The following is an 85,062-nucleotide window of genomic DNA, read 5'->3' as shown; positions in this document are numbered from 1 at the left end:
CACACTGCACACCATCCGTCAGTGGTATGCAATTTTTCTTTACCCACACGGCATGCCCTATCTGAACGGATGATTTATCAGCTTTGGTTATCGGACGGATAGCCCCTGCAGGACATACCTCCGAACATTTTGTACATTCCGGTCTGCAATAGCCGCGTTCGTATGACATTTCCGGTTGCATCAATTTCCTTAAGTCTGCAGAAGGACGAAGAACCTGATTGGGACATGCCGACACACAGAGCTGGCAGGCCGTGCAGTGTTGCGCCATATTGCGGGCACTCAATGAGCCGGGAGGAGTGAGGGGAGTGCTTCGCTCAGGAATCTTCTTATCTTCAATGGCTGCCAGTCCTCCGTCTACTTTCTTTTCCTGCGCTTTTAAAACAGAAGTGGCTGCAACCAGAGCCGTTGCTGTGAAAAAACTGCGGCGGGTTTCGTTTATCTGTTCCGAATCTGCCTTGCCCGCAGCAGGTTTACCGAAAGGATGATACTTGTAGGAAATGGCTCCATGCTTGCACTTCTCAATGCAGTTCATGCAAACCACACACCGGCTTGCATCAATCTGATGCTCCTTAAAGTTGATGCAGGCTGCCTTGCAGTTGCGTGAACAAAGACTGCATTGGTTGCACTTTTCCGAATCTATTGTGATGCGGAAAAGCGAATAACGTGAAAGGAAGCCCAAGACCGTTCCTACCGGGCAAATCGTATTACAATAGGTTCGTCCGTTGCGTCCGGCCAGAACAACAAGCACAGCCAAAGTAGCGGCAGCAATAATAAAAGTCGGCAGGCTCTTCAACCATACATCCGTTTCATAAAAGGCATAACTGTCTGCCCGTTCAGCCAGATAAGCAAGCAGATTGTTGCCCCATTGCCATATAGGTTGAAAAAGATTATTGGCAATACGTCCGTATGCACTATAGGGTGCAAGTAGAGCAGCCAATGAACCAATTCCGGCAATCAAAGCAATGATAAACACACCCAATACGCCATAGCGTAGCCAAGATAAGGCCGGAGAATAAGAGTAAGGAAGCTTCCTGCGTTTTTTAGGTTGCCGGCCCAGCCATGCCAGTATATCCTGAAATACCCCTAAGGGGCAAATCACAGAACAATAGATACGCCCGCATACCAAAGTGAGAATTACAAGAAACAATATCACTCCCACATTTAGCGCCAATACAGCCGGCAAAAACTGGATTTTGGCCAACCAGCCGAACCACCCATGCAACGTTCCCGTAAAATCAAGGAACAACAAGGTGATGAGTACAAAGCAAATCATTGCAAAAGTCAGTCTAATCTTCCGTAACATGATAATCCTTTATTTTGAGTTCCTAAACTATATCAGCGATATGAGTACAAAACAACTGCCGAAATAGTGAAATTTTATTTATGCAAAAATACATAAAAAAAGAAAGGTATCATCATTCAATGGAATTAAAAACGAAAGAAAGAAGGACAAATACAAAATGCTCCCATTTGCAGTATTAATTAAGTTCCCCTCCTCGTTACGGCCGGATAAAAGCCAATCTCTTATTTTCTTCTGCAAACAGAATAGCCGTATTGACTAATGCCAAATGCGAATAAGCTTGTGGAAAATTCCCCAGTTGTTCCTTCGTATTAAAATCAATATCCTCACTGAATAACCCCAAATGATTGGAATATGTCAGAACATCATCAAACAAACAACGGGCTTCTTCCTTTTCTCCGATAACAAAAAGCGCACGTATCAGCCAAAAAGTGCAAATGGTAAAAGCCGAAGAAGGAAGCCCGAAATCATCTTCGCTGTTATACCGGTACATCAATCCCTTATGCAAAAGAGCTTTTTTCACAGCCTTCACTGTCTTATGGTATCGGATATCGTCTGCTGCAATAAAACCGTAAGGTTCCATCAACAGCAAAGAGGAATCCATTGCCATATTATCATAAGTCTGCGAGAAACTTTGAAGTTCTTCCTTCCATCCATATGTCATTACATCCTGCCATACCTTGTCAGCTTCCTTTTGCCAACGTTCACTATAACCGTATTTATTGAGCATGGAAGCTATCTTTGCACCACGGTCCAAAGCCACCCAACACATCACTTTGGATGAAACAAAATGGCGGCTTTCTCCTCTGATTTCCCATATCCCCTTATCTGGTTTCTTCCAATCTTCCATTACCGTGGAAAGAATGCTCTTTACCATTTCCCACATATCCTCTATTTCGTCTAATGTACCGGGCATCAGCCGATAGTACTGGTAAATCAAATCCATCAGATAACCGAACGAGTCATTCTGCTTTTGATGGTAAGCATCATTACCTATCCGTACTGGTTTGGAATTCTTATATCCGGACAAATGCTCCAGAATAATCTCGGTCAGCTGCCTTTCTCCCCGAATGCCGTACATTATCTGATAGGATTCGTGCTTGGATACGAAAGTGGACTGTATGAACTTCATAAAACGTCTTGCTGCTCCTATATGGCCTATCTGGAACAAAGTTTCGATAGACATGGAGGCATCCCTCAACCAACAGAACCGATAATCCCAATTACGTACTTCGCCGACGGATTCGGGCAAACTGGTAGTAAGGGCGGCCAGTACGGCTCCGTTATAGTAAGACATCAGTTTCAAAACCAGCATGCTTCTTTCTATCACATCATTATAGAGAGAATATTTCTTAGTACGGTTGGTCCAATTAAGCCAATAAACCAAAGTACGGCAATATTCAATTTTTTCCCGTTCAATGTCCACCGGAATGACCTTTTCATTGTATGACAAAAGAAAGAACTCATCTTTTTCCAATATAATTTCTTTTTTCTGTTCGATGTTCTGCAAAGGAAGGGAAGAATACAAATATTGTCTATCTTTATTATCAGAAGAACAATAGCTTTCTATAAATTCAGAAGTGACATTATGAATCACTTTACCTTGCGCATAATTGGGAGCAGGGACATAGTTTACTTTGAAACGGGGCTTACCTTTTATCCACCTCACATATCGATACAATTCTGCCGGAAGATAATGGGCATTTTCGTAGGAACGGTAATAAGGCATGTAATCAAGTACGACAAATTCTCCCTCTTTCGAAGAAAAAGAAGTAGACAATATGTTAGTGTGAGGAACGTAAGATTGTGAGATATGATAGTCTTCTGTAACGTCAAATCCAAAACTTCCTCCTCTTTCCCGATCAAGTAGTGATGCAAAGATAGACGGAGAATCAAAATCGGGAAAACACAACCAGTCTATGCTGCCTTTTTCGGATATAAGTGCGGCAGTCCGACAATTGCCTACTACCCCATAATTTAAATTACTCATTTTTACTATTTTGTTTTTAACAAGTCTCTGAAAAAATCGAATATCCCTTTCAAGCTCGTTTTGACATTCTCGCCAATGGGTTGTTTCATGTCTTTCTTGTTCGCCAGAATTTGAAGAAAAGGCAGGACTTCCGTTTGTGATGGCATATTATAGCTTGCTGCCTCCGACACATATCCCACCTTGATTGTCACTGCATTCACCGGCAAAGCTTTGAACATATCTTCATCCGTAGTATCATCTCCCATAGCTATGATAAAGTCATAATGTTTCTTTTCCAACTGGCGTCTCACTTCGGAACCTTTATTATAATCGGGAGACTTAATCTCCACTACTTTATCTCCTTGTATGATTTGCAGCTTTTGCTGTATACAGATGTTAACCAGCACATTGATAAGTTGCTGTGCCCGCAAAGCTCCTAACCATGCATCACTTTCCCGGTAATGCCATGCCAAAGCCGTTTCCTTGACTTCAAGGTGGGAACGAGGCGTCTTTTCGACAAAAAGCTTCAAGATGGACACCAATCCGGAACTCCATTCCGCTTTGTTTATGTTTTTGTGCCAGATGCCATTTTCCTTATAGAAAGCGCCATGTTCCGCAGCCATTGCAATAGGTAAATTTCCCAACCATTTTTCTAAAGTAAAATGGTCGCGACCACTATTCACAACAACATGGTTGGCCGGGTCGGAAACCAGCTTCTGCAATGTGGCAATGAGTTCAGGGGTGGGTTTAGCATTTTCCGGTCGTGTCTTGAGCGACGCCAACGTTCCGTCATAATCCAGCAAGATAAGCCGTTGCTTAGCCTGGTTATATTTCATTTTGATGGCACCAATAATACCGGCGGATATCCTTTTCTTACGAAGCTGTTCATTCTTACGGCACGTATCGCTCCATTCACTTACAAAATCTGCCGCCCACTTATTAACCGTTTGTACGGAAATAATTTTCTGCATGTGTTGCAAGCGTTTCAGTTGTTCCTGTTCGGGCATCTCCAAAGCCCGACAAATGGCCTGCTTTATCTCCTCAGTGTCATTGGGGTTAATCAACAATGCATCCGTCATCTCAATAGCTGCACCTGCCATTTCACTCAAAATCAAAACACCCGGATTATTATTTTTCGAGGCTACATATTCCTTGGCAACCAAATTCATGCCATCACGAAGTGGAGTTACCAAAGCTACATCAGCTATATAGTACATTGCCACCAGTTCTTCAAATGAAAAACCGTGATAGAAATAGCAAACCGGAGTCCAGTCCATCGTAGAATACTGTCCGTTTATAGAACCTATTTCTTCGTCAATCTTGGTTTTTAGCTCAGCATAACTATCTACATGGTCACGTGATGGAACAATGACCATTGCCAATGTAACTTTTCCACAATATTCAGGATGACATTCTAAAAAGGCAGCAAATCCCCATAAACGGTGCAGAATGCCTTTGCTATAATCCAAGCGGTCTACAGAAAGAATCAACTTATGATTCCCGAAAAATTTCCGTGTACGGTCTATCGCCCGCCGTACTTCCGGTCTGGAAGAAGCATTGTGATACAGTCCGTAGTTGATTCCCATAGGAAGAGCATCGATCCTAACTACTCTATTCCCGAGTTGTGCTTCGTCCAGTTTAAAGTCAATACGCAATACCCGTTCGACAGCACTGATAAAATGCCGCATATAGTCATGAGTATGGAAAGCTATAAAGTCAGCACCCAATAATCCTTTCAGGATTTCTGCACGCTCCGGTAATATCCGGAAAAGTTCATAGGAAGGGAAAGGGATATGATGGAAATATCCGATATTCAAATCCGGGTAAACCTTCCGAAGCATTCCGGGAAGCAGCATTAGCTGATAGTCTTGAATCCACACCTTGTCACCTGGACGTATCACGCGGCAAATGGCATCGCAGAACAACTGGTTCACTTCCTGATACGATTGCCAGAAAGAGTTCCGATACAGCGTATAAACAAAAAAGTAGTGACATAATGGCCAAATAGTACTATTACTATAGCCTTCATAATAATTCTTTATCTGTATTTCGGACAAGAATACTGGGTGGAAATTTATTCCTTCCAATCTAGAAGTGATTTCCTCTTTACTTTCTTCGTTGTCAACGCATATTCCAGGCCATCCAATCCAATGTTTTTCGTAGGAAATCTGAAGTGAGTCCAAACCGGTAGCCAGTCCGCCTTCACTTCGTGAAAATACGAACGTTTCATCCTCTTTGGTAACCTTAACGGGTAATCTGTTTGATATAATATAAAGTTTCATGTATGAGTTAACACAAGAAATATGCCAATTCATACAATATTTTATTTATTGCTTAAAATCAGTATTTTAGAAAAAGATAAAGAGAAAAACAAACATTCAAAAATGAAAAAGAATGTTCCATTTCGATATGGTCCTACTATTACCAATTATCACTGAAAATGTCTTTCTTCACCAATGCTTCAATTCTTTGCTTATAGCAATTTATCCCTTCTGCTATATTTTTACTAGCTTCCGAGGTCCCCATTCCATAGACTACAAGAGGAGTTTGCCATATCATTCCAGCATGTACAGCACTTGCTTGATAAGGTCTTAACAACTCATCCACCGTAAAACGATTTCTTCCTCCGCTTCTATAAGCATCATGTTCAGAGCCGGCAGTAGTGACCACCATCAATGTCTTACCAGCCACAGCAGGAGTTTTTGCCAGATAAGTAAATACTTCATCCAACCATCTCTTCAATAAAGAAGGAGCCGACATCCAATAGAACGGAAACTGAAATACAAGCGCAGATGCATGCGATATGATAGTGCTCCATATCTCTGCATTAAAAGCATCTTCCATACGCATCTCATATAAATTGTATATGGCTACCTCTCCCATGTCACTAATAGCATCCATCAATGCCTTGTTAGCTCGCGACTCTTTTATATTGGGATGTGTCAGAAGAACTACTACTTGCTTTGAATCTTTATCCATATTGTTTTTCTTTTAGTTTAAAATCATTGATGTGTGTACAAATATACAAAATATAGATATACGAGTAGGAGGAAATAAAAGTTTTCTTCCTACTTTCATTTTCTGACATATATTTTCGAATGTGACGGAAGAGGCAGAAAGCGGGTGAGGGCAAAGGTATAAAAACAAACTTCTGAAGAATTTATTATGCGGACTAACGAAAAATAATGTATCATCCCCATATAGATTTACTAGTGATTCCGTATGAGGAGCTTATACCCATCAAAGCATGTTCTTGTTAAGACAAATTAAAAAAGGAACAACAGTAGTTGTTCCTTTTTTAAGTACACCCTCAGGGATTCGAACCCTGGACCCACTGATTAAGAGTCAGTTGCTCTACCAACTGAGCTAAGAGTGCATTCCTTATTTCTTGTTTGCGGGTGCAAAAGTAGTCCTTTTATTTTATTCGTGCAAACAAAACGGTGTATTTTTTGCGATGAAATGGGATTTTTTATTCAAACTCGTATAAATCAGAAGGAGTAGTACGCTTCAAAGCACACAACTGTACATCCTTTCCTACGATAATTCCTTTTTCCCTTAATTTCCATTCCACTGTTTTATATGCCAATTCAGGATGATTGTTGTCCTTGCTCAAATGACAAAGCCAAATATACTGTAAATGTTCCGTCATATTTTCCGAAAGAAATTCAGCAGTAGCAATATTACTCATGTGTCCGGTGCGGCTGGTAATCCGTTCTTTCAGGTATTGGGGGTAGGTACCCATGCGTAACATTTCCTCATCGTAGTTGGCTTCCAATATCAGATAATTGGCCTTTCTGATATATTCTGCGGCCGTAGGAGTAATTTCACCAAGGTCTGTAAGAAAGGCAAACACTTTTCCGTCTATCTCAATGCAATAGCCCACATTGTCCGTGCCATCATGAGGTACCTCGAAAGATTCGATATGAAAATCTTCCAACTGCATGGGTTGCTGCTTTTCCAGGTAACGGACAGACGAATATAACTTTTCTGTCATGCAATAGCTCCGGTTGATGCCCTCATGAATCCGGGCGGTTGTATAAATAGGAATATTCAGTTTTTCACCCAATCCGCCTACTGCTTTGATATGGTCCGCATGGTCGTGCGTAACAAATACCGCACGTATCATTTCCATGCTGATACCTGCTTCTTTCAGTCCTTTTTTTATCGTCCGTACTGCAATGCCGGCGTCGATGAGTATTCCATATTTTTCTGTGCCTATATAATAACAGTTGCCGCTGCTTCCACTGGCAAGGCTTATAAATTTTACTTTCATCCTAATCTCCTTAATTACAAAAAAGCCGTCGCTTTTAAAAAAAGTGACGGCAAATATACAAAAAGTATGCAATATATAAACCTTATGCCTTCTTCTTTTTGTCGATGAATTCGGTAGTTTTGGCAAAAACGAATAACGCTATCGCTGCAACCAATCCTATAGCAGCGAAATAATACCAGATATAATGTGCATTGACACTGGCTGCTTCCCACGCTTCGCGGGTTTCAAACAAGACTGGATCAGGACAATATTTTGTCAGAAGTACCCCCGCAATACCGAACCCGAAAATAGAAGAGAGGAATGAATGAAGATGACTGAAACCGAGGTACATACCTTCTTCGCCCTTGGGGGCCTGCAAAGAGAAGTACTCCAGATAACGCGGTGAGATAAAACATTCTGCCAAAGCTTGCACAACAATGCCAAGCACCATCATCAAAGTAATATTGCTCATGCCGGAAATAATATCGTTGCCCAGCAAATTACCGCATGCCATCAGCAATGCCGATACCGGAATAAGAAACATGCCTATATTCATAGAAGTAATAGCTGTGCGCTTTGCCATCCACCGGGTGATAAAACTTACACAGCAAACCACTACAAACGGGTTTACATTGGCTATCCACCCCGGTTTGGCTGTTTCACCCGCCATACGGATGACATATTTGGGCATAGTTGCATAGAGCTGTTGCTGCACCATCCAAAAGCCGGTTACGATGAGGATAAGAATCAACAAACGCCAATTAGTGATAATACGCAGAAAACCTTGTCCAATTTCACGCATGCTTTTCCCTTCACCTGCTGTATGTGCCGATTTATACAATAAGATGACAGCCAATAATGCCAGCACCGTCATGGCAGCCGAGAAGTAATTGATATAAATATAAGCTTGCTCACCGATAACATTCCGTAGAGGGTCGACCACCGTTTTTCCGGTAAAAGCTCCTATATTCACCATCATATAGAAGATGGAATAGCCGCGAGCACGGGTAGCCTCTGTTGTTTCCTTAGCCACCGATCCCGATATGATAGACTTGATGAACGAACCTCCTACCATGATAACAAACAATACGGGGACAATCATCCAGCGGTCATTACTATCCGGCAATCCTGAAAAACGGGTTGTCTCGCCATACTCCACCAGACCGGCTGCTTCCAGTAGGGTGGGAAGCAATCCCAAGCCCAAATACCCGATGGAAAGCAGTGAGAAAGCAATAATCATCGACTTTCGGAAACCTATCTTATCGGCATATGCGCCCGTAAAGATAGGCAACAAATAGAGCCCTCCCGAAAACAGACCGGAAATCATGCTTGACTCAAAATCATTGAAACCTAAAATATTGGAAAGATAAATGGTAAGAACAATAAATACAGCATAATATGCCATGCGTTCGAACAGTTCTACTGTACTGCTTACCCAAAAAGCTCTGCTGAAGCCTTTGGAAGCGGGTTGGGGTGATGTCATCATCCTTTTGTACGATTAAAATTTATGTATTAAATGAAAAAATAAGTGCAAAAATAGGAAATTAATATCGTGTTTGCAAGATATTAATTTTCTGCAAACACAATATTAATAAGTTGCAGACAAGATATTAACTTCCCATTTATCACTATTTATCTTTTCATTTATATAGAATACTCCGTATCTTTGGACGCTTTTATAAAACGACCATTCATGAAAGATAAAATCGAATTTATAGCTTTTGACGCTGATGACACACTGTGGGAAAGCGAACTTTATATTCAGGAGTTCGAGCACAAATTCTGTAACCTTTTAAGGCAATATCTGCCTGCTTCATCCATATCACAAAGGTTTTTTGAAACAGAAATGAAGAATCTGCATATGTATGGCTATGGGCTGAAGAGCATAATGCTCAGTATGACTGAAACCATCTGCAAAGTGACAGACGGAAACGGGAATATGCATCTTATAGAAGAAGTAATAGGATGGGGACAAGAGCTTCTGCAGAAACCGGTTACACTACTGGAAGGCGTGAAGGAGACCATATCGTCACTTCATGGGAAATATAAATTGGTGTTGGCCACTAAGGGGGACTTGTTCGACCAGAAAAGAAAAATAGAGGCTTCCGGACTGCGAGAATATTTCCATCATATCGAAATTATGAGTGACAAGAAAATCGATGATTACCAGAGGCTGATTGATACATTGGGCTGTCCGCCTGAAAAACTCCTGATGATAGGTAATTCTGTAAAATCAGACATACTTCCGGTATTGGAACTTGGGGGATACGCTGCCCATGTACCATACCACGTGACTTGGGCATACGAGCAACATGAAGGGGAAATACGACATCCCAATTTTATACGATTGGATAGTATCAAAGAAATATTAGATAAGCTATAAGTTATGGGTGAAACTGCATAACTTATAGCTTACTATTGCTTTTTAGAATTGGAAGAAATTCTTAGCGTTATAATAGCTGATATCTTCAATCATCTGGTTTACGCGTTCCATCTCGGAAATAGGAATTTCACCATTTTCTACATCACGGCCTACAAGATTACACAATGTACGGCGGAAATATTCATGGCGCGGATAGGAGAGGAAGGAACGGGAATCGGTCAGCATACCAACAAATCGGCTCAATAAGCTCAGTACAGAAAGGGCATTCATCTGCTTTTCCATACCATCCTTCTGGTCAAGGAACCACCAACCGGAACCGAATTGAATCTTACCGGCAACCGTACCATCCTGGAAGTTACCCAGCATAGTAGCAATGACTTCGTTGGCGCATGGATTCAAATTATAAAGAATAGTCTTGGTCAGCTTACCATTGGAGTTTAAGCGGTCGAGAAATTTAGCCATAGCTTTTGCTGTAGTAAATTCGCCAATGGAATCAAAACCGGTATCAGGACCTAACAGTTTGAACATCTTACTATTGTTGTTGCGAATAGCACCATAATGGAACTGTTGTGTCCAACCTTTCTCCCAATCCATTTCGCCGAACACAACCAGCATGGCCGACTTGAATTTCAGAATTTCCTCCTTCGTCAATCCAGTACCGCCATATACCTTGTTAAAGATAGCCTTAACTTCCGCTCCTGTATAATCCTCGGCATAGAATTCTTCAATTCCGTGGTCAGACAGTTTACATCCTTGTTCCGCGAAAAAATCGTGACGCTTACGCAAGGCAGCAACCATATCGTCAAAGCTGGAAATAGCCACATCGCTCACTTCGGCCAACTTTTCTACATATGCGCGAAAATCGGCAGGAATTTCCACCGCCATTGCTTTATCCGGACGCCAAGTAGGCAACATCTTGATTTCAAAGCCGCTCTCACGTGTCTTGATATGATATTCCAAGGAATCAATAGGATCATCTGTAGTACAAACCACTTCCACGTGATAACGGCGCATCATGCCACGGGCGGAATATTCAGGCTGTTTCAGCTTCTCATTACATTCATCATAAATTTCACGGGCCGTATGAGGATTGAGAATTTTATCGATTCCAAAAGCGGTCTTCAATTCAAGGTGGGTCCAGTGGTACAACGGATTACGGAAAGTATAAGGTACCGTTTCGGCCCACTTTTCAAACTTTTCCCAATCTGTAGTATCCTTACCGGTACAGAAACGTTCGTCCACACCATTGGTACGCATGGCACGCCACTTGTAGTGGTCACCTCCCAACCAAATCTCAGTCAGTGACTTAAACTGATAGTCTTCCGCCACCATTTGAGGAATCAAGTGACAATGATAGTCGATAATCGGCATTTTAGCCGCATGCTCGTGGTACAACTTCTGTGATGTTTCCGTTTGCAACAGAAAGTTTCCGTCCATAAAGTTTTTCATCTTCTTGTGTTTTAAGTATCTAAAAATATTACTTTCTATTTATTACACCTATATAGTATTGATTGTAAAGCTAATAGATCGTATAATTGTTTTTAGTTTTATTAACCGTTATCGAACACAAAAGTAGAAATTTTACTTGGAGAAACAAAATAATTCGTATCTTTGCGGCGAATATTTATAATATTTAAGCTTCAGACGTCTCACCTTTACCGCCTTAGGCAGCATACCTCAAGATGGAAAACAAGAACTATACCATTAAAGACATAGCACGCATGGCCGGCGTCTCTGCCGGCACTGTAGACCGCGTACTGCACAACCGCGGAGACGTATCCGTTTCCAGTAGGGAAAAAGTCCAGAAAGTACTCGACGAGATAGATTATCATCCCAATATGTTTGCCATCGGGCTGGCGGCTAAAAAGCGCTATCATATTGTCTGCATTATACCTTATTATATAGAACATGATTATTGGCATGCTGTAGCAGCGGGAATTGACCGTGCCGCACAAGAATTACGGCCGTTCAATGTTGGGGTTAGCTATCTGTACTATCGGCATGCGGACAAATCCTCCTATAAAGAAGCATGTGCTGTGCTCCGGGAGGAAAGTGCCGACGCCGTACTTGTTGCCCCGAATTTCCGAGAGGAGACCATAAAACTCACTACTTATTTGGAGGAAGCGGATATTCCCTATGCATTCATAGACTTCAATATTGAACAGACGCATGCCTTGTGTTATATCGGACAAGATTCCAAAACCAGCGGATACATTGCTGCCAAGATTCTGATGCGTAGCTATGAAAAAGGGCAGGAGCTTGTGTTATTCCTGAGCAATCAGAAAAACAATCCGGCAGAAATCCAGATGCAACGCCGCCTCGAGGGGTTCATGCAATACCTTTCCGAGGAACATAAGGATTTGACTATCCATGACATTGTGTTGCACAAGGAAGATACTGACGGCAACAGACGGATGTTGGATGCTTTTTTTAAAGAACATCCCCAAGCCGTACTGGGAGCTGTTTTTAATTCCCGTGTTTATCAGGTGGCAAATTATCTGCACGAAAAGGGGCAGAAGCTGGCAGGACTTGTGGGATATGACCTTTTACACAAAAATACAGAGTTCCTGAAAACCGGTGAAGTAACCTTTCTCATCGGTCAACGCCCAGGCCTGCAAGGCTATTGTGGCGTGAAGACTTTATGCAACCACGTGGTATTTAAAAGACCGGTCACTGCAGTGAAATACATGCCCATCGACATATTGATGAAGGAAAACATAGACTTTTACTTTGAGTTTGAATAATCAAAAAATTACATATCAACCATTTAAATCATTTTTTAAATGAAAGCATTAAACAAAGAAACTGCTCCCAAAGCACAACGCCCGGAACGCATTATCCAGTTTGGCGAAGGTAATTTCCTTCGCGCATTTGTGGATTGGATTATTTATAACATGAATCAAAAGACCGATTTTAACAGCAATGTGGTAGTAGTCCAACCCATCGATAAAGGTATGGTTGACATGCTGAATGCCCAGGATGACCTTTATCATGTAAATCTGCAAGGTCTGGATAAAGGAGAAACCATCAACAGTCTGACTATGATAGATGTAATCAGCCGTGCCTTAAACCCCTATACTCAAAACGATGAGTTCATGAAATTGGCCGAACAACCGGAAATGCGTTTTGTCATTTCCAACACGACGGAAGCAGGTATAGCCTTTGACCCTGCTTGTAAGCTGACAGATACACCGGCGTCTTCTTATCCGGGCAAACTGACACAGCTGTTGTATCACCGCTTCAAGACATTCAACGGCGACAAGAGCAAAGGACTGATTATCTTCCCTTGCGAACTCATCTTCCTGAATGGCCACAAGTTGAAGGAGACAATCTATCAATACATTGAATTATGGCAATTGGGTGATGAGTTCAGAGCTTGGTTTGAGGAAGCCTGCGGTGTGTATGCAACACTGGTGGACCGTATCGTTCCAGGATTCCCCCACAAAGACATTGCCGCTATAAAAGAAAAGATACAGTACGATGACAATCTGGTAGTGCAGGCTGAAATTTTCCATTTATGGGTCATCGAGGCTCCGCAAGAAGTCGCCGAAGAATTCCCTGCCGACAAAGCCGGACTGAATGTATTGTTTGTTCCTTCCGAAAAACCTTACCACGAAAGAAAAGTAACCTTGCTGAATGGACCTCATACCGTATTGTCTCCAGTAGCCTATCTGTCGGAGGTAAATATTGTACGCGATGCCTGCCAGCATCCTATAATCGGACAATACATCCATAAAGTGATGTTTGACGAGCTGATGGAAACGTTGAACCTGCCGAAAAACGAATTGAAAAAGTTTGCAGAAGATGTATTGGAGCGCTTCAACAATCCGTTTGTTGACCATGCCGTAACCAGTATTATGCTGAACTCTTTCCCTAAATACCAAACCCGTGACCTTCCTGGCCTGAAAACCTACTTGAAACGTAAAGGAGAACTGCCGAAAGGTCTGGTATTGGGACTGGCTGCCATCATCACGTACTACAAAGGAGGTACCCGCGCAGACGGCACAGAAATCATCCCGAATGATGCTCCCGAAATCATGCAGTTATTGAAAGACCTTTGGGCAACGGGGGACACCCGCAAAGTGGCAGAAGGCGTATTGGCAGCCAAAGACCTTATCTGGGGGGAACACGGAGACTTGAATACCGTTCCAGGATTGACAGACATGATTACCTGCTTCTTAAAATCCATCCAAGAAAAAGGCATGCAGGAAACAGTAAAAGGTATTCTTTAATTCCTATGATTTTAAACAAGCAGACCGTACAAAAGGAGTTTTTATACGGTCTGCTTTATTTATACCACATTTGATGGGAAATAATTAAGCCACAGTTTTCTTTTTTGTCTAAAGGCTTTCCTGCTCTGCTGCCCGCAATATAAAAGTAGTGGCACCAATAGTTACAATGGCTCCATCCTCAATGCGAATACGGTCTTTGTCACCCAAAATTTCATTATTAAGGAAAGTTCCCGTCAGGCTGGGAGCATCGCGTAAGGTATAAATCAACACTCCCTGCTTATTACGCTTTACATTAATGATACAGTGACGCCGGTCCATACTCATATCCGAAGTCTCAATCGGCACATCGATAACATTCCCCACGCAACGCCGGCCTATGATATTGTCACCTTCTTGCAATGGAAGTACCTGCTTAAAACCAAACACGTTCTCAATGACCGTGATGCTGCCAAAAGCCTCTTTAAACTCCGCTTCATCCGGACGTTCTTCCTTTTGAGGGGCTTTCATCTTTGATTTACCTAAACGGATACTGAACTGCTTCTTACACTGGTCACATACAAAGACCAGTGATTGGCCTTCGGTATACTTGGTTTCATCGAATGTTAAGTAATTCTCACATTTGGGACAACGGATACGCTTCATGATAGTTAAAAATTAAAGAATTAAAAAATAAAGCAAGGGTAGATTACTTTCTACTTCTTTAATACCCAAGCGTTCTTATACGTTTCATTCTGGCGAACTCTGTTCAATGCCTGATATGCTTCTGTTTCTGTGCCACAAGACTCAATGCTGACACGCATTTTACCATCTCCAACAATTGCTTTTGCATGAGGGTAACCTTTTTCAATCAGTTGCTTTGCCATTGCTTCGGCATCCTTCTCAGTACCTACACTGGCAATGATGACGTGGTATTTCTGTGCAGAGACAAGTGACGGGGTGACAGTCCCTGCTGTGGTCTTTTGAATTTCACTCTTTGTTGTTACAGATGTTGAAGAGGACACTTCTGCCGCCTGCTGCTTAGGCTGAGAAACAACCGGAGCATTCTGCGCGTTAGCTTGGCCCACCTTAACCTCTCTTACGGCAACCGGAACCACCTTTTTCTTTGCCTTCTGCCCCGTGTTTTTTTGAGCCGACGCTTTCGGAGTGTCGGCCTTCCGGCTAACAACAATCGGATTAATGGCAAGGGATTCCTTTTCTATCATCTCAAAAAGTTCATTCGGAAGTAATTGCGCATAATTTCCTTCAACCACTTCCGTATTCTCTATCGGTGTAGACAAAAAGAAAAACAAGGCAACCACTGCAATCATGGCAACCGCATTCGACAAATAGGAACGGTTGAATTTAATCTCAAACCTTCGCTTTTTGTCTTCCGGCACAACTGGAACAGAATAACGGATGGTCTTTTCCATGTACGGTTTCTTCAGTTCCGCCAGTTCCTGCATTTCAAAACTATCCAACCCATATAAGTAAGGAGTGGTTATCTTGTGGTCATAGGGAACAAAGTCATAAATACCATGAATGGAGTAACGCAATTCGCCAATGTTGGGCAAATCCACCTTACCTTCTTCATGGAGAGCAGTGAATATATGCGCCACTTCTTTTTCTACAATCCGCGTAGCATCAGAAAAATCAGTATCATAGACAGCCATATAGGATTGTACAAGTAAGCCGTCATTCATCTTCAGTTGAGGATTGAAACCGATAATACGGGTAGGGGGCAGAAAAACATTCTCTTCCGCTACTCTCATTGCCGGAGTATAATGAGCTACAAATCCTCCCAAACCGGGAACAATGACACAATCGTTCTCCAATAACAATACTTCTATGTGCTGTGCTAATTCAATCATGCTACAAAAGTAGCGGAAATATCGGATATACGCTAGTTTCAGAGCTTTTTTCTTATCAACAAATTATGAACATTGCACATTAAAAATGTATTTGAAAAAGGTTTTTTGGCAAGAGAAGGAATTTTTACCGGAAAAATTTCTACTTTTGTACCGTTTAACTATACTCGTCAAGAATAGAAAGACAATTGCCCTCGCAAGAGTATACAAACCTAAACACTTAACAAAAGACTATTATGCGTATTATTTTCTGTCTGATGGTTTTCTTGTTCATAGGAAAGAACACGATGCTGGCACAGCAGCTGTCCTCATTCGTAGAATATGGAGCAGCCCTGCATACCGGTGACAATACTCCTCTTTGGCAGGTCAGCAACCAGCAAGGACTCACTTCGCTCGACAACAATACTTACATACGTGGAGGAATATCCTACAAACACCAACTTGGAAAATGGAAGTTTGAAGAAGCACTGGATTTGGTTGCAGCAGCCGGATTCAGCACGACCTCCTTCATTGTACAGCAGGCTTACGTAGACATCCGTTACAAGTGGTTTGGATTCTTTGCCGGAAGCCGGGAACAGAATTCTCCATTGCTGAATCAAGAGCTGAGCAGTGGCGGCATGACCTGGTCGGGTAATGCGCGTCCCATCCCACAAGTACAGATAGGCATACCCGAGTATGTACAGTTGCTACCCCGTTTAGGCCTGAAAGGAGAAATCTCGTACGGATGGTTTACAGATAACAAATACCAGCGGGAGCAAGTCGGAGAAAAATACTGGTACACCAAGAGTATCAAATACCATCATAAAGAAGGGTTCCTGCGTATCGGTATACCCAAAGGAAAATGGCAACTGGAACTCGGAATGACCCTCGACACCCAATTCGGAGGATACAAGATTGGAGGTTCCGAATTGGGAGACTTGGGCAACGGATGGAAGGATTACGTACGCGTATTCTTCCCCGGCCACGGGCGTGAGGACGGACCGGTAGGTGAACATCTGGCTTTCCAAGGCAATTTTCTGGGTAGCGAATATATCAAAATGACTTATCGTCCTAAGGAAGATTTCTCCATCAGCGCCTATCTGGACAATCATTTCGATGACTTCTCCGCCATGGCCAAACTCAACGGTTGGGATGGCTTATGGGGTGTGGAATATAAATCCAACCATAGACAAGCCATCAACGGAATCGTTATCGAATATCTCCAGACTACCAATATGAGCGGTCCACTGCACGGTTTGCAAAATTCTGTAGTAGGTAAGACCGGAGGAGCCGACAACTACTACAACAACGGTTACTACCCAGGATGGGCACATTGGGGTATGGCGATAGCCAATCCGTTGATAGCATCGCCTATCTATAATAAGGATGGCGATATGAGTTTCAAGTACAATCGCGTTAAGGCCCTGCATCTGGGATGGAGCGGCAACATCAGCAGTGAGTGGAGATATGTGGCAAAATTGTCCCACAACAGAACTTGGGGAACTCCTCATCGTCCAATACCCGATATATTAGAAAATTTTTCTACTTTTGCATCGTTTTACTATATTCCCCGTAAATGGAAGGGCTGGTGCTTCAACGCGTCCCTTGCATTGGATATGGGAAAGATATATGGAGACAATTTTGGATTCCAACTGAAAGTACATAAAACATTTTAAGAAAATGAACTACATACAAACAGAGATTGACGGCGTATGGCTGATTGAGCCGAAAGTATTCCATGATGCCCGCGGATACTTTATGGAAGCATTTAAGGAAGAAGAGTTCCGTGCACATGTCGGAAACGTTCACTTCATCCAGGACAATGAGTCCAAATCCTCTTTCGGTGTATTACGTGGTCTTCATTACCAGAAGGGTGATTGCAGCCAGGCCAAACTGGTACGTGTCATTAAGGGAAAAGTGCTGGACGTGGCTGTCGACTTAAGAAAATCTTCTCCCACTTTCGGAAAGTATGTCAGTGTGGAGCTAAGTGAGGAGAACAAAAGACAATTCTTCATTCCGCGTGGTTTTGCCCACGGTTTTCTGGTGCTGAGCGATGAAGCTGTCTTTACATACAAGGTAGACAACGTATACGCACCACAATCCGAGGCATCCATCCGTTTTGACGACGAAGCCATCGGTATTGAATGGCCCGTTGCTACGGAACAGCTTCTATTATCAGATAAAGACGGACATGCCGTATCGTTCAAGGATGCGGTCTATTATGAATAAAATATGAAAATAGCCATTGTCGGTACAGGATACGTCGGTTTGGTAACCGGAACCTGCTTTGCGGAAATCGGTGTCAACGTTATTTGCGTAGACACGAACAGTGAAAAGATAGAGTCACTGAAAAAGGGTGTTATTCCTATCTATGAAAATGGACTGGAAGAAATGGTTAGCCGGAATGTGAAAGCAGGACGCCTGCAATTCACCACGTCTCTGGAGAGTTGTCTGAATGAGGTGGAAGTGGTATTCAGTGCCGTAGGTACACCACCCGATGAGGATGGAAGTGCCGACTTGAGCTATGTGCTGGAAGTTGCCCGCACCATTGGACGCAATATGCAGAAATATGTGTTGGTGGTAACCAAAAGTACCGTTCCCGTAGGTACTGCCAGAAAAGTGCGGGCTACCATTCAAGAAGAACTTGATAAGAGAGGGATGAACATTGACTTCGATGTCGCTTCGAATCCCGAGTTTCTGAAAGAAGGTAATGCTATCAACGATTTTATGAGTCCCGACCGTGTAGTGGTGGGAGTAGAGTCCGAACGAGCCAAGAAGATAATGAGCAAGCTCTACAAACCATTCCTGCTGAACAACTTCCGTGTCATCTTTATGGACATCCCTTCTGCAGAAATGACAAAGTATGCAGCTAACTCCATGCTTGCCACCCGCATCAGCTTCATGAACGACATTGCCAATTTGTGCGAATTAGTGGGAGCGGATGTAAACATGGTGCGCAGTGGTATCGGTTCGGATACCCGTATCGGACGCAAGTTCCTCTATCCGGGGATAGGTTACGGCGGTTCATGCTTCCCTAAGGATGTAAAGGCACTGATTAAAACGGCTGAACTGAGCGGCTACAAGATGCGTGTACTCCATGCAGTAGAGGAGGTGAACGAGAAACAGAAGAGTATCTTATTCGAAAAGTTGCAGAAGCATTTCAATAATGATTTGGAGGGAAAGACCATTGCCATTTGGGGGCTGGCCTTTAAACCCGAAACAGATGACATGCGTGAAGCCCCGGCTCTGGTATTGATTGACGAGTTGCTGAAGGCCGGTTGTAAAGTACGTGCCTACGACCCGGCTGCCATGAACGAATGCCGACGCCGCATAGGAGAAAGTATTTATTATGCGACAGATATGTATGATGCCGCACTGGACGCAGATGCACTGATGCTGGTGACCGAATGGAAAGAATTCCGCCTGCCTTCATGGGCAGTCATCAAGAAAACTATGGAACAGCCGTTGGTATTGGACGGACGTAACATTTACGACAAGAAAGATATGGAAGAACAAGGTTTCACATATCATTGCATCGGAAAATAAAGTTGCAGAAAAAAGAAAAGAAATAAATAGGGACGTTATGACAATAAAAAGAAGTGCGATTCTCATTGTACTTGTTGTCTCATTGGCATCATGCAGCAACAGACAAAACGGGGAGGTTTCCGTCAAGGAAGACCTTACTGCAAAACAACTGTTGCAAGGCATCTGGGTGAACGATGAAACAGAAATGCCGTTGATGCGCATCGAAGGGGATACGGTATATTATGCCAACCCGCAAAGCGCTCCCGTACCTTTCAAGGTTGTTCACGATACAATCTACATATACAGCAATGAACCGGTGGCCTATAAGATAGACCGTCAAACGGAATACAGCTTCTGGTTCCACTCGCTGGCCGACGAAGTAATCAAACTGCATAAATCAGAGAATGCAGAAGATTCTTTGGTTTTCACCAGTCGAGAAGTGGAGGTCATTTCTACTACTCCGGAAGTAATAAAGAAAGACAGTATCGTAACATACAAGAATACAAGATATAGGGGATATGTATATATCAACCCCTCAAAGATGAAGGTTTTCAAGACTTCCTATTCTGAAAATGGAATCAGTGTGGACAATGTGTATTATGATAATGTAATCCACATCTGTGTATACGAAGGGAAGAAGATGCTTTATGGCCAGGACATCACTAAAAAGATGTTTGCGGATATATTCCCTACCGAAATGCTGGACCAGGCCATTCTTGCCGATATGAATTTCATGGGTGTGGATAGTAAGGGGTACCATTATCAGGCAACCCTCGGCATACCCGAAAGTTCCGTATACAATTTGGTAAATATGATTATTGGTTTTGACAATACAATGAACATAGAAAAAGCGGAATAAATCCGCTTTTTCTATTTCTTTTCTTCACCACAATGTTTATTTCTTCTCGCTGCCATTCTGTGGACGTTTGGCTCTGGGCTTTCCACCTTTACTGTTGTTACGGCCGTTCTTGTTTCCTCCTGGCTTACGTCCGTTTCCATGGCCGCCCCGTCTTCCTCCTCCGTCAAATGCTCTCGGCTTGTATTCGGGTGCTTCACCCAGCTCTTCGGGAACCGGTATTTTATAGATGTCCCTATCCAGGAATTTTTCGATATTCTTAAAGCTACCTTGCTCCTTTTCGGAAACGAAGGTGATGGCTACGCCGTCATTATTGGCACGCGCCGTACGTCCGATACGGTGCACATAATCTTCACTGTCGTGGGGAACGTCATAGTTTATCACCAGACGGATGTCATCGATATCAATACCTCTCGCAACGATATCTGTAGCTACCAGGATATTGATACGTCCTGCCTTGAATTCGTACATCACTTCTTCGCGCTGTGCCTGCTCTAAATCGGAGTGCATTTCACCAACGTTCAGTTTCATCTGCTTCAAGGCTTTGGTCACTTCCTTCACTTTCAGTTTGGAAGAAGCAAAGATGATGACGCGTTCCGGCGTCTCCTCTGCAAAGAGGCTACGGATGATGCCCAGCTTCTGATTCTCGTAGCAGACATAGGCTGCCTGCACAATCTTTTCCGCTGGTTTGGAAACCGCCAACTTCACTTCGGCGGGATTGTTCAGAATGTTGCCAGCCAACTGTTGTATCTTGGCAGGCATGGTAGCAGAGAACATAATGGTCTGCCGCTCTTTAGGGAGAAACTTGACAATCTGCATAATATCATCATAGAATCCCATATCCAGCATCCGGTCTGCTTCATCCAAAATAAAATAAGAGACACGGGAAAGATCTACATAACCAAGGCTAAGATGGGCTATCAAACGCCCCGGGGTAGCAATAACGACATCAGCACCCAGTGTCAACCCTCTTTTCTGCTGCTCGAATAGTATTCCGTCATTACCGCCATACACGGCCACGCTGGAAACCGGCATGAAATAAGAGAAACCTTCCATCTGTTGGTCTATCTGTTGCGCCAACTCGCGGGTAGGAGCCATGACAATGCAATTGATGGCATCGGCAGGGTGTCCGCCCTCTGAAAGCTTGTTCAATATAGGCAACAAATATGCGGCTGTTTTTCCCGTTCCGGTTTGTGCCACTGCTATTAAATCTCGACCTTCGAGTATGACGGGAATTGATTTTTCTTGTATGGGGGTGCACTCTTCAAAGCGCATGGCATCCAGTGCCTCCAGTACATTGCCATTTAAATGTAGTTCTGAAAACTTCATGTATCTCTTTTAAATTTGCGTACAAAGATAGGAAAAAGACTTATAAAATAGACTCTTACAGTAAAAAAATAAGCCCTTGGGACAATAATTATCTCAAGGGCTTGCAAATTTGTTTCAAGCATCTGCCTTCAACGGGGAATATCAATGTATGAATCCTTAAATCCCAGAAAGTAAAGTACGCCATCTAAGCCGATGGTATTGATGGATTGCTTGGCATTGGCAACTACTTTGGGCTTTGCATGGAAAGCGATTCCAAGGCCGGCAATTCCCAGCATGGGCAGGTCGTTGGCACCGTCGCCCACAGCAATAGTCTGCGCAATATCCACTTTCTCCACCTGAGCTATCAAACGCAGCAACTCCGCCTTACGCTTACCGTCGACTACATCACCGAGATAGCGGCCGGTCAGTTTGCCATCCTCTATTTCCAGCTCGTTGGCATACACATAGTCTATACCGTACTTCTTCTGGAGGTACTGCCCGAAGTAGGTAAACCCTCCCGAAAGAATAGCTATCTTGTAACCGTATTTCTTCAAAACATACATCAGGCGATCCACACCTTCCGTAATGGGAAGATTCTCTGCAATCTCCTGCATCACGGACTCATCCAATCCTTTCAACAAAGCCACTCGTTCGCGAAAGCTCTCGATGAAATCTATCTCACCACGCATGGCACGTTCGGTAATGGCCTTCACCTGGTCGCCCACACCTGCACGTATGGCCAATTCATCAATCACTTCCGTTTCAATCAGCGTAGAGTCCATATCGAAGCAAATGAGGCGGCGCATCCGGCGGTACATATTGTCCAACTGGAAAGAGAAATCCATTTCCAGTTCGGTTGCCAGTTTCATTAACTGTTCTTGCATGGCAATACGGTCTTTCGGAGTGCCACGAACGGAAAATTCGATGCAGGCGCGTGTACGCGATTCGCATTCGTCCAGCGGGATACGTCCTGTAAGGCGCTTGATGGCATCGATATTCATGCCTTGCTCTGCAAGAATACGGGTAACGGCAGATATTTGACGGGCAGACAACTTACGCCCCAATAAAGTAAGAATATAGCGGTTCTTTCCCTGCATATTCACCCAATCCTCGTACTCTTTGGTAGTAATGGGGTAGAAACGGACAGTCACGCCCAGGGAGGAAGCCTTGAAAAGCAGTTCCTTCATAATGAACCCCGAGTGTTGTTCTTCCGTCTTGCACAAAATGCCCAACGAAAGAGTATTGTGAATATCTGCCTGGCCAATATCCAGAATGGTAGCATCATATTTCGCCAGAATTTCCGTCACGGAAGCTGTCAGTCCCGGACGGTCTTCACCCGTAATACGTATCAGGATGAGTTCAGTGTTCAATGGTTGCATAAGTCATCTTTTTGATAGAATAATAGGCTACAAAAGTAAGGAAAATTCCCGCTATTTATGCTAAATAACATAAAAATATGCCCCTAAAAAGTGAGAAAAATGCTTGTTTATTTGGAAGTTTGTTTAGGAATTACTTACCTTTGCACCCGATTTCAGAATTAAAAGCTTTGATTATCAGCATCTTTATCACTATTCAAGGCTTTGACAAGACGATGTTCCGGGAAGAAATCACTGTTGAAGGACAGTCCCGGATAGTATTAACCAAAACCGTGCCGCATGAAATATGCAAAATGGATTTTTGTTGTATTACTAATAAGTTCCTTGACTTCTTTTGTAGAAAAAGACAAACCTACCGGAGGTTTGAATGTGGGTGACATGGCCCCGGATTTCAAAATCCAAACCATGTCGGCAGAGCAATCCCAAACCGAACTTTCAGACTTGAAAGGAAAGTATGTGTTGCTCAGTTTTTGGGCAAGTTACGACGCGCAGTCCCGGATGCAGAACGCAAGTTTGAGCAATGCGCTTCGCTCTACTGCCCGCAACAATGTGAAGATGGTTTCAGTTTCATTCGATGAGTATCAGTCAATCTTTGAAGAAACCATCCGTAAGGACCAAATAGTTACGCCCACTTGTTTCGTGGAAACTAAAGGCGAATATTCCGGCCTCTTTAAGAAGTATCGCTTGGGCCGCGGATTCACTAACTATTTACTGGATGATAATGGTGTAATTATTGCCAAAAACATCTCTGCTGCAGAACTTTCCGCTTACTTGAATTAAGCTTGCTGATGCCCGGTGCATACAACAGCAACTTAAAGAACCTGTAAGACGAAAGTGAGGGTGTTCCCTAGAAACCGACATCTCTTTCCGGCAAAAAAGGGAACAGAACAAAAGAGGAAAATGAATACAACAAAAAGCCCCTCCCGCACTTGTACAACGCAAGAGTGGGAGGGGCTTCTTATTTTAATGGGCTTCCAGAGACAAACATCCTAAACCTCTGCTTTAGTACGCCAAACCTCAACTTGAGCAAGCTGAAGTAGAGGTTTAGAATGCTTATTTCGGCGCTTTCCTATATAGATAGAATGCGATGAAGGCATACATTATATTCGGTATCCATACAGCGATGACCGGAGGCATGTTGCCGTTCACCGCAAATGTGGAAGCAATGGTCTGAAATAGAATATAAGAGAAACTCAATGCCAAGCCGATACCCAAATGCAATCCCATTCCGCCTTTCGTTTTCTTGGAAGACAAAGACACTCCAATCAGTGTCAGGATAAAGGAGGCAAACGACATGGCAATGCGTTTGTGGTACTCAATCTCAAATTCCTTAATGTTGGCAAAGCCGCGTTGCCGCTGCCTGCTGATGTACTCGCTCAGTTGAGGGCTGGTCAACATCTCCTGCTGGTTCTTCATAATCAGGAAGTCGGCAGGCTCCATAAAAAGGGTAGTGTCTATGCGGTCACCCTTCGTGATACTCTCCTTCATGCCATCCATCTGGCGAATCATATAATCCTTGATTTTCCACTTATGCACGGCCGTCGTGTCGTAGGTAATGGAACGGGCCGTAAGGTGGGAGACCAGTTGCTTGTCATTGAACTTGTCCAAAGAAAAGCGATAACCGGTCTTGCTGTAGTCTTCAAAACGTTCGATATAGGCAATTACCCCCGAATCCACTTCCAGCTGGATGTTCCGTGCCGTATTCGCCTTACGGGGTTTGTAGTACTTGTCCTCAAAATTGATACGTGTCACACTGCCTTTGGGAATGACATAGGACCCGAGGCAGAATGTTACTACCGCAATGATTGCTGCAGACACCATGTAAGGACGCAACATACGCTTGAAGCTCATTCCCGTAGAGAACATGGCAATAATTTCCGAGTTCTCCGCCAGTTTGGAAGTAAAGAAGATTACGGCGATAAACACGAACAGCGGACTGAACAGATTGGCAAAGTAGGGGATGAAGTTCAGATAATAATCAAAGACAATAGCATTCCACGGCGCTTCATGAGACATGAAGCGGTCCATCTTCTCGTTGAAGTCGAACACCACCGCAATGGAGATAATCAATGCAATGGCAAAGACATATGTACCCAGGAACTTCTTAATAATGTACCAGTCCAGCCGCTTCAGGAATTTACCTCTCGGCAGCTTTATATTCTTCCATATCCTCCAGTTCATTTTTCTCATAATCTTGTCGATACGCGTTTCACCATCATCGGTTTCCAGGTAGCAAAGTCGCCTGCAATGATATGCTTACGTGCCTCGCCTGCCAGCCACAGATAGAAAGCCAAGTTGTGGATAGATGCTATCTGCATGGCAAGCAGCTCTTGTGCATGGAACAGATGGCGCAAGTATGCCTTGCTGTACATGGTATCTACGTAGGAGGCACCGTCTGCTTCAATGGGAGAGAAATCCATTTCCCATTTTTTGTTGCGCATGTTCATGATGCCGTCCTTGGTAAACAACATGCCGTTGCGTCCGTTGCGGGTAGGCATCACACAGTCGAACATATCGACACCGCGTTCAATGCCTTCCAGGATGTTTACCGGGGTCCCGACTCCCATCAGATAGCGAGGCTTGTCTTTGGGAAGAATACCGTTCACCAGCTCAATCATCTCGTACATCTTGTCTACAGGCTCGCCCACAGCCAGACCGCCAATGGCATTACCGTCAGCACCTTTAGAGGCGACAAACTCTGCCGACTGCTCGCGGAGGTCGCGATAGACGCAACCCTGCACAATGGGGAATAAGGATTGCTGATAACCGTACTTAGGTTCCGTTTCATTGAAACGCTTGATACAGCGGTCCAGCCAGCGATGTGTCAATCCCAGTGATTTTTTGGCATATTCGTAGTCCGAATCCCCCGGAGGACATTCATCAAAGGCCATCATGATGTCTGCACCGATAGTCCGTTCTATATCCATCACCTTCTCCGGCGTAAAGATATGCTTGCTACCATCGATGTGCGAACGGAATTCCGCACCTTCTTCGCGCAACTTGCGGATACCGGACAACGAAAATACCTGGAAGCCGCCACTATCTGTCAGCATAGGACGGTCAAAGCCGTTGAACTTATGCAGTCCACCGGCTTTTTCTATCACTTCCAGTCCCGGACGCAGATAAAGATGATAGGTATTACCCAATATAATCTGCGCCTTTATATCCTCTCTCAGCTCAGGCAGATGCACGCCTTTCACTGTTCCCACTGTACCTACCGGCATAAAGATAGGTGTCTCAATCTGCCCGTGGTCAGTAGTAATCAGTCCGGCACGTGCATTGGTCTTGCTGTCTGTATATTGTAACTCGAATGTCATTCCTCTTTCTTTTCGGTCTTTTCTTTCTTTACGGACAAGTCGATGGCATCGGCTACTTTTTCATCAGTCAGCGCAATGGCAAACACTTCCTTAATATCTTTCACATAGTGGAAAGTCAGTCCTTTCAGATATATATCCTGTATCTCTTCTATATTCTTGCGGTTCTCGTCGCTCAAGATAATCTCCTTGATACCGGCACGCTTGGCAGCCAGTATCTTCTCCTTGATGCCTCCTACCGGAAGTACCTTACCGCGAAGTGTTATCTCTCCCGTCATGGCAAGATTGGCCTTCACCTTTTTCTGGGTGAGGGCAGAAGCGAGGGAGGTAGCCATCGTGATACCGGCAGACGGACCGTCTTTCGGAATGGCGCCTTCGGGCACATGGACATGGATGTTCCAGTTATCAAAAATCTCTTCGTCAAGATTCAGCAGGGAGGCATGCGCCTTGATGTATTCCAATGCCAGCATGGCCGACTCTTTCATTACATCACCCAAATTGCCGGTTAATGTCAAACGTCCACCCTTGCCACGGCTCAAGCTGGTTTCCACGAAAAGTATTTCACCACCTACGGCAGTCCACGCCAGACCGGTCACCACCCCTGCATACTCATTACCCTGATACTTGTCCCGGGTATATTCGGGTGCACCCAGGAATTCATACAAGTCTCCCGGTTTTATTTCGGTCTTCGCAAAATAACCGTCCGTAGCATATTGGCGTGCAGATTTACGGAGTATCTTTCCGATTTTCTTTTCCAGTTCGCGCACGCCGCTCTCACGGGTATAATTCTCTATAATGGCTTCCAGTGTGTTCTTCGGAATCTTGATATCATTCTTTTTCATACCGTTTGCCTCCAATTCCTTCGGAACCAGATGGCGGCGGGCAATCTCAATCTTTTCTTCCGTGATATAGCCGCTTACCTCAATCAGCTCCATACGGTCCAGCAACGGTCCGGGGATGGTATTCAGATTATTGGCAGTAGCGATGAACATCACTTTGGACAAATCATAGTCCACATCCAGAAAGTTATCATGGAATGTAGTATTCTGTTCCGGGTCGAGCACTTCGAGGAGGGCAGAGGAGGGGTCCCCCTGGCGGTCGGCACTCACCTTGTCTATTTCATCCAGAATAAATACCGGATTGGAGGAGCCTGCCTTTATCAGATTCTTGATAATCCGTCCCGGCATGGCACCGATATAGGTTTTACGATGACCGCGAATCTCAGCTTCATCATGCACGCCTCCCAGCGACATACGGATATACTTACGCTTCAAGGCGGCAGCAATGGAACGCCCCAAAGAGGTTTTTCCCACACCCGGAGGGCCATACAGGCAGATGATGGGTGATTTCATATCGCCTTTCAGCTTTAATACAGCAAGATGTTCCAGAATGCGTTCCTTCACCTTCTCCAAACCATAATGGTCTTTGTTCAGTGTCTTTTCTGCATTGACAAGGCTCAGATTATCCGTCGTATAAATGCCCCACGGCAAACTAAGCATCGTCTGCAGATAGTTCAGCTGCACGCTATAGTCGGGAGACTGGGGATGGGTACGTTCCAACTTATCCACCTCTTTCAGGAACGTAGCCTTCACCTCATCATTCCATTTGATGGTCTCCGCCTTCTTACGCATCTCCTCTATTTCCTGCTCTTGACCGCCGCCACCCAGCTCATCCTGAATGGTTTTAATCTGCTGCTGCAGGAAATACTCACGCTGCTGCTGGTCTATATCCTCACGTGCACGCATCTGGATAGACTCTTTGATTTCGGCAAGCTGCACTTCACGATTCAGAATCTCAAGCAGGCGGTAGGTACGCGCCCGCAAAGAGTCGATACGGAGCAGTTCTATCTTTTCGTCTTTCTTGAGTGGCAGGTTCGTACAGATAAAGTCTACCAAAAACATTGGATTGGTAATGTTCTTGATGGCAAATGCCGAATCCTGCGGAAACATATCGGATGACTTGATGTAGCGTACTGTCAAGTCTTTACACGCCTCTACCAATGCATGGAATTCCTTGTCATTCTTCTCCGGAAGTTCTTCATTCAGCGTAGCTATCCGTCCCTTCAGATAAGGAGTCGTATCCGTAATCTCCTTCAGTTCCATACGTTTGGAGCCTTGCAGAATGACTGTAGTTGTCTGGTCTGGCATTTCAAGCACACGTACTATCTTGGCAACTGTACCGATGGTATGTAAATCCTCAAACAGAGGTGTCTCTGTTTCAGCCACCTTTTGGCATACAACAGCTATATAAGAATTTTTCTTTTCTGCTTCACGCACCAATTTGAGGGAAGATTTTCTTCCTACAGATACCGGCATAAACACCCCAGGGAACAATACCATATTTCGGAGAGGCAATATCGGTAAAACCTCTTCTACCTCAATGTCCATCAATTGTTCTTCATTCCCCTCAAAATCAGCAATTACAGAGAAAGCGTTTCCGCTTCTATCTTCGACATCACTCAGGTAATTTCTTTTCTTCATTTCTTTCTTTTTAGTTTATGTCATATTGGCAGGCCAATAAAGCGCCTGCAAAGTTAAGCTATTTCTTCATAAATAAACGTTCTTCACCCTTTAAAAAGACAAAAACAGTGCCAATTTTATGACAAATATGCAGGCTTTGATTATTTTTGAGCCCAATTAAAGAAGATAAACATGCCAAAATCATCTTTTAAGTTTAAACAATTTACCATATTTCATGATAAATGCGCCATGAAGGTCGGCACAGATGGTGTACTACTTGGGGCATGGGCCCCGGCAGACAAAGCAAAGCGTATACTGGACGTTGGAACCGGTACCGGATTAATAGCCTTACAGTTAGCGCAAAGGAATCCGCATGCCCGGATTACTGCAATCGAGATAGATGCGGCTGCAGCCGGACAAGCCACAGAAAATGTATCTCACTCTCCATGGGCCGATAGAGTAGAGATCATATGTCATGATTTCCGAGATTATCAGCCGGAAAACAGATTTGACCTCATCGTTTCCAATCCTCCCTATTTTATAGATGCGTTGAAATGTCCTGACGAACAAAGGTGCACAGCACGGCATGCGGGCAATTTGAATTACGATTTACTGTTTCGTCGTTCGGCATCTTTGCTTGAAGAGCAAGGAGTCGTAAGCATCATTATTCCAGCGGAAGCTGAAAAAACGGTTGTGGATACAGCTTGGAACCATAAGTTGTTTCCATTGCATCGTGTGCAAGTCTTCACCAAGCCCGGAAAACCGTGCAGACGGGTATTGCTGAACTTTGGTTTTGAAGCAAAAGAGTGTAGAGAAGAGAAACTCTGTATTGAGGTGAATCACAATGAGTTTACCCCTGAATATGTAGCTTTAACGAAAGATTTCTATCTGAAAATGTAATTTTAATTGCATAAAACTTGCCTAAATGTTTGGTTGGTATCAGAATTGTTTTTACCTTTGCACTCGCTTTTCAGAAGTAAAGTATTCGGGGTGTAGCGCAGTCCGGTTAGCGCACCTGCTTTGGGAGCAGGGGGTCGTGGGTTCGAATCCCGCTACCCCGACTGATAAGAATCAAGGAGTTACAGTAAAATGTAGCTCCTTTTTTTATTCTCCGAATGGGGCGGTTTACCTTTGGTTTAACCAAGTGAGTTAAACCGAGAGTTAAACCAAAAATGAACATGGATGCTACAATTTCAGTGGTTTGTTACAAATCCAAGACCCTATCTAATGGCGAACACCCTCTAATGCTTCGTATCAGTAAAGACGGAAAGAAGAAATACCAAAGTTTGGGAATATCTGTAAATCCCAAGTTTTGGGACTTTCAGAAAAATAAACCGAAACCTAAATGTCCTAATTTAGAGTATCTTCAAAAGATTATTCTTGATAAGAAACTGGAACTTCAAAAGAAAATGCTTGAAATAAAGTCTGACCAAAAAGAATACTCGGCTGCAACTCTGATTGAAGCAAATGAAAAGCTACTGGTTGCCAAAACCGTAGATTGCTTTTATAAAGAAATAATTGCTCAGTGTGAGATTAACAACAAATGTGGTAATAGACTGGTTTACCTTAATTCCTATAACTCTTTGAAAAGATTTACTAATGGAAAGTTGGAAATACCCTTTAATACCATAAATGTGGCATGGCTCGAAAAATATGAAAAGTGGCTCCGGAGTAATGGCAACAAAGAAACAACAATCAGTTTAATGTTCCGTACCTTACGAAGCACATATAATAAAGCAATAAAAGAAAGATGTGCCCATTTGTCTGATTATCCTTTTCAAGAATATAAAATCAGTAAATTCGACACTTCTACTCAAAAGAGAGCCATAGCTAAAACAGATATGTTGAAGTTTACAGAAACTTCCCAACCGATAGGACAAAAGAAATATGTGGAGTTAAGTAAAGACATTTTTATATTCAGCTATCTGTGTGGCGGTATAAACTTTACTGATATTGCCAATTTAACACAAGAGAATATCGTCAATGGTAGGTTACACTATATCCGTCAGAAAACTGGTAAGCTAATCAAGATTGGAATACCCCAAGAAGCTATGCAAATTATAAAAAAATACACCGATGAGAGTAATGGTTATCTATTCCCGATATTGAATGTAAAAGTCCATAAAACAGCTTTACAGAAGCAGAATAGGATTCATAAAATACGTGGCAAGGTGAATGACATTCTAAGGACACTCGGTAAGCGATTGGGAATTGAAGCTAATATAACGACCTATGTCGCTCGCCATTCATTCGCAAGTGTTCTTAAGAAATCGGGGGTAAACATTGCATTGATAAGTGAAGCATTGGGGCATTCAGACTTGGCGACTACTCAAATATATTTGGATAGCTTTGACAACAAGCAAGTAGATGAAGCGATGAAGCATTTGCTGTAACTAAAAAGAGTTCTGCCTTATATATAATAAGGTGGAACTCTTTGTTTCTGTTAAAAGGTTATCAATGAGTGTTATATGTGCATATGTGGAGCGAAAATGTTTTGAAATCCATTTGGTGAATTAAAAAATAGCTGTACCTTTGCATCGAACAACAAAGAGTTGTTGAAGCGAAAGGTACATTGATACCACTAATTGAAAGTGAGGTTGATTTGAAAGGTTTAAACTTGCGTACGGAGTTGTAAGGCTCTATTTCAACCACATCACCAAAGAAGATTTATCTTCATTACTATAAGCATCTTGTTCTTCATGATTCCCTCGTATGGTCTGCATGGACGAAAAGAACGCTGTTAATTTCATAAAGCAATCAAAAGGATTGCTCTGAGGTTAAAATTGTAAAGTACATAATTTATGTGTTCGGCTATTATCAGTCGAAGTAGGGTATGTTGCATTACAAATTCAGAAAATGAAATTAGTGGCTTTTTTTGTGTCCATACGCTTCATTGTTTAATTAAAAAAAATTGAAAAATGAAGAATTCTAAAAGAAACTATTATCCTTTTTGGAAAAACAATGGGGCAAAGAAAGGCATAATGCCCGAAGGAAAAATACAGCTTTCCATGCCCAAAAATCCCTTGGAAGATTTGAAGTGGCTTCCCGAACTTGTAAAAAGTGAAGACGAAAGGCTTGATATTATAGAGCGATTAGGCTTCCCCATAATAAAACAAGATGCGGAAGGTTTTGTACACGTGCCTTTATTCCCTTCACAACCCAAACGGGATGAAGACTTATTGCAAGAGTTCATAAACGGAAAATGGCGTTTCATGATAGCGGCATGTACCATGAGGAAAAGATTCCCGGATAAAAGGCATGAAACCACCACAAGAGGTTTTGATGTGGAACGTGTGGATGCTGCACTTCCCGAAATCAGAGAAAGACTTAAATGCAGGGTATGGAAATCTTGGGATTTGAATGAGAATCAATTTTTCTCATGTGAAGATGATGACTTTCCTGCTTGGCAATTCAAAAGAATTGGCTGGAGCATCTACCCCGATATTCCATATCCAGAGGAAGGAGGTGACAAATGATTACCTTCAACTTTGAAAGTGTCGTTTCAAGTAATCGCGAACCATATAACAATGTGGCTGCGCATGAAGAATTGAAGTCCATGATGTCACGTTTTGACAGATTGAACATCTTCTTCGACATTGACGAGGACGGCTACGAAGTGATAAAGGTCGAAAGCACATACGTGAAACGCTTCGCGTATCAGTTGAACGATGAATCTGCAAACTGGCTTATGACATACCTTTCTACTGGCAAGAGTGAGGACTTTGGCGTAGAACCGTCAGAAGTTCAGAAATCAGACCAAACTAACGGTAACGAGTATCGAAAGAATATGCTCAAACTGTTTGTGGAAAGTAAGGCTGTAAACATTCAGTTTACACCCGAGTTCAGAGACCGTAGAGGGCAGCTAACAGCAGTAGCCAACTTCAAATTCGGTAACATCTTCTTCTTTGTAAATCGAGACGAGGACATTGTTTCATACTTGCAAGAGAAAGGACTAATTCGTTAAATCTAAACGGAGCAGAGGAAGTGCAAATTTCCTCTCTCCTTTTTAAATCCACACAAATGAAAAAGAAATTTATAACTATAAACAAAATAGCTGGTAAAATCCAGTACTTGACAGAAGTCCTGCCACAGATAGAAACAAATACTATCCTTTGTAAGACATTAACCGGATTGGGTGCAACTTATTCTGAAATAAAGGCTAAGCGACATTCCATTATTTCTGTTCCCAATGTACCGCCTATCATTGGCAAATGCAGAGACCCAAAGCATAAGAATGATAATCTGTTCGGTGTCAAGCAAGGGGTGACAACAGAAGAAATCATTGATTATATTGAAAAGACATTAGCCGCAGGAAAGTTTATCAAGTTGATAAGCACTCCCGAAGGATTTGCTAAAATCAAACGTGCTTTCGAGGAACTGGAACTTGACATATATAATATATGCTTCTTCCTATCCGATGAATGCGACAAGCTGATAAAAGATGTTGATTACAGAGCTGATATAATTCTTCCTATGGATGATTTTTTCAAATTCAGAGAAAAGGCATTTGTTTCAGCCACTCCCATATTACCGAGTGACCCACGTTTTGAAAGTCAAGGTTTCAAAATAGTAGACATCCGACCCACTTTTAAATATAGACGCCCTATCAGCATTGTGCAGACCAACAATGTCTTGGAAGCATTGAAAGAAATTCTACCGCAGATAAAAGCACAACAAAAGCAACCACGCAGTATTTGTTTCTTTGCCAACAGCGTTGATATGATACACCAGTTGATGAGTAAATTGGGAGTTGAAAATGAGTCCGCAGTATTCTGTGCAGAGAAAAGTGTTGAGAAGTTGAAAAAGAAAGGATTTAAACGAGCTTATGAATACTGGAACATTAAGCATAAAATGCCTTATATGTGGTTTACCAGCAGAAACTATACTGCTGTAGATATTGAATTGGATGAACAACCCGATATAGTATTTGTCACTGAACCGTATTTTGCAGAATACACAATCATTGACCCATGTACTGATGCGGTACAAGCAATAGGACGATTCAGAAATGGTACTTCTTTGGCTATTCATGTTGTCAATACCAATGAGAACTATCCGATACGCACCCAAGCAGGTATCAAGGAATATCTTAAAGGTTGCAGGGATGCTTACAAGACGATTAAAAATCTCTATGAATGTGCAACATCTTCGGAAAGCCGAAATGCTTATAAGGCTGCATTGGATATACTGCCATATAACCGGATGCTAAAAGACGGTAAGACCAACTATTTCGCAATTGACAATTTTGTTGATGAAGCATTGGTTAAGTCTGCCTACAACAATATTGATTCAGTAGTGAACCGATACAAGAAAAGTAGCCTATTCTTACCGAAGCTGACCCAACCTCTGTTTTACAAATTGGGCGATAAGGAAAGGTTGAGCCTCATGGATAAGAGCAGTTCTATCAAAGAAAGCCGAAAGCGTATCGTTGAATTACTGGAATCGTTGAAGGATGACAGAGACTCTCCATTGGCACAATCGTTTATCAGTGACATCAGACAAGTTGATGCTTTTATTATCGATGCTTACGATACGGTAGGCAAAGAAGTTATTGAAGTAAACAATTATTCATTCAAAAAAATCAAAGAAGCCATGATTATGAAAAACTATAGAGAAAAAACAAGCGGAGTAGAGTTTGTTCAACTCCTTAAAAACTCCTTTAAGATTGGCGAGAAATATACTCGTGAATATATTAAAACAGAATTAAAGCGTTTATACGCATTGGTTAAGACTGCGCCTAAAAATGCGATTACAGCCATGACTATAAAAGATTTCTTCAAAATTCAAGAGTGTAAAATCGGAAATCAGAAAGCTATCAGAATATTAGAACCATTGATATAGGATAGTACTTTTTTTGATGAAAGTTAGTTTTATAGGGTCTGTTTTAAAAAGGTACTCTATCATTAATATTTAGCTTTATCAAATCATTCATAAACGAAGAGTCTTTGCTAATGAAAGTGAGGACTCTTTTTTTATTTGAACATATCTCCATGTCGCAATTCACTCCCCCATGCTGTGCCGGATGATAAAAACGGAGGTACACCGCCTTTTTATGCCCCCTCATGGCTATGGAAGAAAAAAGCATTCTTTACTTCACGATGATACTATTACCTCACATCATCCATGAAAAAGAATGTCTTTTGTCAGCAGCGTATATGTTCACAATTCTATTCCCGTAGCCGAGCTATAATTTACTAATGCTCCGAATTTCTTTTAAAAGAATATTTAGGGAAAGACATAGAACGAGCCTTAGATGCAAGCGAAGAAATTCACTTGTGTTTAGGGTTTGTTCTTGTTAAATACATTCAATCAATAATCATTTAATTCAAATTCATTATGGAAGCATTACAAATTATGCCTATCATGGCACAGAACCAATCGAAATTTAACTTAGGCGAGTATGCGGAAGAAGCTGCCATTATCCAAGACGAACCAACCGTACAGCCGAGCGTGAACTTTTTGGAAGCCAACACCGATGCAATCACTATGGACGAGCTTACAAACAAATGCGTTGTTCCAACTTGGGCTAACCAAGAATTGACTATCGCACACCAAGACTTTATTTCATGTGTGCACGATGCGGCTTGCTCATTCTATGCAGGTGAAAGGGTGAACGAGCCGGACATCAGAGTTTCACATATTGTACGTGGTAGAACTCCCCAAAGTTTGGGTAAGAAAGCATCGGAACTGTTGGAGTGTGAAAAGACACAATTCTACCAACGCCTTGCATTTGCCTTTACCATTCCAACCATTATCGAAACAATAAGAGGGCAAAGGCTTGAACTATGCATCGGTGGGGTAAGGAACTATTCAGACCTTAACCTTTATCGTGCATCCAAAGGCTTGGAGAAGTTTTCGGTTTTTGTTGGCTGGAGAGTGAGAATCTGTTCCAATCAAGTTTTAACGGGAGAAGGTGTCAAGTTCAATATGGAAGTGACCAATATCAGCGAACTTTACAGAAACGTGCTTGAATTGTTCCACAGCTTCAACCCTGCAAAAGAAATCCACTTGATGCAGTCACTTACCAACACTTCATTGTCCGAGACACAATTTGCGCAAATCGTAGGGCGGATGAGAATGTTTCAAGCATTGTCACCTGCAAGGCAGAAAGCTATTCCAAGACTTCTGATTACGGACAGTCAGATTAATTCTGTTTGTCGCGACTACTATCACAACGAAGTGTTCGGAGCAAAGGACAACGCCATATCAATGTTCGATTTCCACAATCTTTTGACGCAGGCTAACAAGGGAAGTTACATTGATACTTATCTGCAACGAGCCGTAAACGCTACGGAAGTCAGTGTAGGAATTAACAACGTCCTGCAAGGACTTGATAACAAATACGCTTGGTTCTTGGGCTGAGTGGATTGTTGATTGACAGAGGAAAGGACATCATTAAGTTGGTGTCCTTTCTTCATACTTAATAATTAACTAATTATATTTGTAAGTACGCAAATAAGTACATATATTTGCATTATAAAAAGGAGGATTTATGAGAACAGCCAATTACACAGATTTAAGAGCCAATCTAAAAGGTTATATTGACTCGGTTATTGACGATTGCGATACGGTACTTATCAATCGTGGTAATGGTACGGGAGTAGTAATGATTTCTTTGGAAGAATATAATTCTTTGAAAGAGACCGAATATATCATGTCTTCTGAACAGACCATGAATGATATTCGTAAAGGAGAAGAAGACTTAAAGGCAGGCAGGGGAATAGAAGTAAATTTAGATGAACTATGAAACTGATATTTACTCCTATTGCACAAGAACATTGGGAATATTGGAAAAAGAATGACCCCAACATAACCAAACGCATTAAGAAATTACTCGCCGATATATTGGAACATCCTTACACTGGTATAGGTAAACCTGAACCTCTCAAATATGAATTGGCAGGTAAATGGTCAAGACGAATTAATTCAGAGCATAGACTTATTTATTCTGTGCATAATGATATGATAGAGATTTACATATTCTCCATGAAATATCACTATTCCAAGAAGTAACTACATTATCACATCTTATTAATTAAAAGGACATCTATTAAGTTAGGTGTCCTTTTTCTGTTTTACACTTTACAAATTCTATGACATTATGGATAAATCTAAAATTGAAAATGCTATCAATCATATCACCTCTTTACAAGAGAAATTATGCTACTGTGAGAACAATCTGCAATATATCAAACGCTTGCAAGCACTTAAATATTGGTTGCACAAGTTTGATTCATTTTTGGATAGGAACAGTAGGCAGCATGGAGAGTATGCAGCAGTTTATGAGAGCTATTTTCATACTTGCTGTGGATTCTCATTCTACGATAGAGTATGCAATTCAATTCTTGTTTATGAATATGGCGATAAACCATTTTAATACTTGATATTATGGATATAGATTATACTGTTGGAGAAGTGGAACTGTCCTACAAACCAAAATTCAAGAATATATATAAGGTAGGCAGTTCTGAGGACGCATATAAATATTTACTTCCTACATATAAGGAAGGTACAATCTGTTACAAAGAATATTTTAAAGTCTTGTTTCTAAACCAATCCAGCCAAGTTTTAGGCTACACTCTCATATCAGAGGGTGGAATTACTGAAACTTGTGCTGATGTCAGAGTTATCCTACAAGCCGCATTGCTCACCAATTCAGTAGCTATCATTCTTGCTCATAACCACCCAAGCGGTAATCTGAAACCAAGCAGGCAGGATATGGAGATTACTAAGCAGGTCAAAGAAGCTGCAAGACTAATGAGAATTACAGTTTTAGACCACCTCATATTAACAGATACAGGATATTACAGTTTTGCTGACGAGGGAGAATTATAATAAGGTAGAAGGCACTCAATTTTTAAGTTGGGTGTCCTTATCATATTCACTTCTGCTATTAGTGAATGTTCCTTTAGTAATCAGTGAGTTAGTAAATCCAACTCAGAATTAATATTCACTTCTATTCGTTTTATTATAAAACAGAACATTATGTCACTTAAATATTCAAGCACAACGGCAGACTATCTTATATGGTCTGATGCTATGAACCTCATTAGAAAGTTAGCCAAAGACGAGAATTATAAAATCTCACTTCTTATAGCTTTGGGATGCTTCACAGGATTAAGAATATCTGATATTCTATCTCTAAGGTGGAAGCAGATATTAGGTACTGACGAGTTTACAGTAATTGAGAAGAAGACAGGCAAGGTAAGGACTATCAGACTAAACCCACAGTTACAGCAGCATATCAAAGAGTGTTACGAGCATATAAATCCTGTTGGAATCAATGCACCAATTCTTATAAGTCAGAAAGGCACTATCTTCACAGTTCAAAGAATCAATATCATTCTTAAAGAGGTGAAGAAGAAGTACAAGTTAAAGATTAAGAACTTTAGTTGCCATTCCCTTAGAAAGACTTTTGGTAGGCAGGTCTATAATATGAACAGTGATAATGCAGAGTTAGCATTAGTAAAGTTGATGGAACTGTTCAACCATAGTTCTGTTGCCATTACTAAAAGATACTTGGGATTAAGGCAGGAAGAAATCTTACAGACTTATGACTGTTTGAGCTTCTGATAATTGGGACAGGATTATTAAGATACATCTTTATAGTGGTCTGAATGGTTCTGTCCCAAATCTATAAAATATTGAGCTTAGATACATTTAAAGTCCAATCTTGGCAGTTTGGCATTTCAGTCTTATAGAAGTAAGTCAATTCCATAAGTTTACAGAGTTTATAACTATCTCAACTCTTATTAAATATCCCATTCAGACTATGTTTGAGAGCATAGAATTTACTATTAATCCACACTTCATACCTAATGATTTAAAACCTTTCGTTATCTTTGCACCAATTCCAATGAACTAATGAGATAGGGAGTTGGAAGGACATATTTAACGAAAGGTGTTATTGAAATTATCTTCTTGTAACAAATCTCGCAAATTTGAAACGCTGTGAAGATGATAGCAGTAGCACCCACACTTGGATATATACCTACCTTATGTTTGTAAGGTTTCTATATGCCCTTTGGTGTGGGTCGCTATTGTTTTATTCACAGCAAAGGCAATGCGAGAGCCAGTTACAAGGATAAAGCAAATAGTGTTCCCACATCTTTTTTATTTATGGCTCATTGTAGGGAGCAGGTGAGCATAAAGGTGCAAATATGAAAACCTACTTACTGGATATTCTTAATAGATATAAGAAATTTAGCGAGAGTTTAGATGTAGAAGCCATTCTTTGCTCTAAATCGTGGTCTGTTTTTAATGACTCCGGTTGCAAAGAGATATACTTATTTCAGCATGACGGTAGTCTGATAATCTCTGTAAGTGGAGAAGTAACTAATGCTACATGGAAATATATTCCAGTAAACCAATCTATTTTAATCAGCACAAAGAGTGCTTCGTATATGTTGCATCCTGCGTTTGTTGATGATATAATTTTTGCTTTGCAGTTAGACGGAACAAATCAATATTCTTTTATGATTGATGAATTGCAAAGAGATACATTCGCTCCCAAAAGTTTATCAGATATTGAGAAGTACTTTATCAGAAGAAAACAACTTGAACTTGAAAAGGAAAAACAACTATTAGCACAACGTGCCCATGATAAAATTGTTGCACGTGAGCGACAAGAACAACAGAGAATACAAGAAGCGGAAGAGGCTTTAATAGAAGAAGCTCTAAGAGAAAGTAAGCTTTATCAAACAGTTCTTTCTATTGCATGGATACAGATGTTTCTTACCCCCATTATTCTAATTGTGTGGTATTTGTTTTCTGATGAATTTAGTTATTCCAGTTGGACAAAAAATACAGAAATTATTGTCGTTTTTGCTTTCACTGGAGTAACCTTATTTCTTTTTATTGGCTTTTTTATTCTTGACCCGATTAAAGACAGAATCATAAAACGAATTAAAGAAAACAATATTCATAATTCCTAATTTAATAGCTAACTTGATATGAAAATATTTAGATTATTGACAGCTTCATTATTGATTGCTGTATGCGCAGAGTTGGGGTCTTGTAGTTCTGAAGAAGAAATTCCTACATTATTGGAAATAGACTGCCAACAAGCAGAGAATTTTTTATCAGAAGGTATCATAGCTTCTCCATTTCAATGCTATTTTGAAATCACAGTAACAGCCAACAAAAGTTGGACTTCTACAATCAACTATAATGATAGCCAAAAAGATTGGTGCGAATATCATCCTGCTTCAATGGATATAACAAACGATATGTCGATGTCTACATTCACAAATGTTCGTTTAATGATTGCTCAAAATACAAGCGGAGAAGAAAGAAGTGCGACTATAACAATAACCACTGGTGATATATCCAAATCATTCACAATAAAACAGAAACAAAATGACGTAATTTCATTATCAACAGACTTAATAAAATCTAACAGTAACGGAGGAAATTATCAGATTGAAGTTACAAGTAATATTGACTATGATGTACAAATTCCAACAGAGCATCAAGATTGGGTTAAATTTTCAAACAGAACTAAAGCTATTTCAACTAACAATATTGAATTCACCATTGCTCCTAATCTCAACTATGATAAACGAGAGTGTGATATATACATTATACCCAAAAATGGAATAGTAACCGAATCATTAGCTCCTTCTTTGCATATCTTGCAACTTCCTAAAAGTTTGATTGAATTAGATAAGCTGCAAGAGACATTCCCGAAAGAAGGTGGAAATGCCATATTCCTACTTACCACAAATACAGAATATGAGGTTGTAATTGATAAAACATATAGTTGGATAAAATTGGATAAGATTGAAAATGCACAAGCTAAAGTCCAAAAGTTATATATAAGTGTTTCAGAAACAGAAACTCCCCGAACTGGTGTAGTTTTAATTAAGGATAAAAATTCCGATTTAATTCAGGAACTTTCTATTACTCAGACCAATAAATCTGCATCTAAAAGTGTTGAAGTACAAACGGCAGGAACATTGTTTTCATTAATTGATGAAAGTGAGAAATATCAAATTACCTCTTTAACGGTTTCGGGCAGATTGAATAGTAATGATATATCATTTATCAATGATTTACTATTAAAATCGAAAGGTGGTAAAGGTAAAATCATCGCTGTTGACCTATATAATACTTTAATAGACAAAAGTTATGGAACGGATGAAGAAATAGACAAAAGTATGTTTGGTAACACTTTAATAAAAAATATTATATTGCCTAAATATACTCGAAGCATTGGTTGGGACGCTTTTAGAAATTGCATTCAATTAGAAACTATCCAAATACCCTCTAAAATTAGTTATATTGGAGCTTCTGCTTTCAATTACTGTACATCTCTAAAAACAATAACTTTTGAAGGTAATTCACTAACTCATATAGATAATTGGGCTTTCTCTGATTGCCCAATTAAATCTATTTATATTCCAGCAAGTGTAATCCAAATAGGTTGGGGTGCTTTTAGTTGTCCTCAATTACAAGAAATTCATATGCTTGGAGAAAATCCACCTACTGTTGGTAATTCGTCTCCATTTGCTAATTTTAATGCTACTTTATACGTTCCTAAAGGTTGTGCAACTAAATATTGGGCAGCACCAATATGGGGAGATTTTAAAAATATAGTAGAAGAATAATTATACGTAGTAACTTTTAAACTATCAACTATTATTCAGAATAAGGTATTATTGGAAATCTGTTTTCCTTTAGTACCTTTTTTAGTGAAAGTTAGTTTTATAGACCCCAATTCAAAAAAGTACTATGCTTTACTTTGAATAACTATATAGATATTTGAAACTTCATTTTATAATTGCTATTTTTGCAATGCAGGTTTATTCTGCAAAAGAGATTATTAAATTATTGTCAAACACTTCTTGTTTTGCCTCTAAGTTAAACCAAGAGTTAAACCGCTTCATTTAAGCGAAAAGTAGATATAAGCTAATCGACTTAATACCAGTTATTTTACAATGACATTAATAAGGTTAGCGCACCTGCTTTGGGAGCAGGGGGTCGTGGGTTCGAATCCCGCTACCCCGACAGAAATTAATAAGCTACTGATTTTTTCAGTAGCTTATTTTTGTATATACCCTCTTTTCCATTTATCCAAATAGCAACGTAAAGCAACTCCCTTTTCCCACAGCAGACTGCACCGTAATATTGCCGCCATGCCGATTCATCACTTGTTTACATAAACTGAGCCCGATGCCCGAGCCGGAAGGCTTGGTGGTGAAGAACGGTACAAAAATCTTATCCTGCACTTCCGGTAAGATACCTTCGCCATTGTCGCTGACAGTAATAAGGCATTGCCACGAGAGGGCGGGTAGCATCTTCACTTCTATCAGGGGATGTTCCTTCCTGCTACATGCTTCTTTGGCGTTTTTAATCAGATTAATCAGTACTTGTTCTATCTGTGTCCGGTCTATTTGGAGTATGCGGTCGGTCTCCGGAAGCTCTATCCGGATATACTCTTCCGAAAACAGCTTCTGCAAATCCTGCAGCAATTCGTGGACAGCAACCGGACGACGAACGGGGGCGGGAAGTCTTGTCAGCTTCCGGTAATTCTCCACAAACTCCAGCAAACCCTTGCTACGGCGGTGGATAGTCTGCATTCCCTGCCGCATGACGGGGTAGTTCTTTTCCGACACTTCCCGTTCGCTCAAGGTCTCGGAGAGGGAGATGATAGGAGTAATCGAATTCATTATTTCGTGCGTCAGCACACGTATCAGCTTTTGCCACGCTTCCATCTCATTGCGTTCCAGCACGCGGGTACGGAAATTCCTCATCGCTTCTGAAAGCTCATCCACCATATCCTCCATAGACCGGTTCTTGTAGGGAGAACGGAACGACAGCATCATGTCGTCATAGCGCAGGCTCTCTGCCAAATGGCGCATCATACGCACTTGCATCATCTGCAGGCGGTACAGATGAACGGCAATCGCCAGCAATATCAAAAAAGCCATCAGCGCACTGAACCACAGTCCGGCATCCACCAGCAGATAAACGCCGACCGAAAGGAAGGCTATGCCGAGGATGTGCAGTGCCACAATCAATGAATATCGTTTCATAAGCCCAGTTTTTCAAGTTTCCGGTACAAGGCGAAGCGGGTAATGCCCAAGTATTCGGCGGCACGGGTCACATTTCCCTCGCTGAGCCGCATGGCACGTTCCACCGCCTGCCGTTCCAATTGTTCCAGGTTGAGGACTTCTTCTTCCTTCTTCTGGCGGGAAGCCGAAGCTTGGAACATGAAGTTTTCCGGACGAAGCAAAGAGCCGCCTCCCAGTATCACGGCACGTTCCATGGTATGCTGCAACTCACGTACATTACCCGGCCAGGCATATTTCAGCAACTTGTTCTTCGCCTCGCGGGTCAGCCCGCGCATCTCTTTCTGATATTTGCGGGCATACCGTTGCAGGAAATACTCTGCCAGCAAGAGGATGTCGTTTCCGCGTTCCCGCAGAGGGGGGATATGGAGTTCGATGGTGTTGATGCGATACAGCAGGTCTTGGCGGAAGTCTCCTTCGTCCACCAGCCGACGGATGTCTGCATTGGTGGCGCAGATGAGCCGCACATCAATGGGCGTAGCCTGCGTACTTCCCAAACGACTGATACAACGCTTTTCGATGGCAGTCAGCAATTTGGCCTGCATGGGCAGGGAAAGATTACCTATCTCGTCCAGAAAAAGCGTACCGCCGGTTGCCACTTCCATACGTCCGGCTTTCGCTTTCCGTGCATCGGTGAAGGCGCCTTTCTCGTAGCCGAACAACTCGCTTTCGAACAACTGTTCGGGAATACTGCCGAGGTCTATCGTAACAAACGGCTTTCCATAGCGGGGAGAATTGCGGTAAAGCAGGCGGGCAATCACATCCTTTCCGGTTCCATTCTCACCCAATATAAGTATGTTGGCATCCGTATCGCGCAACTTCTCCACAGTAGAGAAGACTTGCTGCATGACAGGAGAATCACCGATAATAATCTCTTCGGAGCCTCCTGCTGTGACATTGCTCAGAACTTCCACCTGCTCTTTCAGCAGATTTATCTCGGTCCGCGAACGACGCAGCTTCATGCCCGAAGAAAGGGTGGCCAGCAACTTCTCCTTCTCCCACGGCTTGGGAATGAAATCCGTAGCCCCCGCTTTGATGGCACGCACCGCCTTGTCCGTATCCGCGTAGGCAGTCATGAAGATGACCACTGCTTGCGGGTCGATACTCAGAATCTGCTTCAAGCTGTCGAAACCTTCCTGACCACTGATGGCATCACGGCTGAAATTCATATCCAGCAGAATAATGTCCGGACGGAAAGTGGTCATAAAATGCTCGATGCGGTCGGGAGTCACTGCCACTTTTATCTTCTCGGCGTAGGGTTCGAGAAGAAGGTTCAGTGCAAAAAGGACATCCTCGTTATCATCTACAATCAATATTTTACCAAACTGCTCCATATCTGTTTTCTTTTCGTGCAGGCAAGGCCTACACAATCCCACATCTCTTGTACGGGCAAAGATAAGTATAATATCCATGTGTTGTGCGTGCATTATCGCACTATTTTTGTGCGCAACTGCACACGTTTGGAAAGCTTCGAACCACAACAAACACTTATAATACAACAACTTACACTTATGGCATGGAATTTGAACTTTATAGAGTAAAGAAAACAACTATGCACCGGAATATATTTTTATTGCTTATTACATTCAGTCTGATGTCGAGTGCCGTTGCCCAAGAGCACACGCTGGAGCTGACTTTGGAAGAAACCATCGAGCAGGCCCGCCAGCAGTCGCCCGACGCCCAAAATGCCCGCCATAGCTTCCGTTCCGCTTATTGGAACTACAAATACTACTGTGCCAACTACCTGCCGACGCTCAAGCTTACTTCCAATCCCTATCTGGACCGTGCCATCAACAAAGTGACCCAAAGCGACGGCAACGTCAAGTTCATAGAGCAGAACCTGCTGAGTACCGACCTGACACTGAGCCTGACACAAAACGTGCCGTGGACCGGAGGAACCTTTTTCATTGAAACGGCTGCGCAGCGCCTCGACCTTTTCAGCAGTGACACCTATTCCTGGCAGACTTCACCCGTCAACATCGGATACAGCCAGTCCTTGTTTGGCTACAACAGCCTGAAGTGGGATCGGCGCATCGAACCTATCCGTTATCGCGAAGCCAAGAAAACCTACGTAGAAACCCTTGAACTTGTTGCCGCCAATGCCACAGAGAAGTTCTTCAACCTGGCCAAAGCACAAAGCAACTACGAAATAGCCAACGCCAACTACGCCAATGCAGACACCTTATATATATATGCGCAAGGACGATATAACATCGGCACCATCAGCGAAAACGAAATGTTGCAACTCGAACTCAACAAACTGACCGAAGAAACCAACTGCATGAATGCCCGCATCGAAGTGGAAAACTGCATGCAGGAACTCCGTTCCTACCTCGGCATCCAAGAAGACCTCCTTATAAAGGTGAGAATAGACAACCGCGTGCCCGACCTGCACATCGACCTGGATGCCGCACTGATGCTTGCCAACGAAAACAGTCCGGAGATACAGAACATGCTGCGCCGCAAGGTGGAAAGCGAGAGTGCCGTGTCGCGCGCCAAGGCCAATGCCGGACTGAAGGCAGACATCTACCTGCGCTTCGGCTTGACACAAACTGCCGACAAGCTGAAAGATGCCTACCGGAATCCACTGGACCAGCAGTACGTCAGCCTGGGCATTACCCTCCCCATCCTGGACTGGGGGCGCGGAAGGGGACAAGTACGCGTGGCCCGTTCCAACCGAGACCTTGTCTACACGCAGGTAGAGCAGGACAAGACGGATTTCGACTTGAACGTACGGAAACTCGTAAAGCAATTCAACCTGCAGGCGCAACGGGTAAACATAGCCGCCCGCACAGACCATACAGCCCAACGACGCGCCGAAGTAGCCCGAAAACTCTATCTGCTCGGAAAGTCCTCGGTACTCGACCTCAATGCATCCATCACGGAAAAAGATACGGCCCGGAGAAGCTATATAACGGCTTTGTACAACTATTGGAGTCTGTACTATACACTGAGAAGCATCACGCTATATGACTTTGAAAAAGAGAGGCCACTGGCAGAAGACTTGGAAAGGGTTACTAATGAAGAATCTATACAATAATAGAATCGTGGAATAGTTTTAGTAAAAGCTGGCCGGAGATTTACTAAAACTCCGGTGACGATTTACTAAATCTCCGGTGAAGTTTTAGTAAAACTCGGAACCCTTATTCAGAAGTACTTCTGAAGGGAGTATCTGAAAAGTAAAAAAAGAGTATATAAAATATTGCATTATGGATATAAAACTTGAAAAGAAACCCTGGTACATCCGTTACCGCTACTATCTGGCGGGAGGCGTTACCTTCCTTACCTTCCTGATTTATGTAGTCACCCTTTCGCTGGGTCCCAGCAAACTGCGCATCGAGCAAGACAACATACAGATAGCCGAAGTCAAGAACGGCAAATTTATGGAATATGTAGATGTGGAGGGAGTGATTCAGCCCATCCTTACCATCAAGGTCAATGCACGTGAAGCCGGAAGCGTGGAACGCATCATAGGAGAGGAGGGGAGCCTGCTCCAGCAAGGAGACACCATCCTCGTCATGGAAAACCCCGACCTGCTGCGCAGTATCGAAGACCAGCGCGACGACTGGGAAAAGCAGCTTATCACCTACCGCGAAAAAGAGATTGAAATGGAGCAGAAAAGCCTGAACCTGCAACAACAAGCCCTGCAGACCGATTATGACCTCAACCGCCTGCGCAAGAGTTTTGCCCTTGACAAGGAGGAGTACCGCATGGGCATCAAGAGCAAGGCGCAGCTCGAAGTTTCCGAGGACGAATACAACTATAAAGTGAAAAATGCCCATCTTCAAAGGGAAAGCCTCCGTCATGACTCTGCCGTCACCGTCATCCGCAAAGACCTCATCAGGAACGACCGCGAACGGGAACGGAAGAAGTATGAACGCGCCTGCGAACGACTCGGCAACCTGGTGGTGAAAGCTCCCGTCGCCGGCCAGCTCAGTTTTGTCAAGGTGACTCCGGGACAGCAGGTCGCTTCCGGTGAAAGCATTGCGGAAATCAAGGTGCTGGACCAATATAAAGTGCATACTTCCCTGAGCGAATACTACATCGACCGCATTATCACCGGATTGCCTGCCACCATCAATTATCAGGGAAGAAAATACCCGTTGCGCATCACGAAAGTGGTTCCCGAAGTCAAAGACCGCACGTTCGACGTAGACCTCGTCTTCACCGGTGACATGCCCGACAACGTACGTGTAGGCAAAAGCTTCCGGGTACAGATAGAACTCGGCCAGCCGGAGGAGGCGCTCGTCATTCCGCGCGGCAACTTCTACCAGAGTACCGGAGGACAATGGATTTACAAACTGAACGCCGCAAAGACAAAAGCCGTGCGCGTGCCGCTTGGCATCGGTCGCCAAAATCCGCAACAATACGAGATTACGGAAGGTTTGCAGCCCGGAGATTGGGTAATTACAACGGGATATGATACCTTTGGCGAGGCGGAAGAATTGATAATGAAATAAAACTACGCACTATGAGACAAATAATCTTAGCCATCAATGCATTGCTGAAATTCAAAGCATACACCCTTATCAATGTATTGGGACTGGCGTGCAGTTTGGCTTGCGTACTCACCGTAGCCCGATATATCCACCAAGAAAATACAGTGAACCAATGCTTTCCCGAATATAAACGCATTTGCCTGATAAAAACCTCTACCAGCAGTGGTGAGAACTTCTTGGGAGGCTACCGGTCGGGATTGGAAAAGGATCCTGACGTAGAACAATTTACGGTGATTTATCAAATATCGGATATGCCCGTTCTGTTCGGTGAACAAGAAATTGCAGCGAACGCTTTTTCTGTAGACAGCACCTTCTTCAAAATCTTTCCATATAGGGTGATTGCCGGAAGCGGAAGAATAGTCCGCCCGAGGGATGTTGTCATCACCCGTTCTTTTTGGATGAAGAAGCTGGGAGGAAAGAATGCCATAGGCGCTACTTTCAAAAACACAAAAGGGAATAAATTCACTATTGTAGGAGTGGTGGATGACCCCGATACCAAGACATCGTGGACGCCAGATATATTTATGTCGAATGAATTGGATGAATTCCTTTTTTTCGACCCTATATACGCCATGCTGATGGCATCGGATGCAGACATCGCACTGCTGAATAAAAAGTATTCAAAAGAACACCCCCGCAGCAAATGGAGCACTTATGAGACGGTACGCTATCAGTATCTGCCTTTGAAAGATTTATATTACGATAAAGACCACGGAAAAGAAAACAAGAACTATCAATATGGCAACCAAAGCTATGTCCGGGTATTGATGGTAGTAGCCTTCCTGGTAGGCATCATAGGGCTGCTGAACTTCATCAACATCTACACTGTCATCATGTCCAAGCGGTCAAGAGAGTTTGGGGTAAAAAAGGTGTTCGGTGCAGGCAGGACAGACATTTTCCTGCAAATATATGCCGAGAACATCTTATTGACGGGACTGGCATTACTCCTTTGCTGGGCTTTAATAGAAATAACCAGGTTTTTCTTTTTCCATGAACTTTATATACCTACCACAACAGACTCCGGCTTTGACCGGAAGGTCTCTGCCATCGTACTTTTAGGATTGCCATTGCTGACTACTGTTTATCCGTTCTTGAAATACACATGTAGCAGACCCGTCAACTCCATACGCGAGCTGGCATCTTCACGCTTTTCCACACGGTCACGCATGATATTACTGTGTTTTCAATATGTCGTAACCATCTTTATAATAACCGTTTCTCTATTCTTTGTACGGCAGTTGGAGTATATGCTCTGCGCCGACCTCGGTTTCCGCTCGCACGATGTGATAACTTGCCGGATGTATGTCGATAAATTGGGCTTATATAAAACAACTAAAGAGGAGGGATTGGATGAAGGAAAAAGACAATATATAAGTAATGCTTTGGTCAATAAACGAATGAGTGAAAGCACTCTGTTTGAGCATTGGAGCAGAGGAAACGACTTGCTGTTCACCGACTTCCGTTTTGACAGTTTTGCGCTCAACAGAGCCGAGAACGGTTTCCATCCGGCATTATCTGCACATTTAACGACCCACTCCATGGCAATATACGATTTTCAACTTGTAGAGGGGCGCCTATGGAACGACTCCATAGATGAAGCGTTCACCAAAAACAGTTTCAAGGTAATTATCAACGAAACCGCTAAAAGAGTCTATGGAATAAAAGACATCACCAAAGACAAGCTGCAACCTGAAGAACCACACTACGCCTCAAGCAGCTTACCGGATTTCTACAATCCACCTTGCGAGATAGTAGGGGTCATAAAGGATTTCAATGTTCGGCACCTTTCACAATCCATCCAACCGGTTGTCATCTATTATCACGATGCAAGCATAGGCGGAATTTATACTGTTACAGCCTCGTATAAGCACGAGAATAAAGCCAAAGTCATTGATTTCCTGCGCCACTTATACGAAGAATCTACGGGAAGAACCGACTTTGAATATACGCTGATAGAAGATGAACTCCAAAAGATGTATCGTGAAGACCGTCAAGTGGTGAACATTTATACGCTCTTTGCCGGAATAGCCATTTTCATCTCTTCATTGGGATTATTGTCAATATCCTTGTTCGATATTCGGCAACGTTACCGTGAGATAGGTTTACGCAAAGTGAACGGTGCGCAAGCAAAGGATATTTACCCCTTACTCATTAAAAAGTATCTCTCGGTCATGGGAGTCGCCACTTTGCTATCCATACCCTTGTCATGGATTGCCATTACCCTCTATTTGCAGGATTTTGCCCACAAAGCCCCTTTGACATTCGACTTGTTTGCCGTAGCAGTAGCCATAACAACTGCCATCTCCTTGTTGACTATTATTAGGCAAATCAGCAAGGCTGCCAACATCAATCCGGCAAGCATTATGAAAAACGAATAAAAGACATAAAAATTATAAATTTGACATATAATGAAAACACTGAAATACGCTTGGCGTTTCCTGATACGCTCAAAATCATACACGGTTATAAACTTGCTGGGGCTCGCCTTCAGCCTTGCCTGCTGCATCATGCTGATGCGATATATACATAGAGAACTGACGGTAGATACACATTGCATAGACCGGGAACATGTCTATGGAGTCATTCAGGACATGGATGGCAATAGAGGAATGGCAACAATAGAAAACACGAATAAAGACAGTATATACATTGACCACCGTTACATAGAGAAACGCACTTCTTTAATTCTGATGGAACAGGATTTTGTGAGCGACGAAGCATCCCGTTACACAGTGCGGACACTCGTAGCAGACAGTTGTTATTTTCAGCTTTTTCCTTACCGCATAGTGCAAGGAACTCCTATAAAATCTCCTGAATCTGCACTACTGACGGAAGTATGTGCACGTCGTATTTTTGGCCATGACAATCCTATAGGTAAAGTGTTACATTATTCAAATGGGAAAGATATTACCGTAAGTGGCATTATAGCCGAACCGACTTGCAAGACAATGATACAATTTGACATTGTGGTATCAAATACGCTTTCCTCATTTTGGGAACGTATGCCTATTGAATTTGTTCGTTTCACGCCGGGTACAAGCATCAAGAAAATGAACGAACTTGGGAAACAAGCACGTTGGGTAAATCCGAATTGGAAAAATATAGATGCACGACAATATACATTTTCGTTCATACCTATAGCAGATATTTATTGGGAACCAGCTTACGTGCAAGATGCCGGTTGCCCTGCCATGCTCACTTATGGAAAACGTTCTCATATTTACATTTTATCTTGTGTATGCTTATTGTTATTGCTTACCGGCATTATAAACTTCATCAATCTTTATTTGATAGGCACACAACGGAGGGGAAAAGAGTACGGGCTTAAAAAAATGTTCGGTATAAAAGGAACGACACTTTTCCTGCAGATATTAACAGAAAACGGACTTTTAGTTGGTTGTGCTTTATTACTGGCTTGGTTACTGATAGAGATAACGATAATCCCTGTCAGCCGTTTGTTGGAATATCCTTTCACTTATACATCTTTCGACTTTTGGCTTTCTGCCGGGATTTGGGTAATATCACCCATATTGACCTCTATCTATCCGTTTGTAAAATACAATTATGCATCACCCGTCAGCTCAATTCGTGATGCCACCCAAAGCAAACGTACTGTACACACACGCATTCTTTTTCTTTTTATACAATACATCTTCACATTCCTGCTCATCAGTCTTTCCCTTTATTTCAACAAGCAGCTTTCGCTCTTATTACACACGCAACCAGGATTTCGCATAGAAAATGTACTGATAGCCAAGTTAGGGTATGAATCGGAATCAGCGATGCCACGCGAAAAATGGCAGGAAGCCAGAGAAGCTATGTGGCAACGCAGACATGAACTATGGGAGGCACTTGCACAGTGTCCTTTTATAGAACATTTTGAAATGGAAAAACGACATATACTTTCCGAAGGTTTTAAAGTAACCTACTATAACAATAGAGAGGAAAAAGTAGAGATGAAGTTTTGGTATGCTACCCCTAACTTTTTTAAGTTGTACGGTATCAAAATAATAGAAGGTAGTATTCCCAGTTTTGAAGGAGAAGGAAACAGAGGAGAGGTTTTGGTAGCCAACCGAGCAGCTATGAAAGCTTTGCACTACGACAATCTGTCTGAAGCTTTGGTACAGGAAGAGAACGAGCGTCGGTTAAATCCCAATGCTCCTCTGCATCCCATTGTTGCCGTTGCTGAGGATTACTATGACCGCCACTTGAGTGCAGGACATCGCCCCATTATCTACAATGTATGCAAACAGCGCAGTGACGATATGTGCCAGATAGCCTATACCCCCGGACGACTTAAAGATGTACTTGACTATTTGCGCGACACAGAGCTGCGTATCTATGGTTGTACAGACTTCGAATATACTTTATTGGAAGATGAATGGCATAAACTGTATCAAAAAGACCGGCAGATAGCGGTTATCTATTCTTGTTTCGCACTGATAGCTGTCTTGATATCCTGTTTAGGGCTATTTGGCATTTCACTTTTTGACATTCGTCAGCGTTATCGGGAAATAGGTATTCGCAAAATCAATGGAGCCGGGATGTGTGATCTCTACCAATTATTGTTCCGCAAATATATTCTTGTATTAGCCGTTGCATTTATTATAGCCGCTCCTCTGACTTACTATATCATATACCTATATACACAAGATTTCGCAGTGAAGGCATCCGTAGGTATAGGAATATATGTTATATCGTTACTGATAGTGGCTTTCATCTCACTGGGAACATTATTTTGGCAAATACACAAGGCTGCGAAGATAAATCCGGCAGAAGTAATCAAAGCGGAATAAAATAAGATTAAGATATGAAGTTGGTGCAGTTATCTATAAGGACATTATATCGTTTCAAGATATATACAGCCATCAATATATTAGGATTGGCTTTAAGTCTGGCATGTGTCATCATAATCTCCCGCTACGTGAAGCAGGAAAATGATGTAGATTGTTATAGTCCCGACAAAGACCGGATAGGCATCATGGTGCAGGAATACAAAGATGACAACAATAAAACGGCAGTTATCGGAGGGCCCCTCGAAGATGCAGACATAGAAGCGATGTCCACTTTCGTATGGTTCAATAAAGACTATATCATAAAGGAAGAAAAACATATTGATGTAGAAACGATTGTAGCAGACAGCTTGTTTCTAATAGTGACTGATTTTCCCATGAAATATGGAAAAGCCGAATCATGGGCGGCGTCTCCACAAACCGCCTTTATCACAGAAGAGCTGAGTGAGAAACTCTTCGGGAACATAAATCCTATCGGCAAAACCATTGAATACTCTACCGGCGACCCTCTTACGGTGACCGGAGTTATCGGCAAAGACGGAGGGAAACGCTCGCTTCATTTCGACTTGCTTGTTCCTGAAACATTGCAGAAGGATTGGGAGTTCCGTTTCCCGATGAAAATGGCATTAATTCATAAAGGGGCTTCCTTTACGAAGATAAATGCACGGCATGCAGCGTTCCGGCAATCTCCACGTGCTGCGGATGTTGAATTCAGGTATCAACTGCTTCCCATGCGTGAAGTGTATTTTCATCCAGCCATTGATGTTTGGCAGGACATGCTGCAAAGGGGGAATTTACCACAGCTACATCTATTGGCACTTGTTGCTGTACTAATTTTAATTGTAGGCATCTTCAATTTTATGAGTCTTTATACGGTTGTATTATTGAAACGAAGCAAAGAATTCGGACTAAAGAAGGTTTTTGGAAACAATTCAGCACAGCTATTCTCCCAACTATATATCGAGAATTTATGTCTGACACTTGTATCATTGTTTATAGCCTGGTTCCTTGTCGAGATTTCTGCCTTTCCCTTAAATAAATATTTTGATGTCATTCAACAGCCTAATGGTATATTTGACATAGGAATAACCATAGCTATCCTGATTTTACTGCCATTGACAGCTTCAATCTATCCGTTTTTTAAATTCAAATACAACACGCCTATCCATTCATTACGGAAAATAGGCAGTGGTGAAAAATCGTCTGTTGTAAGAAACCTCTATCTGAGTATTCAGTATATCGTGGCATTCATTCTAATAGTTGTTTCCATGTTCTTCGCCAAACAACTGTATGAAATGACTCACATAGATTTAGGCTATGACACAGATTCTATCGTTAAAGTCCATTTTGAACGCTATGAACGCAAACAGCCTACCACTGAAGCAGAATATCTGAAACAGACCTCCTTGCGCAAAGCCTCCAAAGAAAATATATCCACTGCAATGAATGCCTCTCCTTTATTCACGGCATGGAATTACTCTTTATCCCCCTATGAATATTTCACCGAATCTCCGGTACTTTTCCGCAAGTTCGGAGAAACCAATTTCAAACAATTGTATTGCATTCCCATTACAGAAGAAGAAATAAGATTTCATGGCTTCCGTTTATCCCAGGGACGTTTATGGGATGCCGACATCGACCATGAAGGTGAAGCCAAACTGATTCTCAATCAAAAAGCCATGCAACTCTTCGGACTCGAAAGCGCAATCAATGCCCGGCTGGAACCCCAACAACCTTTATGGCCGCGTAGGGATTTGAACCCTTATCAGATTATAGGTATCGTCGAAGATTTTTATTGCGGACATTTATCCCAACCGGTTCTTCCTATAGCTTTTATATACGGTGAAACATATCTTTCACAAATTCCTTTGCAAGCTAAAATTGCTCCAGGACATCAAAAAGATGCCGTTGCCTTCCTGGAAAACCTACACAACGACAATGCTGATGGAGCCTTCAATTATACTTTTGCAAAACAGGAAGTTGAGAATCTCTATAAGTCAGACAAGCAAATAACCATCACCTATTCCTTTTTCGCCTTTATGGCCATTCTAATATCCTCAATAGCTTTGTTTGGATTGTCCTTATTTGACATACAACAAAGATACCGGGAAATAGCTATACGAAAAGTACATGGCGCTACACATAAGGAAATTTTATTGTTATTACTCAAAAAATACATTATCATATTAGCAATGTCATTTTTGATTGCCATTTCTATATCTTATTGGGGAATAACCATTTATCTGAAAGATTTTGCCTACAAAGCCAACATCAGCAGCTGGTTGTTCATTATTGCAGCAATCATCATATCATTAATTTCCATATTAACATTGGTTTATCAAGTAAAAAAGGCTGCACGACAGAATCCGGCGGAAGTAATCAAAAGCGAATAATACAATAATGATACTATTATGATAAGACATTATATTAAAACAGCATTCAGAAACCTATTAAAGTACAAGGCACAGAATATCATCTCTATCATCGGACTGTCGGTAGGTATACTTTGTTTTAGTATCTGCCTATATTGCAGCCGCTATATAAATTCTACCGACAAGTGCTTTACCCACTGGGAACGCATTGCAGACATAAACCTATACACTCCAGCAGAAGAACCTTATTCCGGAACTCCCGCTACGTTGTTTGAAAGTCTGCGCCAATTGCAATTCCAAGAAGTAGAAGCATTTACTTTTGTTGCCTATCCCCGCCCACGTAGCTACAATGTGGAAACTATCGACAAGGAAGAACTGCCTTACGAAGATTTATATGCTATGGAAGTAGATACAACCTACCATAGCGTGTTCACCCCGGAAGTATTACAAGGTTCATGGGCTGTAGCATCGCAAACTCCCAATGCTGTGATACTGACACGCTCTCTGGCACACAAAATATTTGGTCTCGGAGAGAATCCGATAGGAAAGCGAATGACCTTAGCACAACGGCTTTTCTCTTCACCTGATACCACACCACGAACAGGAGGTACCATCTATACCATACAAGCGATAATAGAAGACATTCCATTGAATACCAGCCTTAGCTTTCTCCAAAAGATTGATATGTTAATCTTGAACGATAGCGAAGGACTTTTGCAATTCAAAGGACGAGACAGTATGACCGGTGGACTTACTTTTGCTCTTCTTCGTCCGGGCAAAACATCCGCGCAACTCGAAGCAAGTTTCCGTGCAATGGACTTGAAGCACACAATATTCAATGAGAAAAATACCGTATCAGCCTCGAATTTCGGAAAACTTTTTCGGGAGAAATCCGTTGCCCCTTACTTTGCCGGAATCACATTCATTGTCGGCCTTTTGATTCTACTGACTGGTCTACTCAACTTTTTTCATTTTTTGACGGGGAGTTATCTGAACCGTTCGCACGAGTTCGGCATTCGTAAAGTGAATGGAAGTAATGGCAACAAACTATTCTGGTTACTTTTTACCCAAGCCATTATCATTTCGTTCATAGCCTTCTTATTGACTTTCTGTCTGATAGAAATATTTAACCCCTACCTTTCATTCTCTTTATTTGATTTCACATTAGTCATTGAACGAGACCTATTATTGATACAGACAATAGAATATATGGCAGGCATTATTTTACTATGCTTATTACTCTGCTTGTTTACCGTATGGAGGATGAAACATGCCTCCATCCAGTCAAGTATCTACAAGAACAAATCCAAACGCCACAAACAGAAGATACGAAATTGTCTTTTGAGTATCCAATTTTTCATCTGTTGGTTATTCATAGTCTTTACAGTCGCTTTATATTTGCAGGCTAACAAGACCGGTTCCACACTGTTCAACACACTGACAGAAAAAGAAAAGTCCGAAATCATCAGTATTCCTATGGATTACCGTTTTCTAAAAAATGACGAAAAGCTTGCTCTCATAGAGCGCATCAGTCAGCATCCGGATATAAAAGATAAAATGCTGACAGATATTAATTATCTGAAAGGTATTTCGGGAACAAGCATGCAGACAGAAAAAGATAACCGGGAATGTAGCCTTGAAGTCAATATAATGAATGTTCCTAATAACTTTTTCGAGTTTATGAATATCCCTATTCTCTCCGGGCATGCCCTGAAGACAAATAGTGACATGGTAGCAGACCGTAAATTGGCAGAACGTATGAAGAAGGATTTACTGGGAACCACCTTGTACAATTACCAAGACAGCTACACGGTATGCGGCATTTGCTCCGATTTTGTAGCCGACACTTACAATCAGAGCCAGGGCTTCATCTTTCTGCCTTGTGATTTCAAATATTATGTAGGTCATTGCTATTTGAAGTGTGTACCCGGAAAAGCAGAAGAAGCAAAGACTTTCGTTAAGAAAATACTGGAAGAGAATCTTCCACCGAGTATGCAATTACACATTTCGACCTTGCTGGAAGACATTCACCAAGCACAAGCCATCGAGAACAACATGAAAGGAATAATCTTATTCTTCTCATTTGTCAGCCTTATAATCACTTTATTAGGCGTCTATTCGGCAATCACACTGGATACGGAACGCAGACAAAAGGAAGTGGCAATCCGTAAAGTAAATGGTGCGGGATTGAAACAGATTATCATATTGTTTGCCCGTACGTATATTTATCAGCTTGTACTCTCGGCAGCGATAGCATTTCCTTTATGTTATGCCATACTGCAGTTATGGAAAAACATGTATATCGTATTCTTTAATGACGGCCCGCTATTTTGGATTTCAATCTTCATAATCGTAGCTGTCATTACTACTCTGACTATTATTTTCCGTATTCTGAAAATAGCAAGGACAAATCCGGCAGAAGTCATTAAAAACGAATAAAAGAATATATTATATTTATCCCCCAATTATGACCATACTTGCAATCCTAAAAATAATTACCCGCGGTTGGTGGAGAAACAAAGTTTTCTTCTTCATTTCTATAGTCAGTCTGGCTATAGGGTTAGCATGTACAAACTTGCTGTTCACCTATTTTGTACATGATTATAATATAGAGAGTGGCAATCGGGACAAGAACCGTATTTTCTGTCTGCGTCAGGATAATCCAATGCAGGACGGAAGCAAGGTGGCCTATGCTGATGCCAATATTCCCCCTATGCTGAAAGAAAAATATGCAGAAGTGGAAGACTACCTGCGTATCAATTCTCTGGTTCCACAATATTGTAAATATGGAGGGGAGATTTACCACGATATAACCTTTATATCTGCCGATACTACTTTGCAACATTTCTTCCACTATCATCCCATTACCGGTAGTTTAAAGCAAGTATTGGAACAACCGGGCAAAGTAGCGCTCAGTGAAGCTTTTGCACATAAACTGTTTGGAGATAAAAATCCATTAGGAGAATTGCTGGAAATAAAAACCATGACTGATACCCAAAGTTATGAAGTGGCAGCCATATTAAAGTCACGGTCACAATCATTGCTCCAATTCGACATGATTACCGGGAATAACAAAGACTTTTGGGGTGGAATGACATTTCTGAAACTAATTCCAAATACCGATGCCCAACAGTTTACCGAAAAAATCAACCACGACAAAGTTCCCACTTTGATTCCGGAAAAGACACAATATTACGTCGACCCTCTGTCCGACATCTACTTTACTACACCGGACTACGATACACAACAACCTCTGCCGTATATCAATCAAAGTAATGTGCAATTATTGTATATCAGCCTTGCTGCCGCCTTGTTGGTACTTATCATAGCCTGCTGCAACTATACCAACATGAGCCTGAGCCGTGTATTGCAACAGCTCAAAATGATACATGTGGAGAAACTGATGGGAAGCAGCCTGAAGGATATCCGCATCCAACTATTTGGTGATGCATTCCTCACTGTGCTGCTGGCATTCGGATTATCTTTACTCATCATCAACGACTGTCTGTCTTTTTTCAATGGATTATTTGCATCCCATTTAAACGTACATTTCTTTTTCAGCCTACAGATGCTACCCTTGTTAGTGCTCTTTGTACTAGTTATGTCCATTGTCCCTGCCTGGTATATCAGCCATAGACTTTCACAACTCTCATTCAGCGAATACAAGACACTTTACGGAGGTAAAAAGAAACAACGTTTCATAGCTTTGCTGGTCATTCTTCAGTTTTCCATTTCTATAGGGCTGATATTCGCTACTCTCGTTGCCAATGAACAAATCAATCTCATCAAGGAACGGGCCTACTGTTACGAAAATCGGATTGAAATAGGAGATTTCAATGCCGCACCGGCTACAATACTTAAAGAAGAACTGGAGAAACATGTACAAGGAATAGAGTCCATCGCCCTGTCACAAGGCTCCATATTGAATTCATGGATACGTGAGCTATCCATCAAACAAGCCGACGGTACGGAAAAAAGTTCCTGCCTATTAATGCTGTATAGTGATGCCAATCTGGTAAAAACGATGGGGTTCAAACTCTTGTCCGGCAACGCTCCCGAACAACTGCAAAAACAATATGCCTATCCTGCACTGGTCAACGAAAGCTATGTCAGGATGCTGATTCCAGCAGGAATAAATGCCATTGGAAAACCTTTGAAAGAATTTGACCAGTCTGCCGATTCTTTATACATCATCGGCGGTGTATTAGAGGACTTCCCGTTCAGTTCATTGGAAAATGAAATTACCCCGGTCATACTTTACCTTCCACCTACAGAGAGAATGTCGGGTGCCAACTATCTGCAGATTAAGCTGATTGAAAGCAATAAACAAGAAACACTACATCAAATAGCCCAAATATGGGAAAAGATGAATGAAGGGGAGATATTTCAATACACAGACATGCACCAAGACTTTATGAAACGCAATGGTAAAGTCTTGTCTCTCTCCAAACTCCTTATCGCCTATTCTCTGATTGGCTTGATATTGACCTGCTTCGGCTTATTCGGCATTTCATGGTATGCCACTCGCCAGCGTATCCGCGAAATCAGCATTCGCAAGATTCATGGAGCAACATCCCGACAAATCGTGCTGTTGCTGAATAAACCATTCTGCCTGCAAATTCTGCTTGCATATATTCTAGCTGTCCCCATTGTTTATTGGCTCATGCACCATTGGCATGAACAGTTTGCCTATAAAGCCCCCTTCACCGTTATGGACTTTCTATTGCCACTATGTATTGTCTGGATAATATCTGCCGTCACAGTGTGTCTGCAAAGTTATTTGCTGAACAAAACAAATCCGATTGACTGCATCAAATCCGAGTAAGAAATGATATATTTATAACCCATAAAAACAAAGCATTATGATTAAGACAGTAAACTTACAGAAGATTTTCAAGACCGAGGAAGTACAGACTCTGGCTTTGAACGACGTAAACATTGAAGTGAAAGAAAGGGAGTTTGTCGCTATCATGGGACCTTCAGGCTGCGGAAAATCCACTTTACTGAATATCCTCGGTCTGTTGGACAATCCTACATCCGGAGAATATTACTTGAATGGGACGGAAGTATCCAAATATACAGAAGCCCAACGTACCAACTTGCGTAAAGGAGTCATCGGCTTTGTATTCCAAAGTTTCAACCTGATTGATGAGCTGAATGTATACGAGAACATCGAACTGCCGCTACTCTACATGGGCATTCCTGCCACCGAACGCAAGCGCCGGGTGGAAACCGCTATGGAGCGTATGGCAATCATGCACCGCAGCAAGCACTTCCCGCAACAATTGTCCGGCGGACAACAGCAACGCGTGGCAATCGCCCGTGCAGTCGTATCAAACCCTAAACTGATACTTGCCGATGAGCCTACCGGTAACCTCGATTCAAAGAACGGAAAAGAGGTAATGGAACTACTGAATGAACTGAATAAGGAAGGCACTACGATTGTCATGGTGACACACTCACAACATGATGCCGGATTTGCCGGACGTATCATCAATCTGTTTGACGGGCAGGTAGTGACGGAAGCTAACTTATAATTCACGCTTCTCCCGATTTATATGCAGGTTGCAATGTTTTTTCCATTGTAATCTGCATGTTTTTTGGAAATAGCTTTCCTTTTTTTTGTTTCTGTCGTCCGAAATGCCTAATATTGCTACCAATAAACTTTTTACTTCCACATTTTAAATAACAGAAAATGAAAACATACACACCGTCCCCTTTGAACGCAGAAAATATCACTTTACCGGATAATTTGACGGAACTCACAGAAGCCATGGCACGCAATGTGCATGAAGTATGGGCTTTGGGAAGAGTGAAAGAAGGATGGAAATACGGAGAGACACGCAATGATGAATTAAAGACACATCCCGGACTTGTACCATACGAAGAGTTACCGGACTCAGAACGAGAATACGACCGGCAAACAGCCATACAGACACTGAAACTGATTATGAAACTGGGATTCGACATACAGAAGAAATAATAATCCAATATCTATTATAGTACTATGAGGACGAGTGAGAACAAGTATTATCCTATCCGGCACTGGTGGAAATTCGTGATTCCTGCCTTTATCATTCTCTTTCTGGTTGCAGCATTGATTGTGACATGCACTACATTCCAAAACCTTATTCAATTCTTTCCATCGCGTGGAATGACCTACCTGATGACACTCCATGCCATCATTTCCCTTAGCGTATGCATCTGTTTTTTTCTATGTATCAAGAGATTAATAGATGTATTCTCATTGAATCTGGAACAAGAAAGAAACATTCTTGCATCCTTGTACCAGGAAAAAGAAAAACGGGAGATTATCAATAACGATGAGAAAGAAATCAATAAACTGAAAGAGAATATCAGAAAAGAATTGAAACAAGAAACTGAAAAAAAGGAAACTGTCTAATGACAAAACAAATATGAATCTTTTAACAAGACTTTTTGCCCTTCATTTTGACCGCTCTTTTTCCGGAAAAGGATGGAGGCAGCTTGCTTGGCTTTTCGGAGTCATAGTAACTGTTTTCTTATTGATATATCTGGTAAGTTTTGCATTTATCTTTCCTGAGCCGTCTCTTGAAGAATGGACCGGTATTGATAAAGACGTACCTATGGGGCGTTTGCTTCAGTTGATTTGTCTGTTCATCGATCCGGGGAATATTGTGGAAGTACCACCTTATCTGCGTTGGTTCTCTCTATTGGTCGTAGTGCTGGGATTAATTTTGTTCTGCGGATTATTGATATCCGTAATCTCCAATATGCTGGAACGCAGAGTTGAGCGATATCGTGAAGGCGATATCGTTTACCCTTTGCAAAACCACATCGTCATTATCGGTTTTGACAACATGGTCCCCACTCTTATCCAGCAGATTTGCGATGACACACATTATGGAAATTGCCATATTCTGATTCAGAGTACCCAACCGGCACAAGAAATCCGTAGCAAAATCCATACGGAACTGGATGCCAAAAACGAAAAAAGAATTGTGGTGCTGCGTGCCCGGCGCGACTCTATCGAGGAGTTGGAAAAACTCTATACTACCAAAGCGCGCGAAGTATTCCTTATCGGAGAGAGAGACGAACATGACCATGACTCACTGAACATAGACTGCCTGAAAAAGATAGTTGACATTCATAAACGATGCAATAAATGTTCCCTCATACCATTCACCGTCCTTTTCGAATATCAGACTACTTTTGCCGCTTTCCAACTGACCGATTTGTCTGCCGAATGGAGAAAATATATAGAATTCCATCCCTTTAACTTCTACGAGGGCTGGGCCCAAAAGATATTGGTAAGCCGGCGATATGGAAAAGGGGAGAACTGTATTGAATATCCTCCTCTCGACCGTGAGGCAATAACCTATGAAAGCGAAAAACATGTTCATCTTGTTATCATCGGTATGAGCCGTATGGGAGTGGCAATAGGAGTGGAAGCTGCCCATCTGTTGCATTTCCCAAACTTCTGCCGGGACAAGAACATAAAAAGTGTCATTACCTTCATTGATGAAAATGCCGACCGGGAAATGAATTTCTTTTGTGGACGATACCGCCATTATTTTGAGATATCGTCTACCCATTATTACGACATGAGCAAGGACGAAAGGCACGAGAGATTTGTCCTTCCCACCCGTTTTAAAGGAAAAGATGCAGACTTTCTGGATGTGGAATTCGAATTTATCAAAGGCCGTGCGGAAACTCCTGCCATCCAGAACCTAATTAAAGAATGGGTACATGACTCAGGCCAAGTATTGACGATTGCCGTCTGCCTCAATTATCCTCCTCAAAGCATGGCAATGGGATTATATCTGCCGGACGATGTATATGATGAAAATATCCCAGTTTTTGTCCGTCAGGAAACCTCCAGTGCACTGCTCAATATGCTTAACAGTAGAAAGAAAGATGAAGCGATTCATAAATATTCCCATGTTTTTCCTTTTGGAATGCTGGACAACTGTTACGACCTGGACAAAAAAAGCCGGAGGGAGGGACAAATCATCAATTATATATACGATTTCAAGAATAAATATGGAAATGTGCCTCAATCATGCCCACCTGACAATGAGCTGAAAGACTCATGGAACAAACTGTCCGTATCCCTTCAGTGGTCCAACTTGTACAGTGCATATTCCATTGGTCCCAAGCTACGCTCCATAGGCATTACGGATGGTTACGTGAAACTGGACAACGACCAGATATCATTGCTTGCCGAAGTCGAACATAACCGTTGGAACATGGAGAAACTGCTGCTTGGCTTCCGTAAACCCACCGCCGAAGAAGAAGAGTTAATCTATGGCAGCAAGGAAATGGGAGACATCTTCAAAAAGAAACGCTTTGTGCATCCCGATATACGTCCGTATGATGAATTGAAGGAAAGCTCAAAAGCGTATGACAGATGTATCACAGCCGGCATTCCGTTAGTCATAAACAACAACACATGGAAAGTAACCAACACTATATTATGAAAACATACCATGTATTTATAGCCTCTTCGCTGAGTTTTCAGAAAGAAAGGGATTTAATGGAAAAAGTCCTGACGGAAAGAAACAACAGCGAACTCAATATTGTAGTGCACCGGCACGAAAAAAATGGAGACAACGATATAGCTAAAGGCGATACGCAGGAAATCATAAATTCAGAGATAAGGCAATGTGACGTCATCATCTTCTTCGCCGGAAACTGGATACGCTCCAAGACCATCGGAGAGTTTAATGTTGCCATCGAAAATGCATCCAACAAACATATCTATTTCTATCAGAATCCGACATTGGAATACACCCAAGAAGACTGGACAAACACTACTTTATGGAAAGACTTCTATGCGGAATACATGCAAAAGCACCTGGACGACGATACCGTTATCGAGCGGTATGAGAAGCAGTGCAATACGCTGGAGCAGCTAAGGGACGCGTTGGTCAAGGATCGTGAAAGTTTTCTCAATAATCCCTTTTGCGCAATCTCTTGCCATAAGATAGAGTATGATAAAATTATTCCCAACAGCCAAGCCAACCGTCGCAGAGGCAACCTGGACTACTATTTTATCCGTCCGGAAGTAGACAACAAACTTAAAGAGGAGTTTGACAGTACAAACAAGACAATCATCGTCACCGGTCAATCCACTTCGGGAAAGACTATTGCCGTTTGCCGAATGCTGAAAAAGCTCCCTCAGGAATATTCTGTGGTCATTTTGAATGCCGATACGACCAAAGAACAGTTAGAACGGCTTTCTGTATCCCAATTCCAGCATGGCAAAAAGATTCTTCTACTGGACGATTTGCAGCTGTTGTTTTGGAAAGAAGAGAATGAAAAGCCGATACCCATTGACAGAGAATTACTTCGCAAGTTATCGGAAATCCTTCACATCGGCAATCCGGACTTCAAGGTTATTGCCACTACAAGCTATAGCTTCAAGGAAGTGAAATCCATGCTTACTTTCAATGAAATGGTTCCTCCGGCCATAGTCGAAGTGGGCATCAAACCTTTATCCTTCAAAAAAATAAATGAATATGCCCGCGAGCTCAGGACATACGGCTATCTTAAACTCCGACCCGAAGCCGGCATGACTATCGGTTCCTTGTTTTTCGACATAGACAGAATCAAGACCAGATATAACAACCAGTTCCAGAACAGCAATTTAAGCAACCTGCAGAAATCCATGCTTCGACAACTCTGCCACGCCATAAAATGTTTGTGGATGTGGAAAAAGAGAAGCCGCAATAAAATAGACCTATTGCTCGATTTCCTCAAATTCACCTATGAGAACAGTTACGAAAAGGCCGACAGAAGCACCATCTGTGAATTGGCAGGCAAAGTAGATGATTTGATTTATTATCAGGACATTGAAAAGGACACATTTGAAGTTGAAGACATCATAGTAACCCAGGTTTTCCAGTACTATAGCAGTGAACCGTCCGATGACCTACTGGCAACTGAAAAGAAAGCCATAAAGGGCATATTCCGCTATATCTACTACAAAGACAGACCGAACTTTTTCAAAAATACAACCAAGATCCTGCATCGGGTGAAAAACTGTTCGGTAAATGCCCCCGAACTCCAACAGTATATCATCAATGATGTTGTAAGCCGCATTTATAAAAACGAACAAACGCTATATACAAGTAAGGAACTGGGAACAAACCCGGAAGGCGTTTCCATTGATTGGGTGGACGCCTATATTGGCAATATAGCCAATTTTGCTCCTACCAATGCAGAGGCCATCCATATTTGGAAATTAACAAAAAAATATAATAGGAGAGAACTGAATGTGCTGCGGTGGCTCTTACCCAGACTGCAGACACAACAAGATAAGGACATTGTACACAAGGATTTGCTCAATGAACAAGGGCAAATGCAAGACAAGTATATAGAAAACTCGTATATTGAATTTCAGACAGAATTGGTACGGTTCCTCGACATGGACGAAGCCAAAGAAATATACCTCAACGCTTCCTTTATATACGAAGCTTCCCCAAGTGCCGATGATGACGACATAGATGATTTCTTCTCCGATTCTGCAGAGAGCGCCCATGGGCAGGAAAGCAACAATGAGACTTATCTGACAGAACTGAAAGAGAAAAGAATACGTAATTTCGCCAGGCAGCTTATGCATAAAGCACAGACTCTGGCTGACATACACGACATCAAGAACTTCTTGCAGAAGAATGATAAAGGGGTAGTTCCCCACGACGATGCAGTCTTTTTCTTCAACTTTATTGCTCCCTACACCTGGCTGGAAGTTTTCAAAAGATTCAGCCAGCCGGAAAAGCTGGTTGCATTCTTCAACGAACTGACAGAACTGTCTGTCGACAAAAAAGAGGATACCAGTATGTTCCTGAACAAGACCGAAGTGTTGAATGGAGCACTCGAAAACATACCGTCCTCTTATGCCTATGATTTATGGAACCGTATGGGGAATAACTGTGATGGCTACTCATTGAACTTTATGCTCCAAAAGGCTAAAAATTTTGAGCAAGCCAAAGGAATCTTCAACACTTTTATGGAAAGGTTGGAGCAGCAAGAAGAAGAAAACAAGACCAAACTGAAAGTGGGTGAAATCTACCTGAACGACTTATTGGATACGACCTCCACTTATAGCGGGATTAAGGAATGCGAGGAACTGTTCCATAAATACCATTTACTGGAAGCAGACCAGTCTTTACTGGATTACCCGAGCCAGCACACACAAGGTATCCTATACCAACGCATGACCCTAAAGGAAATCAAGGCACATATGAAGAGACATCGTCCCCAAAACGGCGATGAATCTCGAAATATAAGAACAATCGTACAATTCATTCTGAAAATATCAAATTATGAAGAGGCGTATCAGGCACTGTTCGGAGAAACTCCCGATTGTATTACTCCGGAAGAACAACAGATTTTGAATCATTCGCCCTACGTTGTCTCCGAAATGTTCAATAAGGTAAAGACTCCGGAAGAAGGAGGAGTCGCAAGGGATTTCTTCGAGAACCGGCTGGACAAGTCACTGCTCAATCATCCTGATGCCAATATCTTGAATATCATTATCAATAACCGGTTCATATATCCCTATTATGAACAAAAAGTGGACATGATAAAGCGGATGTCCGAAAAATACACCGTACAACAGAACAGTTATACACATAAACATTTACTCTATCACCTGACCAACCACACCCAAGGTTCACTTCCTCCGGAAGAAATACAACTGATTATAAATGAGGAAATAATGAAAAGCCTGGATGCGCCAAAGGATATATTGAAGCAAATGCTTATCCAGCGATACTATGCCGGAAGAGCACAAGACAACGTTCCGCAGCCTTTTCCCATTTATACATCGGAAGGGTGGAAAATTAAAGAAAGCACTATTCTGGAATATGTGTATTGTCTGCTGGACGTGGGCGTATATGATGGAGGAATTATCTTCTGTTGCATGAAGGCATTGCTCCGTCAGAATGATAAGGAAAACGCCCAACGGCTGCAAGAGCAAGCAATCAGTAAAAAGGTTTTTATCAATTACGATTCATATTGTATGTTGAAAAAGGTAGGAGCCGTCATTCCTAAACCCTACCTATTTGTCGAACATTATCCAATTATGAAGGACATATGCTATCAAATGCGGGAACGCGGCATGACCTTCGAAGAAGCCGAAAGCCGTATAAAAGAGATGGAAGATGATTTACATATTTCCATTGCACGCACACAAATCTACTGGAACAATGTCATCAGCCGCATGGCCAACAACAGAACAAACAAAAAACTGGTGCTTCAGAATACTCTGAAATTCATCGATGAACACCATGTGCCGATGAGTCCGGAAATATATTACTCCCTTTTACACACAATCACTTCCATTGAAGACTATACAAAAGTCAAAGGTTTATATAAAGGCGAATTGAATATAGGACATATCTTCGTACTTCTAAAGAAGATTCCAGAATTTGCCAAATATAGAATTGCCGAATGGGCATTTGTCGCCTGCTTGCGTCAGGAGTTTGATGAATGGTATGACATTCTATGTTCCATCAGTGAGAAAGAACAGGAGAAAAGAATTAAAATCATGTTACAGTCCGAGCGCTACAAGCAACTGCAAGTCATCACCCCCAAAGGGTATCTTAACCAGACTTTCTTGTTCTGGTGGACTATCCGCTACGCCGTCTCAGAGACTGAAGAGCAACGGAAGGCAGAATTGGATACCCTTGTCACAATGATACCCAAACCCTTTGTACCTCAGTATCCGAAAATGATAGAGAAGTTCTTTATACCTTATCCGCAAGACTTGCTTGAAATCATTCGAGAATATATAGGCCGGATTATTTCATCCGAGCCGCAATAGCCAGCAATACCCCGAGCACCACACCCAATATCGCTGCAAACAGCACCCGCATTTCTCCCGGCAGGAGGAATGTGATGGTGTGTGCCGGATACCAGAAGAAAGGAATTGTTTTCTTGAAGACAAAATTCCATTGTGCATCCCAATTCAGATGCGTAATGATGCGGGTCATCGGGATAGGAGTGAGGAGGCTGCGAGGCGAACCGCCACAATCCAGGATATGCGTATCCGTAATCTTATGGAATGTCATGAATACCGGAGCGAAAATGGTATTCATAGCAACTGAAATGGCGAAGGCTATCCATAATTTGTCCAGGCAGAATTCTCCGTTTATAATGGCGGCGGCATTTGCCATTCCCATATATTCCATGAATTGCGGCACACCTTTGGAGAAGATTATCATGGCCGCATTGATACCCATTCCCAGCAGTCCCCACACTACGGCACGCGGCAGTACGCCAAATCCTTTTCGGTTATAGACTCCGGCACTGATACGAAGTCCCAGCATCTCACCCAGTGTAGCAAGAATTCCAAATTTAATGAAACTCATCACCATGCCATGTGCAGCGTTGAAAGACTTATACCAATCGTAGATGGATTCACTCACAAAGAATGGCAGGAATATTATCACCAGAACAAAAATAAAGAGGAAGTCTTGTTTTTTCATACAAAAGTCATGTTTTTCATAAATAATGTGGCAAACATACTAAAATTATTCTAATTTAAAAGCAAATAAGTAAATAAAAGAAGTTTTACCAAACAGAACAAAGTGTTTCCCTTAACCGAACAGTGTGTTTCATTAAAGAGAACACTTCGTTTCCCTTAAAAGAACAGTTTGTTTCCTATAAGAAAACACTTTGTTTTCTATAGCTAAAACAAAGTGTTCAGCACTGTGAACTAACGAATTATCCCATTAGCTCCCTCAGAAGCCCATATCATAGTCTCGGCACAAAAAAAGTGGGATTCAGAGAAACCTCTGATCCCACTTCATCATAGTAAGCAGCGGATAGTTATTTCTTATCCTTCATATATTCATCCGCTTTCTCCTTGGCACGTGCCACGCGCTTGGCTGTATCCGGATGAGAAGAGAACATCTTCTGGAACTTGGATTCCTTCGGTGCCTCCGCTGAAAGTTCAAGCAATTTGTTCAAAGCATTGTACATGGCATACGGATCGAGATTATTCTTGATGCAGAATTCAAAGCCGTAATCATCCGCTTCCGTCTCCTGCTTCTGGGAGTATTGAGCACCTGCCAATGCCTCGGCCATGGCACCCAGTTCAGAATCACTCAATTTGGATACCGTAGAACTTGCCGCACCGGCAGCATTCTTCACAGCCGAACGAAGGTAAGCATTCTTCATCGCATCTTTGGAATCCGTATGGATGACGTGACCTATCTCGTGGCCGACAACTGCCATCACTTCATCATCCGTCATGATGTCCATCAGTCCGGCACAGATGCGTACACTACCATCACCGCACGCAAAGGCATTCACATCTATTACTTCATAAACACCGAAGTTCACCTTCAAGCCGTCCACTTCCTTGATGTTTCCGGTCAGCTTCTCCAGACGCTTGCCGTAATCCGTATCGGGCTTTGTCAGCGGATTGTGCGTATCCATCCATTCCATATATTCCTTGCTCATCGCTGCAATGTCAGCATCGGACAATGAAATGGCCTTGACGGCATCTGTACCGGCTTGGACAACTTTGGTCACATTGATTTTCTTTCCACCGATTTTGAACTGCGCATAGGCAGTGGTGGTACAACTCATTCCGCATACTACAGCAGTAATGATGAAGAAGTTCTTTTTCATGTACTTTACGATTTAATTTTAATCCTACTTCGCTTTGTCTATAAAAAAAACCGCCTAATCATTATTAAACGGTTTTCCGAATATCTGTTTAAATCAAGTTTACTTGATGATACCCAATTCCTTGAAACATTTAGTCAATTTTTCTACAGCATAATCCACTTGTTCGACCGTATGGGTAGCCATCAACGCTACACGCACCAGTGTATCTTGTGGAGCACATGCAGGTGGAATAACGGGGTTGATGAAGATACCTTCGTCAAAAGCCAGCTTCGTTACTATAAATGTCTTCTCTGTATCACGCACATAGAGAGGAATGATAGGAGATTCTGTCTCACCGATTTCGAAGCCTGCATCGCGGAACTTCTTCAAGGCATAGTTAGTGATGTCCCACAGACGTTGGATGCGTTCAGGTTCGGACTTGATGATGTGAAGCGCCTCGCGGGCTGCAGCCGTAGCAGCAGGTGTGCTACTTGCCTGGAATATATAGGAACGGGCATTGTGGCGCAGCCAATTGATTACCGCCTTGTCTCCAGCAACAAAACCACCGATGGAAGCCAATGACTTGCTGAATGTACCCATAATCAGGTCTACATCTTCGGTAACACCGAAATGGTCGCACACACCACGGCCTTGTTTTCCGAATACACCCAAGCCGTGAGCTTCGTCCACGTAAATGCTGGCATTGTATTTCTTCTTCAGGCGGACAATTTCGGGCAGATTGGCCAAGTCACCTTCCATGGAAAATACTCCATCCACAACAATCAGCTTTACAGCATCCGGTTCGCATTTCTGGAGTTCTTTTTCCAAAGCCTCCATATCGTTATGCTTGTACTTCAACTGAGTGGCAAATGCAAGACGGCGGCCATCTACAATGGAAGCGTGGTCACGGTCATCACAAATAATATAATCCCCACGGCCTACAACGGCAGGAATAATACCTTCGTTTACAGTAAATCCGGTAGAAAAACAGAGTGCTTCATCTTTTCCTACGAATTCAGCCAATTCCTTCTCCAGTTCAACATGTATATCGAGTGTTCCGTTCAGAAAGCGGGAACCTGCACAACCGGTGCCATATTTTTCTGTGGCAGCTATCGAGGCATCAATGATACGCTTGTCATATGTCAGTCCCATATATGCATTAGAGCCGAACATCAGAACCTTTTTACCATCCATCATTACCTCTGTATCCTGATGGCTGTTAATTGTGCGGAAATAAGGATATACGCCTTTTGCCATAAACTGCTGCGGCAGGTCGTATTTCGCAAATTTGTCTTGTAGTAAACCCATGAAATATCTTTTATATAATGAATATTTAATTCTATTAAATACAAGTCTTAAAAAACAGGGGGCAAAGATAGCAAAATATGTCGGTATATGTTCTATTTACATTAAAAAAACTACTTATACTTATTTTAAAAAGAATTATGTGGTTAATTTTTCAGATATTTATATTACTTTTGCCAGTTGGAAAACCTGCATAGCAACAACCCTTGCATGAACGAAAACAAGAAGAAAATAGCATTCATCATAAACCCCATATCCGGCACTCAGAGTAAGGAGCAGATACTGAAGTGGCTCGATGAAAAACTGGATAAGGAAAGGTATGCACAAGAAGTGATTTATACCGAACGGGCAGGCCATGCCGTAGAGATAGCGGCACAGAAGGCACAAGAAGATGCACATGCCGTCATCGCCATAGGAGGAGACGGCACCATCAATGAGATAGCCCGCTCACTGGTACATACAAAAACCGCTTTGGGCATCATTCCCTGCGGTTCCGGCAACGGACTTGCCCGCCATCTGCAGATTCCGATGGAGCCGAAAAAGGCCATCGACATCATCAATGACGGACTGATAGACATCATTGACTACGGAAAAATCAACGATGTGCCTTTCTTCTGCACCTGCGGCGTGGGATTCGACGCATTTGTAAGCCTGCAATTCTCCAAGGCGGGAAGGAGAGGACCACTCACTTATCTGGAAAAGACTCTGCTCGAAAGCCTGAAGTACCGTCCGGAAACCTATGAACTGGAAATGGACGGCAGCACCCTGCGATACAAGGCGTTCCTGATAGCCTGCGGAAACGCATCGCAATATGGAAACAATGCGTATATTGCCCCACAAGCCACCTTGAACGACGGACTGCTGGACGTCACCATACTCGAGCCGTTCACTGTGCTCGATGTACCGTCGCTCTCTTTCCAGCTCTTCAACAAGACCATTGACCAGAACAGCCGGATTAAGACGTTCCGTTGCCAGGCACTCCGTATTCACCGTTCTAAACCGGGGGTAGTCCACTTTGACGGCGACCCGATGATGATGGGAGAGAATGTAGATGTAAAGATTATGAAGAAAGGACTGCAGGTCATTGTTCCCCGGGATGCGGAAAAAGACACTTCGAATGTCTTGCAGCGGGCACAAGACTATATCAACGGACTGAAACAAATTAATGATGCTTTTGTGGAAGACATCGCCCATAAAAACAAGATGATACTGGATAAAGGCAAAAGGCAATTCAAGAAACTGACAAAAATGTAATGTTGTAAAAAAGGTACTAAAGGAGTTTCTGAAAATAACTTTCCCCTTTTGATGCGCCATATAATATGTTTTATGTATTTTTGCATGTTCAAAATAGTAAATAAGTAAATCGTCAAACAGTAAATAAAAAGATGTATAGATCACACACCTGCGGAGAACTCCGTATCTCCGATGTTAACAAGCAAGTAACGCTGGCTGGTTGGGTACAGCGCAGCCGTAAGATGGGAGGCATGACATTCATTGATCTCCGCGACCGTTACGGAATTACCCAATTAGTGTTCAACGAAGAGGTGAATGCCGAACTTTGCGAGCGTGCCAACCGCTTGGGCCGTGAATTCGTAATCCAGGTTAAGGGTACCGTAAACGAACGTTTCAGTAAAAACCAGCATATCCCGACGGGAGACATTGAAATCATCGTATCGGAACTGGATGTTCTGAACTCATCGCTGACCCCTCCCTTCACCATCGAGGAAAATACGGACGGTGGCGACGATATCCGCATGAAGTACCGTTATCTAGACCTGCGCCGTGCCAATGTACGCAGCAATCTAGAGCTTCGCCATAAAATGACAATTGAAGTACGCAAATACCTGGACAGCCAGGGATTCATCGAAGTGGAAACTCCGATTCTGGTAGGCTCCACGCCCGAAGGTGCACGCGATTTCGTCGTTCCATCACGCATGAACCCGGGACAATTCTATGCCTTGCCTCAAAGCCCGCAGACACTGAAACAGTTGTTGATGGTTTCCGGTTTCGACCGTTACTTCCAGATAGCCAAATGCTTCCGTGACGAAGACCTGCGTGCCGACCGCCAGCCGGAATTCACACAGATTGACTGCGAAATGTCTTTTGTGGAGCAGGATGACGTCATCAACCTCTTCGAAGGCATGGCCAAATATCTGTTCAAGGAAATCCGTGGCGTAGAGATGAACGAGCCGTTCATGCGCATGCCATGGGCAGACGCCATGAAATATTACGGCAGCGACAAGCCCGACCTCCGTTTCGGCATGAAGTTCGTGGAACTGATGGACATCATGAAGGGACACGGATTCCCGGTATTCGACAATGCCGCCTACATCGGCGGTATCTGCGCAGAAGGCGCCGCACACTATACACGCAAACAGCTGGATGCACTGACCGAATTCGTGAAAAGACCGCAAATCGGTGCCAAAGGTATGGTATACGCGCGCGTAGAGGCAGACGGCAACGTAAAATCAAGTGTCGACAAGTTCTATGCGCAGGAAGTATTGCAGGAAATGAAGGCTGCTTTCAACGCCAAGCCGGGTGACCTGATTCTGATTCTGAGCGGTGACGACGCCATGAAGACCCGCAAGCAACTGAACGAGTTGCGCCTTGAAATGGGTAACCAACTGGGATTGCGCGACAAGAACAAGTTCGTCTGCCTTTGGGTGGTTGACTTCCCGATGTTTGAGTGGAGCGATGAAGAAGGCCGCCTGATGGCTATGCACCACCCGTTCACCCATCCGAAAGACGAAGATATTCCTTTGCTGGATACAGACCCGGCAGCTGTCCGTGCAGATGCATACGACATGGTGTGCAACGGTATTGAAGTGGGTGGAGGTTCCATCCGTATCCACGATGCACAGTTGCAGGCCAAAATGTTCGAGATTCTCGGATTCACTCCCGAGAAGGCTCAGGAGCAGTTCGGCTTCCTGATGAATGCCTTCAAATACGGTGCACCTCCTCACGGTGGTCTGGCATACGGTCTGGACCGTTGGGTCAGCATCTTCGCAGGTCTCGACAGTATCCGCGACTGCATTGCATTCCCCAAAAACAACAGTGGACGCGATGTAATGCTGGATGCACCTTCGGCTATTGACCAGAAGCAGCTGGACGAACTGAATCTGACTGTTGAAGTGAAAGAGTAAAAGCAGATACAGAGTAGGAGAGTGAAAGAGTCTGCACGCATTTTTCGTTTTGCGGTAATCGGCACGCTGAATGCCTTGATTATGGCTGTTACCGTTTGGGTAATGATGGACGAACTGGACATCAACTATATGCTCTCCAATGTAACCGCATATATACTTGCACAGATACACAACTTCATCTGGTGCAAGTATTGGATATTCCCTACAGAAAAAAAGAGCAACACTTGGCGACAAGTGCTGCTCTTTTCTATAGCTTTCGGAATGGCTTACGGAGCGCAATTCCTTTTCCTCATAGGGCTGGTGGAGGGACTGGACTGCAACGAATACCTTGCCCAGTTCCTGGGATTATTCATCTACGGAAGTGTCAATTTCCTGATGAACAAACGGGTGACATTCCGTTAGTTCTCCCCCAGAGATCCCCGTCGTTATCAGTCAAGAAATCGTTTTGTCAATCCGGCATAGGCATCAATTCTGCGGTCGCGCAGGAAAGGCCACCAACGGCGTACATTTTCCGAACGTTCCAAGTCCACCTCTACAACGATATTTTCCGGCCGTTCGTTTCCTGCTTGGGCCAGGAACTCGCCTTGCGGTCCGGCCACAAAACTATTTCCCCAAAACAAGATACCATTGGTCTGCATGGAAGGATCCGGCTCATGTCCCACACGGTTCACTGAAACAACCGGCAAGCCGTTGGCCACAGCATGTCCACGCTGGGAGATAATCCAAGCATTGAGCTGACGCGCCTTTTCATCATCCGTATCACTGCTTTCCCAACCGATAGCCGTAGGATATATCAGTATTTCAGCTCCCTTCAGCGCCATCAGACGTGCTGCTTCCGGATACCATTGGTCCCAGCACACCAAAACTCCCAATTTGCCCAAAGATGTCTGAATAGGTTCGAAGCCTATATCACCGGGAGTAAAATAGAATTTCTCATAATAGGCGGGGTCATCAGGAATATGCATCTTCCGGTATTTCCCGGCGATACTGCCGTCACGTTCAAAAACAACCGCTGTGTTATGATACAATCCGGGAGCGCGTTTCTCGAACAGAGAAGTGACCAGTACAATATCGTTGGCAGCAGCCAACTCTGAATAGAATCCCGTAGAAGGACCGGGAATCGGTTCTGCCAAGTCGAACAACTGCGTGTTTTCTGTCTGACAGAAATACAGAGAGTTATGCAGCTCCTGCAAAACAACCAATTGGGCCCCATGCGCCGCACATGCCTCTATGCTTTTGGCCAAATTCATTAAATTAGTCCTAAGGTCTTTGGTATTGGCCTGCTGGATAATACCTACTTTTATTTTTCTTGCCATCTTATTCTATGGTTTATTGTTTTACTATGTATAATCGACATTACTTCAACACCCCTACGGGATATTGCATGGTAACACAATGCAAAGAGCCGTGCTGTTTAATCAAAGCACGGCAATCTATCCCGATAATTTCATAACCGGGAAAAGCCTCCCGCAACACTTCCCCCGCGCAGGCGTCATTCTCCGGCTGGCGATAGGTGGGGTAAAGCACCGCATCATTCAGAATCAAGAAATTAGCGTAAGTGGCGGGAAGCCGTTCCCCTTCTTCTTCTATCTTATCGGCCATGGGCAAAGCCAGCAAACGGTAAGGTTCCCCCTTCAACGTACGGAAAGTCTTCAGTTGCTCCTCCATGCGATGCAGTTCTTCGTAATGCTCATCATCCACATCCTTGCATTGCACATAGGCTATCGTGTCGGCAGGGCAGAAACGGGCCAGTGTGTCTATATGGCTGTCCGTATCGTCACCTGCCAAATAACCGTGGTCCAGCCAAAGGACACGTTGCAGGTGAAAAACGGAACGAAGATATTCCTCAATTTCCACCCGGTTCATCTGTCCGTTCCGGTTAGGCGAAAGCAGGCATTCGGAGGTGGTGAGCAACGTACCCATGCCGTCACTTTCGATGGAACCGCCTTCAAGGACAAACCCCAAGCGATTTACATACTTTCCTTTCATCACTTCCGACTCCACCGCACGACGCGTAATCAAATTATCCTTATCGGATGCAAACTTCAATCCCCACCCGTTGAACTTAAAGTCGAGCAGAGATACACCGTCAGCATCCAGTAGGGTGATGGCTCCATGGTCGCGTGCCCAAGTATCATTCGTCTCACACTTCAGGAAACGGACATTTTCCATATTCACCCTGCCGAGAATCTGTTTCTTCACCTCATCCGGTTCTGGGGTTACAATCAGCAATGTCTCCCGGGCGGCTATTTCGTGGGCAATGGCTACAAAACATTCCTGCACTTCGTCCAACATATAGGTCCAGTCTGTACCCGCATGGGGCCATGTAAGCTGTATGCCGCTTTGCAAAGCCCATTCGGCAGGCAAGTGGGGAGCACGTGTCTCTACCTGAAAAGTCATATTCTTGCCAAAACGCACCTGACAGTCCTTCTCTGCGGTACCACCCAGCGGCAGTCCTACAAAATATCCCATATTATTTATCTTTTCTAATTCGTTACTTTTTAAGTTAGCAGAGAGAGGGAGAATAAACCTTAGGTTTAGAATTGCCAAACCTCTACTTCAGACTTCTAAACCTCTACTCTATGATTGTAAACCTCTACTCGTCAATTATCACTTATCTTCCTTCGGTTTCCGGTCGAAGAATGGATTCTTGGAGGATGCACTCACCGGAATGGCAAAGACAGTCTTGCATCCTTTCAGCCAATCCAAACGCTGAGCGGCAAGTCCGGCAGAAAACATGACACGGGTATCCACCCTCAAATCGGCAGCCATGGCACAAGCCGAACCTACAGCTATCCCTACATCCACCGTATTCAAAGCACAAGGTACTCCCTCCGGACGACCGGCACAAGTGGGAAAACCGCAGTGTCCGCAATTCAAACTTTGCGTCTGCTCGCGCGTACCTATTATAATTACACATTCAGCCTGCAAAATGTTGTCCGCATCACGGAGAAAGAACTTCATACCGTGCTCTTCAACCATAGCGACCATCTTTTCAGACAGCTTCTTAATGTCTTCACCCGTAACCAGCGCAGCTTCAATCACATCAATACCTTTTCCTTTCGGTGCCGTGCGCGCAGCAGTCAGCATTTGCCTTGCCACGTCAAGCACATGTTCGTGGCGGCAATCCCGTTCATTCTGTATCATAGTCTTTCTTTCCTGAATTAATTAGTGCGTCAAAGATAGCACAAATATTTTTTTGCACTATCTTTGCGATACAGAAAGATTAAAGGAACACCATGCTGCAAATAGAAAATGCCAGTATCGCCTACGGCAACGATATACTTTTCTCGGGTTTCAACCTGCAATTGGAAAGGGGAGAGATAGCCAGTATCTCCGGCCCTTCGGGATGCGGAAAGTCGTCACTGCTGAATGCCATACTTGGATTTACTCCGTTAAAAGAAGGACGCATCGTCTTGAACGGCATTCTGCTGGATAAAGGAAACGTCGACGTTGTCCGTAAGCAGACTGCATGGATTCCACAAGAACTGGCATTGCCGCTGGAATGGGTAAAGGACATGGTACAATTGCCCTTCGGTTTAAAGGCAAACCGGGGTACACCCTTTTCTGAAACCCGTTTATTTGCATGTTTCGAGGATTTGGGTCTGGAACAAGAGTTATATTACAAACGGGTGAACGAAATATCCGGAGGCCAACGCCAACGGATGATGATAGCCGTAGCCTCAATGATTGGCAAACCACTGACCATTGTCGATGAACCGACTTCCGCTCTCGACTCCGGTTCCGCGGAAAAAGTACTCTCTTTCTTCCGCAGGCAGACAGAAAATGGAAGTGCCATACTGACCGTATCCCATGACAAAAGATTCGCCAACGGATGTGACCGACATATAATCATGAAATAACATACACACTATTGGGAACCATAGATATATCATACCTCAGCCTGGGCATCGGATTATTGCTATTATTAATACCGCTGTTTTACATCTGGAAGTTCAAGACCGGACTGTTGCGCGCTACTGTGATAGGTACGGCACGCATGATTGTCCAGTTGTTCTTCATCGGCATATACTTGAACTACCTCTTTTTATGGGATAACCCGTGGATAAACTTTCTATGGGTAATTGTCATGATATTTGTAGCATCGCAGACGGCATTGGCACGAACACAATTGAAGAGGAAGATTCTGCTCCTGCCCATATCCGCAGGTTTCTTATGCAGTGTAGTATGTGTAGGCTTGTACTTTATCGGAATAGTACTGAGAGTGGAAAACGTATTCAGCGCCCGGTATTTCATCCCTATTTTCGGCATACTGATGGGCAACATGCTATCCAGTAACGTCATAGCCCTCAACACCTATTATAGTGGACTGAAACGGGAACAACAGCTTTACCGGTATCTTCTCGGCAATGGTGCTACAAAAGCGGAAGCACAGGCACCTTTCATCCGCCAAGCCATCATCAAATCCTTCAGTCCGCTGATTGCCAATATATCCGTGATGGGGCTGGTTGCTTTTCCGGGAACCATGATTGGCCAGATATTGGGTGGCAGCAGCCCGAATGTGGCCATCAAATATCAGATGATGATTATGGTCATCACCTTTACCGCCTCCATGCTGTCACTGATGATTACAATCTCTCTGGCTTCCCGCAAGTCGTTTGATGCCTACGGCAAGCTACTGCCGGTGATGGTAGAGAAGAAGGGAAAAAAGGAGCATAAATAACTTCAACGGTGGTGGGCATCCAGTTTTCCGGGGAGATAGCGTAGCTGCACATATTGTACGCCCGGTTTCACAAAGCCGCTGTCCAACATCACTTTCTTTACACGGAATTCTTCAAGCCTATACTGCAGGTAACTTTTGATGCGTTGACTTTGCGGCTTGGTATATGCCAGCAGATTAACTTTTCCCAGCGAATCAATCTCTACCCTTGCCTTGACGGTGCGTAGAGAAAGAGGACCGTCTTTTTTCTTAGCCTGATAATCTTTATCCTTGTCTACCCAAAAGATAGCCGTAGCCTTGGGAGTAGTATCTACCGGCTCCTCCATATCCTCAGATACATCTTTACCGGAACGGTTCGTATCCTGACAAGACAATAACGATAAAAGGAAAAGAAACAAAACAAGTAATGTTTTCATAATAAAGGAGATTAATGTGTCCAACTAATCAAACGTACCCGATGAAGCATATATTATCGGATATATAAAATGTTCTTCACCTTCCGTTTGCGGTTGTTCAAACAATTGTTTGTAGATAGGTTCCGGCTCTGTTTCAGAGAAAAAATCTGCATCAGCAGGATAAATACCATAATACCACCAGGGAGTTCCTTCCATATTATAAGGCTCAATACCCTCGATTACAAACTTATATAATCCAACTGTATCACCATCTTTTATAATGCTTGTATAGGTTCCATAATTGGTCCCCATATTATATCTCAATCCTTTTAAAGGAGCATATTCTTCTTCAGTAAACTCGCCTGCTACATATTTTTTTCTTTTGCATGCAAAAGGAATCTCATATTTTCCTCCATCAGGAGAAAGAATAAAAGGATTGGGTCCATCAACCTCTATTGTATATTCATATTCTACTCCGACTTTTGATAACACCTCGACCAGTTCGTATGCAATATTACTGGCATCGGCGGGAGGGTTGAGCAAAGTTGTTTTTTTCACCAATAAGGTGTATTCATACCCCTTGCTATAATCAAACCCGGCAATTCCTAAAAAGTCCAACGCTTCATATTCATTTTTACCTTCCTCCTTTACCAACATACAATCAATGAAATGATCACTTCCCCAAGGCTGGTAAGTGCCAATCTCGGAAGAGACCTTCATTTTAATGTTTTCTACATTGTCTTGTGGAGTATCACTGTTACAAGAGGTCACACCAATTATAATCAAGAGCGATAAAATTCCGAATAGTTTTTTAGTTTTCATAGATTTAGTTTTATAATAATCGCTCGCAAAGATAGTCTTTTTCGTGATAAAACATTTTTCGATAAGAGTTTTTGTTGGAAGAAAACCGTCTATTACTCAAATTTGTTACTGATATTTTATAAAAAGAATAAAAAACATTCTCAATCCATTGCTTTTTACTATATTTGCAACCAAATTTTCTGTTCACAATGAAAATTAAGGAATTAGTAAGCGCCCTTGAACGGTTCGCGCCTCTGCCATTGCAAGACGGATTTGATAATGCCGGCCTGCAAATCGGATTGACAGATGCGGAAGCAACAGGGGCTTTGTTGTGTCTTGACGTTACTGAAGCTGTACTGGATGAAGCCATTGCATTGGGATATAATGTGGTTATATCACATCACCCTCTCATTTTCAAAGGGTATAAATCCATCACGGGCAGGGATTATGTGGAACGTTGTATCTTGAAAGCCATCAAGAATGACATCGTTGTTTATGCTGCGCACACTAACCTGGATAATGCACCGGGAGGAGTGAACTTCAAGATTGCCGAGAAAATCGGTTTGAAGAATGTCCGTATCCTGGAAGCCAAGGAAAATGCGCTGGTAAAGCTGACCACATTTGTACCGACCGCCCAAGCGGAAGACGTGAGGAAAGCCTTGTTCGACGCTGGATGCGGCAATATCGGCAACTATGATTTGTGCAGTTATAACATGGAAGGCGAGGGGACATTCCGAGCCCGGGAAGGTGCCACCCCATACTGTGGAGCGATAGGGGAGCTGCATACCGAACGTGAAGTACGTATTGAGACAATCATACCCGCCTACAAAAAAGCGGCAACTGTCAAGGCACTGCTTGCGGCACATCCATATGAAGAACCGGTCTATGATATTTATCCCTTGCAAAACTCATGGCCACAAGCCGGAGCCGGTGTCATTGGCGAATTGGAAGTACCGGAGACAGAACTTGAATTCCTGAAACGGATAAAGAAAACCTTCGAAGTAGGGTGTCTCAGACATAACAAACTCCTCGGGCGGGAAATACAGACTGTTGCATTATGTGGCGGCGCCGGCGCTTTCCTAATGCCGCTTGCCATCCGCAACCGTGCAGATGTCTTTATCACCGGCGAGATAAAATACCATGACTATTTCGGACATGATACCGATATATTATTGGCTGAAATAGGGCATTATGAAAGTGAGCAATATACGAAAGAAATATTTTATACAATAATCCGGGATTTGTTTCCTCATTTTGAGGTTCAGATGACCAAAGTGAATACAAACCCCATAAAATACATGTAAGTAAAATGGCTAAAGAAGCAAAAAAAGATCCTCAGGAATTAACCGTAGAACAGAAGTTGAAAGCTTTGTTCCAATTGCAGACAATGCTGTCCAAAATCGATGAAATCAAGACGTTGAGAGGTGAACTTCCACTGGAAGTACAGGACTTGGAAGACGAAATAGCCGGTCTGAGTACCCGTATAGACAGAATCAAGGCAGAAGTTGCCGAGTTGAAATCCTCCATTGCAGGAAAGAAAGTTGAAATTGAAACCGCAAAGGCTTCTGTAGCTAAATATAAAGACCAGCAGGACAACGTACGCAACAACCGCGAATATGACTTCTTAAGCAAGGAAATCGAATTCCAGACATTGGAAATCGAACTCTGCGAAAAGCGTATCAAGGAATTTGCCGCACAAGAGGAAGAAAAATCTCAGGAAGTAGCAGAAAGCACTGCTGCTCTGGAAGAAAGACAAAAAGACCTCGACGTAAAGAAGAGCGAACTGGACGAAATCATCTCCGAGACCAAGCAAGAGGAAGAGAAGCTGAGAGACAAAGCCAAAGAACTGGAAACAAAGATTGAACCCCGTCTGCTTCAGTCCTTCAAACGTATCCGTAAGAATTCACGCAATGGACTGGGTATTGTATACGTACAGCGTGATGCTTGCGGTGGTTGCTTCAACAAGATTCCGCCCCAGAGACAATTGGACATCCGCTCACGCAAGAAAATTATCGTTTGCGAATATTGTGGCCGTATCATGATTGACCCGGAATTAGCAGGTATAACTCCCGAACAGAAAGTGGAAGTTGTAAAGGAAAAGCCAGTAAGAGCCAAAAGAAAAATCGTACATATCGGCTCAGATAATTAAAAATAGAACATTTTCTATATATAAAACGGCAATAGTAAAGCACCTATTGCCGTTTTTTTGTTAAATAAGCTCATAAAAACCTGCTATTAGAGAAAAAAGAAGTAGTTTTGTTGCTTGAAAAATTAATAGAATTAAATTAAAAAGCATGAGACTAAACAAATTATTCATACTCTATTCACTTTTCGGAATATTGATGGCATCGTGCATAAAAGATGAAGCACCCAATGCTGAAGCTGATATAACAGGCATCTCTTTTGAAGAAGATGTACTGGCAAATTCATACATTGATCTGAACCCGTCGTACGACGAAAGCCAGAACGCCTACCCAATACGGATCAGTGTGAAAGAAGGTACGGACATGACAAGTCTGGCCCCCATATTTGAATTGACTCCGGGAGCTACCATCAGTCCTGCCAGTGGGAGTGTTCAGAACTTCACGACTCCAGTACGATATACAGTCACTTCGGAAGACAAGGCCTGGCATCGTGTCTACGCCATTACTGCCAGAGAACAAAAGGCAAGTAACATTCCGACCACATACCACTTTGAAAAGGTAAGAATCATGCAAAATGTATGGCAGGAATTCTACGAAGAGCAAGATTCCGGTAACGAATTGACATGGGCAAGTGGTAATAAGGGATTCAAATGGGCTATGAGTGAAGCCGCAACAGAAGATTATCCTACTACCCAAATAGACAATGGCAAAACTGGAAAATGTGTGAAATTGGAAACACGCCTCACTGGCGACTTAGGTAACATGGTAGGTATGCCCATCGCCGCCGGTAATCTGTTTATCGGCAGTTTCGACATGCTGAATGCTATTACCAATCCGCTTAGTGCTACGCGCTTCGGTACTCCTTTCTACAATAAACCTTTACGACTGACTGGATACTATAAGTATAAGGCCGGAGAACAATTTTATGAAAATGGCGAATATACCTCCCGAAAAGATATATTCAATATCTATGCAATATTTTATGATGGAGTAAAATATGACAGTGCAGGAAAGGGGACAGATGTAACACTGGATGGAAATCTGCCGAATCAAAACTACGAACACTCCAGCATGGTGGCTCTTGCTTTAGTTTCCAATCCGCAAGAAACAGAAGGAGACGAATGGAAATTCTTTGATATACCTTTCGACTACCAACGGTACGGAAAGAAGATTGACGAAGCCAGACTGGCTAAAGGAGAATATAAGATAGGCATCATATTTGCCTCAAGCAAGGATGGTGCCACTTTTGAGGGTGCTCCAGGAAGCACTTTACTTATAGACGAAGTGGAACTGATTTACGAATAAGAATCATATAGAATTGGAATACAACATGATAAAGAAAATATTAGCATTTATCGTACTGGTGGGATGTATGCAGACTGCCTTATACGCTCAAGAAAACCAGAACCGTACGCTTATAAACGCCGCTCTACACGGTTGGGAATATGAAATAAGGGCCGGTGTCAGTATCGGCGGCACTTCTCCGCTTCTATTACCCGTAGAAATACGAAGTATCGATGCCTATAATCCTACCTTAGCCTTTATGCTGGAAGGAAATGCCATCAAATGGTTGGGCAAAACAAAAAAATGGGGTGTAATAACCGGTGTAAGACTGGAAACCAAAAATATGATTACCAAAGCGACAGTAAAGAACTATGGCATGGAAATCATAGGAAATGACGGTAACCGTTTGAAAGGCAACTGGACTGGGGGAGTAAAAACTAAAGTACGCAATGCCTACATCACCGTCCCCGTGCTGGGTGCATATAAAATCAACTCACGATTGCGGGCCAAAGCAGGTATATATGTCTCATATCTGATGGATGAGGAATTCTCCGGACATGTATATGAAGGCTATTTGCGTGAAGGAGACTCCACCGGAGAAAAGGTAAACTTCTCCGACGGTGCCATTGCCACTTACGACTTTTCGGATGACTTGCGCAAGTTTGCCTGGGGCGTGCAAGCTGGTGTAGACTGGCGTGCCTTCAAACATCTGAGTGTATTTGCCGACCTTACATGGGGATTGAATGATATTTTCAAGAAAGATTTCAATACAATTACCTTTGCCATGTATCCCATCTACTTGAATGTGGGTTTCGGGTATGCCTTCTAAGATACTCGGGTATACCGAGTAAATACTCATAAACAAATAAAGGTTTAGGTTGTTATCAATCCCATAAAAAGATAACCACCTAAACCTTTATTTATGAATATAAAAGTTTGGAGCACTGCGTTGCTCATATTATGCCTATGTCCTGCGGCTATGGCACAGAAAGCTAACCGCTATCTTGAGAAACCACTCCCACAAGGCTGGGGAAAGGACGCCTCCCATGCCATTCCCGGAGATGACAATCTGTTCAGCGGACAGATACCACCCATTGACGACAAGTGGTGGAAAGCCTTCGATGACCCGATGCTGGATTCATTGATTACGGTAGCCTCCACTCAAAACTATTCCGTACTTTCTGCCATGGCCCGTATGGATATGGCTAAATCCAACCTGCGGATAGAACGCGGCAGCTTTTTCCCTTCCATCTCATTGGACGGAGGATGGGCACGGCAGCAAAGCAGCGGCAATGTCAACGCACTTCCGCAATCCATTACCGGTGCATACAGCGCCTCGCTCAACGCCAGTTGGGAGCTGGACGTATTCGGAAGTATCCGCCAACGGGTAAAGGCACAGCGGGAAACCTTCATGGCAAGCAAGGAGGAATATACCTCTGTCATGGTATCCCTCTGTGCCCAGATAGCTTCTGCCTACATCGGACTCCGCGAACTGCAGCAAGAGCTAAGTGTAGTGACCCACAATTGCCATACCCAGGCAGCCGTACTTAACATTACCGAAGTACGCTACAAAACCGGACTGGTGTCCAAACTGGACGTTTCACAAGCCAAATCCGTATATTACAGTACCAAAGCCTCCATCCCACAACTGGAGGCAGGCATCAACCAATACATCACGACGCTCGCAATCTTACTCGGTACTTACCCCCAACATATCCGCCCCATATTGGAGAAGCCCGGCAAACTGCCCGACTATATGGAACCCATAGGCATCGGTGTTCCTGCCGACCTGCTGCTCCGCCGCCCCGATATACGGCAAGCCGAACGCCAAGTCAACGCGCAGGCGGCAACACTCGGCGCATCTCAAAGTGACTGGCTGCCGCAAGTGTTCCTAAAAGGTTCCATCGGCTATTCCTCCCATGACTTGAAGGACTTGACTAAACGGAACAGTATGACGTTTGAAATTGCTCCAAGCATCAGCTGGACCTTATTCAGCGGTACCAAACAGGTGAATGCCACCCGTCTGGCACGTGCCCAGCTCGATGAATCCATTCACCAGTTCAACCAGACAGTGCTTACCGCCGTGCAGGAAACGGATAATGCCATGAACTCCTATCGCAACTCCATCCAACAGATTGTTGCCATGCGCGAAGTATGCAACCAGGGAGAAGAAAC

The 85,062-nt window shown here is 42.9% G+C and carries 67 protein-coding genes and 2 tRNA genes (1 of these 69 only partly in view); 44 read left to right on the top strand and 25 right to left on the bottom strand.

Translation table 11 applies throughout. From position 1 onward, the window contains the following. The 7 genes from DXD78_RS07815 to DXD78_RS07785 all read right to left on the bottom strand — a co-directional run. Positions 1 to 1,303 (bottom strand): 4Fe-4S binding protein (locus tag DXD78_RS07815; protein WP_117652671.1); only part of this gene is annotated, 1,303 nt, incomplete at its 3' end. A 196-nt stretch (positions 1,304 to 1,499) separates the two neighbouring features. Next, positions 1,500 to 3,290, bottom strand: a complete 1,791-nt coding sequence (locus DXD78_RS07810) for a glycoside hydrolase family 15 protein (protein WP_009038427.1) — start codon at positions 3,288 to 3,290, stop codon at positions 1,500 to 1,502. Positions 3,291 to 3,295: 5 nt separating this feature from the next. Then, positions 3,296 to 5,551: a bifunctional alpha,alpha-trehalose-phosphate synthase (UDP-forming)/trehalose-phosphatase gene (locus DXD78_RS07805; RefSeq protein WP_009038426.1), complete on the bottom strand. Its 2,256-nt coding sequence runs from the start codon at positions 5,549 to 5,551 to the stop codon at positions 3,296 to 3,298. A 139-nt stretch (positions 5,552 to 5,690) separates the two neighbouring features. Further along, on the bottom strand, positions 5,691 to 6,248 hold the full coding sequence (locus tag DXD78_RS07800; protein WP_005825500.1) for an NAD(P)H-dependent oxidoreductase: 558 nt from the start codon (positions 6,246 to 6,248) through the stop codon (positions 5,691 to 5,693). A 324-nt stretch (positions 6,249 to 6,572) separates the two neighbouring features. After that, positions 6,573 to 6,645: transfer RNA gene (locus DXD78_RS07795), tRNA-Lys, on the bottom strand. 93 nt (positions 6,646 to 6,738) lie between these two features. Continuing rightward, positions 6,739 to 7,542, bottom strand: coding sequence for an MBL fold metallo-hydrolase (locus DXD78_RS07790; protein WP_022402436.1), 804 nt, complete (start codon positions 7,540 to 7,542; stop codon positions 6,739 to 6,741). Positions 7,543 to 7,624: 82 nt separating this feature from the next. Beyond that, on the bottom strand, positions 7,625 to 9,007 hold the full coding sequence (locus tag DXD78_RS07785) for an MFS transporter (protein WP_009038424.1): 1,383 nt from the start codon (positions 9,005 to 9,007) through the stop codon (positions 7,625 to 7,627). Positions 9,008 to 9,214: 207 nt separating this feature from the next. Here DXD78_RS07785 and DXD78_RS07780 point away from each other — a divergent pair, with 207 nt between their 5' ends. Beyond that, entirely contained in the window at positions 9,215 to 9,904 is a 690-nt protein-coding gene (locus DXD78_RS07780) for an HAD family hydrolase (RefSeq protein WP_009038423.1), read from the top strand. 42 nt (positions 9,905 to 9,946) lie between these two features. Here the strand turns inward: DXD78_RS07780 and uxaC are convergent, their stop codons facing one another. Beyond that, the gene (gene uxaC / locus DXD78_RS07775) at positions 9,947 to 11,353 is read right to left on the bottom strand and encodes a glucuronate isomerase (protein WP_009038422.1); all 1,407 of its coding nucleotides are present in this window, start codon (positions 11,351 to 11,353) and stop codon (positions 9,947 to 9,949) included. A gap of 233 nt (positions 11,354 to 11,586) precedes the next feature. Between uxaC and DXD78_RS07770 the strand changes: the two genes are divergently transcribed. Then, positions 11,587 to 12,648 carry a substrate-binding domain-containing protein gene (locus DXD78_RS07770; protein ID WP_009038421.1) on the top strand — a complete coding sequence of 354 codons (1,062 nt, stop codon included), beginning with the start codon at positions 11,587 to 11,589 and terminating at the stop codon, positions 12,646 to 12,648. A gap of 39 nt (positions 12,649 to 12,687) precedes the next feature. Next, positions 12,688 to 14,136, top strand: coding sequence for a tagaturonate reductase (locus DXD78_RS07765; RefSeq protein WP_008664577.1), 1,449 nt, complete (start codon positions 12,688 to 12,690; stop codon positions 14,134 to 14,136). A 108-nt stretch (positions 14,137 to 14,244) separates the two neighbouring features. Here the strand turns inward: DXD78_RS07765 and DXD78_RS07760 are convergent, their stop codons facing one another. Then, positions 14,245 to 14,778 carry an FHA domain-containing protein gene (locus tag DXD78_RS07760; protein WP_005825486.1) on the bottom strand — a complete coding sequence of 178 codons (534 nt, stop codon included), beginning with the start codon at positions 14,776 to 14,778 and terminating at the stop codon, positions 14,245 to 14,247. 50 nt (positions 14,779 to 14,828) lie between these two features. Then, positions 14,829 to 15,983: an SPOR domain-containing protein gene (locus DXD78_RS07755; RefSeq protein WP_034529769.1), complete on the bottom strand. Its 1,155-nt coding sequence runs from the start codon at positions 15,981 to 15,983 to the stop codon at positions 14,829 to 14,831. A gap of 233 nt (positions 15,984 to 16,216) precedes the next feature. On the opposite strand from DXD78_RS07755, the gene DXD78_RS07750 reads away from it, so the two are divergent. Genes DXD78_RS07750 through DXD78_RS07735 form a run of 4 tightly spaced genes read left to right on the top strand, consistent with a single transcriptional unit; the run spans position 16,217 to position 20,343 of the window. Further along, entirely contained in the window at positions 16,217 to 17,635 is a 1,419-nt protein-coding gene (locus DXD78_RS07750) for a capsule assembly Wzi family protein (RefSeq protein ID WP_009038419.1), read from the top strand. 4 nt (positions 17,636 to 17,639) lie between these two features. Then, the gene (rfbC, locus tag DXD78_RS07745) at positions 17,640 to 18,188 is read left to right on the top strand and encodes a dTDP-4-dehydrorhamnose 3,5-epimerase (protein WP_008664570.1); all 549 of its coding nucleotides are present in this window, start codon (positions 17,640 to 17,642) and stop codon (positions 18,186 to 18,188) included. 3 nt (positions 18,189 to 18,191) lie between these two features. After that, complete coding sequence (locus DXD78_RS07740; RefSeq protein WP_005825480.1) at positions 18,192 to 19,505, top strand: UDP-glucose/GDP-mannose dehydrogenase family protein; 1,314 nt, start codon at positions 18,192 to 18,194, stop codon at positions 19,503 to 19,505. A 37-nt stretch (positions 19,506 to 19,542) separates the two neighbouring features. Continuing rightward, positions 19,543 to 20,343, top strand: coding sequence for a DUF4738 domain-containing protein (locus tag DXD78_RS07735; protein ID WP_009038418.1), 801 nt, complete (start codon positions 19,543 to 19,545; stop codon positions 20,341 to 20,343). Between the two features lie 36 nt (positions 20,344 to 20,379). Here the strand turns inward: DXD78_RS07735 and DXD78_RS07730 are convergent, their stop codons facing one another. Then, entirely contained in the window at positions 20,380 to 21,669 is a 1,290-nt protein-coding gene (locus tag DXD78_RS07730; protein ID WP_009038417.1) for a DEAD/DEAH box helicase, read from the bottom strand. 128 nt (positions 21,670 to 21,797) lie between these two features. Then, entirely contained in the window at positions 21,798 to 23,027 is a 1,230-nt protein-coding gene (serB, locus tag DXD78_RS07725; RefSeq protein ID WP_005837143.1) for a phosphoserine phosphatase SerB, read from the bottom strand. Positions 23,028 to 23,303: 276 nt separating this feature from the next. On the opposite strand from serB, the gene DXD78_RS07715 reads away from it, so the two are divergent. Beyond that, positions 23,304 to 23,804 carry a thioredoxin-like domain-containing protein gene (locus DXD78_RS07715; protein WP_005825473.1) on the top strand — a complete coding sequence of 167 codons (501 nt, stop codon included), beginning with the start codon at positions 23,304 to 23,306 and terminating at the stop codon, positions 23,802 to 23,804. A gap of 273 nt (positions 23,805 to 24,077) precedes the next feature. On the opposite strand, the gene DXD78_RS07710 is transcribed toward DXD78_RS07715, so the two are convergent. Genes DXD78_RS07710 through lon form a run of 3 tightly spaced genes read right to left on the bottom strand, consistent with a single transcriptional unit; the run spans position 24,078 to position 28,818 of the window. Continuing rightward, a complete protein-coding gene (locus DXD78_RS07710) occupies positions 24,078 to 25,214 on the bottom strand; it encodes an LptF/LptG family permease (RefSeq protein ID WP_009038416.1) in 1,137 nt (378 codons plus the stop codon). Further along, positions 25,211 to 26,341, bottom strand: coding sequence for a tRNA guanosine(34) transglycosylase Tgt (gene tgt, locus DXD78_RS07705; protein ID WP_008664563.1), 1,131 nt, complete (start codon positions 26,339 to 26,341; stop codon positions 25,211 to 25,213). Before tgt ends, DXD78_RS07710 begins: the two co-directional genes overlap by 4 nt. Continuing rightward, entirely contained in the window at positions 26,338 to 28,818 is a 2,481-nt protein-coding gene (gene lon / locus DXD78_RS07700) for an endopeptidase La (protein WP_005825468.1), read from the bottom strand. The genes tgt and lon overlap by 4 nt, the downstream gene beginning before the upstream one ends. Positions 28,819 to 28,989: 171 nt before the next feature. Between lon and DXD78_RS07695 the strand changes: the two genes are divergently transcribed. The 14 genes from DXD78_RS07695 to DXD78_RS07620 all read left to right on the top strand — a co-directional run bounded on the left by DXD78_RS07695 (position 28,990) and on the right by DXD78_RS07620 (position 41,405). Beyond that, the gene (locus tag DXD78_RS07695) at positions 28,990 to 29,697 is read left to right on the top strand and encodes a tRNA1(Val) (adenine(37)-N6)-methyltransferase (protein WP_008664560.1); all 708 of its coding nucleotides are present in this window, start codon (positions 28,990 to 28,992) and stop codon (positions 29,695 to 29,697) included. Between the two features lie 86 nt (positions 29,698 to 29,783). Further along, positions 29,784 to 29,858: transfer RNA gene (locus DXD78_RS07690), tRNA-Pro, on the top strand. Between the two features lie 117 nt (positions 29,859 to 29,975). Further along, positions 29,976 to 31,190, top strand: a complete 1,215-nt coding sequence (locus DXD78_RS07685) for a site-specific integrase (RefSeq protein ID WP_034529842.1) — start codon at positions 29,976 to 29,978, stop codon at positions 31,188 to 31,190. A gap of 525 nt (positions 31,191 to 31,715) precedes the next feature. Beyond that, on the top strand, positions 31,716 to 32,273 hold the full coding sequence (locus tag DXD78_RS07680) for a hypothetical protein (protein ID WP_009038414.1): 558 nt from the start codon (positions 31,716 to 31,718) through the stop codon (positions 32,271 to 32,273). Beyond that, entirely contained in the window at positions 32,270 to 32,761 is a 492-nt protein-coding gene (locus tag DXD78_RS07675; RefSeq protein WP_009038413.1) for a hypothetical protein, read from the top strand. The genes DXD78_RS07680 and DXD78_RS07675 overlap by 4 nt, the downstream gene beginning before the upstream one ends. 56 nt (positions 32,762 to 32,817) lie before the next feature. Then, complete coding sequence (locus DXD78_RS07670) at positions 32,818 to 34,638, top strand: DEAD/DEAH box helicase family protein (protein ID WP_009038412.1); 1,821 nt, start codon at positions 32,818 to 32,820, stop codon at positions 34,636 to 34,638. A gap of 495 nt (positions 34,639 to 35,133) precedes the next feature. After that, a complete protein-coding gene (locus DXD78_RS07660; RefSeq protein ID WP_009038411.1) occupies positions 35,134 to 36,159 on the top strand; it encodes a DUF3871 family protein in 1,026 nt (341 codons plus the stop codon). Positions 36,160 to 36,289: 130 nt separating this feature from the next. Continuing rightward, positions 36,290 to 36,544, top strand: coding sequence for a type II toxin-antitoxin system Phd/YefM family antitoxin (locus tag DXD78_RS07655; RefSeq protein WP_009038410.1), 255 nt, complete (start codon positions 36,290 to 36,292; stop codon positions 36,542 to 36,544). Continuing rightward, positions 36,541 to 36,810 carry a Txe/YoeB family addiction module toxin gene (locus DXD78_RS07650; protein WP_004292580.1) on the top strand — a complete coding sequence of 90 codons (270 nt, stop codon included), beginning with the start codon at positions 36,541 to 36,543 and terminating at the stop codon, positions 36,808 to 36,810. Before DXD78_RS07655 ends, DXD78_RS07650 begins: the two co-directional genes overlap by 4 nt. 88 nt (positions 36,811 to 36,898) lie before the next feature. Continuing rightward, on the top strand, positions 36,899 to 37,174 hold the full coding sequence (locus DXD78_RS07645) for a hypothetical protein (RefSeq protein WP_009038409.1): 276 nt from the start codon (positions 36,899 to 36,901) through the stop codon (positions 37,172 to 37,174). Positions 37,175 to 37,185: 11 nt separating this feature from the next. Then, positions 37,186 to 37,632 carry a JAB domain-containing protein gene (locus tag DXD78_RS07640; protein ID WP_009038408.1) on the top strand — a complete coding sequence of 149 codons (447 nt, stop codon included), beginning with the start codon at positions 37,186 to 37,188 and terminating at the stop codon, positions 37,630 to 37,632. Positions 37,633 to 37,782: 150 nt separating this feature from the next. After that, entirely contained in the window at positions 37,783 to 38,370 is a 588-nt protein-coding gene (locus DXD78_RS07635) for a tyrosine-type recombinase/integrase (protein ID WP_009038407.1), read from the top strand. Positions 38,371 to 38,957: 587 nt separating this feature from the next. Further along, positions 38,958 to 39,731, top strand: a complete 774-nt coding sequence (locus DXD78_RS07625; protein ID WP_009038406.1) for a hypothetical protein — start codon at positions 38,958 to 38,960, stop codon at positions 39,729 to 39,731. A gap of 18 nt (positions 39,732 to 39,749) precedes the next feature. Continuing rightward, a complete protein-coding gene (locus tag DXD78_RS07620; RefSeq protein WP_009038405.1) occupies positions 39,750 to 41,405 on the top strand; it encodes a leucine-rich repeat protein in 1,656 nt (551 codons plus the stop codon). A gap of 462 nt (positions 41,406 to 41,867) precedes the next feature. Here the strand turns inward: DXD78_RS07620 and DXD78_RS07615 are convergent, their stop codons facing one another. Together DXD78_RS07615 and DXD78_RS07610 are read right to left on the bottom strand one after the other, a co-directional pair. After that, positions 41,868 to 42,833, bottom strand: coding sequence for a PAS domain-containing sensor histidine kinase (locus DXD78_RS07615; protein ID WP_009038404.1), 966 nt, complete (start codon positions 42,831 to 42,833; stop codon positions 41,868 to 41,870). Then, positions 42,830 to 44,203 carry a sigma-54 dependent transcriptional regulator gene (locus DXD78_RS07610; RefSeq protein ID WP_117652669.1) on the bottom strand — a complete coding sequence of 458 codons (1,374 nt, stop codon included), beginning with the start codon at positions 44,201 to 44,203 and terminating at the stop codon, positions 42,830 to 42,832. The genes DXD78_RS07615 and DXD78_RS07610 overlap by 4 nt, the downstream gene beginning before the upstream one ends. A gap of 218 nt (positions 44,204 to 44,421) precedes the next feature. On the opposite strand from DXD78_RS07610, the gene DXD78_RS07605 reads away from it, so the two are divergent. The 12 genes from DXD78_RS07605 (at position 44,422) to DXD78_RS07550 (ending at position 67,341) form a co-directional block, all read left to right on the top strand. Then, a complete protein-coding gene (locus tag DXD78_RS07605) occupies positions 44,422 to 45,909 on the top strand; it encodes a TolC family protein (RefSeq protein WP_009038402.1) in 1,488 nt (495 codons plus the stop codon). A gap of 169 nt (positions 45,910 to 46,078) precedes the next feature. Further along, the gene (locus DXD78_RS07600) at positions 46,079 to 47,329 is read left to right on the top strand and encodes an efflux RND transporter periplasmic adaptor subunit (RefSeq protein ID WP_009038401.1); all 1,251 of its coding nucleotides are present in this window, start codon (positions 46,079 to 46,081) and stop codon (positions 47,327 to 47,329) included. Between the two features lie 11 nt (positions 47,330 to 47,340). Next, on the top strand, positions 47,341 to 49,746 hold the full coding sequence (locus DXD78_RS07595) for an FtsX-like permease family protein (RefSeq protein WP_009038400.1): 2,406 nt from the start codon (positions 47,341 to 47,343) through the stop codon (positions 49,744 to 49,746). Between the two features lie 30 nt (positions 49,747 to 49,776). Further along, entirely contained in the window at positions 49,777 to 52,164 is a 2,388-nt protein-coding gene (locus DXD78_RS07590) for an ABC transporter permease (RefSeq protein WP_009038399.1), read from the top strand. A 14-nt stretch (positions 52,165 to 52,178) separates the two neighbouring features. After that, positions 52,179 to 54,554, top strand: coding sequence for an ABC transporter permease (locus DXD78_RS07585; protein WP_009038398.1), 2,376 nt, complete (start codon positions 52,179 to 52,181; stop codon positions 54,552 to 54,554). An 18-nt stretch (positions 54,555 to 54,572) separates the two neighbouring features. After that, positions 54,573 to 56,972: an ABC transporter permease gene (locus DXD78_RS07580; RefSeq protein ID WP_009038397.1), complete on the top strand. Its 2,400-nt coding sequence runs from the start codon at positions 54,573 to 54,575 to the stop codon at positions 56,970 to 56,972. A gap of 28 nt (positions 56,973 to 57,000) precedes the next feature. Then, positions 57,001 to 59,358, top strand: coding sequence for an ABC transporter permease (locus DXD78_RS07575; RefSeq protein ID WP_009038396.1), 2,358 nt, complete (start codon positions 57,001 to 57,003; stop codon positions 59,356 to 59,358). A gap of 37 nt (positions 59,359 to 59,395) precedes the next feature. Further along, complete coding sequence (locus DXD78_RS07570; RefSeq protein WP_009038395.1) at positions 59,396 to 60,070, top strand: ABC transporter ATP-binding protein; 675 nt, start codon at positions 59,396 to 59,398, stop codon at positions 60,068 to 60,070. Positions 60,071 to 60,228: 158 nt separating this feature from the next. Beyond that, the gene (locus DXD78_RS07565; RefSeq protein WP_005837162.1) at positions 60,229 to 60,516 is read left to right on the top strand and encodes a RyR domain-containing protein; all 288 of its coding nucleotides are present in this window, start codon (positions 60,229 to 60,231) and stop codon (positions 60,514 to 60,516) included. A gap of 24 nt (positions 60,517 to 60,540) precedes the next feature. Beyond that, positions 60,541 to 60,936, top strand: coding sequence for a hypothetical protein (locus DXD78_RS07560; protein WP_034529763.1), 396 nt, complete (start codon positions 60,541 to 60,543; stop codon positions 60,934 to 60,936). 13 nt (positions 60,937 to 60,949) lie between these two features. Next, positions 60,950 to 62,992, top strand: a complete 2,043-nt coding sequence (locus DXD78_RS07555; protein ID WP_009038393.1) for a hypothetical protein — start codon at positions 60,950 to 60,952, stop codon at positions 62,990 to 62,992. Then, positions 62,989 to 67,341: a hypothetical protein gene (locus tag DXD78_RS07550; protein ID WP_034529840.1), complete on the top strand. Its 4,353-nt coding sequence runs from the start codon at positions 62,989 to 62,991 to the stop codon at positions 67,339 to 67,341. The genes DXD78_RS07555 and DXD78_RS07550 overlap by 4 nt, the downstream gene beginning before the upstream one ends. Here the strand turns inward: DXD78_RS07550 and DXD78_RS07545 are convergent. The 3 genes from DXD78_RS07545 to DXD78_RS07535 form a co-directional block, all read right to left on the bottom strand. After that, entirely contained in the window at positions 67,319 to 68,005 is a 687-nt protein-coding gene (locus tag DXD78_RS07545) for a hypothetical protein (protein WP_009038391.1), read from the bottom strand. The two genes, DXD78_RS07550 and DXD78_RS07545, sit on opposite strands and share 23 nt — an antisense overlap. 343 nt (positions 68,006 to 68,348) lie before the next feature. Further along, positions 68,349 to 69,155 (bottom strand): M48 family metallopeptidase, encoded by an 807-nt coding sequence (locus tag DXD78_RS07540; RefSeq protein ID WP_009038390.1) that lies wholly within the window; start codon positions 69,153 to 69,155, stop codon positions 68,349 to 68,351. 99 nt (positions 69,156 to 69,254) lie between these two features. Next, positions 69,255 to 70,442 carry a pyridoxal phosphate-dependent aminotransferase family protein gene (locus DXD78_RS07535; protein ID WP_005837169.1) on the bottom strand — a complete coding sequence of 396 codons (1,188 nt, stop codon included), beginning with the start codon at positions 70,440 to 70,442 and terminating at the stop codon, positions 69,255 to 69,257. 207 nt (positions 70,443 to 70,649) lie between these two features. Here DXD78_RS07535 and DXD78_RS07525 point away from each other — a divergent pair, with 207 nt between their 5' ends. From DXD78_RS07525 to DXD78_RS07515, 3 genes are all read left to right on the top strand, one after another. Then, a complete protein-coding gene (locus DXD78_RS07525; protein WP_009038389.1) occupies positions 70,650 to 71,693 on the top strand; it encodes a diacylglycerol kinase family protein in 1,044 nt (347 codons plus the stop codon). 131 nt (positions 71,694 to 71,824) lie between these two features. Next, positions 71,825 to 73,582, top strand: coding sequence for an aspartate--tRNA ligase (gene aspS / locus DXD78_RS07520; protein WP_009038388.1), 1,758 nt, complete (start codon positions 71,825 to 71,827; stop codon positions 73,580 to 73,582). A 21-nt stretch (positions 73,583 to 73,603) separates the two neighbouring features. After that, positions 73,604 to 73,984 carry a GtrA family protein gene (locus DXD78_RS07515; RefSeq protein ID WP_005827823.1) on the top strand — a complete coding sequence of 127 codons (381 nt, stop codon included), beginning with the start codon at positions 73,604 to 73,606 and terminating at the stop codon, positions 73,982 to 73,984. A gap of 26 nt (positions 73,985 to 74,010) precedes the next feature. Here the strand turns inward: DXD78_RS07515 and DXD78_RS07510 are convergent, their stop codons facing one another. The 3 genes from DXD78_RS07510 to DXD78_RS07500 all read right to left on the bottom strand — a co-directional run bounded on the left by DXD78_RS07510 (position 74,011) and on the right by DXD78_RS07500 (position 76,729). Beyond that, the gene (locus DXD78_RS07510; RefSeq protein ID WP_009038387.1) at positions 74,011 to 74,898 is read right to left on the bottom strand and encodes a carbon-nitrogen hydrolase; all 888 of its coding nucleotides are present in this window, start codon (positions 74,896 to 74,898) and stop codon (positions 74,011 to 74,013) included. A gap of 40 nt (positions 74,899 to 74,938) precedes the next feature. Beyond that, a complete protein-coding gene (locus tag DXD78_RS07505; RefSeq protein ID WP_009038386.1) occupies positions 74,939 to 76,054 on the bottom strand; it encodes an agmatine deiminase family protein in 1,116 nt (371 codons plus the stop codon). A gap of 138 nt (positions 76,055 to 76,192) precedes the next feature. After that, positions 76,193 to 76,729, bottom strand: coding sequence for a ferredoxin domain-containing protein (locus DXD78_RS07500; RefSeq protein ID WP_009038385.1), 537 nt, complete (start codon positions 76,727 to 76,729; stop codon positions 76,193 to 76,195). A gap of 92 nt (positions 76,730 to 76,821) precedes the next feature. Between DXD78_RS07500 and DXD78_RS07495 the strand changes: the two genes are divergently transcribed. Both DXD78_RS07495 and DXD78_RS07490 read left to right on the top strand, forming a co-directional pair. Then, on the top strand, positions 76,822 to 77,445 hold the full coding sequence (locus tag DXD78_RS07495) for an ATP-binding cassette domain-containing protein (protein WP_005827815.1): 624 nt from the start codon (positions 76,822 to 76,824) through the stop codon (positions 77,443 to 77,445). A gap of 11 nt (positions 77,446 to 77,456) precedes the next feature. Then, the gene (locus DXD78_RS07490) at positions 77,457 to 78,266 is read left to right on the top strand and encodes an ABC transporter permease (protein ID WP_005827813.1); all 810 of its coding nucleotides are present in this window, start codon (positions 77,457 to 77,459) and stop codon (positions 78,264 to 78,266) included. 2 nt (positions 78,267 to 78,268) lie between these two features. On the opposite strand, the gene DXD78_RS07485 is transcribed toward DXD78_RS07490, so the two are convergent. Then, a complete protein-coding gene (locus DXD78_RS07485; protein ID WP_009038384.1) occupies positions 78,269 to 78,679 on the bottom strand; it encodes a DUF4891 domain-containing protein in 411 nt (136 codons plus the stop codon). A gap of 24 nt (positions 78,680 to 78,703) precedes the next feature. After that, a complete protein-coding gene (locus DXD78_RS07480) occupies positions 78,704 to 79,480 on the bottom strand; it encodes a DUF4377 domain-containing protein (protein ID WP_005827810.1) in 777 nt (258 codons plus the stop codon). Positions 79,481 to 79,668: 188 nt separating this feature from the next. Between DXD78_RS07480 and DXD78_RS07475 the strand changes: the two genes are divergently transcribed. From DXD78_RS07475 to DXD78_RS07455, 5 genes are all read left to right on the top strand, one after another. Further along, the gene (locus tag DXD78_RS07475; RefSeq protein WP_005827806.1) at positions 79,669 to 80,763 is read left to right on the top strand and encodes a Nif3-like dinuclear metal center hexameric protein; all 1,095 of its coding nucleotides are present in this window, start codon (positions 79,669 to 79,671) and stop codon (positions 80,761 to 80,763) included. Positions 80,764 to 80,768: 5 nt separating this feature from the next. Next, entirely contained in the window at positions 80,769 to 81,608 is an 840-nt protein-coding gene (locus DXD78_RS07470) for a zinc ribbon domain-containing protein (protein WP_005827804.1), read from the top strand. 145 nt (positions 81,609 to 81,753) lie between these two features. Next, complete coding sequence (locus DXD78_RS07465) at positions 81,754 to 82,908, top strand: PCMD domain-containing protein (protein WP_005837174.1); 1,155 nt, start codon at positions 81,754 to 81,756, stop codon at positions 82,906 to 82,908. 25 nt (positions 82,909 to 82,933) lie between these two features. Continuing rightward, the gene (locus tag DXD78_RS07460) at positions 82,934 to 83,716 is read left to right on the top strand and encodes a porin family protein (RefSeq protein ID WP_009038383.1); all 783 of its coding nucleotides are present in this window, start codon (positions 82,934 to 82,936) and stop codon (positions 83,714 to 83,716) included. A gap of 93 nt (positions 83,717 to 83,809) precedes the next feature. Further along, a protein-coding gene (locus DXD78_RS07455; protein WP_009038382.1) for an efflux transporter outer membrane subunit crosses the window boundary here: on the top strand, positions 83,810 to 85,062 show its 5' portion. The gene runs 181 nt beyond the window's last position; the window shows 1,253 of its 1,434 coding nt (coding positions 1-1,253); its start codon is at positions 83,810 to 83,812; its stop codon lies beyond the right edge, outside the window.

Origin of the sequence: Bacteroides sp. D20 (assembly GCF_003436255.1) — a bacterium.
GTDB classification, from domain to species: Bacteria; Bacteroidota; Bacteroidia; order Bacteroidales; family Bacteroidaceae; genus Bacteroides; species Bacteroides uniformis.
Note: the sequence above shows the minus strand (reverse complement) of the source record. Positions and strands in the feature narration are given on the sequence as shown.

What these genes read in the sequence shown, in the direction of transcription:
- DXD78_RS07785 (WP_009038424.1), bottom strand. Translation starts at nt 9,007, where the DNA reads ATGATGACATCACCCCAACCCGCTTCCAAAGGCTTCAGCAGAGCTTTT.
- DXD78_RS07505 (WP_009038386.1), bottom strand. Translation starts at nt 76,054, where the DNA reads ATGGGATATTTTGTAGGACTGCCGCTGGGTGGTACCGCAGAGAAGGAC.
- DXD78_RS07485 (WP_009038384.1), bottom strand. Translation starts at nt 78,679, where the DNA reads ATGAAAACATTACTTGTTTTGTTTCTTTTCCTTTTATCGTTATTGTCT.
- DXD78_RS07555 (WP_009038393.1), top strand. Translation starts at nt 60,950, where the DNA reads ATGAATCTTTTAACAAGACTTTTTGCCCTTCATTTTGACCGCTCTTTT.
- DXD78_RS07615 (WP_009038404.1), bottom strand. Translation starts at nt 42,833, where the DNA reads ATGAAACGATATTCATTGATTGTGGCACTGCACATCCTCGGCATAGCC.
- DXD78_RS07570 (WP_009038395.1), top strand. Translation starts at nt 59,396, where the DNA reads ATGATTAAGACAGTAAACTTACAGAAGATTTTCAAGACCGAGGAAGTA.
- serB (WP_005837143.1), bottom strand. Translation starts at nt 23,027, where the DNA reads ATGCAACCATTGAACACTGAACTCATCCTGATACGTATTACGGGTGAA.
- DXD78_RS07810 (WP_009038427.1), bottom strand. Translation starts at nt 3,290, where the DNA reads ATGAGTAATTTAAATTATGGGGTAGTAGGCAATTGTCGGACTGCCGCA.
- DXD78_RS07590 (WP_009038399.1), top strand. Translation starts at nt 49,777, where the DNA reads ATGAAAACACTGAAATACGCTTGGCGTTTCCTGATACGCTCAAAATCA.
- DXD78_RS07640 (WP_009038408.1), top strand. Translation starts at nt 37,186, where the DNA reads ATGGATATAGATTATACTGTTGGAGAAGTGGAACTGTCCTACAAACCA.
- DXD78_RS07760 (WP_005825486.1), bottom strand. Translation starts at nt 14,778, where the DNA reads ATGAAGCGTATCCGTTGTCCCAAATGTGAGAATTACTTAACATTCGAT.
- DXD78_RS07600 (WP_009038401.1), top strand. Translation starts at nt 46,079, where the DNA reads ATGGATATAAAACTTGAAAAGAAACCCTGGTACATCCGTTACCGCTAC.
- DXD78_RS07545 (WP_009038391.1), bottom strand. Translation starts at nt 68,005, where the DNA reads ATGAAAAAACAAGACTTCCTCTTTATTTTTGTTCTGGTGATAATATTC.
- DXD78_RS07595 (WP_009038400.1), top strand. Translation starts at nt 47,341, where the DNA reads ATGAGACAAATAATCTTAGCCATCAATGCATTGCTGAAATTCAAAGCA.
- DXD78_RS07565 (WP_005837162.1), top strand. Translation starts at nt 60,229, where the DNA reads ATGAAAACATACACACCGTCCCCTTTGAACGCAGAAAATATCACTTTA.
- DXD78_RS07755 (WP_034529769.1), bottom strand. Translation starts at nt 15,983, where the DNA reads ATGATTGAATTAGCACAGCACATAGAAGTATTGTTATTGGAGAACGAT.
- DXD78_RS07730 (WP_009038417.1), bottom strand. Translation starts at nt 21,669, where the DNA reads ATGAAGTTTTCAGAACTACATTTAAATGGCAATGTACTGGAGGCACTG.
- DXD78_RS07510 (WP_009038387.1), bottom strand. Translation starts at nt 74,898, where the DNA reads ATGGCAAGAAAAATAAAAGTAGGTATTATCCAGCAGGCCAATACCAAA.
- DXD78_RS07645 (WP_009038409.1), top strand. Translation starts at nt 36,899, where the DNA reads ATGGATAAATCTAAAATTGAAAATGCTATCAATCATATCACCTCTTTA.
- DXD78_RS07605 (WP_009038402.1), top strand. Translation starts at nt 44,422, where the DNA reads ATGCACCGGAATATATTTTTATTGCTTATTACATTCAGTCTGATGTCG.
- DXD78_RS07465 (WP_005837174.1), top strand. Translation starts at nt 81,754, where the DNA reads ATGAGACTAAACAAATTATTCATACTCTATTCACTTTTCGGAATATTG.
- rfbC (WP_008664570.1), top strand. Translation starts at nt 17,640, where the DNA reads ATGAACTACATACAAACAGAGATTGACGGCGTATGGCTGATTGAGCCG.
- DXD78_RS07625 (WP_009038406.1), top strand. Translation starts at nt 38,958, where the DNA reads ATGAAAACCTACTTACTGGATATTCTTAATAGATATAAGAAATTTAGC.
- DXD78_RS07770 (WP_009038421.1), top strand. Translation starts at nt 11,587, where the DNA reads ATGGAAAACAAGAACTATACCATTAAAGACATAGCACGCATGGCCGGC.
- DXD78_RS07480 (WP_005827810.1), bottom strand. Translation starts at nt 79,480, where the DNA reads ATGAAAACTAAAAAACTATTCGGAATTTTATCGCTCTTGATTATAATT.
- DXD78_RS07620 (WP_009038405.1), top strand. Translation starts at nt 39,750, where the DNA reads ATGAAAATATTTAGATTATTGACAGCTTCATTATTGATTGCTGTATGC.
- tgt (WP_008664563.1), bottom strand. Translation starts at nt 26,341, where the DNA reads ATGACATTCGAGTTACAATATACAGACAGCAAGACCAATGCACGTGCC.
- DXD78_RS07675 (WP_009038413.1), top strand. Translation starts at nt 32,270, where the DNA reads ATGATTACCTTCAACTTTGAAAGTGTCGTTTCAAGTAATCGCGAACCA.
- DXD78_RS07495 (WP_005827815.1), top strand. Translation starts at nt 76,822, where the DNA reads ATGCTGCAAATAGAAAATGCCAGTATCGCCTACGGCAACGATATACTT.
- DXD78_RS07735 (WP_009038418.1), top strand. Translation starts at nt 19,543, where the DNA reads ATGACAATAAAAAGAAGTGCGATTCTCATTGTACTTGTTGTCTCATTG.
- DXD78_RS07525 (WP_009038389.1), top strand. Translation starts at nt 70,650, where the DNA reads ATGAACGAAAACAAGAAGAAAATAGCATTCATCATAAACCCCATATCC.
- DXD78_RS07580 (WP_009038397.1), top strand. Translation starts at nt 54,573, where the DNA reads ATGATAAGACATTATATTAAAACAGCATTCAGAAACCTATTAAAGTAC.
- DXD78_RS07560 (WP_034529763.1), top strand. Translation starts at nt 60,541, where the DNA reads ATGAGGACGAGTGAGAACAAGTATTATCCTATCCGGCACTGGTGGAAA.
- DXD78_RS07680 (WP_009038414.1), top strand. Translation starts at nt 31,716, where the DNA reads ATGAAGAATTCTAAAAGAAACTATTATCCTTTTTGGAAAAACAATGGG.
- lon (WP_005825468.1), bottom strand. Translation starts at nt 28,818, where the DNA reads ATGAAGAAAAGAAATTACCTGAGTGATGTCGAAGATAGAAGCGGAAAC.
- DXD78_RS07460 (WP_009038383.1), top strand. Translation starts at nt 82,934, where the DNA reads ATGATAAAGAAAATATTAGCATTTATCGTACTGGTGGGATGTATGCAG.
- DXD78_RS07650 (WP_004292580.1), top strand. Translation starts at nt 36,541, where the DNA reads ATGAAACTGATATTTACTCCTATTGCACAAGAACATTGGGAATATTGG.
- DXD78_RS07610 (WP_117652669.1), bottom strand. Translation starts at nt 44,203, where the DNA reads ATGGAGCAGTTTGGTAAAATATTGATTGTAGATGATAACGAGGATGTC.
- DXD78_RS07800 (WP_005825500.1), bottom strand. Translation starts at nt 6,248, where the DNA reads ATGGATAAAGATTCAAAGCAAGTAGTAGTTCTTCTGACACATCCCAAT.
- DXD78_RS07765 (WP_008664577.1), top strand. Translation starts at nt 12,688, where the DNA reads ATGAAAGCATTAAACAAAGAAACTGCTCCCAAAGCACAACGCCCGGAA.
- DXD78_RS07790 (WP_022402436.1), bottom strand. Translation starts at nt 7,542, where the DNA reads ATGAAAGTAAAATTTATAAGCCTTGCCAGTGGAAGCAGCGGCAACTGT.
- DXD78_RS07470 (WP_005827804.1), top strand. Translation starts at nt 80,769, where the DNA reads ATGGCTAAAGAAGCAAAAAAAGATCCTCAGGAATTAACCGTAGAACAG.
- DXD78_RS07550 (WP_034529840.1), top strand. Translation starts at nt 62,989, where the DNA reads ATGAAAACATACCATGTATTTATAGCCTCTTCGCTGAGTTTTCAGAAA.
- uxaC (WP_009038422.1), bottom strand. Translation starts at nt 11,353, where the DNA reads ATGAAAAACTTTATGGACGGAAACTTTCTGTTGCAAACGGAAACATCA.
- DXD78_RS07740 (WP_005825480.1), top strand. Translation starts at nt 18,192, where the DNA reads ATGAAAATAGCCATTGTCGGTACAGGATACGTCGGTTTGGTAACCGGA.
- aspS (WP_009038388.1), top strand. Translation starts at nt 71,825, where the DNA reads ATGTATAGATCACACACCTGCGGAGAACTCCGTATCTCCGATGTTAAC.
- DXD78_RS07715 (WP_005825473.1), top strand. Translation starts at nt 23,304, where the DNA reads ATGAAATATGCAAAATGGATTTTTGTTGTATTACTAATAAGTTCCTTG.
- DXD78_RS07670 (WP_009038412.1), top strand. Translation starts at nt 32,818, where the DNA reads ATGAAAAAGAAATTTATAACTATAAACAAAATAGCTGGTAAAATCCAG.
- DXD78_RS07695 (WP_008664560.1), top strand. Translation starts at nt 28,990, where the DNA reads ATGCCAAAATCATCTTTTAAGTTTAAACAATTTACCATATTTCATGAT.
- DXD78_RS07500 (WP_009038385.1), bottom strand. Translation starts at nt 76,729, where the DNA reads ATGATACAGAATGAACGGGATTGCCGCCACGAACATGTGCTTGACGTG.
- DXD78_RS07535 (WP_005837169.1), bottom strand. Translation starts at nt 70,442, where the DNA reads ATGGGTTTACTACAAGACAAATTTGCGAAATACGACCTGCCGCAGCAG.
- DXD78_RS07685 (WP_034529842.1), top strand. Translation starts at nt 29,976, where the DNA reads ATGGATGCTACAATTTCAGTGGTTTGTTACAAATCCAAGACCCTATCT.
- DXD78_RS07780 (WP_009038423.1), top strand. Translation starts at nt 9,215, where the DNA reads ATGAAAGATAAAATCGAATTTATAGCTTTTGACGCTGATGACACACTG.
- DXD78_RS07750 (WP_009038419.1), top strand. Translation starts at nt 16,217, where the DNA reads ATGCGTATTATTTTCTGTCTGATGGTTTTCTTGTTCATAGGAAAGAAC.
- DXD78_RS07660 (WP_009038411.1), top strand. Translation starts at nt 35,134, where the DNA reads ATGGAAGCATTACAAATTATGCCTATCATGGCACAGAACCAATCGAAA.
- DXD78_RS07805 (WP_009038426.1), bottom strand. Translation starts at nt 5,551, where the DNA reads ATGAAACTTTATATTATATCAAACAGATTACCCGTTAAGGTTACCAAA.
- DXD78_RS07710 (WP_009038416.1), bottom strand. Translation starts at nt 25,214, where the DNA reads ATGAGAAAAATGAACTGGAGGATATGGAAGAATATAAAGCTGCCGAGA.
- DXD78_RS07475 (WP_005827806.1), top strand. Translation starts at nt 79,669, where the DNA reads ATGAAAATTAAGGAATTAGTAAGCGCCCTTGAACGGTTCGCGCCTCTG.
- DXD78_RS07635 (WP_009038407.1), top strand. Translation starts at nt 37,783, where the DNA reads ATGTCACTTAAATATTCAAGCACAACGGCAGACTATCTTATATGGTCT.
- DXD78_RS07575 (WP_009038396.1), top strand. Translation starts at nt 57,001, where the DNA reads ATGACCATACTTGCAATCCTAAAAATAATTACCCGCGGTTGGTGGAGA.
- DXD78_RS07585 (WP_009038398.1), top strand. Translation starts at nt 52,179, where the DNA reads ATGAAGTTGGTGCAGTTATCTATAAGGACATTATATCGTTTCAAGATA.
- DXD78_RS07655 (WP_009038410.1), top strand. Translation starts at nt 36,290, where the DNA reads ATGAGAACAGCCAATTACACAGATTTAAGAGCCAATCTAAAAGGTTAT.
- DXD78_RS07540 (WP_009038390.1), bottom strand. Translation starts at nt 69,155, where the DNA reads ATGAAAAAGAACTTCTTCATCATTACTGCTGTAGTATGCGGAATGAGT.